The organism is Achromobacter aegrifaciens (genome assembly GCF_902859735.1).
Classification (GTDB): Bacteria; Pseudomonadota; Gammaproteobacteria; order Burkholderiales; family Burkholderiaceae_B; genus Achromobacter; species Achromobacter aegrifaciens.
The window spans coordinates 1-114,505 of the sequence record NZ_CADIJY010000013.1; the positions used below are offsets into that span (position 1 = coordinate 1).

Annotated in this window: 99 protein-coding genes and 2 tRNA genes (1 of these 101 cut by a window edge); 46 read left to right on the top strand and 55 right to left on the bottom strand. The window is 66.0% G+C overall.

The window, feature by feature from the left end:
• Positions 1-123: 123 nt before the first annotated feature.
• The 3 genes from ilvD to HV766_RS24785 form a co-directional block, all read right to left on the bottom strand.
• The gene (gene ilvD, locus HV766_RS24775; protein WP_054459450.1) at positions 124-1,992 is read right to left on the bottom strand and encodes a dihydroxy-acid dehydratase; all 1,869 of its coding nucleotides are present in this window, start codon (positions 1,990-1,992) and stop codon (positions 124-126) included.
• Between the two features lie 107 nt (positions 1,993-2,099).
• Positions 2,100-2,915 carry an AraC family transcriptional regulator gene (locus tag HV766_RS24780; RefSeq protein WP_175160906.1) on the bottom strand — a complete coding sequence of 272 codons (816 nt, stop codon included), beginning with the start codon at positions 2,913-2,915 and terminating at the stop codon, positions 2,100-2,102.
• Between the two features lie 64 nt (positions 2,916-2,979).
• Positions 2,980-3,870, bottom strand: a complete 891-nt coding sequence (locus HV766_RS24785) for a LysR family transcriptional regulator (protein WP_175182013.1) — start codon at positions 3,868-3,870, stop codon at positions 2,980-2,982.
• 113 nt (positions 3,871-3,983) lie between these two features.
• Between HV766_RS24785 and HV766_RS24790 the strand changes: the two genes are divergently transcribed.
• Entirely contained in the window at positions 3,984-4,529 is a 546-nt protein-coding gene (locus HV766_RS24790; protein WP_175182014.1) for a GNAT family N-acetyltransferase, read from the top strand.
• Positions 4,526-5,716 carry an MFS transporter gene (locus tag HV766_RS24795; RefSeq protein WP_054459442.1) on the top strand — a complete coding sequence of 397 codons (1,191 nt, stop codon included), beginning with the start codon at positions 4,526-4,528 and terminating at the stop codon, positions 5,714-5,716. The genes HV766_RS24790 and HV766_RS24795 overlap by 4 nt, the downstream gene beginning before the upstream one ends.
• Before the next feature lie 33 nt (positions 5,717-5,749).
• Here the strand turns inward: HV766_RS24795 and queC are convergent, their stop codons facing one another.
• The gene (gene queC, locus HV766_RS24800) at positions 5,750-6,469 is read right to left on the bottom strand and encodes a 7-cyano-7-deazaguanine synthase QueC (protein WP_054459441.1); all 720 of its coding nucleotides are present in this window, start codon (positions 6,467-6,469) and stop codon (positions 5,750-5,752) included.
• A gap of 222 nt (positions 6,470-6,691) precedes the next feature.
• Here queC and ppc point away from each other — a divergent pair, with 222 nt between their 5' ends.
• The 7 genes from ppc (at position 6,692) to HV766_RS24835 (ending at position 17,243) form a co-directional block, all read left to right on the top strand.
• On the top strand, positions 6,692-9,541 hold the full coding sequence (gene ppc, locus HV766_RS24805) for a phosphoenolpyruvate carboxylase (protein WP_054459439.1): 2,850 nt from the start codon (positions 6,692-6,694) through the stop codon (positions 9,539-9,541).
• Positions 9,542-9,637: 96 nt separating this feature from the next.
• A complete protein-coding gene (locus HV766_RS24810; protein WP_054459437.1) occupies positions 9,638-10,159 on the top strand; it encodes a sigma-70 family RNA polymerase sigma factor in 522 nt (173 codons plus the stop codon).
• Positions 10,160-10,165: 6 nt separating this feature from the next.
• Positions 10,166-11,167, top strand: coding sequence for a FecR domain-containing protein (locus HV766_RS24815; protein WP_175182015.1), 1,002 nt, complete (start codon positions 10,166-10,168; stop codon positions 11,165-11,167).
• Positions 11,168-11,287: 120 nt separating this feature from the next.
• Complete coding sequence (locus HV766_RS24820; protein ID WP_175182016.1) at positions 11,288-13,747, top strand: TonB-dependent siderophore receptor; 2,460 nt, start codon at positions 11,288-11,290, stop codon at positions 13,745-13,747.
• Positions 13,748-14,026: 279 nt separating this feature from the next.
• On the top strand, positions 14,027-14,962 hold the full coding sequence (locus HV766_RS24825) for a 3-hydroxyacyl-CoA dehydrogenase family protein (RefSeq protein ID WP_054459431.1): 936 nt from the start codon (positions 14,027-14,029) through the stop codon (positions 14,960-14,962).
• A gap of 180 nt (positions 14,963-15,142) precedes the next feature.
• Positions 15,143-16,483, top strand: a complete 1,341-nt coding sequence (locus tag HV766_RS24830; protein ID WP_175182017.1) for a short-chain fatty acid transporter — start codon at positions 15,143-15,145, stop codon at positions 16,481-16,483.
• A gap of 31 nt (positions 16,484-16,514) precedes the next feature.
• Positions 16,515-17,243, top strand: a complete 729-nt coding sequence (locus HV766_RS24835; RefSeq protein WP_054459427.1) for an SDR family NAD(P)-dependent oxidoreductase — start codon at positions 16,515-16,517, stop codon at positions 17,241-17,243.
• Positions 17,244-17,290: 47 nt separating this feature from the next.
• Here HV766_RS24835 and HV766_RS24840 read toward each other — a convergent pair whose 3' ends face one another.
• Positions 17,291-18,073 carry an IclR family transcriptional regulator gene (locus tag HV766_RS24840; protein ID WP_054459426.1) on the bottom strand — a complete coding sequence of 261 codons (783 nt, stop codon included), beginning with the start codon at positions 18,071-18,073 and terminating at the stop codon, positions 17,291-17,293.
• 145 nt (positions 18,074-18,218) lie between these two features.
• On the opposite strand from HV766_RS24840, the gene HV766_RS24845 reads away from it, so the two are divergent.
• From HV766_RS24845 to HV766_RS24870, 6 genes are read left to right on the top strand one after another with little or no spacing between them, the layout of a single operon-like run.
• Entirely contained in the window at positions 18,219-18,908 is a 690-nt protein-coding gene (locus HV766_RS24845; protein ID WP_013396544.1) for a 3-oxoacid CoA-transferase subunit A, read from the top strand.
• Positions 18,905-19,549: a 3-oxoacid CoA-transferase subunit B gene (locus tag HV766_RS24850; protein ID WP_013396545.1), complete on the top strand. Its 645-nt coding sequence runs from the start codon at positions 18,905-18,907 to the stop codon at positions 19,547-19,549. Before HV766_RS24845 ends, HV766_RS24850 begins: the two co-directional genes overlap by 4 nt.
• Positions 19,550-19,601: 52 nt before the next feature.
• Positions 19,602-19,877, top strand: coding sequence for a muconolactone Delta-isomerase (gene catC, locus HV766_RS24855; RefSeq protein WP_043546701.1), 276 nt, complete (start codon positions 19,602-19,604; stop codon positions 19,875-19,877).
• Between the two features lie 13 nt (positions 19,878-19,890).
• Positions 19,891-20,187: a YciI family protein gene (locus HV766_RS24860; RefSeq protein WP_054459424.1), complete on the top strand. Its 297-nt coding sequence runs from the start codon at positions 19,891-19,893 to the stop codon at positions 20,185-20,187.
• A 19-nt stretch (positions 20,188-20,206) separates the two neighbouring features.
• Entirely contained in the window at positions 20,207-20,986 is a 780-nt protein-coding gene (gene pcaD / locus HV766_RS24865; RefSeq protein ID WP_175182018.1) for a 3-oxoadipate enol-lactonase, read from the top strand.
• Between the two features lie 5 nt (positions 20,987-20,991).
• Entirely contained in the window at positions 20,992-22,032 is a 1,041-nt protein-coding gene (locus HV766_RS24870; protein ID WP_088159054.1) for a cyclase family protein, read from the top strand.
• Positions 22,033-22,108: 76 nt separating this feature from the next.
• Here the strand turns inward: HV766_RS24870 and HV766_RS24875 are convergent, their stop codons facing one another.
• The 5 genes from HV766_RS24875 to hemA form a co-directional block, all read right to left on the bottom strand.
• On the bottom strand, positions 22,109-22,672 hold the full coding sequence (locus HV766_RS24875) for a UbiX family flavin prenyltransferase (protein WP_054457626.1): 564 nt from the start codon (positions 22,670-22,672) through the stop codon (positions 22,109-22,111).
• A 7-nt stretch (positions 22,673-22,679) separates the two neighbouring features.
• The gene (gene grxD, locus HV766_RS24880) at positions 22,680-23,006 is read right to left on the bottom strand and encodes a Grx4 family monothiol glutaredoxin (protein WP_042797530.1); all 327 of its coding nucleotides are present in this window, start codon (positions 23,004-23,006) and stop codon (positions 22,680-22,682) included.
• A 94-nt stretch (positions 23,007-23,100) separates the two neighbouring features.
• Positions 23,101-23,925, bottom strand: coding sequence for a peptide chain release factor N(5)-glutamine methyltransferase (prmC, locus tag HV766_RS24885; protein ID WP_054457627.1), 825 nt, complete (start codon positions 23,923-23,925; stop codon positions 23,101-23,103).
• Between the two features lie 8 nt (positions 23,926-23,933).
• Positions 23,934-25,016: a peptide chain release factor 1 gene (gene prfA / locus HV766_RS24890; RefSeq protein WP_054457628.1), complete on the bottom strand. Its 1,083-nt coding sequence runs from the start codon at positions 25,014-25,016 to the stop codon at positions 23,934-23,936.
• A gap of 90 nt (positions 25,017-25,106) precedes the next feature.
• Positions 25,107-26,381 carry a glutamyl-tRNA reductase gene (gene hemA / locus HV766_RS24895; RefSeq protein WP_042796220.1) on the bottom strand — a complete coding sequence of 425 codons (1,275 nt, stop codon included), beginning with the start codon at positions 26,379-26,381 and terminating at the stop codon, positions 25,107-25,109.
• Positions 26,382-26,680: 299 nt separating this feature from the next.
• Here hemA and HV766_RS24900 point away from each other — a divergent pair.
• The 7 genes from HV766_RS24900 to HV766_RS24930 all read left to right on the top strand — a co-directional run bounded on the left by HV766_RS24900 (position 26,681) and on the right by HV766_RS24930 (position 35,929).
• Positions 26,681-26,756 (top strand) — tRNA-Phe (locus HV766_RS24900).
• Between the two features lie 875 nt (positions 26,757-27,631).
• A complete protein-coding gene (locus HV766_RS24905; protein WP_175182019.1) occupies positions 27,632-30,130 on the top strand; it encodes a mechanosensitive ion channel family protein in 2,499 nt (832 codons plus the stop codon).
• Positions 30,131-30,165: 35 nt separating this feature from the next.
• Positions 30,166-30,241: transfer RNA gene (locus HV766_RS24910), tRNA-Phe, on the top strand.
• A 114-nt stretch (positions 30,242-30,355) separates the two neighbouring features.
• Positions 30,356-32,095 carry an ATP-binding cassette domain-containing protein gene (locus HV766_RS24915; RefSeq protein WP_225589056.1) on the top strand — a complete coding sequence of 580 codons (1,740 nt, stop codon included), beginning with the start codon at positions 30,356-30,358 and terminating at the stop codon, positions 32,093-32,095.
• A 40-nt stretch (positions 32,096-32,135) separates the two neighbouring features.
• Positions 32,136-32,903, top strand: a complete 768-nt coding sequence (locus tag HV766_RS24920; protein WP_156337434.1) for a hypothetical protein — start codon at positions 32,136-32,138, stop codon at positions 32,901-32,903.
• Positions 32,904-33,038: 135 nt separating this feature from the next.
• Positions 33,039-33,434 (top strand): hypothetical protein, encoded by a 396-nt coding sequence (locus tag HV766_RS24925; RefSeq protein ID WP_175182012.1) that lies wholly within the window; start codon positions 33,039-33,041, stop codon positions 33,432-33,434.
• Positions 33,435-33,562: 128 nt separating this feature from the next.
• On the top strand, positions 33,563-35,929 hold the full coding sequence (locus tag HV766_RS24930; RefSeq protein WP_370540029.1) for a copper-transporting P-type ATPase: 2,367 nt from the start codon (positions 33,563-33,565) through the stop codon (positions 35,927-35,929).
• A gap of 91 nt (positions 35,930-36,020) precedes the next feature.
• On the opposite strand, the gene HV766_RS24935 is transcribed toward HV766_RS24930, so the two are convergent.
• From HV766_RS24935 to HV766_RS24950, 4 genes are all read right to left on the bottom strand, one after another.
• Complete coding sequence (locus HV766_RS24935; RefSeq protein ID WP_175182021.1) at positions 36,021-36,713, bottom strand: RNA polymerase sigma factor; 693 nt, start codon at positions 36,711-36,713, stop codon at positions 36,021-36,023.
• A 21-nt stretch (positions 36,714-36,734) separates the two neighbouring features.
• The gene (locus HV766_RS24940) at positions 36,735-37,109 is read right to left on the bottom strand and encodes a cupredoxin domain-containing protein (RefSeq protein ID WP_302476948.1); all 375 of its coding nucleotides are present in this window, start codon (positions 37,107-37,109) and stop codon (positions 36,735-36,737) included.
• Positions 37,102-37,629 (bottom strand): DUF4142 domain-containing protein, encoded by a 528-nt coding sequence (locus tag HV766_RS24945; RefSeq protein WP_175182023.1) that lies wholly within the window; start codon positions 37,627-37,629, stop codon positions 37,102-37,104. The genes HV766_RS24940 and HV766_RS24945 overlap by 8 nt, the downstream gene beginning before the upstream one ends.
• 117 nt (positions 37,630-37,746) lie before the next feature.
• The gene (locus tag HV766_RS24950; RefSeq protein WP_054457638.1) at positions 37,747-38,208 is read right to left on the bottom strand and encodes an Lrp/AsnC family transcriptional regulator; all 462 of its coding nucleotides are present in this window, start codon (positions 38,206-38,208) and stop codon (positions 37,747-37,749) included.
• A 192-nt stretch (positions 38,209-38,400) separates the two neighbouring features.
• On the opposite strand from HV766_RS24950, the gene HV766_RS24955 reads away from it, so the two are divergent.
• Together HV766_RS24955 and HV766_RS24960 are read left to right on the top strand one after the other, a co-directional pair.
• Positions 38,401-39,045, top strand: coding sequence for a LysE family translocator (locus HV766_RS24955; protein WP_082401232.1), 645 nt, complete (start codon positions 38,401-38,403; stop codon positions 39,043-39,045).
• 43 nt (positions 39,046-39,088) lie between these two features.
• Positions 39,089-39,994, top strand: coding sequence for an EamA family transporter (locus HV766_RS24960; protein ID WP_082401233.1), 906 nt, complete (start codon positions 39,089-39,091; stop codon positions 39,992-39,994).
• 31 nt (positions 39,995-40,025) lie between these two features.
• On the opposite strand, the gene HV766_RS24965 is transcribed toward HV766_RS24960, so the two are convergent.
• The 11 genes from HV766_RS24965 to HV766_RS25015 form a co-directional block, all read right to left on the bottom strand.
• Complete coding sequence (locus HV766_RS24965; protein WP_054457639.1) at positions 40,026-40,601, bottom strand: hypothetical protein; 576 nt, start codon at positions 40,599-40,601, stop codon at positions 40,026-40,028.
• 112 nt (positions 40,602-40,713) lie between these two features.
• Positions 40,714-41,694: a Bug family tripartite tricarboxylate transporter substrate binding protein gene (locus HV766_RS24970; protein ID WP_054457640.1), complete on the bottom strand. Its 981-nt coding sequence runs from the start codon at positions 41,692-41,694 to the stop codon at positions 40,714-40,716.
• Between the two features lie 112 nt (positions 41,695-41,806).
• Positions 41,807-42,592, bottom strand: coding sequence for a 2-oxo-tetronate isomerase (gene otnI / locus HV766_RS24975; protein ID WP_054457641.1), 786 nt, complete (start codon positions 42,590-42,592; stop codon positions 41,807-41,809).
• 70 nt (positions 42,593-42,662) lie between these two features.
• Entirely contained in the window at positions 42,663-43,616 is a 954-nt protein-coding gene (locus HV766_RS24980) for a hydroxymethylglutaryl-CoA lyase (protein WP_054457642.1), read from the bottom strand.
• An 11-nt stretch (positions 43,617-43,627) separates the two neighbouring features.
• Positions 43,628-44,818, bottom strand: a complete 1,191-nt coding sequence (locus HV766_RS24985) for a CaiB/BaiF CoA transferase family protein (protein WP_054457643.1) — start codon at positions 44,816-44,818, stop codon at positions 43,628-43,630.
• 10 nt (positions 44,819-44,828) lie between these two features.
• Positions 44,829-45,551 (bottom strand): ABC transporter ATP-binding protein, encoded by a 723-nt coding sequence (locus tag HV766_RS24990; RefSeq protein WP_054457644.1) that lies wholly within the window; start codon positions 45,549-45,551, stop codon positions 44,829-44,831.
• 9 nt (positions 45,552-45,560) lie between these two features.
• Positions 45,561-47,327, bottom strand: a complete 1,767-nt coding sequence (locus HV766_RS24995; protein WP_119450252.1) for a branched-chain amino acid ABC transporter ATP-binding protein/permease — start codon at positions 47,325-47,327, stop codon at positions 45,561-45,563.
• Entirely contained in the window at positions 47,324-48,238 is a 915-nt protein-coding gene (locus HV766_RS25000; protein WP_082401234.1) for a branched-chain amino acid ABC transporter permease, read from the bottom strand. Before HV766_RS25000 ends, HV766_RS24995 begins: the two co-directional genes overlap by 4 nt.
• A gap of 78 nt (positions 48,239-48,316) precedes the next feature.
• Positions 48,317-49,519 (bottom strand): ABC transporter substrate-binding protein, encoded by a 1,203-nt coding sequence (locus HV766_RS25005; protein ID WP_054457647.1) that lies wholly within the window; start codon positions 49,517-49,519, stop codon positions 48,317-48,319.
• 43 nt (positions 49,520-49,562) lie between these two features.
• Positions 49,563-51,194 carry a GMC family oxidoreductase gene (locus HV766_RS25010; RefSeq protein WP_175182024.1) on the bottom strand — a complete coding sequence of 544 codons (1,632 nt, stop codon included), beginning with the start codon at positions 51,192-51,194 and terminating at the stop codon, positions 49,563-49,565.
• A gap of 17 nt (positions 51,195-51,211) precedes the next feature.
• On the bottom strand, positions 51,212-52,681 hold the full coding sequence (locus tag HV766_RS25015; protein ID WP_175182025.1) for an NAD-dependent succinate-semialdehyde dehydrogenase: 1,470 nt from the start codon (positions 52,679-52,681) through the stop codon (positions 51,212-51,214).
• Positions 52,682-52,873: 192 nt separating this feature from the next.
• On the opposite strand from HV766_RS25015, the gene HV766_RS25020 reads away from it, so the two are divergent.
• Positions 52,874-53,764 (top strand): LysR family transcriptional regulator, encoded by an 891-nt coding sequence (locus HV766_RS25020; RefSeq protein WP_054457650.1) that lies wholly within the window; start codon positions 52,874-52,876, stop codon positions 53,762-53,764.
• A gap of 26 nt (positions 53,765-53,790) precedes the next feature.
• Here HV766_RS25020 and HV766_RS25025 read toward each other — a convergent pair whose 3' ends face one another.
• From HV766_RS25025 to HV766_RS25055, 7 genes are all read right to left on the bottom strand, one after another.
• Positions 53,791-54,987: an ABC transporter substrate-binding protein gene (locus tag HV766_RS25025; RefSeq protein ID WP_054457651.1), complete on the bottom strand. Its 1,197-nt coding sequence runs from the start codon at positions 54,985-54,987 to the stop codon at positions 53,791-53,793.
• Between the two features lie 122 nt (positions 54,988-55,109).
• Positions 55,110-56,342: a dihydrolipoamide acetyltransferase family protein gene (locus HV766_RS25030; RefSeq protein ID WP_175160864.1), complete on the bottom strand. Its 1,233-nt coding sequence runs from the start codon at positions 56,340-56,342 to the stop codon at positions 55,110-55,112.
• Between the two features lie 12 nt (positions 56,343-56,354).
• A complete protein-coding gene (locus HV766_RS25035; RefSeq protein ID WP_054457653.1) occupies positions 56,355-57,056 on the bottom strand; it encodes a GntR family transcriptional regulator in 702 nt (233 codons plus the stop codon).
• A gap of 6 nt (positions 57,057-57,062) precedes the next feature.
• On the bottom strand, positions 57,063-57,785 hold the full coding sequence (locus HV766_RS25040) for an SDR family NAD(P)-dependent oxidoreductase (RefSeq protein WP_054457654.1): 723 nt from the start codon (positions 57,783-57,785) through the stop codon (positions 57,063-57,065).
• Complete coding sequence (locus HV766_RS25045; protein ID WP_175182026.1) at positions 57,769-59,979, bottom strand: alpha-ketoacid dehydrogenase subunit alpha/beta; 2,211 nt, start codon at positions 59,977-59,979, stop codon at positions 57,769-57,771. Before HV766_RS25045 ends, HV766_RS25040 begins: the two co-directional genes overlap by 17 nt.
• Positions 59,980-60,018: 39 nt before the next feature.
• Positions 60,019-60,792: an SDR family NAD(P)-dependent oxidoreductase gene (locus HV766_RS25050; protein ID WP_082401235.1), complete on the bottom strand. Its 774-nt coding sequence runs from the start codon at positions 60,790-60,792 to the stop codon at positions 60,019-60,021.
• A 171-nt stretch (positions 60,793-60,963) separates the two neighbouring features.
• Positions 60,964-62,988 carry a TonB-dependent receptor domain-containing protein gene (locus HV766_RS25055; protein ID WP_370540033.1) on the bottom strand — a complete coding sequence of 675 codons (2,025 nt, stop codon included), beginning with the start codon at positions 62,986-62,988 and terminating at the stop codon, positions 60,964-60,966.
• A gap of 242 nt (positions 62,989-63,230) precedes the next feature.
• Here HV766_RS25055 and HV766_RS25060 point away from each other — a divergent pair, with 242 nt between their 5' ends.
• Entirely contained in the window at positions 63,231-63,938 is a 708-nt protein-coding gene (locus tag HV766_RS25060) for a FadR/GntR family transcriptional regulator (RefSeq protein ID WP_054457656.1), read from the top strand.
• Between the two features lie 36 nt (positions 63,939-63,974).
• Here the strand turns inward: HV766_RS25060 and otnK are convergent, their stop codons facing one another.
• The 7 genes from otnK to HV766_RS25095 all read right to left on the bottom strand — a co-directional run bounded on the left by otnK (position 63,975) and on the right by HV766_RS25095 (position 70,112).
• Complete coding sequence (gene otnK / locus HV766_RS25065; protein ID WP_119450247.1) at positions 63,975-65,231, bottom strand: 3-oxo-tetronate kinase; 1,257 nt, start codon at positions 65,229-65,231, stop codon at positions 63,975-63,977.
• Complete coding sequence (gene ltnD, locus HV766_RS25070) at positions 65,228-66,136, bottom strand: L-threonate dehydrogenase (protein WP_125470487.1); 909 nt, start codon at positions 66,134-66,136, stop codon at positions 65,228-65,230. Before ltnD ends, otnK begins: the two co-directional genes overlap by 4 nt.
• 45 nt (positions 66,137-66,181) lie before the next feature.
• On the bottom strand, positions 66,182-67,156 hold the full coding sequence (gene denD / locus HV766_RS25075; protein ID WP_054457659.1) for a D-erythronate dehydrogenase: 975 nt from the start codon (positions 67,154-67,156) through the stop codon (positions 66,182-66,184).
• On the bottom strand, positions 67,153-67,953 hold the full coding sequence (otnI, locus tag HV766_RS25080; RefSeq protein WP_175182028.1) for a 2-oxo-tetronate isomerase: 801 nt from the start codon (positions 67,951-67,953) through the stop codon (positions 67,153-67,155). The genes denD and otnI (HV766_RS25080) overlap by 4 nt, the downstream gene beginning before the upstream one ends.
• A gap of 14 nt (positions 67,954-67,967) precedes the next feature.
• Complete coding sequence (gene otnC, locus HV766_RS25085; RefSeq protein ID WP_175160850.1) at positions 67,968-68,606, bottom strand: 3-oxo-tetronate 4-phosphate decarboxylase; 639 nt, start codon at positions 68,604-68,606, stop codon at positions 67,968-67,970.
• A 178-nt stretch (positions 68,607-68,784) separates the two neighbouring features.
• On the bottom strand, positions 68,785-69,702 hold the full coding sequence (locus HV766_RS25090; RefSeq protein WP_054457662.1) for an NAD(P)-dependent oxidoreductase: 918 nt from the start codon (positions 69,700-69,702) through the stop codon (positions 68,785-68,787).
• On the bottom strand, positions 69,699-70,112 hold the full coding sequence (locus HV766_RS25095) for a carboxymuconolactone decarboxylase family protein (protein WP_054457663.1): 414 nt from the start codon (positions 70,110-70,112) through the stop codon (positions 69,699-69,701). Before HV766_RS25095 ends, HV766_RS25090 begins: the two co-directional genes overlap by 4 nt.
• A gap of 284 nt (positions 70,113-70,396) precedes the next feature.
• On the opposite strand from HV766_RS25095, the gene HV766_RS25100 reads away from it, so the two are divergent.
• Positions 70,397-71,137, top strand: a complete 741-nt coding sequence (locus tag HV766_RS25100; protein WP_054457664.1) for a GntR family transcriptional regulator — start codon at positions 70,397-70,399, stop codon at positions 71,135-71,137.
• 42 nt (positions 71,138-71,179) lie between these two features.
• Positions 71,180-71,983 carry an N-acyl homoserine lactonase family protein gene (locus HV766_RS25105; protein ID WP_054457665.1) on the top strand — a complete coding sequence of 268 codons (804 nt, stop codon included), beginning with the start codon at positions 71,180-71,182 and terminating at the stop codon, positions 71,981-71,983.
• Between the two features lie 25 nt (positions 71,984-72,008).
• Here the strand turns inward: HV766_RS25105 and HV766_RS25110 are convergent, their stop codons facing one another.
• Genes HV766_RS25110 through acnA form a run of 4 tightly spaced genes read right to left on the bottom strand, consistent with a single transcriptional unit; the run spans position 72,009 to position 77,864 of the window.
• Positions 72,009-73,004: a CobW family GTP-binding protein gene (locus tag HV766_RS25110; RefSeq protein ID WP_175182029.1), complete on the bottom strand. Its 996-nt coding sequence runs from the start codon at positions 73,002-73,004 to the stop codon at positions 72,009-72,011.
• A gap of 7 nt (positions 73,005-73,011) precedes the next feature.
• On the bottom strand, positions 73,012-73,740 hold the full coding sequence (locus tag HV766_RS25115) for an isochorismatase family protein (protein ID WP_054457667.1): 729 nt from the start codon (positions 73,738-73,740) through the stop codon (positions 73,012-73,014).
• Between the two features lie 33 nt (positions 73,741-73,773).
• Positions 73,774-75,135 carry a dihydroorotase gene (locus HV766_RS25120; protein WP_175182030.1) on the bottom strand — a complete coding sequence of 454 codons (1,362 nt, stop codon included), beginning with the start codon at positions 75,133-75,135 and terminating at the stop codon, positions 73,774-73,776.
• Positions 75,136-75,164: 29 nt separating this feature from the next.
• The gene (gene acnA, locus HV766_RS25125) at positions 75,165-77,864 is read right to left on the bottom strand and encodes an aconitate hydratase AcnA (RefSeq protein ID WP_254593356.1); all 2,700 of its coding nucleotides are present in this window, start codon (positions 77,862-77,864) and stop codon (positions 75,165-75,167) included.
• A 298-nt stretch (positions 77,865-78,162) separates the two neighbouring features.
• Here acnA and HV766_RS25130 point away from each other — a divergent pair, with 298 nt between their 5' ends.
• Genes HV766_RS25130 through HV766_RS25150 form a run of 5 tightly spaced genes read left to right on the top strand, consistent with a single transcriptional unit; the run spans position 78,163 to position 82,392 of the window.
• The gene (locus HV766_RS25130) at positions 78,163-78,885 is read left to right on the top strand and encodes a GntR family transcriptional regulator (RefSeq protein WP_054457670.1); all 723 of its coding nucleotides are present in this window, start codon (positions 78,163-78,165) and stop codon (positions 78,883-78,885) included.
• Between the two features lie 21 nt (positions 78,886-78,906).
• A complete protein-coding gene (locus HV766_RS25135; RefSeq protein WP_054457671.1) occupies positions 78,907-79,803 on the top strand; it encodes an isocitrate lyase/PEP mutase family protein in 897 nt (298 codons plus the stop codon).
• A gap of 10 nt (positions 79,804-79,813) precedes the next feature.
• Positions 79,814-80,533, top strand: a complete 720-nt coding sequence (locus HV766_RS25140) for an SDR family NAD(P)-dependent oxidoreductase (protein WP_054457672.1) — start codon at positions 79,814-79,816, stop codon at positions 80,531-80,533.
• Entirely contained in the window at positions 80,530-81,303 is a 774-nt protein-coding gene (locus tag HV766_RS25145; protein ID WP_175182032.1) for an SDR family NAD(P)-dependent oxidoreductase, read from the top strand. The genes HV766_RS25140 and HV766_RS25145 overlap by 4 nt, the downstream gene beginning before the upstream one ends.
• Positions 81,304-81,363: 60 nt before the next feature.
• Positions 81,364-82,392, top strand: coding sequence for a Bug family tripartite tricarboxylate transporter substrate binding protein (locus HV766_RS25150; protein WP_054457673.1), 1,029 nt, complete (start codon positions 81,364-81,366; stop codon positions 82,390-82,392).
• Positions 82,393-82,443: 51 nt separating this feature from the next.
• Here HV766_RS25150 and HV766_RS25155 read toward each other — a convergent pair whose 3' ends face one another.
• The 3 genes from HV766_RS25155 to HV766_RS25165 all read right to left on the bottom strand — a co-directional run bounded on the left by HV766_RS25155 (position 82,444) and on the right by HV766_RS25165 (position 86,001).
• Positions 82,444-84,699 (bottom strand): TonB-dependent receptor, encoded by a 2,256-nt coding sequence (locus tag HV766_RS25155; protein WP_175182033.1) that lies wholly within the window; start codon positions 84,697-84,699, stop codon positions 82,444-82,446.
• Between the two features lie 323 nt (positions 84,700-85,022).
• Positions 85,023-85,469: a hypothetical protein gene (locus HV766_RS25160; protein WP_175182034.1), complete on the bottom strand. Its 447-nt coding sequence runs from the start codon at positions 85,467-85,469 to the stop codon at positions 85,023-85,025.
• Between the two features lie 49 nt (positions 85,470-85,518).
• Entirely contained in the window at positions 85,519-86,001 is a 483-nt protein-coding gene (locus HV766_RS25165; protein WP_054457676.1) for a hypothetical protein, read from the bottom strand.
• A 195-nt stretch (positions 86,002-86,196) separates the two neighbouring features.
• On the opposite strand from HV766_RS25165, the gene HV766_RS25170 reads away from it, so the two are divergent.
• Entirely contained in the window at positions 86,197-86,586 is a 390-nt protein-coding gene (locus HV766_RS25170; protein WP_054457677.1) for a SecDF P1 head subdomain-containing protein, read from the top strand.
• Between the two features lie 7 nt (positions 86,587-86,593).
• Here the strand turns inward: HV766_RS25170 and HV766_RS25175 are convergent, their stop codons facing one another.
• The 7 genes from HV766_RS25175 to HV766_RS25205 form a co-directional block, all read right to left on the bottom strand.
• A complete protein-coding gene (locus HV766_RS25175) occupies positions 86,594-88,456 on the bottom strand; it encodes a sensor histidine kinase (protein WP_119450225.1) in 1,863 nt (620 codons plus the stop codon).
• Positions 88,453-89,145 carry a LuxR C-terminal-related transcriptional regulator gene (locus HV766_RS25180; RefSeq protein WP_054457679.1) on the bottom strand — a complete coding sequence of 231 codons (693 nt, stop codon included), beginning with the start codon at positions 89,143-89,145 and terminating at the stop codon, positions 88,453-88,455. The genes HV766_RS25175 and HV766_RS25180 overlap by 4 nt, the downstream gene beginning before the upstream one ends.
• Before the next feature lie 106 nt (positions 89,146-89,251).
• On the bottom strand, positions 89,252-90,037 hold the full coding sequence (locus HV766_RS25185) for an EAL domain-containing protein (RefSeq protein ID WP_054457680.1): 786 nt from the start codon (positions 90,035-90,037) through the stop codon (positions 89,252-89,254).
• Between the two features lie 81 nt (positions 90,038-90,118).
• A complete protein-coding gene (locus tag HV766_RS25190) occupies positions 90,119-90,493 on the bottom strand; it encodes an Hpt domain-containing protein (protein WP_175182035.1) in 375 nt (124 codons plus the stop codon).
• Positions 90,494-90,541: 48 nt separating this feature from the next.
• A complete protein-coding gene (locus HV766_RS25195) occupies positions 90,542-91,171 on the bottom strand; it encodes a response regulator transcription factor (protein WP_054457682.1) in 630 nt (209 codons plus the stop codon).
• 11 nt (positions 91,172-91,182) lie between these two features.
• Positions 91,183-92,808: a PAS domain-containing hybrid sensor histidine kinase/response regulator gene (locus HV766_RS25200; RefSeq protein WP_254593359.1), complete on the bottom strand. Its 1,626-nt coding sequence runs from the start codon at positions 92,806-92,808 to the stop codon at positions 91,183-91,185.
• Positions 92,809-92,885: 77 nt separating this feature from the next.
• Complete coding sequence (locus HV766_RS25205; protein ID WP_175182037.1) at positions 92,886-94,967, bottom strand: hybrid sensor histidine kinase/response regulator; 2,082 nt, start codon at positions 94,965-94,967, stop codon at positions 92,886-92,888.
• Positions 94,968-95,272: 305 nt separating this feature from the next.
• On the opposite strand from HV766_RS25205, the gene HV766_RS25210 reads away from it, so the two are divergent.
• The 10 genes from HV766_RS25210 to HV766_RS25255 all read left to right on the top strand — a co-directional run bounded on the left by HV766_RS25210 (position 95,273) and on the right by HV766_RS25255 (position 107,443).
• A complete protein-coding gene (locus tag HV766_RS25210) occupies positions 95,273-95,803 on the top strand; it encodes a fimbrial protein (protein ID WP_054457685.1) in 531 nt (176 codons plus the stop codon).
• Positions 95,804-95,885: 82 nt separating this feature from the next.
• On the top strand, positions 95,886-96,698 hold the full coding sequence (locus HV766_RS25215; RefSeq protein ID WP_175182038.1) for a fimbrial biogenesis chaperone: 813 nt from the start codon (positions 95,886-95,888) through the stop codon (positions 96,696-96,698).
• A gap of 17 nt (positions 96,699-96,715) precedes the next feature.
• Positions 96,716-99,220 carry a fimbria/pilus outer membrane usher protein gene (locus HV766_RS25220; RefSeq protein WP_175182039.1) on the top strand — a complete coding sequence of 835 codons (2,505 nt, stop codon included), beginning with the start codon at positions 96,716-96,718 and terminating at the stop codon, positions 99,218-99,220.
• Positions 99,221-99,261: 41 nt separating this feature from the next.
• Complete coding sequence (locus HV766_RS25225; RefSeq protein ID WP_175182040.1) at positions 99,262-100,275, top strand: fimbrial protein; 1,014 nt, start codon at positions 99,262-99,264, stop codon at positions 100,273-100,275.
• 35 nt (positions 100,276-100,310) lie between these two features.
• On the top strand, positions 100,311-101,111 hold the full coding sequence (locus HV766_RS25230; RefSeq protein ID WP_119450217.1) for a winged helix-turn-helix domain-containing protein: 801 nt from the start codon (positions 100,311-100,313) through the stop codon (positions 101,109-101,111).
• Positions 101,112-101,449: 338 nt separating this feature from the next.
• Positions 101,450-102,010: a fimbrial protein gene (locus HV766_RS25235; protein WP_175182041.1), complete on the top strand. Its 561-nt coding sequence runs from the start codon at positions 101,450-101,452 to the stop codon at positions 102,008-102,010.
• A gap of 13 nt (positions 102,011-102,023) precedes the next feature.
• The gene (locus tag HV766_RS25240) at positions 102,024-102,755 is read left to right on the top strand and encodes a fimbrial biogenesis chaperone (RefSeq protein WP_254593357.1); all 732 of its coding nucleotides are present in this window, start codon (positions 102,024-102,026) and stop codon (positions 102,753-102,755) included.
• Positions 102,756-102,836: 81 nt separating this feature from the next.
• Complete coding sequence (locus HV766_RS25245) at positions 102,837-105,458, top strand: fimbria/pilus outer membrane usher protein (RefSeq protein ID WP_175182042.1); 2,622 nt, start codon at positions 102,837-102,839, stop codon at positions 105,456-105,458.
• Positions 105,455-106,216 carry a fimbrial biogenesis chaperone gene (locus HV766_RS25250; RefSeq protein ID WP_225596922.1) on the top strand — a complete coding sequence of 254 codons (762 nt, stop codon included), beginning with the start codon at positions 105,455-105,457 and terminating at the stop codon, positions 106,214-106,216. Before HV766_RS25245 ends, HV766_RS25250 begins: the two co-directional genes overlap by 4 nt.
• Positions 106,217-106,252: 36 nt before the next feature.
• On the top strand, positions 106,253-107,443 hold the full coding sequence (locus HV766_RS25255; protein WP_175182043.1) for a fimbrial protein: 1,191 nt from the start codon (positions 106,253-106,255) through the stop codon (positions 107,441-107,443).
• 68 nt (positions 107,444-107,511) lie between these two features.
• On the opposite strand, the gene HV766_RS25260 is transcribed toward HV766_RS25255, so the two are convergent.
• Complete coding sequence (locus HV766_RS25260) at positions 107,512-110,538, bottom strand: two-partner secretion domain-containing protein (protein ID WP_175182044.1); 3,027 nt, start codon at positions 110,536-110,538, stop codon at positions 107,512-107,514.
• An 80-nt stretch (positions 110,539-110,618) separates the two neighbouring features.
• On the bottom strand, positions 110,619-112,307 hold the full coding sequence (locus HV766_RS25265) for a ShlB/FhaC/HecB family hemolysin secretion/activation protein (protein WP_175182045.1): 1,689 nt from the start codon (positions 112,305-112,307) through the stop codon (positions 110,619-110,621).
• A 344-nt stretch (positions 112,308-112,651) separates the two neighbouring features.
• On the opposite strand from HV766_RS25265, the gene HV766_RS25270 reads away from it, so the two are divergent.
• Both HV766_RS25270 and HV766_RS25275 read left to right on the top strand, forming a co-directional pair.
• Positions 112,652-113,383 (top strand): response regulator, encoded by a 732-nt coding sequence (locus HV766_RS25270; protein ID WP_306650739.1) that lies wholly within the window; start codon positions 112,652-112,654, stop codon positions 113,381-113,383.
• Positions 113,384-113,605: 222 nt separating this feature from the next.
• A protein-coding gene (locus HV766_RS25275; RefSeq protein WP_175182046.1) for an ATP-binding protein crosses the window boundary here: on the top strand, positions 113,606-114,505 show its beginning. Its footprint extends 2,484 nt past the window's final position; 900 of the gene's 3,384 nt are visible here — the first part of the coding sequence; the start codon lies at positions 113,606-113,608; its stop codon lies off the right edge, out of view.

A 114,505-nucleotide genomic window follows, 5' to 3' on the forward strand; every position in this document is an offset into this window, starting at 1 on the left:
CCGGCACCGGCACCCGCACCCGCACGCACGCACGCACGACGTCAACACCAACCAGCACTCATCAGACACCAAAAAAAAAGCGGCGCTAAAAAGCGCCGCCCTCTTACCCAACAGCAAGCAAAATCAACGCTTGCCCTTCTGCTTCAGCTGCGACAAATCCCGCACAGCCCCGCGATCCGCCGAAGTCGCCAACGCCGCATACGCTTGCAGCGCCTGCGACACGACACGTTCGCGACCGACCGGCTCCCAGCCATCGGCACGAGCATCCATCGCCGCCCGGCGGCGCGCCAGTTCCTCGTCGGACACCGCCAGATGCATCTTGCGGTTCGGGATATCGATCTCGATCACGTCGCCCTCTTCCACCAGGCCGATCGTGCCGCCTTCCGCCGCTTCCGGCGAAGCATGGCCGATCACCAGCCCCGACGAACCGCCAGAGAAACGGCCATCGGTAAACAGCGCGCAAGTCTTGCCCAGGCCCTTGGACTTCAGGTACGACGTCGGGTACAGCATTTCCTGCATGCCCGGACCGCCCTTCGGGCCTTCGTAGCGGATCACCACCACGTCGCCAGGAACGATCTTGTCGCCCAGAATGCCTTCCACCGCATCGTCCTGGCTTTCAAAAACGCGCGCACGGCCGGTAAAGACCCATTGCGACTCGTCCACGCCCGCCGTCTTCACGATGCAGCCCTTTTCAGCCAGGTTGCCGTAAAGCACGGCCAGGCCGCCGTCCTTCGAATAGGCGCTTTCCTTGCTGCGGATGCAGCCCGTCTTGCGGTCGGTATCCAGCGTCAGGAAGGTTGCGTCCTGGCTGAACGCCACCGTGGTCGGAATGCCGCCCGGAGCCGCCCTATAGAACTTCTGCGCCTCTTCGCCAGCGCCGCCGGCCACGTCCCATTGCTTGATCGCATTGCCCAGCGTGCCGCTGTGCACGTTGCCGCAGGACAGATCGAGCAGGTCCGCGCGCGCCAGTTCACCCAGGATGCCCAGGATGCCGCCAGCGCGGTGCACGTCTTCGATGTGGTATTTGTCGGTGGCGGGCGCCGCCTTGCACAGGCACGGCACCTTGCGCGAAATGCGGTCGATGTCGGCCATGGTGAAGTCCACGCCAGCTTCCTGCGCCGCGGCCAGCAAGTGCAACACGGTGTTGGTCGAGCCGCCCATGGCCACGTCCAGCGCCATCGCGTTCTGGAACGCGCTCTTGGTGGCGATGCTGCGCGGCAGGACCGACGCGTCCTCTTCCTGGTAGTAACGACGGCACAGGTCCACCACCAGGCGGCCGGCCTGTTCGAACAGACCCTTGCGCCAGGCGTGCGTGGCAACGATCGTGCCGTTGCCCGGCAGCGCCAGGCCGATGGCTTCGGTCAGACAGTTCATCGAGTTGGCGGTGAACATGCCGGAACAGGAGCCGCAGGTCGGGCAGGCGCTGCGTTCGACTTCCGCCACTTCCGCATCCGACACCTTGGGGTCGGCGGCCTTGATCATGGCGTCGATCAGGTCGATCTTGGCGATGACCTTGCCGTCGGTGGGCGACTTGACCTTGCCCGCTTCCATCGGACCGCCCGACACGAACACGACCGGGATGTTCAAGCGCATAGCGGCCATCAGCATCCCCGGGGTGATCTTGTCGCAGTTCGAGATGCAGACCATGGCGTCGGCGCAGTGCGCGTTGACCATGTATTCGACCGAGTCGGCGATCAGTTCGCGCGAGGGCAGCGAATACAGCATGCCGCCGTGGCCCATGGCGATGCCGTCGTCCACGGCAATGGTGTTGAATTCCTTGGCGACGCCGCCTGCGGCCTCGATTTCCTTGGCGACCAGCGCGCCCAGGTCGCGCAGGTGCACGTGGCCCGGCACGAACTGCGTGAACGAGTTCACTACCGCGATGATCGGCTTGCCGAAGTCGCCGTCCTTCATGCCGGTGGCGCGCCACAGGGCGCGGGCGCCGGCCATGTTGCGGCCGTGGGTCGAGGTGCGGGAGCGGTAGTGCGGCATGGTTTGTCTCTGGCTGTAGCTGTTAGCGTAGGCGGCAAAACGTTAAATAATACGCTGGTTCGGGCCGCCCTCGCCCGTCGGCCGCCCCCGGGACGCGGCCGCGGCCATCAGGCGGACGCCATGCCGCGGGCCGCGAAGGCGCTGGGCGGCTCGCCCACGGCCTTGCGGAACATGGCCGCGAAAGCGCTGGGGCTTTCGTACCCCAGGTCCAGCGCCACCTCCAGCACACGTTCGCCGCGCGCCAGCCGCTCCATTGCCGCCAGGAGCCGCGCCTGCTGGCGCCACCGGCCAAAGGTCATGCCGGTGTGCCGCAGGAACAGCCGGTGCACCGTCTTCGGGTCCACTCCCAGCGCGCGCCCCCAGTCGGCCGCGCCGTCCTGGCGTTCCGGGTGGCGCACGATGGCGCGGCAAATGCGCGCCAGGCGGGGTTCGGAAGGCTGCGGCAGGTGCAGCGGCAGCACCGGCTCCTGGCGCAATTCGTCCAGCAGCAACATCATCAGCCGGCCGTCGCGCGTGTCGGGCGCCCAGTCCAGCGGCACCTCGGCCGCCGCGACCATCAGCTCGCGCAGCAAAGGGGAAATCGACAACACACAGCAGCTGGACGGCAAGTGCGCGGCCGCGCCCGGCTCCACAAACACGGTGCGCATGCGCGGCTCGCCACTCATGCGCAGGCCGTGCGACACCCAGGCCGGCACCCAGACGCCGCGCGTGGGCGGCACCACCCAGATCCCGGCATCGGTATCCACCACCATGACCCCGGAGATGGCGTACAGCAACTGGGCGCGGCGGTGCCGGTGGCGGCGCACGCGGTGGCCGTCTTCGTAATCCACCGCCAATCCGGCCACCGGACGCCGCGAGGACTCATAAGGAAACAGGTCCAGCTCTGCGGGCTTATAGGGCTTGCGGGCAGCAGGCTTGTCCATTTTGCGATGATTGCGATTCAAGTGGCGAGGAATGGTCTGCGCCAGTGTACCCACGTCCTTGGGTTCATCCACGCAACGCCAGCAGCGAGTCCTGCAGATGCCGCAATCCCCGGCTGAGCGGTTTGTCCCTTCGCAGCACGATGGCCAGGCTGCGCGACAGGCGCGGCGCCAGCGAGCGCACCTCCAGCGCCTGGCGCTGGCCCGCGCCCGACACCGCCAGCCTGGGCAGGATCGCGCAACCCAGGCCCGCGGCGACGATCTCCTTCATGGCCTCGGTGCTGCCCAGCTCCATCACGGGCTTGGCGGCCAACCCGGCGTCCTCGAACCAGTCGTCCACCAGGCGGCGGGTGCGCGCGCCCGGTTCGAACAGCACCAGCGGCAGCTGCGCCAGCGCCTGCGGCGTGGCGGCCGCGGGTATGGCGGCCGGATCGCGGGCGGGAAAGATCGCCACGAACTCGTCATCCAGCACCGGCGTGACCTGGAACATGCGTCCCGGCGCGGGCAAGGTGACCAGGCCGATATCGAGCGTGTTGTTCTCCAGCGCGCGCAGCATGTCCGCCGTATTGCCGGTGCTGGCCACGATATCCAATGCCGGAAAGCGCCGCCGCAGGTCCGCCAGGATCGGCGGCAGCAGATAGGTGCAGGCGGTGGCGCCCGTGCCCAGCCGGATGCGGCCGGACACCTGCGACGCATGCGCGGTCATGGCAAGTTCGGCCTGCGCCAGCGCCGCGTCGATGACGCGCACGTGCGACAGCAGCTCCAGCCCGGCCGCTGTCGGGCCGGCGCGGCGGCCGATGCGTTCCACCAGCTTCAGGCCGAAGCGCCGCTCCAACTGGCGGATCTGCAGGCTGACGGCGGGCTGCGTCACGCCGCCCCGCTCCGCCGCGGCGGAAAAACTGCCCAGTTCGATCACCTGCGCAAAGGTGCGCAGATGATCCAGGTTAAGGCCACGCATCGCTAAATCCAAAGTTTTACTTATACAAATCATAATGGACCAAAGCTTTATTAATAAATAAGCTTGCGCGACACTGGCGGTTTCTGTTTTCCTTTCCTGCTCACGGCCCGCCCATGTCGTCCCCCCGCCCCACCGTCCTCATCCGCGACAGCGCGGAAGCCGATCTTCCCGCCATCAAGACCATCTACGCCCACCATGTAAAGCACGGCACCGCGTCGTTCGAGCTGGAGCCGCCGTCCATCCAGGAAATGCGCCAGCGCCGCGGCGCCGTACTGGAAAAGGAAATGCCCTATCTGGTGGCCGAGATCAACGGTGAGGTCGTGGGCTACGCCTACGTCACGCCTTACCGCCCGCGCCCGGCCTACCGCCACACGGTCGAAGATTCGGTGTACGTAAAGGCGGGCCGCTCCGGCCTGGGCATCGGCGGCAAGCTGCTGGCCGAGCTGATCGAGCGCTGCACCGCCGCCGGCTGGCGCCAGATGCTGGCCGTCGTGGGCGACAGCCGCAACGCCGCATCGCTGGCGCTGCACGCCAGCCAGGGCTTCCATCCCGCCGGCACTCTGCGTTCGGTGGGGCACAAGCATGGCGAATGGCGCGACACGGTGCTGATGCAGCGCGCGCTGGGCGAAGGCGACGCCACACCGCCGCAACGGCCGTGATTGCGCCGCGCGCCATCGTCTGCCTGGGGCTGACGCAACTGGTCGGCTGGGGCGTGACGTACTACTTGATCGGCGCCCTGGGACCCGCAATGGCCGCCGACCTGGGCTGGAACGCCGCCACCGTCTACGGCGGTTTTTCGGCGGCCATCGTGGTGATGGCCCTGGTGTCGCCGCTGGCCGGCATGGCCGTGGACCGCTGGGGCGGCCATCGCGTCATGCCGCTGGGCGCGCTACTGGGCGCGCTGGGCTGCGCGGGCCTGTCGATCGCGCACGCCATACCTTGGTACTTCCTGTCCTGGGCCGTGCTGGGCGTTGGCATGCGGCTGAGCCTGTACGACGCGGCTTTCGCCTCGCTGGCGCGCGCGGCCGGCCCCTTGGCGCGCCGGCCCATGTCGCAGATCACGTTGTTCGGCGGACTCGCGTCCACGGTGATGTGGCCGGTAGGCCATGCGCTGTCGGGCTGGCTGGGCTGGCGCGGCGCGGCGCTGGCCTATGCCGGTTTGGCGCTGGCCACGGTGCCGCTTTACCTGGCGCTGCCGCGTGCACGCTATGCAGCGGCCCCCGGCGGCAAGGACAAGGCGCCCGCCGGCCTCACCCGCAACGCCGCCGAGCGCCGCCTGGCGGGCGGACTGTACGCGTTGGTCGCCATGCTGACCAACTTTCTGGCGGCGGGCAACGCGGCCCATCTGATTTCATTGCTGTCGGGCCTGGGCTTGGCCGCGGCCGCCGCGGTCAGCGTCGCGGCCCTGTGGGGCGTCGGCCAGTTCGCGGCCCGTCTGGCCGACGTGGCGTTGGGCTCGCGCCTGCATCCGCTGACATTGACGCTGGCGGTCGGCGCGCTGCTGCCCCTGTGCTTCCTGCTGGCGCTGCTGTCCGGCGGCAACCTCTATGCCACCGCCGCCTACGCGCTGCTTTACGGCGCCTGCAATGGCCTCTTGACCATCACCCGCGGCACCCTGCCGCTGGCGCTCTTCGATTTCCGCAGCTATGGCACGCTGGTGGGTTCATTGCTGATCCCCAGCTTCCTGGTCACCGCCGCCTCTCCGGTCGCCTATGCCTACATCGTGGACAGCTACGGCGCACGCGGCGCGATGGGGCTGTCGGTGGGCTTGGCCGCGGCTATCGGTGCGGCAGCGTTCGCGCTGCGGTGGAAGTTCATCGCCAGGACGCGCGCGGCGTTTGCCTGAAGCGCCCGCCGCGCGATGGCGGCGGCCGGCGTCTCAACCCTCGGCGGCGGAGGCCACCACCCATTTTTCCCAACCGATCTTGCGCAGCTTGCAGGCGGGACACTCGCCGCAGCCGTAGCCCCAGTCGTGGCGCGCGCCGCGCTCGCCCAGATAGCAGGTGTGGCTTTCCTCGACGATGGTTTCCACCAGCGCGTCGCCGCCCAGCCTATGCGCCAGCGCCCAGGTCTCGGACTTGTCGATCCACATCAGCGGCGTCTCGATCGTGACCCGCGAGCCCAAGCCCAGGCCCAGCGCCACTTGCTGCGCCTTGATGGTGTCGTCGCGGCAATCCGGATAGCCGGAAAAATCGGTTTCGCACATGCCGCCCACCAGCACGTCCAGCTGACGGCGGTAGCCCAGCGCGGCGGCCAGCGTCAGGAACAGCAGGTTGCGCCCAGGCACGAAAGTGTTGGGCAGGCCGTTGGCCTGCATTTCGATGGCGCGGTCGCTGGTCATGGCGGTATCGCCCACCTGGCCCAGCACCTTCAGGTCCAGCAGATGATCCTCGCCCAGGCGCGGCGCCCAGTCGGGGAAATTGCTGCGGATCTCGCGCAGCACGTTCAGCCGCGCAGTCAGTTCAATGTGGTGGCGCTGCCCGTAGTCGAACGCCACGGTTTCCACATGGGCGTAGCGGTCCAGCGCCCAGGCCAGGCAAGTAGTGGAATCCTGGCCGCCCGAAAACAGCACGAGCGCGCGACGTTGATGATTTTGCATAAATGGGGGCTTCTGGAAAGACGAAGGGACTGAAGGCTTGTACGCACAGGTGACGGCCTGCCTTTAGTGTAAACATGCTGCTGGCGGACTTTAAACCGACGCCGGCGGCTGGCGTAAAAAGTCTGCGTAAAATCTTCCAGATTCTCTTTCCCGGTTTACCTGCAACGCCTCTTCTTTCCTACCCCTTCCCCTCTCTCAGCAGCCTCGACGGATCCCCGCCAGATGAATGCCATGCGCCCGCAGTCCGATTCAGCAGAACCCTTGCGTCACGATATCCGGCTATTAGGCCGATTACTGGGCACCGTCATCGAGGAATGTGAGGGCAAACGCGTCTTCGACACCATCGAAACCCTGCGCCGCACGGCCGTGAAGTTCCGCCGCGAAGGCAACGACGCCGACGGCAAATTGCTGGAGCAGCGCGTCAAGCGCCTGCAAGGCAGCGACCCCAACTCCGTGGCGCGCGCCTTCAGCTACTTCCTGCACCTTTCCAATATCGCCGAAGACCGCGACCAGAATCGCCGCCAGCGCGCCCGCGCCATCGCCAGCGGCGCGCCCGAGCGCGGCAGCCTGCGCGACGCGGTGCAGACCCTGGGCCGCCAGGGCGTGGGCGTAGCCCGCATCCGCCGGCTGCTGGCCGAAGCCTGCGTCATGCCGGTGCTGACCGCGCACCCCACCGAAGTGCAGCGCAAGAGCACGCTGGACGTGCACCGCGAGATCGCCGGCGCGCTGACGCAGCGCGAAGGCACGCTCACGCCGGAAGAGCTGGCCGACCTGGACGCATCCCTCCTCGGCCGCGTCGCCACGCTGTGGCAGACCCGCATGCTGCGCTACACGCGCCTCACGGTGGCCGACGAAATCGAGAACGCGCTGTCGTACTACCGCAGCACCTTCCTGCAAGTCATTCCGCGCGTGTACGGCGACCTGTCCAAGCTGCTGAGCCGCGAGTCCGCCAAGCCCTTCGCCGCTCCGCCCGCGCCGCTGGAGCCCTTCCTGCGCATGGGCAGCTGGATCGGCGGCGACCGCGACGGCAACCCCAACGTGGATGCCAGCACCCTGGAACGCGCGCTGCTGCGCCAGGCCACCGTGCTGTTCGAACACTATCTGCAAGAGGTCCATGCGCTGGGCGCGGAGCTGTCCGTCACCACCTTGCTGATTGGCGTGGATGCCGAACTGCTGGCCCTGGCCGACGCCAGCGGCGACGATTCGCCCCACCGCCGCGATGAGCCCTATCGCCGCGCGCTGGTCGGCGTGTACGCCCGCCTGGCCGCCACCGCGCAGCGCCTGACGGGCCAGGACCTGGCGCGGCGCAGCACCGTCGCGGCAGCCCCCTACGAAGGTCCGCAAGAGCTGTCCGCCGATCTGGCCGTGATCGCCGCGTCGCTGGCCGCCCACCATGGCTCGCCCATCGCCAAGCTGCGCCTGGCCGGCTTGCAGCAGGCCGTGGAAGTATTCGGCTTTCATCTGGCCACGGTGGACCTGCGCCAGAGTTCCGACGTGCACGAGCGCGCGCTGGCCGAGCTGTTCACCCTCGCCGGCACGCAACGCGACGGCAAGCCGCTGGACTACCTGGCGCTCACCGAAGAGCAACGCGTCGAACTGCTGCGCGCCGAACTGGCGCAGGCCCGTCCGCTGGCCTCGCCCTGGATCGCCTATAGCGAAGACACCACGCGCGAACTGGCGGTGCTGCGCGCCGCCGCCGCCGGCCGCGCGCGCTACGGCAAGCAGGCCGTGCGCCAGACCATCGTGTCGCACACCGAAACGCTGAGCGACCTGCTGGAAGTCATGGTGCTGCAAAAGGAAGCCGGCCTCATCGCCCCGGCGGGCCAGGAGATCCAGCCCGAGGACGGCCTGATGGTCGTGCCGCTGTTCGAGACCATTCCCGACTTGCAGCGCGGCGCCGAGATCATGGCTGCCTGGCTGGACCTGCCCGAAATCCGCCAGCGCGTGAAGCTGGCGCAGAACGGCGCGCAGGAAGTCATGCTGGGCTATTCGGACAGCAACAAGGACGGCGGCTTCCTCACGTCCAACTGGTCGCTCTACCAGGCCGAGCGCGCGCTGGTCGACGTGTTCTCGGCCCGCAACGTGCGGCTGCGCCTGTTCCATGGCCGTGGCGGTTCGGTAGGCCGCGGCGGCGGCTCCAGCTTCGACGCCATCCTGGCACAGCCCCCGGGCACCGTGGCCGGCCAGATCCGCCTGACCGAACAGGGCGAAGTCATCCAGAGCAAGTACAAGGACGCCGAGGTCGGCCGCTGGCACCTGGAACTGCTGGTCGCGGCCACGCTGGAATCCAGCCTCGCGCCGCGCGCCGAAGCCACCAGCGCGGAAGACGCGCACATGGCCCAGCACGGCCCGGCCATGTCCTTCATGTCCGAAACCGCGCAGCGCACCTACCGCGGCCTGGTCTACGACACCCCGCGCTTTGCCGATTACTTCTTCGCCGCCACGCCCATCAGCGAAATCGCAGGCCTGAACATCGGCTCGCGTCCCGCCTCGCGCAAGAAAGGCCAGCGCATCGAAGACCTGCGCGCCATCCCCTGGGGCTTTTCCTGGGCTCAATGCCGCCTGATGCTGACCGGATGGTACGGCATGGGGTCGGCCATCGAGGCCTATCTGGAAACCGGCGCCCCCGACGCGCCCCGCTCGCGCCGCGGCCGCCTGGCCCAGCTGCGCGAAATGGCGCGCGACTGGCCCGCCTTCCGCACGCTGCTGTCCAACATGGAAATGGTGCTGGCCAAGTCCGACCTGGCGATCGCCGCGCGCTACGCGCAGCTGGTGCCGCAGCGCGGCGTGCGCGAACGCATCTTCGGCGCCATCAGCGCCGAGCACGGCCGCACGCTGGCCATGCTCAAGCTGCTGACCCAGCGCGAACTGCTGGCCGACAACCCCACGCTGCAGGCGTCGCTGCGCGAGCGCTTCGCCTACATCGATCCGCTCAACTACCTGCAGATCGACCTGATCCGCCGCCACCGCGCGGCGCAGAAGCATCCCGAGGCCGAGGTCGACAAGCGCGTGCAGCGCGCCATCCACCTGACGATCAACGGGATTGCGGCGGGGCTGCGCAACTCGGGCTAGCGATTGCTGGTGAAATGGCGCGCGGTATAGAATGAGTCTGATTCTCATCCTTTACCCGCGCCATTTTTGCCGCCTTCGCGCGTTGCAGGGGCCCGCATGTCGACCAACCAATCCGCAGCGCAGCAGGGCATCGAAGGCCTGTATGCCGATCATCACAGCTGGCTGAGAAGCTGGCTGCGTCGAAGGCTGGGCAATGCGTTCGACGCGGCGGATCTGGCGCACGACACCTATCTGCGCATCCTGCACACTGGCCGGCTGCCCGAACCGCACCAGTCGCGCCAGCATCTGGCGCAGGTCGCCCGCGGCCTGGTGATCGACCTCTACCGCCGCCGCCAGATCGAGGCCGCCTATCTCGAAGCCCTCGCCGGTCTGCCGCAGGCGCATGCGCCGTCGGAAGAAGCCCGCGCCATGGCGGTACAAGCCCTGGTCGAGATCGACGCCGTGCTGCAGAGCCTGCCAGCCAAGGCGCGCGAGGCGCTGCTGCTGCGCAAACTGGACGGTTTGAGCTACCGCGACATCGCGTCGCGGCTGGCCGTGTCGGTGTCGTCGGTGGAGAAATACGTGGCTTCCGCGCTGCTGGCCTGCTACCAGGCCCTGCACGCGCCCCCTGGCGGCTGACCGGGCATGTCCGCCACGCCCGGCATTCCGTCAAATCCCCAGGGCTTGAATCGGGCCATCGACCCCGCCATCGTGCAGCGGGCAGCCGAATGGATGGCGCGCTTGTGGTCGGAAGACGTCAACCCCACCGACCAGTCCGACTGCGCCCGCTGGCGCGCGCAACATGCCGACCATGAACTGGCCTGGCAACGGCTGCTGGAATTCGAGGACAAGCTCGGCAGCGTATCGCCGCAGGCCGCCAGCCACGCTCTGCGCAAACGCCCGGCTGGCGTCTCGCGGCGCCGCGCGATCAGCCTGCTGGGGCTGGGCGCAACCATCGTGGGCGTGGGCTACATCCTGCGCGGCACCGACTCCTGGCAAACCGCAACGGCCGACTACCGCAGCGGCACTGGCGAAATCCGGACCATCGCCCTGCCGGATGGGTCCAGCGTGACGCTGTCCACCGCGACCGCCATCGACCTCAGGTTCACCGCGGACGAACGCGTGGTGGTGCTGCACGCCGGAGAAATCCTGGTAGCAACCGCGCCAGATCTCGCAGCCATGGCCCGGCCGTTCCGGGTGCGCAGCCGCCACGGCTCCATCCAGGCCCTGGGCACCCGATTCTCGGTCAGGGACGATACCGAAACCTCCCGCGTGGCCGTGTTCGAAGGCGCCGTGGAAATCCGTCCCCTCGGCGCACCGGAACAGGCAGTCCTGCTTCAAGCCGGCCAGGGTTCGCGCTTTTCGTCAGGCGGGGCCGCGGCACCTAGTCCTGCGCAGGAAAGCGCGGCGGCCTGGAGCCGCGGGGTATTGGTGGCCGATGCCATGCGCCTGGACGAATTCCTGGCAGAACTGGCCCGCTACCGGCCAGGCCTGCTGCGCTGCGATCCCGAGGTTGCGGGCCTGCTGGTGAGCGGCGTCTTTTCCGTACGCAACACGGACCGGGCGCTGGACAACCTCACGCGGGCTCTGCCGGTGGCGGTGAGCTACCGGACGCGCTACTGGGTGACAGTGCAGGCAGCGCAATGACGGCCAATCGGCTGTTGCCGTTACAAACTTTTCGAGGCGGCAATTGCGGATTCGGCGTTCTTGCTCGGGATATAGGGTGACCCCCTTTCATCTCCAGCACGAACCGCAAGGCATCACCCAATGTCCCGTCACCCGCAGCCCAGGTCCCATTCCCACGCGCCAGCCACGCCAGCGCTCCGCCCCGCGATTCCCCGCCTGATGCGCCTGGCGCTGTTTCTCAGCGTGGCGTTCTGCGTCATCCCTGGCGCGACCGCCACCGCGCAGGCGCAGAGCGTCGAGACCAGGAGCAGCTACGACATCGCCGGCGGCCCGCTGAGCCAGGTGCTCAATGCCTACGCCAGCGCGGCCGGCGTAGAACTGAGCATGGACGCCGCGCTGCTGCATGGAAAGCGCAGCAACGGCCTGTCAGGCAGCTATTCGGTGCGCGAAGGCTTCGGTGAATTGCTGCGCGGCCAAGGCCTGCAAGCCCTGCCGGAAAGCAACGGCAGCTACACGCTGCGCCCCGCGCCGGCGTCGCACCACGACGCCACCACGCTCGAAGCCGTGACCGTCACCGCGCAGGCCGCGGAGACCGCCACCGGCCCCCTGCATGGCTACGCGGCCCGGCTCAGCGCGACCGGCACCCGCACCGACACGCCCATCATCGAAACGCCGCAATCGATCTCGGTCGTGGGCGCGGAGGAAATCGACACCCTGAAATCGCAGAGCATTCAAGATGCGCTGGGCTACGTGGCGGGCGTCAGCCGCGCTGAAGGCATGGACCGCACGTCTGACAGCCTGTTCCTGCGGGGCTTCCGCAGCAACCTGGGCAACTACTACCGCGACGGCATGCTGTACACCGTGAACATCTACAACGGGCGGCAGGAGGTGTATGGGCTGGAGCGCATCGAGTTCCTCAAGGGCGCATCCTCCGTCCTCTACGGCTCCGCGTCGCCCGGCGGCATCATCAATACGGTCAGCAAACGCCCCACCGTGGAGCCGCTGCGCGAACTGAACGTTGAAGCGGGCAACTACAGCCGCAAGCAGATCTCCGGCGATTTCGGCGGCGCGCTCGATGAAGATGGCAAGTGGTCGTACCGATTGACCGCCTTGCTGCGCGAGAGCGATACGTTCATCGACCATGTGCCTGACGATCGGACCTACATCGCGCCTGCCATCACGTGGCAGCCAAGCGCCGCCACCTCGCTGACCCTGCTTGCGGAATACCAGAAGGACCACACCGTCTACGTTTATGGCCTGCCGGCGCAAGGCACGGTGCTCCCCAACGTCAACGGCCGGATCCCACGCAATCGTTTTACCGGCGAGCCTGGTTTCGACAAGTTCAACATGGAACGCTATTCGATCGGCTATCTGTTCGAACACGCCTTCAACAGCCAGCTTAAGCTGCGCAACAGTGCGCGCTATTTCCATGCGGACAGCACCTATCACTCCACCGACATCTGGCAGCTCGCGCCCGACCAGCGCTGGACCGCCGATCGCGGCGCCATGCCACGCTGGGATCGCTCCTCCGCCCTGATCTCCGATACGTCCTTGCAATACGAGGTGGGCAGCGGCATGGTGCGCCACACGCTGTTGGCGGGTATCGATTACTCGCTGCCCAAACACGAAACCGAACGCTATATCCGCAGCAACAACAACATCGACCTCTACGATCCTGTGTATGGCATGCCGCTAGGCCCCGTCGCGCCGTTCCCCGGGTCCTCCTCCGTCACCGACATGAAGCGCCTGGGCATCTACGTTCAGGACCAGATCAAGATCGCCGACAAATGGGTCGTCCTGCTGGGCGGACGACAGGATTGGGTCACGGTCGACGAGCACAACTTCTTCACCGACGAAAAATATGCGGACGGCGAAAAGAGCAAGGCCTTCACCGGCCGCGCCGGCCTGGTCTACCTGGCCGACAACGGGCTGGCGCCGTTCCTCAGCTATAGCGAGTCATTCGAGCCTACCAGCGGCCAGGACCGCCAGGGCAGCCGCTTCCAGCCCACCACCGGCCAGCAGTACGAAGCCGGGCTGCGCTACCAGCCCGCCGGCTCGGACACCATGCTGTCGGCGGCGGTCTACCAACTGACCCGCAAGAACATGACCGTGACCGACCCCTTGGACACGTCCTATCAGATACAGGCCGGCGAGGCGCGGACCCGCGGCCTGGAACTGGAGGCGCGCACCCGCATCGGCCGCAATGCCAACCTGATCGCCGCCTACGCCTACACCGACGCGCGCACGCTCAAGGCCAGCCCCCTGCAACCCGACGAGGAAGGCAAGCGCCTGAGCTCGGTCCCCTACAACCAGTTCTCGCTATGGGGCGACTATGGTTTCGGCGACTTCGGCCTGCCTGGCTTGAGAATCGGCGCTGGCCTGCGCTATGTGGGCAGCACCCGCGGCATGGCGCACGGCATGCCGGTGGAGGTGCCATCCTTCACCTTGTTCGACGCCATGATCAGCTACGCGACGGGGCCATGGAAGTTCGCGCTGAACGCGTCCAACCTGACCGACAAGACCTATATCGGCAGTTGCACCTACGGCTGCTTCTACGGCGAACCGCGCCGGGTGATCGGCACCGCCACCTACCGCTGGTGAGGTCAGGCCGGCCCGCGCTCGCGCCAGAGCGCGGGCCGGCGTCCCCTGCCTGCGCACCGTCCACCAGCCGGACACCCAAAATCCCCCATTTGTCCGCCCCCCGCGACTTTTAGTACTATCTCTTTCAGAAATTCTATATACGCACAAATGTTCGTATATAGAACATAAAGATTTTTCTGGCCAGGCGCACAGGAAGGCACACCCGGAAGAGACAGAAAGCATCCTGGTTCCGCACGTGCCCGCCCGCAAGCCCGGCGTGTCAGCACCGAGCGAACCATCATGGATACTCCCCTCAAGAATCTCGCCATCGTCGGCGCAGGCGCCATGGGCAGCGGCATCGCCGCGCTGTTCGCCTCGAAGGGATTGAACGTCGTCCTGATCGACCCGATGGAAGGCGCGCTGGACCGCGCGCTGCAGACCATAGACCGCCAGTTGAATGTCTATGCCCCGGGCAACGTCCAGGAAGCGATGCAGCGCATTCAAGTCGCACCGGGGCTGGAAGCGGCCTGCAACAGCGACCTGGTGATCGAGGCCGTGCCCGAGAACCTGGAGCTCAAGCGCGGCATCTTCGCCAAGCTCGATTCCCTGTGCCCCGCGCACACCCTCTTCGCCACGAACACCTCCGGCCTGTCCATCAACGCCATCGCCAGCGCGGTAGTGCGGCGCGACCGTTTCGTGGGCACCCATTTCTTTACGCCCGCCGACGTGATTCCGCTGGTGGAAGTGGTGCGCAACGACGGCACCTCCGAGGACACGGTCGCCCGGGTGATGGCCACGCTGCGCTACGCCGGCAAGCGTCCGGTGCTGGTGCGCCAGGACATCCCCGGCTTCATCGCCAACCGCATCCAGCACGCCCTGGCACGCGAGGCCATCTCGCTGCTGGAGAAAGGCGTGGCCAGCGCCGAGGACATCGACGAAGTGGTCAAGTGGAGCCTGGGCATCCGCCTGGCCCTGTCGGGACCGCTGGAACAGCGCGACATGAACGGCATCGACGTGCACTACGCGATCGCCAGCTATCTCTACAAAGACCTGGAAAACCGCACCGAACCTTCCGAACTCCTGAAGAGCAAGGTCGAAAGCGGCCAGATCGGCGCCAAGAGCGGCCAGGGCTTCTACACCTGGAGCCCCGAACGCCGCGAGCGCGTGCTGCGCGAGAAAAGCGCCGCGCTAGGCGAACTGGCTGACTGGCTCAACGGCAAGGCCAGCGGCTCCTGACGGCCGCGCAAGCAAAGCATTCACACCATAAGGCGCGGGGCATCCCGCCACCAGCGCCAGCGGGCCACAAGCCCAACCACACAAAGAAAGCAATCGTCCCACCCGCCCCCGCCGACACCCGGCGCCGGGCGGCGCAAGACGCGAGAAAACTTAGCCTTACCGGAGTTTGTAGGAGGCACCATGAATAAACTGGCTTCATTCTTTACGGAGCTGATGCGCAAGTATCTGCCCGACCCCTTCGTCTTCGCGATCGCGCTGACCCTGCTCACCGTGCTGCTGGCCATGGGCGTCGAGGGCAAGGGCATCGGCGACATCACGCGCGCCTGGGGCAACGGCTTCTGGAGCCTCCTGGCCTTCACGACCCAGATGGCCGTGATCCTGGCGATGGGCTACGTGCTGGCCACGGCGCCGCTCACCGACCGCATGCTCAACCGCATCGTCAGCCACGTGCACAAGCCGCATACCGCCATCATCGTGGCGACGCTGGTCGGCGGCATCGGCAGCTACCTGAACTGGGGCTTCGGCCTGGTCATCGGCGGCATCGTCGCCAAGAAGCTGGCGCTGAAGGTCAAGGGCGTGCACTACCCGCTGATCATCGCCGCGGCCTACAGCGGCTTCACCATGTACGGCCTGGGCCTGTCGGCCAGCATCCCCGTGCTGGTCGCCACCCCCAATCACCCCACCGCCGAGCAGATGGGCACCATCCCGCTGTCGGAAACCATTTTCTCGGTGCCGATGCTGATCACCAGCCTGGTGATCATCGTGACGCTGCCGCTGCTCAACGCCTGGCTGCACCCCAAGAAGGGCGAGAAGATCGTTGAAGTGGACCCGGCCATCGACCGCGACGCCAACACGTCCAGCGCCGCCGAAGACATGCTGGAAAAAGGCACCATCGCCTCCAAGCTGAACAACAGCCGCATCCTGAGCCTGCTGATCGGCGCGCTGGGCATCGCCTACGTGACCTTCCACTTCATGGACGGCGGTTCGCTGGACCTGAACCTGATCAACTTCATCATCCTGTTCCTGGGCATCATCCTGCTGGGCACGCCGGCCGCCTACGTGGCCAAGCTGACCGAAGGCATCAAGACGATCTCCGGCATCATCCTGCAGTACCCCTTCTACGCCGGCATCATGGCCATCATGGCCGCCTCCGGCCTGGTCACCACGATCTCGCAAGTGTTCGTCGACGTGGCCACGCCCGAGTCGCTGCCGTTCTGGGGCCTGATCAGCTCGTTCGTCATCAACTTCTTTGCGCCTTCGGCCGGCGGCCACTGGGTCATCCAGGGTCCGTTCATGATCGACGCCGCCAAGGAAATCGGCAGCGCGCTGAACCAGACCACCATGGCCGTCATGCTGGGCAACGCCTGGAACGACCTGGTGCAGCCCTTCTGGATCCTGCCCGCGCTGGCGCTGTCCAAGCTCAAGCTGCGCGACGTGATGGGCTATACCGTCATCATGATGCTGTGGGTCGGCGTGATCCACATCACCGCCGTCCTCCTTTGGGGTTATCTGACCCACTGACCGGCGCGCTTACTCTAGGAACGGAACCGATATGAGCAAACCTACTGCGTATCTCGTGACCGGCGGCAGCGCCGGGATCGGGGCTGCGATCATCCGCATGCTGCTGGATGCGGGACACAAGGTCGTCAACATCGACTACAAGCTGCCCGAGAATCCGCCCGCGGGGCTGGTGTCTTATCAGGCCGACCTGACCGACGAAGCGCGCACCAAGGAAGTGGCCCGCGAAGTGACCGCGGCCTACAACATCGTGGGCCTGGTCAACAACGCCGGCGCGACCCGCCCGGGCACGGCCGACACAGCCACGCTCGCGGACCTGGACTACGTGGTCAACCTGCACCTGCGCACCGCGCTGATCCTGGTGCAGGCCGCGCTGCCCGCCATGCGCGAAGCCGGCTTCGGCCGCATCGTGAACATGTCGTCGCGCGCCGCGCTGGGCAAGCCGGACCGCGTGGTCTATTCGGCCACCAAGGCCGGCCTGGTGGGCCTGACCCGCACGCTGGCCATGGAGCTGGGCGGCGACGGCATCACCGTCAACGCCATCGGTCCCGGCCCCATCGCCACCGATCTGTTCACCAAGAGCAATCCGGCAGGCGCGCCGCAGACCGAACGCATCATCAACAGCATCGTGGTCAAGCGCCTGGGCACGCCCGAAGACGTGGCGCGCGCCGCGATGTTCTTCCTGTCGCCGGACAACGGCTTCGTCACCGGCCAGATGCTGTACGTCTGCGGCGGCACGACGCTGGGCGTCGCGCCCATCTGAGATCCGCCGTGCGCACGCCAGCCGCCCTCGTCTCTCCCCTGCCCCGCCTAACGGCGAAGCAGGGCGTGGTTGATCTGGTCGGCCGCGCGGCGCAATGGCGGCAGAAACGCCGCCAGCATTTCCTCGCGCGTAAAGCGGTTGGCATGGCCGCTGACGTTCATCGCGGCGATCACGCGGCCGCTGCGGTCCATGATGGGCACGGCCACCGACTGCAGCCCCGGCTCCAGCTCCTGCGCGACGCAGGCGTAGCCGTCGGCGCGCACGCCGGCCAGCACGCGCTTCAACTCCGCGATGTCCGTGACGGTGTGCGGGGTGTAGGACTGGATCTGGCTCAGCGCCAGCACCCGGTCCAGCTCCGGCTCCGTCAGCCCCGCCAGCAACACGCGGCCCATCGAGGTCGCCCAGGCCGGCAGGCGGCTGCCCACGGCCAGGTTGATGGTCATGACCTTGTGCGTGGACAGGCGCAGGATGTAGACGATGTCCGCGCCTTCCAGCACCGAAACGGAACACGACTCCCGCGTCTGCTCGGCCACTTCTTCCATGTACGGCAACGCCAGGTTCCACAGCGGCGTGCCGGACAGGTAGGCGTAGCCCAGCTCCAGGATGCGCGGGGTCAGCGAGAACTTGCGGTCGTCGACGGTGACGTAGCCCAGGTGCTCCAGCGTCAGCAGGATGCGGCGCGCGCCGGCGCGAGTCAGCCCGGTCACGGCCGCGACCTCGGACAAAGTCATCTCGGAACGGTCGGGGCCGAAGGCCCGGATCACGGACAAGCCGCGCGCGAAGGACTGCACGTAGCTGTCGCTGGGTTGCTGGGTATCTTGCTCGGCCATCCGTCTACCGCGAAAAGAGTAAATGGGGATGACGCCGCGCCGGCTCGCCTTGACGCCCGGCTCATCCCCATGAAACGATGTTCTTCAGAAGAACGAAAGTTCTAATTAAGAACAAATTATGACACGCCACCTATGAGCAAACATCATGATTTCTAAGCTTGTTGCAAGCGCGGCGGCCGCCCTGGCGGACGTACCCGACGGCGCCACCGTCATGATCGGCGGCTTCGGCACCGCCGGCCAGCCCATGGAACTGATCGACGCCCTGCTGGAGCAGGGCGCGAAGGACCTGGTCATCATCAACAACAACGCCGGCAACGGCACCACCGGCCTGGCCGCCCTGCTGGGCGCCAACCGCGTGCGCAAGATCATCTGCTCATTCCCGCGCCAGGTGGATTCGCAGATCTTCGACGGCCTGTACCGCAGCGGCAAGATCGAGCTGGAACTGGTGCCGCAGGGCAACCTGGCCGAGCGCATCCGCGCCGCCGGCGCCGGCATCGGCGCGTTCTTCACGCCCACCGGCTACGGCACCCCGCTGGCCGATGGCAAGGAAATCCGCGAGATCAACGGCCGCCAGTACGTGCTGGAGTATCCGCTGCACGCCGACTACGCGCTCATCAAAGCCGAACGCGGCGACCGCTGGGGCAACCTGGTCTACCGCAAGACCGCCCGCAACTTCGGCCCCATCATGGCCAGCGCGGCGCGCGTGGCCGTGGCGCAGGTGCGTGAAGTGGTCGAACTGGGCGAGCTGGACCCGGAAACCGTCGTCACCCCCGGCATCTTCGTGAAACGCGTCGTGCAGATCGCAGCCACCCCGGCCGCCAAGGAGCAGCAATGAGCACCAAACTGACCCGCGACCAGATCGCCGCCCGCGTGGCGCAGGACATTCCTGAAGGCGCCTACGTGAACCTGGGCATCGGCCTGCCCACGCTCGTCGCCAACCATCTGCCGGCGGACCGCGAAGTCATCCTGCACACCGAAAACGGCATGCTGGGCATGGGCCCCGCCCCCGCCAAGGGCGAGGAAGACTACGACCTGATCAACGCCGGCAAGCAGCCCGTGACGGAACTGCCCGGCTGCTCGTTCTTCCATCACGCCGACTCGTTCGCGATGATGCGCGGCGGCCACCTGGACATCTGCGTGCTGGGCGCCTTCCAGGTTTCGCAGCACGGCGACCTGGCCAACTGGCACACCGGCGCGCCCGACGCGATTCCCGCCGTGGGCGGCGCGATGGACCTGGCGATCGGCGCCAAGGACGTGTTCGTGATGATGGAACTGCAGACCCGCGAAGGCCAGAGCAAGCTGGTCGAGGCCTGCACCTATCCGCTGACCGGCGTGCGCTGCGTGTCGCGCGTGTACACCGACGTGGCGGTGTTCGACATCCGCGCCGACGGCGTGACCGTCATCGACATGTTCGGCGACACCACCGCCGACGAGCTGCTGCGCCTTACCGGCCTGCCGCTGAAGTTTTCCCGCTGAATTTTGTGCGCGCTCCGGCATCGCCGGAGCGGCTTTACAGGAGAGAGTCATCATGTTGTTCATGGTTCAAATGCAAGTCAATCTTCCCGTCGACATGCCCGCCGACCGCGCCGACAAGCTGAAGGCCGACGAAAAGGCCCTGGCGCAGCAGCTGCAGCGCGACGGCAAGTGGAAGAACCTGTGGCGCGTGGCCGGCCGCTACGCCAACGTCAGCATCTTCGACGTCGAAAGCAACGACGAGCTGCACACGCTGCTGTCCTCGCTGCCGCTGTTCCCGTACATGGACATCAACGTCACGGCGCTGGCGCGCCACCCCTCGGCAATCTGACCAGGAGCGGCTGATGCCCTACATCATCGAAACCTTCGACAAGCCCGGCCACCAGGAAGTGCGCCAGCAGCATCGCGCCGCGCACCTGGAATACCTGGACGCGAACAAGCAGCTGCTGCTGGCCTGCGGCGCCAAGCTGCAGGACGACGGCAAGGACGCCGGCGGCGGCCTCTACATCGTGGCCCTGGAAACGCGCGAAGCCGCGCAGCAGTTCATCGACGCCGACCCGTTCTCCCAGGCCAATCTGTTCGAGCGCGTGACCATCACGCGCTGGCGCAAGGCCTATGTCGACGGCGTCTGCCACCTGTAAACGCAAGGAATAAACCCGCATGTCTTACGCCGATCTCAGCCAGGCACGGCTGTACTACGTCATCGATGGCCCCGCCGACGCGCCGGTGCTCGTGCTCTCCAACTCGCTGGGCACCTGCTCCGACATGTGGGCCCGCCAGATTCCCGAACTGAGCAAGCACTTCCGCGTGCTGCGCTACGACACCCGCGGCCACGGCAAGTCGTCGATCCCCGAGGGCGAATACAGCTTCGAGCAGCTGGGCAACGACGTCGCCGAACTGCTGGCGCACCTGAACATCAAGCGCGCGCACTTCTGCGGCCTGTCGATGGGCGGCCCCACCGGCCTGTGGCTGGCGCTGGCGCGTCCCGAACTGCTGGACAAGCTGATCCTCTGCAACACCGCCGCGCGCATCGGCTCGGCCGAAGGCTGGAGCGCCCGCATCGCCGCGGTCGCCGAACAGACCCTGGAAAAGATGGCGCCCACGCTGGTCGAACGCTGGCTTACCGACAGCTACCGCGCGGCCGAGCCTGGCCTGACCCAGGTGCTGATCGACATGCTGCGACGCACGGCGGACGCTGGCTACTCGGGCAACTGCGCCGCGCTGCGCGACGCCGACTTCCGCGAACAAGTGGCCTCGATCAAGGCGCCCACGCTGGTCATCAGCAGCACGCACGACCTGGCCGCCACCCCGGCCCAGGGCCGTGAACTGGCTGAGGCCATCCCCGGCGCGCGCTACTTCGAAATGAACACCTCCCATATCTCGAACTGGGAGCAACCCGAAGTCTTCACCCGCACGGTCGTCGACTTCCTGAAGGGGTAAGCGGCATGCAGCGCTGGAAAAACCGGCCCGAAGGCTCCAACTGGGGCGACTTCGGGCACGACGACCAACTCGGCCGCCTGAACCTCATTACCGAAGAACAAGTCCTGAAAGGCGCGCGTGAAATCCGCGCCGGCAAGACCTTCTGCCTGTCGCTGCCGCTGGACCTGCCCGGCGGCAACGTGCTCAACCCGCGCCGTCATCCGCCGCAACTGAGCCCCACGCGCCTGGCGGACACGCCCTACCTGAACTTCCCGCTGCGCAACGTCAACCCGGACGCGGTGGACGTGCTGAGCGATGACCAGGTGCTGCTGTCGATGCAGTATTCGACGCAATGGGACGCGCTGGCCCACGTGGGCGCCTTGTTCGACGCCGACGGCGACGGCAAGCCCGAACTGCGCTACTACAACGGCTACCAGGCCGGCGTGGACGTCGTCGGCCCGGCCGACGGCGACCATACCGGCTGCGGCTGCAACAGCGGCGGCCCGTCGGCGGCGCTGAAGCTGGGCGTGGAAAACCTGGCGCAGAAGGGCATGCAGGGCCGCGGCGTGCTGGTGGACCTGTTGCGCCACTATGGCCCCGGCCGCACACTGATCGGCCATGCCGAACTGATGCATGTACTGAAGACGGACGGCATCAGCGTCGAAACCGGCGACATGCTGGTGCTGCGCACCGGCTACGCCGAAGCGGTGGTCGCCATGAACGGCACGCCCGACGCCGAGACGCTGCACACCTACGGCGCCGCGCTGGACGGCACCGACCAGGCGCTGCTGCAATGGATCACGGACAGCGGCATCGCCGCCATCTGCGCCGACAACTACGCCGTGGAAGCCTACCCCGCGCGCGAGAAGACCGGCCCGCGCGCCATGCTGCCGCTGCACCACCATTGCCTGTTCAAGCTGGGACTGCCGCTGGCGGAACTCTGGTACCTGAAGGACCTGGCGGACTGGCTGCACGCCAACGGCCGGCACCACTTCATGCTGACCGCCCCGCCCCTGCGCCTGCCGCATGCAATCGGATCGCCGGTCACGCCGATCGCAACGGTGTAATCGCCAGCAACCCGGCGCCATCGCGCAAATGAAAAGAGCTCCAGACCTGGAGCTCTTTTTTTTGATGCGGCGATCGCTACTTCATGCCTTCCCAATGCGGTCCGGGCACGATGATGTCGAACAGCTCCAGCACCCGCGCCACGGTATGGTCCACCATCTCTTCGATGGAGGCGGGCCGGTGGTAAAACGCGGGCAGCGGCGGAAACACGATGCCGCCCATTTCGGTGACGGCAGTCATGTTGCGCAGGTGCGCCAGGTTGAAGGGCGTCTCGCGCACCATCATCACCAGGCGCCGGCGCTCCTTGAGGGTCACGTCGGCGGCGCGGGTAATCAGGTTATCCGACAGGCCGTGGGCCACGGCCGCCAGCGTGCGCATGGAGCACGGCACGATGACCATGCCGGCCGTCTGGAACGCGCCGCTGGCTAGCGTAGCGCCCACGTCGCGCACGCTGTGCACGTGGTCGGCCAGGGCATAGACATCATGGCGGCTGACGTCCAGCTCGTGCTTGATGTTCAGCACGCCGGAGGCCGACACCACCAGATGCGTTTCGACATCGTCCACGCCGCGCAATGCCTGCAGCATGCGCACGGCGTACAGGGAGCCCGTGGCGCCCGTGATGCCGATGACCAGTCGCCGCATGGGCTGATCAGGCCGTTGCGCCGGACTGGTCCAGCAGCGTCTTCAGTTCGCCGGATTCGTTCATCTCGTTCATGATGTCCGAGCCGCCGATGAATTCGCCGGCCACGTACAGCTGCGGAATGGTGGGCCAGTTGGAGAATTCCTTGATGCCCTGGCGGACTTCGTCGTCCTCCAGCACATTGACGGTGACCAGCTTCTTCACGCCACAGCCCTTCAGGATCTGAATGGCCTTGCCGGAAAAGCCGCATTGCGGGAACTGGGCGGTGCCCTTCATGAACAGCACGACGGGGTGCTGGGTCACGGTTTCGCGGATGAATTCTTGAACGTCGCTCATGGTGGTCTCTTGGACAGGCATAACGGAATACGCCAATTATAGGTACAGCGGGAAAATTCGCCCGGATACCCCGGGCGTCCCGCCGGGAATGCGGTCAGGCGGGCAGCCGGCCGCCGGAAATACGCTCGATGCCGGCCAGGTCCTGGCGGCTGTGCACGTCCTGGAATCCGGCCGCGGCCAGCAGGCCCCGCACGGCTTGTGCCTGGTCCCAGCCATGCTCCATCCACAGGGATCCCCCCCGTTTCAGGTGACGGCCGGCGCCCTGGACGATGCGGGCCAGGTCTTCCAGACCGCCCGCGCCGTCGGTCAGCGCCCCGCGCGGCTCGAAGCGCACGTCGCCCTGGTCCAGGTGCGGGTCGTCGCAGGCCACATAGGGCGGATTGGACACGATCAGGTCGAAGCCCTCGCCGGCTGGCACGGCCTCGTACCAGCTGCCTTCGACCAGGCGCACGGATGCGGCCAGGTCCCAGGCGTTGCCGGCGGCGACCGCCAGCGCGGCGGAGCTGACGTCGGACGCCATCACCCGGGCGTCGCGGCGCGCCAGCGCAATCGAAATGGCGATCGCGCCGCTGCCTGTGCCCAGGTCCAGCACCGCGGGCGCGGCCAGGCCGGCCAGGCATTCCAGCGCGGTCTCCACCAGCACCTCGGTGTCCGGGCGCGGAATCAGCACGTCCGGGGTCACGCGGAAGCGGTGACCCATGAATTCGCGGTGGCCCAGCAGATAGGCCATGGGTTCCCCGGCCAGGCGCCGCTGGGCCAGGGCCTCGTAGGCCGCGGCCGTTTCAGGCAGCAAGGGGTCGGTATCGTGCGCCAGCAGCCAGGCGCGCGGCTTGGCCAGCACGTGCTCCAGCAGCATGCGCACCTCCAGGCGGGGCAGGCGCGTGTCGAGCAGCAGGCTTTTCAGCTGGGGCGGCGTCATGGCCGGGCTCAGATGTCGTCGCCCAGGGCCGCCAGCTGCTCGGCCTGGTGTTCGGAGATCAAGGCGCCGGTCAGCTCTTCCAGATCGCCTTCCATGATCTGCTGCAGCTTGTACAGCGTCAGGTTGATGCGGTGGTCGGTCACGCGGCCCTGCGGGAAGTTGTAGGTGCGGATGCGCTCGGAGCGATCGCCCGAACCGATCAGGCTCTTGCGCTCGGCGGCTTCCTTGCTCTGCCGTTCGCGGGTTTCCTTGTCCTTCAGGCGCGCGGCCAACACCTGCATGGCCTTGTCCTTGTTGCGATGCTGGGACCGGTCATCCTGGCATTCCACCACCAGCCCCGTCGGCAAGTGGGTAATGCGCACCGCCGAATCGGTCTTGTTGATGTGCTGGCCGCCCGCGCCGCTGGCGCGGAAGGTGTCGATGCGCAGGTCGCTGGGGTTTATGACGATTTCCGACATCTCGTCCGCTTCAGCCATGATGGCCACCGTGCAGGCGGAGGTGTGGATGCGGCCCTGCGCCTCGGTGGCAGGCACGCGCTGCACGCGGTGCGCGCCGGACTCGAATTTCAGGCGGCCATAGGCGCCATCGCCGTCGATGCGTGCGATCACTTCCTTGTAGCCGCCCAGCTCGGATGCGCTTTCGGACATCAGTTCCACGCGCCAGCCGCGCTGTTCCGCGTAGCGCGTATACATGCGCAGCAGGTCGCCCGAGAACAGCGCGCTTTCATCGCCGCCCGTGCCGGCGCGAATTTCCAGGAACACGCTGCGCCCGTCGTTGGGGTCGCGCGGCAGCAGCAGCAACTGCAATGCGCCTTCCAGTTCCTCGAGCTTGACGCGGCCGGACTTGATCTCGTCCTCGGCCATGGATTTCAGGTCCGGGTCGGACAGCATTTCTTGCGCCGCGGCCAGATCATCCTCGGTGCGGGCAAAGGCGGTGAAAGCTTCGACCACGGGTTCCAGTTCAGCGCGTTCACGCGAGAGCTTGCGGAAACGGTCCATGTCGGACGCGGTTTCCGGTTCGGCGAGCAGCGCGTCGACCTCGATCAGGCGGTGACACAGGTGCTCCAGCCGGCTGCGCATGGAAGATTTCATGGGGAATGACCAAAAAGAAAAGCGGGAAAGCGGATAGCGGGCGCCCAAAAGACGAACGCCCGCCAGGAGGCGGGACGTGGGGCAGAGTCGCTAACGGCGGGAGTCGCGGCCGGGGAACAGGCGCGGCATCCAGGCAAGCAATTGCTTGCGGTCGTCGCCTTCGCTGCGGTTCAGGGCCGCCAGCGGGCCGTGCAGGTACTTTTGAGTCAGGCCGTGGGCCAGTTGTTCCAGCACGGCTTCCGGCGATTCGCCCCGCGCCAGCAGGCGGCGGGCCCGTTCCAGCTCGGCGCTGCGCACGTCCTCGGCGGCCTGGTGCAGGTCGCGGATGACGGGCACCACTTCGCGGGACTGCATCCAGTGCATGAAGCCCTGGACGCGGGTTTCGATGATGGCTTCGGCCTGCACCACGGCCGCGCGGCGCGCGTCCGTGCCGGTCTGCACCAGCCGGCCCAGGTCGTCCACCGAATACAGATAGACGTCGTCCAGGCGGCCGACCTCGGGTTCGATGTCGCGCGGCACGGCCAGGTCGATCATGACCATGGGGCGGTGGCGGCGCAGGCGCGTGGCCCGTTCCACCATCCCCAAACCGAGGATGGGCAGGGAGCTTGCCGTACAGGAAACGATGACGTCGAACTCGGACAGACGGTCGGTCAGGTCCGACAGCTTCATGGTGCTGGCGGCAAAGCGGTTGGCCAGGACCTCGGCGCGTTCGGCCGTGCGGTTGGCCACCACCATGCTGCGCGGACGCTGCGCGGCGAAGTGCGTGGCGCACAATTCGATCATTTCGCCCGCGCCGATGAACAGCGTGCGGGCCTGGTCCAGATTGCCGAACACGCGTTCGGCCAGGCGCACCGCGGCGGCGGCCATGGACACCGACTGCGCGCCGATGGCGGTCTGCGACCGGACTTCCTTGGCCACCGAGAAGGTGCGCTGGAACATCTGGTGCAGCAAGGTGCCCAGCGAGCCGGCTTCGCCGGCCGCGCGCACGGCGTCCTTCATCTGGCCCACGATCTGGGTTTCGCCCAGCACCATGGAATCCAGGCCGCTGGCCACGCGGAAAGCGTGGCGCACGGCGTCGTCCTGATGATGGCGGTATAGATGCGGGCGCAGCGTGCCGGCGTCCAGGCGGTTGTAATCAGCCAGCCAGGCGGGCAATTGATCGGCCACGTGGCCGTCGGCGGCGCAATAGATTTCGGTGCGGTTACAGGTGGACAGGATGGCGGCTTCGCGGACCGAGCCGCCGAATGCCGAGCGCAGGCCTTCCAGCGCGGGCTTCACCAGATCGACGGGCATGGAAACACGCTCGCGGACCGAAACCGGCGCGGACGTGTGATTCAGACCGAAGGCAAGGACAGCTACCGACATGTGGGAAGGATGGCCGGGCCATCCGCGCGTAAGCGTTAAGTACTGCCACTAAGAACGAGGCGCCGCACCGGGATATTCAAACCTGGAGCAGCGTCAGACCGCTAATCATTATACCCCTGCGGGGTATCCCCAGGCCATTTCACCCCCGGGGCGCGACCCTGGGTCGCACCTTTCGTGCCGTCTGACCAACAGTCAGCCCATGATTCATGCGGCGGCCCGGCCGGGAAACGACATATCTCAGGATTTTCTCCTCCGACTGGCGCAAGCCTCAAAAATTGTGTATAGTTGCGGACTTCGTTGGCCTGGTAGCTCAGTCGGTAGAGCAGAGGATTGAAAATCCTTGTGTCGGTGGTTCGATTCCGCCCCAGGCCACCAAAAGATTCAAGCACTTAGCCCCGCGAAAGCGGGGCTTTTTGCTTTGGTCTGTCGCGACGGCCAGTTCTGCGCCCAGTTCCCCACGTCCATCGATGATGTTCAACACATCTTCCAGGTCATGGCTGTTCATGAAGTCGCCGCCCCCTCGGCTGGCGAAAGCTCCAAGTTTGGTGACAAGCTCACGCTCGCGGGCGCGCCCGGTGCGCAAGGCATCCAACAACGCGAGCAGGCGGTGCAGCGCCGGGTCCGATAGAGCAGCCTGCGGTGTTGTGCGGTAGAGCGGCGAAAGCGTGGGCCCTTTTGATGAGCCCGTGGGGTATGCCCAGACGGGCGCCTCTCCTGGAGCTGCCGTCAATTGGCTGGCCAGGGGGTCGCTGCCGACAGCTATCGGGACGCCACTCTTGACCGGGCCCAGTGTGGCCGGCCAGACGTAGCGCACGCCGTACACGACAAACTCTAGAAGGTTGGCACGTACCGGTGACCATTGGCCGCGTGCCGGCGCCACCGCCAAGCCCGAAGCCACGGAACGCTTCACGCTCGCATGGGTTTCCGAAGCGCTCATGGACAGCGCTGCGCCCAGCGCGGCATAAGTCCAGCGCTGCGGCGGATGGGCGGCCACCTTTAGCAATACCAGCAGGTCTTGGGGTTTTAGTTCCATCTCAGGGTGATATTCGCTATTCGCGAATAGCGAATATCACCGACGAGACAGTTTTTGTGCGAGTGTCCTACCTTCTATCCGAGGCCAAAAAAAGCCCAGCCCTTATGGGCTGGGCTTTTTGCTTTCCGGACGGCCCTTTCCCTCAAGCGCGCTTCCGCGATATCGTAAGACGCCATTTTTTTTGTAGCCCGCCGCATCCATCCACCGGAGCCGCGACATGCGCGCCCAAGCAACAGCAAGAGCAAAAGCGCTTTTCGGTCTGATTGCACTGCTGGCCAGCCTGCTCGGTTCTCCCTACGCGCAGGGCGCCGCGCCGGCGCCGGCCTCCCCCGCCCCGGCTTCCACGCAAGCCCACGCGATCCTGGTGGCAGAGATCCCGCTGCGCGCGGACACCGACCACCGCTATGCCGAAAGCGTCATGGAGCGCATCACGGGGGCCGACCCCACCGACTCGCTGGCGCCGCGCCTGGAATCGATTTCCCGGTCCGTGGACGAAAAGCTCCAGCAATTCCTGCCGGCCCAATTGCGCACCCTGCCGATCATGCGGCTGGAAAGCCTGGAGCGGCACTGGATGTTCGATGCGAGACGTTTCGCCGACTGGCAGGAGGACATGCGCCAGGCGACCGCCGCCTACGCCAGCGATGCCGCTGAGCTGGCGCGCCGCCGCGAAGCCTGGCAGGCGCTCAAGGGAGCCCCCGGCGCCGCCGATCTGCCGCCGGCCCTGACCGCGCGGATGGACTCGGTCATCGCGCAATTGGCTCGGGCCGAACAGGCGTTATCGGTGCCGCTGGGCCGCCAGATTGCGCTGGGCCAACGCGCCAACTCCGTCGAAGAGCGCATCCAGGCCGGACAGCGCTCGGTGGCCGACGCCATCCGTTACATCGATGCCCGCCTGCTCGAACTGGACGGACCGCCGCTGTGGGCCGCCACCTTCACGCCCACCGCCCGCAGCGATGCAAAGGCCTACCTGCGCAGCGGCCTGGACATGGAATTGCGCTTCGCCCGCCAGTACGCGGCGGCCGATACCGGCAACCAGCTCGCCCTGCACGTGCTGCAAGTGGTGCTGCTACCCCTGTTGCTATGGCTGGCCTGGCACAGCCGCCACGCGATCCGGGCCGGCGAAATGAGCGAGACGGCCGCGCGGGTGCTTGGGCGCCCGCTGTCAGCCTGGCTGCTGCTGGCCATGATGGGCGTGCAGCTGCTGGAGTCGGACGCGCCGCTGATCGTGCTGCAGATCGCCCTGCTGCTGGCGGTCGTCCCGGTACTGCGCCTGCTGCCGCCAACCGCGCGCGAGCAGTTGGACCTGTGGCCCTATGCCATCACCGGCCTGTATCTGGCCGAGCGGCTGGGCATTTTCTTCCTGGCCAGCGAAACGCTGTACCGGCTGCACAACCTCGTCATCACCCTGCTGGCCCTGGCCACGGCGCTGTGGCTGCATGCCCGGGCCAAGCGCCGCGGCAGCGCTGCCCAGGCTCCCGGCCGGCTGCACCGGGCCGTGCGCATCGGCGCCTGGGCCGCGGTGGCGCTGCTGGCCATTGCCGGCGTCGCCAACCTGATCGGCAACCTGTCGATGGCCGAGATGCTGACCAGCGCCGTCATCAGCAGCGGCTATTTCGGGCTGATGCTCTACGCCGGGGTCACCATCATCGTCACCCTGCTGCAACTGATGCTGGCGCGGCCCGGCGTGTCGCGCTTTCGCATCGCGCGCGAGCATGCTCCTCCGCTGGTGCAATTGTTGATCCGCCTGGTGATGGCCAGCGCGGTCGCGGGGTGGGCCATCTACACGATGGACCGTTTCCGCATCCTGCGCGCGACCTACGCCTTCACCACGAAGGTGCTTTCGTACACGCTGGCGCTCGGCGACATCACCATCAGCCTGGGCAACATCCTGGTGTTCGCGATCTCGGTGCTGATCGCGTTCTGGGCCGCGCGCGCGATCCGCCTGGTGCTGCACGACGAAGTGCTGGCGCGCATGCCGCTGCCGCGCGGCGTGGGCAACAGCATCGCCTCGCTGACCTACTACTCGGTGCTGCTGCTGGGACTGGCAGTGGCGCTGTCGGCCGCCGGAGTCAGGACCAGCCAATTGGCCCTGGTGCTGGGCGCCCTGGGCGTGGGCATCGGCTTCGGCCTGCAGAACGTGGTCAACAACTTCGTGTCGGGCCTGATCCTGATGTTCGAGCGTCCCATCCAGCCCGGCGATGTGGTGGAAATCGGCGAAACCTCCGGTCAGGTACGCGAGATCGGGATGCGCGCGACCCGCATCAGGACTTTCGAAGGCGCCGACGTGGTGGTCCCCAACGGCACCCTGCTGTCGGAAAAACTGACCAACTGGACCATGCTGGACCGCAACCGCCGCATCGAGATCAACTTGGGCCTGGCCTACGGCACGGACCCGGCGCAGGCCATCGAACTGCTGGGCTCGGTGGCGCGCGGCACCCTGGGGGTCTCTACCCAGCCGGCTCCGATCGCGCTCTTCATGGGATTTGGCGCCAGCACGCTGGATTTCAGCATCCGCGCCTGGACGCCGGATTTCGATCAGTGGATGTCCATCCGCAGCGACATGCTGTCGCGGATGTACGAGGCGCTGACGCAGGCCGGCATCGAGATCCCCTATCCGCAGACCGACCTGCACCTGCGCAGCATTTCCCCGGAAGCCGGCGCCGTCCTCGCGCAAGCCCGCCGCGCGGCGCCCGATGGCGGGCCGCCGCCCACGTGACGCGGATATTGTGTATAGTGGCGGACTTTCGCGTTGGCCTGGTAGCTCAGTCGGTAGAGCAGAGGATTGAAAATCCTTGTGTCGGTGGTTCGATTCCGCCCCAGGCCACCAATGAATTCAAGCACTTGGCCCCGCCTTTGGCGGGGCTTTTTGCTTTGGAGCGCGGCGGCGCCTGTCGGATAGCATAATCATGCCGTGCCCCCCCCCTGACTTCCCCTCCACGCGATGAAGCCTGATTCTTCTTCCCCCTCTTCCTCCGTCGGCATGGGCCGCGCGGCGATCGTGCTGTGTCGCGCGCTCTGGCACTATGCCGACGGCGCGCGGCGGCAGCTGATGGGCGCCATCGCGCTGCTGTCGGGCGCGCAACTGGTCAAGCTGACCCTGCCCTGGCTGGCCTCGCACGCCATCAATGCCTTGCAGCAGAACGACATGCCCACCGCCGGCTTGTGGATCCTGTTCCTGGTTGGCAGCTACATGATGTCCTGGGTATTCCATGGCCCCGGACGCGTCCTCGAAGGCAATGTGGGTGTGCATGTCCGCGAACGGCAGGCCGACGATCTTTATGCCCGCATCGCTGCCGCCCCGTTGACCTGGCGCGACGGCAGGCATTCCGGCGACCTGCAGCATCGCGTATTGCAATCCAGCCGCGCACTGGCCGCTTTTGCCCGCAGCATGTACGGCTACCTGCACAGCGCCTTGAACTTCATCGGCCCGCTGGTGGCGCTGACCTTGCTGTCCCACGTCAGCGGCATCATCGCCGTAAGCGGTTACCTGATCATCGCCCTGGTCACCTTGCGCTTCGACCTCGCGCTGATGCGGCTGGCCCGCGACGAAAACGACCAGGAACGCCGCTACGTCGCGGCGCTGCTCGATTTCGTCAGCAACGCCGGCACCGTGATCGGCCTGCGGCTGCAAGCCGCCTCGCGCAAGATCCTGGGCCGCCGCCTGCAGGCGGTCATGAAGCCCCTGCGCCGCGCCCTGTGGGTCAACGAAGTGAAATGGTGCGTGGTGGACCTGGCGGGCATGTGCCTCACCTGGATCCTCGTCGTGGAGTACGTGCTGCGGCACCGCGAGCCCGGACAGGCGCTATTGCTAGGCACCATCTTCATGATCTACCAGTATGCCCAGCAGGCCGCGTCCGTGGTCAGCGCCATCGCCTCCAACTTCCAGAGCTTCGCGCGCATGCACACCGACTACAGCAGCGCCGAACCCATCTGGCAGGCCCCGGGCAACCCCAATGCCGCCGTCCCCGCGGTCCAAGCCGACGCGCCTTGGCAGACCCTGGAGTTGCGCGGCGCCACCTGGCGCTATTCGGACGAAGGACGCGGCGGCCTGCATGGCGTCGACCTGGTGCTGCGGCGCGGCTCGCGCGTCGCGCTGATCGGCGCCAGCGGCGGCGGCAAGAGCACGCTGCTGCGCACCCTTGCCGGACTCTATCCGCCGCAACACGGCGAACTGCTGCGCGACGGCAAGCCGGTGGACTGGGCAGAACTGCGCACGCTGGCCACGCTGATTCCGCAGGAAGCCGAAGTCTTCGAAGCCAGCGTGCAGGAAAACCTCACCTTCGGCGAACCCGCCGACGCGGCCGCGCTGCAAGCCGCCGTGCATACCGGCGTGTTCGACGAAGTGCTGCAACGCATGCCCGAGGGTCTCGCCAGTCCGATGAATGAACGGGGCAGCAACCTGTCCGGCGGGCAACGCCAACGCCTGGCCCTGTCGCGCGGGGCGCTGGCTGCGCAGGGCAGCTCCTTGCTGCTGCTGGACGAGCCCACCAGCGCGCTCGACCCGCAAGCCGAAGGCCGGGTGTTCGACCGCATGTACGCCGCGTTTCCGACCGCTTGCATCGTGGCCTCGGTGCACCGGCCCAGCCTGCTCAGCCGTTTCGATACCATCGTGGTGATGGAAGCCGGACGCGTGGTGGATGCGGGACCCCGCGACGAAGTGCTGGCCCGGCATCAGCCTTGATGAACTCCCTCTGCCGACCAGGCGTCTACACTCAGCTTCCATGACACAGCCGCCCGCCACCCCATCTGCACAGCGCCAGCCCAGTCGACGGCTCGCGAATCTGCTCTTCTATGTCTGCCTGGCGATCAGCCTGACGTTCGTCTACCTGGGCTCGCAAATGATCCGGGACGGCGCCGATGCAGGCATTCCCGTCACGCTGTTCTTCGGCGTCTGCGCCGCGACTGCCGTCCTGCAGATCTGGCCGCAACTGCTGCAGCGCGACTCGCGCTCGGCCGCAACACTGCTGGCGCGGTACCCAGGCCCCCTGGAACTCAAGGCCGCGAAAGGCAAGCTGCTGGCGTTCTCGCTGCTGTCCGCGGGCTTCGGTGGCGTGATCCTGTGGATGCTGCTGCAGGAATCGCTACCGCCTCTCAAGCAATTGATCCTCTGGCCGGGCGCCGCATTCTTTCTGCTCGGCGCGGTCATGCTGCTGGTGCGCGCCGCCAAGGACGACATCGGCCTGCGCCTGGGGCGCGACGGCTTTCAAGCGCGACAGGTTTGGAACGGCAGGACAATACGCTGGCAAGACACCAGCGAGTTCAACGTGATCAGAGCCAGCCGCGCGGTGCCCAAGCTGATTGTCTTCGACGATGCTGCGGTCGAACGCAGCGGCACTGCCGGGCTCAACAAGCATTTCGTCGGCCGCAATTCCAGCCTGGGTGAAACTTACGGGCTGACCCACGAAGCTTTGGCCGACCTGCTCAATGCTTGGCGCAAGCGCGCGCTGGAGCAGGATGCGATTTTTACGCGATGGCCTGATAACCAATGACCGCCGCATCGTGTCGGATGTACGCCCGCCTGCCCCGCAACATTACAAAAAAGTAATCCGCGCGTAACCTCCTCGCCCCGGTCAGCACTCCAAACTGGAGTTAATGCACTTCCAGACCACAGAAAGGAGCTGACCATGAAGACCCTGACCACCTTGTTCAGCGCGTGCGCGTTGAGCCTGGGATTACTCGGCGCGGCCCACGCGCAGGCGGGGAACGGCGACCATGCCACGCATCATCCCGCGTCGCCTGCGGCGGGCGAATCGGCCACGAAGCCGCAAATGGCGCCGGACGCCGGCATGATGAAGAACATGGAGGCGCACATGCAGGCCATGAACGGCATGCACCAGAAAATGGCCGCCGCCCAGACGCCCGAAGAGCGCCAGGCCTTGATGGCCGCCCACATGAAGTCCATGCCCGCCAATGGCGCCGACATGCAAGGTTGCCGCCAGATGATGGGATCGATGATGAACCCGGCGGGTGATGCACCCTCGGCGGCGGAACCCGCGACTTCCCCGGCGGCCAAGGGCTGATCGCCATGGGCCATCGCTGCGGCCGGCTCCGCGGCGATACCACTGCGGCCAGCGGTTGCGCCGCAAACACCCCAGCCTGGGCATAATAGGCGCACGAAGGATCACACCAGTACTCGAAAGGGATGGGTATGAATCACTCTCGTCACGGCGACGCGGCATCGAAAGACGGCACGCTCTACGTGTGTCCCATGCACCCGGAAATCCGCCAGGACCATCCGGGACGCTGTCCGAAGTGCCAGATGCATCTGGTGCCGCAGGGACAGCCAGAGGATCAGGCTGCGCATGCATACGGCGGCCATGATGCGCACCAGCATCACGGTCACGGCAAGCGCCACGCGGGCCACGACGATGCCACCGCGCTTCCAGCCGCGCCCGCCGATGCCCCCACCGATGTCCCCGCGGGCACGATCTACACCTGCCCCATGCACCCGGAGATCCGCCAGGATCACCCCGGGAACTGCCCCAAATGCGGCATGACGCTCGAACCGCTCATCCCGCTGGACGAGGAAGACAACAGCGAACTCAAGGACTTTCAGCGCCGCTTCTGGTGGACGTTGCCCCTGACCCTCATCGTCGCCGTGATGGCCATGTTCGGCCATCGTCTGGGCTGGTTCGACATGGCGACCCAGAGCTGGCTGGAGCTGGCGCTATCCCTGCCGGTGGTGTTCTGGACGGGTTGGCCCTTCTTCGTGCGCGGCTGGCAATCCCTTGTGCATCGCAGCCCGAACATGTGGACCTTGATCAGCCTGGGCACGGCGGCGGCTTTCATCTACAGCGTGGTCGCCACGCTGGCGCCGGGAGTATTCCCGGATTCCTTTGTATCGATGGGCCGCGTGGCGGTGTACTTCGAAGCCGCCGTGGTCATCATTTCGCTGACCATGCTGGGACAGATCCTGGAGCTGAAGGCGCGTTCGCAGACGTCCGCCGCGATCAAGGCCTTGCTCGGCCTGGCGCCCAAGACGGCGCGGCGTATCAACGCTGACGGCAGCGAGGAAGACGTGCCGCTGAACCATGTGCATGTGGGCGACCTGCTGCGCGTGCGGCCCGGCGAGAAGATCCCGGTGGACGGCGTCGTCACCGAAGGCCGCAGCGCCGTGGACGAGTCCATGCTTACCGGCGAGCCCGTGCCCGTCAGCAAGCGCGAGAACGACAAGCTGATCGGCGCCACCCTCAACACCAGCGGCACCCTGGTGATGCGATCGGAAAAGGTCGGCGCAGCCACCATGCTGGCGCAGATCGTGCAGATGGTCGCCAACGCCCAGCGCTCCAAGGCGCCCATGCAGCGCATGGCGGACGTGGTGGCGGGCAAGTTCGTCATTGCCGTGGTGCTGGTGGCGATCTCCACGCTGCTGGTGTGGGGCTTTTTCGGGCCGGAGCCTAGCTGGGTGTACGGCCTGATCAACGCGGTCGCGGTGCTGATCATCGCTTGCCCCTGCGCGCTGGGGCTGGCCACGCCCATGTCGGTCATGGTGGCCACGGGCCGCGCCGCGGCGCAGGGCGTGCTGTTCCGCGACGCTGGCGCGATCGAGAAAATGCGCGAGGTGGACACGCTGATCGTGGACAAGACCGGAACGCTCACCGAAGGCAAGCCAGCCTTCGACACCGCGATCGCCGCCCCCGGATATACGCCCGACGAAGTGCTGCGCCTGGCGGCCAGCCTGGACCAGGGCAGCGAACACCCGCTGGCCGACGCCATCGTCAGCGCGGCGCGCGCCCAGGGCCTGGCGCTGGCCAAGGCCGGGGACTTCGATTCCGGCAGCGGCATAGGCGTGCGCGGCACGGTGGAAGGCAAGCGCCTGGCGCTGGGCAACACCGCCCTGATGGAGCAGGAAGGCGTGCGGGTGGACGCGCTGCGCGCGGACGGCGAGCGCCTGCGCGGCGAAGGCGCCAGCATCATGCATTTGGCCGTGGACGGCCAGTTCGCCGGCATCCTGGCGGTGACCGACCCGATCAAGCCCAGCACGCATGAAGCCATCCAGAACCTGCACGACAGCGGCCTGCGCATCGTGATGGCGACAGGCGACGGCCTGACCACCGCCCGCGCCGTCGGCGCCGCGCTGCGCATCGACGAGGTGCACGGCGAGGTCAAGCCGGCCGACAAGCTGGCGCTGGTGGAAAAACTGCAGAAGGACGGCCACGTGGTGGCGATGGCGGGCGACGGCATCAACGACGCCCCCGCGCTGGCGCGCGCCGACGTGGGCGTGGCCATGGGCACGGGCACCGATGTAGCCATGAACAGCGGCCAGGTGACCCTGGTCAAGGGCGACCTGCGCGGCATCGCCGCCTCGCGCCAGATCTCGATCGACACCGTGCGCAACATGCGGCAGAACCTGATGTTCGCCTTTGTCTACAACGGCATCGGCGTGCCGATAGCGGCGGGCGTCCTGTATCCGTTCACGGGTTGGCTGCTGTCGCCGATGATCGCGGCGCTGGCGATGAGTTTGAGTTCGGCTTCGGTGATATTCAATGCGTTGAGGTTGCGGGGCGAAAAATAAGCGCCCCACACTGCAGGGAAATCTCTTTACTTGACGTCGTTCGTCCGCGCCTACGAGTTGTTCCAACAAGTCGGTACTTATCAAAATTTACCTAGCTTTTGGAACACTCACCCAACCGCGCCAGCGTCCCCGCCACCACCCTGTCGCAATCATCCCCGTCAAACTCAAACAAACTCTTCTCCACCACCCCCACATCTCGCGCCAGCGCTTCCCGCAGCAGCGCATTGGCCCGGAAATGGCGGCTGCGGACGGTGGCCTCGGGAATGCCCAGGCAGTGCGCCGTTTCCTCGACGGACAGTTCCTCGACCGAGCGCAGCACGAACACGGTCCGGAACGAGACCGGCAAGGCGTCCAGCCGCGCTTCGAGCAGGCCCCTGAGCTCGGCTCGGGCAGCGGCGTGGTAAGGCGGGTTGAAGTCGTTGATGGTCATCGCATCAACCTCTTTCTCGATGTCGTCGGCGATGGGCAACAGCGCCTCGCGGCGGTTGTGCTTGCGCAGCCGGCCGTAGCATTCGTTGAGCAAGAGCCGTGTCAGCCAGGTGTACAGCGTCGACTCGCCGCGGAACGCGGCCATGTTCCGATAGGCTGCCAGGTAGGCTTCCTGCAAGGCATCTTCGGCGTCGGCATCGTTGCGCAGGGTGGCGCGCGCCAGGCGGTAGAGCCGCCGGTTGTGCCGCCGCATCATCAATTCGAACGCGGTCTGCTCGCCCGCCGCGATGCGATGCGCGAGCGCCAGGTCTTCATCCTCGGTAGGCGGTGCCGCCAGCGCCGCAAGTGCAGTCATGAGTGTGACCTCCGCCATGCGTCATTGCGCAATCAAGGTGCCCTGCATCGTCGGATGGAACAGGCAGACATAGGCGCTGCTGCCCTCCTCACGCGCAGTGTAGGTCCAGGAGGCGCCGGCGGCGATAAGCCCTGAGTCGAACGCCTTGGAAACGGCGGTGGCGGTATGCGGGACCAGGTCCTTGTTGATCCACGTCACCTTGTCGCCCCGCTTGACGGTCAACTCGGCGGGCGTGAACTGCATCCCTTCGATGGTCACCACGTGTTCGGCCAGCTGGGTGCCGGGCGGGTTCTGCTGGGCGGCGGCCGACCCGCCCAGCAGCAGCACGGCCGCAGCCAGCGCGGCCAGGCTTGCGCGTCCGGACCCGCGCGCTCCGGGGGTCGTTCTTTCAGCCACCGTTGAGCCTCTTTTGCAGGGATTTGGCATGCTCCAGGTGCGCGATGAACGCGGGCCGCACCTTGACCAGCAAGGCTTTCAACTCCGCGTTGTGGGCGCCCGGAATCAGGGTCGTGTCCAGCGCCTGGATCACCGCCTCGTGATAGGCCACTTCGTGGTCCACATAAGCCTTGTCGAACGCGGCGCCGTTCATGCCCTTGAGCGCGGCAAGGTTCTTGTCGCCGCCCTGCCGCAGGCTGTCGCTGGTCGGGTTCGGTTCGGGGGTGACCTTCAGCTTCTGCACCAGTGCGTCGGCCGACTTGTTGACGGCGGCATGGTCGGTCACCATCAGCGTGGCGAACTCGCGGACATCCTTGTTGCCGGTCTTATCCTGCGCCAGCTTGCCGGCGTCGATGTCGACCTGGTTGGCCACCACCACGATCGCCGCGATCTGCGGATCCGTCGGCCCGTTGCCATGGGCAAATACCCCGCAGCTCACCAGGGCCAGCGCATATAACCATCTTGCTTGAATCGCTTTCATCTCATCCCCCAAACCCTCGATGCAGGCGCGGCCGGAATGGCCAGGAATCTTGCCTGCTTATGGGGTTGGATGTCGCGAAAACGCGCCGCGTTCCGGCGCAGAAAACATACGGGGAAATCAGCCCACCGGCACCGCCATGCCGTACTTGGCGCGGTTCAGCACCACCAGCGTGGAAAAGCGCTTGACGTTGGGATTGCCCCAGAAATTGCGCTGGGCGAAGGCCTCGTATTCGGCCATGTCGCGCATGGTGATGGTCAGGACGAAGTCCACCTCGCCCGTCACCGACAGGCACTGCATGATTTCCGGCGCGGACTGCATGGCGCGCTTGAACTGGTCGAGCTTGTCGGCGCGTTCGCTCTCCAGCGTCACCAGCACGACCATCATGATGCCGCGGCCCACGGCGGCGGGATCGACCACGGAAACGTCACCCAGCACCACCTTGGATTCGCGCAGCCGCTTCATGCGGCGCAGGCAGGAAACCGGCGACAGGTTCACGCGCTGCGCGACTTCCTGGCTGGTGCGCTGGTTGTCTTCCTGCAGGCTTTGCAGGATCTGGAGGTCGAAATCGTCTAGTTCCATAAGGGTCTCGGAACGGCTGGAAACGGGCTGGAAAGGGCTCGCCAACAGATTCTAAGCCCGGCCGCGCCGGAATCCGGCCCCATTTTGACGGGAAACTTCATTTCCGCGTCCCGCGATGCAGGAATTATTCAGCAGGCTTGCTTACACTGAGAGCCCTCTGCCCGCGCCGCGGGTACGTCCGCCCCTCGTATCATGCCGTCACTCCAGCTTTTCCTGCTGTTCCTCGCCGCCGACGCGGCGCTCAAGCTCACGCCCGGCCCCGACATGGCGCTGACCCTGTCCCGAGGCATGACGCAGGGCTTCCGGCCCGCCTTCCACAGTGTCCTGGGCAACGTCGCCGCCGGATTCATCCAGGTGCCGGCGGTGGTGCTGGGCCTGGCCTCGGTGCTGCAGGCGTTTCCGTCGCTGTTCATGGGCATCAAGGCAGCTGGCGGCCTGTACCTGGGCTACCTGGGCATCAAGGCCATCGTCCGCTGCGCGCGCTCGGCCGACGTATCGCTGGCCGCACGCCCCGGGGATGCGCGCGACGCCTTCTGGCAAGGATTCACGACCAATCTGCTGAACCCCAAGGTGTTGCTGTTCATGATCGCCTTCCTGCCGCAGTTCACCACGCCGGACAACGGGCCGGTCTGGGTGCAGATGCTGGTGCTGGGCGTGACGATGAAAGTGTTGAGCCTGCCCTACGGCAGTTTCTTTGCCTACGGCGCCTCGCGCATCCGCGGCTGGGTGGGGCGCAATCCCTGGTTCCTGCGCATGCAGCAAGGCCTGCTTGGCGCCGTCATGCTTGGGCTGGCGCTGTATGTGCTTTACTCCACCGCCGCACACCTGACGCCCTGAACCTGCCGCCGTTCCCTACGCATTCCGCTTTTCCGCCATCGCCATGACCGCCGCAACCCTGAATACCGGACGCAACGCGTCGTCCTCCACCCTGCTCCCCATCCTGTCGTTGATCGGCGCGATGGCCTCGCTATGCGTCGGCACCTCGTTCGCCAAGTCCCTCTTCCCGATGGTCGGCGCGCAGGGCACGACTGCCTACCGCATCGCCATCGGCGCGCTGATCCTGGTGGCGATCTGGCGCCCGTGGCGCTTTCCGCTGACGCGCCAGGCGGCGGCCAAGATCGCGCTGTATGGCGTGACGCTGGCCTGCATGAACCTGCTGTTCTACATGGCCTTGCGCACGCTGCCTCTGGGCGTGGCCATTGCCATCGAATTCATCGGCCCGTTGACCCTGGCGGTGGCGCTGTCGCGCCGCGCCATCGACTTCGTCTGGATCGGCTGCGCCATCGCCGGCCTGGTGCTGCTGATTCCCACGGGGCAATCGGTGCATGACCTGGATCCGGTCGGCATCGCCTTTGCGCTGGGTGCGGCGGTGTGCTGGGCGCTCTACATCATCTTCGGCAAGATGGCCGGCAACGTGCATGGCGGACAGGCCACGTCGCTTGGGCTGACCGCGGCGACGCTGGTGGCGCTGCCCATAGGTGCAGCGCATGCCGGCGCCGCCCTGCTGGATCCGACCCTGATCCTGGCCGGCATCGCGGTGGGCGTGCTATCCAGCGCCTTGCCCTATTCGCTGGAAATGGTGGCGTTGCGGCGCCTGCCGCAAAAGACCTTCGGCGTGCTGCTCAGTATGGAGCCCGCCATGGGCGCGCTGGCCGGCGTGATCGTACTGAACGAGCAGCTGTCGCAAACGCAATGGCTGGCCATCTGCGGGATCATCGTCGCTTCCGCGGGCTGCGCGGCGACCGCCCGCCGGCAAAACACCGCCCCCACGCCCGCGCCGGACTGAGCGCGGACGCGCGCCGCCGCCCGAGGCCGCTTCAGCCGAATCCGATCTCGCGTCGGGGCGGCGCCAGCGGATCGAAGTCTTCCCAGTGGTTATTGCGCCAGCGGCCGTTGGCGTGTTCCACGTCCGCGCCGCCGGCATCGCGCAGGATGCGGCACGCCAGCATTTCGCGCTGCGGCCGCGTGCGCACGGCAACCATCACGCCGGCCTGCCGGATCTCGGCATGGGAATCAGGATTGAAGTGGCCATGCTGGGTGCTGCCGTGGCCCGTCACCCAAAGCGCGCCGAAGAGCGATCCCAGATAGGCGCCGACCCCGGCCGCGGCCAGGATCAGTGGCGTGGAATCGCTGATCTCGGACATCACGAACCCGCCAAACACCGCGAAACCTGCGCCCACCCCGCCCGCCCCCAGAAAAGCGCCGATATCGGCGCGTCCCGAGTCCGGGTCGGAACGGCGGTCGCCGCCCAAGGGGTAGCGGCCGTGCTCGCCGGCCGGATTGACGTAGAAGGTATTGATGTCCCAGTCGGGAAAACCGCTGGCGGACAGGCGCTCGGCCGCGGCGTTCGCCGCTTCGAAACCCTCGAACCGGGCTGCTACGATCAGAGACATGATGTGCTCCTTGCCCGGGCTGCCGGGCAGGATATACGTGTCTTTATCGTACGCCCGCGGCGCGGGCGCGAACGCGCCGGTTACACCTTGCGGCGGCTGTTACCGTCCGCCGTCAGTTGGCGGAAATGTTCTTGCTCCGGATCACCGCGCCCCAACGCTCGTATTCCTTGCGCGCATAGTCCGCGAAGGCCTGCGGCGTGCTGCCCGTGGGCTCCATGCCCTGCAGCTTCAATTGCTCGGCCACCTCTGGCGAACGCAAGGCCTGCTCGATGGCCCGGCTGAGTTTCTCCACCACCGGGGCCGGCGTGCCCGCGGGCGCCACCACGCCCTGCCAGGCAGCAGCCTCGAATGCCGGGCCGCCCGCCTCGGCGAAGGTCGGCACCTGGGGCAATTGCCCGGAGCGCTGCGCGGCCGGCACCGCGATGGCGCGCAGCTTGCCCGCCTGGATCAGCGGGCGGGCGGCGGCCAGATCGGCCATCATCATCGGCACCACGCCGGACGCCACGTCCTGCAGGGCGGGCGGCGTGCCCTTGTAGGGAATGGCCGTGGCGCGGCCCTGGACGGTATCCAGGAACAGCTCCATGGCCAGGTGATGGGGGCTGCCCACGCCCAGGGACGCATAGCTGCCCGGTTTGTCGCGCTTGAGGTATGCCTTCACGTCGGCCAGCGTATGCATCTGGGTGTCGGGCGACACCACCAGCACGATGGGCAGCGACACGAGCGTGGAAACGGGGGTCAGGTCCTTCCCTGGATCGTAGGGCAGCTTCTGATACAGCCAGGGGTTCAGCGCCAGGGTGCTCATCCCCGCCGTCAGCAGGGTGTAGCCGTCAGGCGCGGCGCGGGCGGTTTCCTGGGCGGCGACGATGGTGGCCGCGCCCGGACGGTTTTCCACCACCACCGGCTGGCCCAGCGCGTCGCCCACGTGCTTGGCGACGATGCGGGTGGCGATGTCGCTACCCCCGCCCGCGCTGAACGGCACCAGCCAGCGGATCGGATGATCGGGAAACCCGGCCGCCGCAGCCTGGCCCGGGACGATTGCAGCCCCTGCCAGCGCCGCCGCCAGCAAGGCGCGATGCAGTATGCCTTTGAACATGTGCGCTCTCCTCGCCTGCCTATTTATTTAACATATTAATGATTTATTATCGGACGCAGGACGCTGGCGCACATCACAGGAAAAACCCGCAGTCCAAGCATCAGGACCGGCGTCAGGTGCGCGCGGCGGCAAGCCAGCGCAAGCCGGCCGACGTGCCGGCGGCCGGCCGGTACTCGCAGCCTATCCAGCCGCCGTATTCCAGTTCGCGCAGCACATTGAACACCCAGCCATAGTCCAGTTCGCCACGGTCAGGCTCCTGCCGCAGCGGCACGCCGGCGATCTGCAGATGGCCGACCCGCCCCGTGGGCAGGTATTCGCGCAGCTTCATGGTGAGGTCGCCCTCGACGATCTGGCAGTGGTAGAGATCCATCTGCACTTTCAGGTTGGACGCATTGACCGCCTGCACCACGGCATGCGCCTCGTCCTGGCGGTTCAGGAAATAGCCGGGTATGTCGCGGGTGTTGATGGGTTCGATCAACACGGTGACGCCCGCCGAACGCGCCTGGCGCGCGGCCCAGTCCAGGTTCTCGCGATAGCAATCCAGCATGGCCTCGCGCGATGCGCCGGGTTGGACCAGGCCCGCCATCACATGGAGATTCGGGCAGGCCAGCGCGGTAGCGTAGGACAGCGCCTGTTCGATGCCCGCCTGGAATTCCGCCTGCCGTCCCGGTTGCGCGGCCAGTCCGCGATCGCCGCGGGCGGCCACGCCGGGCGGCGCGTTGAAGAGCACCTGCGTCACGCCGGCTGCGTCCATGCGTTCGCGCACGAAGGCGGCCGGAGCCTCGTAGGGAAACATGCATTCCACGCCGGCGTACCCGTCCGCCGCAGCGGCCGCGTAGCGGTCCAGGAACGCGTGTTCCGTGTACATCATCGAAAGATTGGCGGCGAACTTCAACATGGCGGAGGCTCCGGACCGGGCGGCATGCATGGAAATTAGCACAACCGCCCGCCCCGCCATCGCCGCAGCGCTAGGCGCCGAAGTCGGGCGCCGGGTGCAGGGTCAGCCGCGGTCCCGCCTTGAGCAGCTGGCTGGGGATGTCGTGCCCCACCAGCGCGGGCAAGGTCGCCGATACGCCAAGTATGGCGTCCAGGTCCACGCCGGTGTCGTAGCCCATCAGTTCCAGCATGTGCACCAGTTCCTCGGTGCAGACGTTGCCGCTGGCCCCCGGCGCGTACGGGCAGCCGCCCAATCCGCCCAGCGATGCGTCGAAGCGGTCGATGCCGGCCTCGATGGCCATCAGCGTATTGGCCAGCGCCATGCCGCGCGTATTGTGGAAGTGCATGGTGGTGGTCAGTCCCGGGAACAGCTTGCGGACCTCGCGCCCGATTTTGCCGACCTGCGTGGGATAGGCCATGCCGGTGGTGTCGCATAGCGTCACCCCGTCCACCCCCAGCGCCGCGAAGCGTCCCACCAGTTCGAACACCTCGAAAGCATTGATGTCGCCTTCCATCGGGCAGCCGAACACGGTGGACAGCGACACGTTGATGGCGACGCGGCTGCCGCGCACCGCATTGACCACATCGCTCAATTGCTCGAACGACTGCTCCCGCGTCATGCGCAGGTTGGCGCGGTTATGGGTCTCGCTGACCGACATCACCAGGTTGACCTCGTCCACCTTGCACTCCAGCGCCCGCTGCGCACCGCGCACATTGGGCACCAGCACGGTGTAGACGACGTCCGGATTGCGCTCGATCTCGTGCATCACGATCTCGGCGTCGCGCAAGGCGGGAATGGCCTTGGGCGAGGTAAAGGACGTGGCCTCGATCTTGGCGAATCCGCTGGCGGACAGCCGGTTGATGAAGGCAATCTTGTCCTGGGTTTCGATGAACTGCTTTTCGTTCTGGAAGCCGTCGCGCGGCGCGACTTCCTGGATGTACAGCCGCGGGCGGCTGGCAGTGGTTCCGGGGTTGGTCACATTCATGGCTGCCTTCCTCAGATGATGCCGCGCGCGCGCCAGTCCTGGCGCTGCGCCTCGCCTATGCCCAGCCCGGCCAGCACCTGGTCGGTGTCCTGGCCCAGGGCGGGCGCCGGGCTGCGCACTTCGCCCGGAGTTTCCGACAGCTTGGGCACGATGCCCGGCACCTGCACGGGCGTGCCGTCAGGCAGCGTGCCGTCCAGGATCATGCCGCGCGCCTGGTAGTGCGGGTCGGCCGCGATATCGGCCACGTCATAGATCTTGCCCGCGGGAATCTGGCCGTCATTCAAGCGCTCCAGCACCAGGTCCAGCGGATGCTGGCCGGTCCATTGCGAAATCGCGTCGTCAAGCATGACCACGTGCTTCACGCGCCCGGCGTTGTTCGCCAGTTCCGGCGCATCGGCCAGATCGGGCCGGCCGATCACGCCCATCAGGCGCTTGAAGATGCTGTCGCCATTGCCGGCGATCAGCACGTACTTGTTGTCCTGGCAGCGGTAGGCGTTGCTGGGCGCGATGCCCGGCAGGCTGCTGCCGGCCGGCTGGCGGATCTCGCCGAACACCGAATACTCGGGCAGCAGGCTCTCCATCATGTTGAAGACGGATTCATACAGCGCCACATCGATCATCTGACCCGTGCCATTCTGGTCGCGCGCGCGCAGCGCCAGCAGGATGCCGATGACGCCGTGCAACGCCGACAGCGAATCGCCGATGGACACGCCCACGCGCACCGGCGTGCGGTCAGGCTCGCCGCTGAGGTGGCGCAGGCCGCCCATGGCCTCGCCGATGGCGCCGAACCCGGGCAGATCGCGGTACGGACCCGTCTGGCCGTAGCCGGACACGCGCAGCATCACCAGCCGCGGGTTGATGGCGCGCAGTTCTTCCCAGCCCAGGCCCCAGCCTTCCATGGTGCCGGGCTTGAAGTTCTCGACCACCACGTCGATGTCCTTGACCAGGGACCGGATCAGGTCCTGCGCCTCGGGCTTGCGCAGGTCCAGGCTGACCGACTTCTTGTTGCGCGACTGCACTTGCCACCAGACGGAAGTGCCGTCGTGGATCAGGCGCCAGTTGCGTAGCGGATCGCCCTTGCCGGGCGGTTCGATCTTGATGACCTCGGCGCCGAATTCGCCCAGCATCTTGGCGGCGAACGGTCCGGCGATCAGCTGGCCCAACTCCAGCACTCGGATCCCGCTCAATGGTTTGGATGACATGATTGCCTCGTCAGCTCTTGTGTTTGCCCAGATAGGCCTCGCGCACGCGCTCGCTGGCCAACAACTCCTGGCCCGTGCCCTCCATCACGATGGAGCCCACTTCCAGGACATATGCGCGGTCGGAGATCGCCAACGCCTGGTTGGCCATCTGTTCGACCAGCAGGATCGTCATGCCGCGCTCTTTCAGCGACTTGATGATCTTGAAGATCTCGGCCACGATCAGCGGCGCCAGTCCGAGCGAGGGCTCGTCCAGCATCAGGATGCGCGGCTTGCTCATCAAGGCGCGGCAGATGGCCAGCATCTGCTGCTCGCCGCCAGAAAGCGTGCCCGCGTATTGCGCGCGGCGCTCCTTCAGGCGCGGGAACATCGCAAAGCACTGCTCGATCTCCGCAGCCAGTTCAGCGGGCGATTCCTTGCGCAGGAACGCACCCAGCATCAGGTTGTCGTAGACGGTCTGGTCGGGGAACACCTGGCGCCCTTCCGGCACGTGGGCGATACCCAGCCCCACCCGCTTGTGCGCGCTGATCCCGCCCAGATCCTGCCCGGCGAACGCGATGTCGCCAGTGGATTTTTCGATGCCCGACAGCGCGCGCATCATGGTGCTCTTGCCCGCGCCGTTGCCACCGATGATGGTCACGATCTCGTTCGTGTCCACATGCAGCGACACCTGCTTCAGGGCATTGACGGCGCCATAGCTGACCGCCAGGTTCTTGATGTCCAGTAAACGGCTCATTGCGGTCTCCTATGCCGGCGCGCCCAGGTAGGCTTCGATGACTTTCGGATTCTCCTGGATGTGGTTCGGCAGGCCCGAAGCGATCTTCACGCCGTAATCCAGCACCACGATATGGTCGGAAATGGCCATGACCAGATCCATGTGGTGCTCGATCAGCAGGATGGTCAGGCCCATGTTCTTGAGCTTCACGATCAGGTCCGTAAGCTGGTCGGTTTCCGCTGGATTCAGGCCTGCGGCAGGCTCGTCCAGCAACAGCAGGTCCGGCATGGCCGCCACCGCGCGGGCGATTTCCAGGCGGCGCTGCAGGCCGTAAGGCAGGCTGTTGGCGGCATCGTCCGCGTAGCGATCCAGCTCGAAAAACCGGAGAATGGCATAGGCCTGGCGGCGGATGCGCCGCTCTTCGGCCAGGCTGCCGGGCAAGCCCAGCAGGTTGGAGAAGAAGCTGGACTTCTGCACCCGGTAGAAGCCAACCATCACGTTCTCCAGCGCGCTCAGCCCGTCGAACAGCTTCAGGTTCTGGAACGTGCGGCCAATGCCGGACGCAGCGATCTCATTGGGAGACAAGCCGACCATCTGGCGGTTCTTGAAGCGGATGCTGCCGGCGTCCGGCACCACCAGGCCAGACAGCAGGTTCAGGGTGGTGGTCTTGCCGGCGCCATTGGGGCCGATCAGCGACACGACGGAACCGCGCTCCAGCGAGAACGACACCTTGTTGGTAGGCACCACGCCGCCGAAGGCTTTGTACAGGTCCTTCACTTCCAGGAAGCCGGACGCCGCGCCGCCGCGGTCGGCAGGAGGCGCCGGCGTCCAGTCGGCGGCGCCCGCCTCGGCAGCCAGCGCCTCGCGCTGGCCGCGCTTGGGCAGCACCTTGGCCAGCAGGCCCGCCAGCCCTTCCGGCATGGCGTACAGCGCGAACAGCAGGATCAGACCATAGGCGAAATGCTGCACTTCCGGCCAGCGCGCCAGCATGGCGTCGATCACCGTCAGCACCACCGCGCCCAGGAAAGAGCCCCCCGGCGTGCGGCCGCCGAACAGCACCAGCACCAGGAAGAACACCGACAGGTTGAAATTGACGAAGTCCGAATTGATGTACTGGTTCTGCTGCGCCACCAGGCCGCCCGCGATGCCGCAGGTGATGGCGCTGATGGCGAAGGCCAGGATCTTGAAGCGGTAAACGCTGATGCCCACGCTCTCCGCCGCAATCTCGGACGTGCGCACCGCGGCGAAGCCGCGGCCGAAACGGCCGTTCAACAGCAGCGAGGTCATGGCGTGCAGCGCCAGGCCCAACACCACGACCACCACCACCCACTGGCGGCTGTCCAGCGTGGCGCCGCCGAAGGTCAGGCCGGTGATGCCGTAGAAGCCTTCCTGGCCCTTGAACACGTCGGTCCATTCGGACACGATCTTTTCGATCAGAAGGCCAAAGGCGATGGTCACCATCGCCAGGCTCGGCCCCTTGACCTTCAGCGCCGGAATGGCGATCACCACGCCGAAGACCGCTGAAACAACCGCGGCGCAGCCCAGCGCCAGCCAGGGATCGACCTGGTAGTTCACGGTCAGGAGCGCCACCGTGTAGGCGCCGACGCCGAACAGGCCGGCATGGCCCAGCGACTTCTGCCCGGTCTGGCCGACCAGGATGTTGAAGCCGGTGGCAGCGATGTAATAGACCCCGATGTTGAACAGGATCAGCAGATAGAAGTCATTCAGGCCCGAATAGGCGTAGCCGATGGCAAGCGCCGCGATGACCAGCGGAACGAGGATTTTGGAGAGCTTCATACTTTCTCCGCATGCACGCGACCGAGGATGCCGGCCGGGCGGAAATACAGCACCACGATGATCAGCGCGAACACCGCGATCTCGCGCAGGTTCGAATACCAGAGGCCGATCAGCGATTCCAGCAGCCCGATCAGAAAGCCGCCAAAAATGCAGCCGCGCGGATTCTCCAGCCCGCCCAGGATTGCGGCCGAAAAGGCCTTGAGCGACAGCAGCGTGCCCACGAACACCGAGGCGGTGGCAATCGGCGCGACCATGACGCCGGCGATCGCGGCCAGCGCCGAACTGATTGCGAACACGGCAATCGCAACCGCGTTGGCATTGATGCCCATCAGGCTGGCGGCGGTCTTGCTGAACGCGACCGCGCGCACCGCCTTGCCCATCTTGGTCTTGTGCAAGGCCCAGTCGAACACGATCATCAGCGCCAGCGTGGTGCCGAACACCAGGATTTCCTGCGGCCGCACGCCGGTACCCAGGACCGTGATGATGCCCTCGCCCAGCGGCGACGCCACCGCGATGGGCGCCGGGCCCCAGACCAGCAGCGCCAGGTTCTGGATGATGATGCCAAAGCCGATGGTGCTCATCACCCAGGACAGCCCCGCCTCGCCCACGAAGTGGCGGATGGCGGTGATGTAGAGCACGTAGCCCAGCAGGCTCAGGACCAGCATGGCGGCCAGCAGGGCGAACAGGAACGTGCCCCAGGTTACGTCCTCCGGATTCGGAAAACCGATCAGCTTGCCCTGGCTGACCAGCAGGATGGCGCTGATGCCGATCAGGCCGGCCAGCGCCAGGAATGCGCCCTGTCCGAAGTTGAAGGTCTTGGTCGTGGTGTACGTGATGCTGAACCCGAACGCGACCAGGGCATAGACGCTGCCCATGGCCAGCCCGCTCAAGATGGCTTGTAGTATTTGCATGCTGGATGCCCCCCTATTGACGACTCCCCGGCGCGCCTCCGCGCACCGGGGAGAGATCTTTCTCGTTGCCGCGCCTTCTTACAGCTTCAGGTCTTCCGGCTTGATGGCGCGGGTGTATTCGTCATCCACCGACACCACCTTGCCGTCGATCCAGCGCACCAGGCGGAAGTCCTTCACCGACAGGGCTTCGTGGCTTTCCGCTGTGAACGGCTTCTCGTAGGTCTTGATGACGCCCTTGGCCTGCGCCAGGTTCTGCAGCGCGGCTTGCACGGCTTCGCCTTCGGTCGACTTGGCCTGCTCCATGGCGGCGGCGATGAGCTTGACCGAGTCATAGGCCTGCGCGGCCATGACGTAGGTCGGCACGCGGCCGTCGCGCTTCATCAGCGTGTCATACAGCGCCTTGGACTCGGGCGAGGAGTCTTCGGTGATCGACGCCGTGAAGATCATCTTGCTGGCCAGCTCGGGACCCGCGATGCGCAGGAACGGCGAGCTCAGGTTGGCCCAGGAAGCCAGCGTGGTCGGGAAGTAGCTGATCTTCTCGAGGCTGCGCATGACGTGCGCGTTGGAATCCGCCAGCGCGTAGACGATCAGCGTGTCGGCGCCCGAACTCTTGATCTTGTTCAGCTGCGACGACATGTCCGTGTCCTTGGGACCGAACTTCTCGTTGGCCACGGGCGTGATCTTGTGCAGCGCCAGGATCTCGACCGCGTCCTTGGCGCCTTGCTGGCCGTAGCCGGTGGTGTCGGCGATGATGGCGACCTTGCCGTTCTTGCTGGCGCGGGCGGCGTAGGCCGCCAGCAGCGCGATCTGGTCGCGGTCGCGCATGGACACGCGGAACACGTAGTTGGCGGGCGACTTGGCGTAGCGGCCGGTGATGTCGGTGGCGGTGGCCACGGGCGAGATCGTCGGAATCTTCTTCTGCTGCACCAGGTGCAGCCAGGCCAGCATGTTGCCGGAGTTGACTCCGCCCAGCATGGCGTTGACCTTGACGTTGTCGACCAGTTCGTTGGTGTTCTGGATGGCCTTGGGCGGCGCGCCAACATCATCGCGCTCGACGATGACGACCTTCTTGCCCAGCACGCCGCCAGCCGCGTTCAGCTCATCGGCCGCCTGGCGCGCGCCGGCCAGCGCGGAAATGCCGAAGTCCGCCGAGCCGGTGGCCGACATGTCGCTGTTGAAGCCGATCTTGATGTCGTCGGCCAGCGCGGCGCCGCTGGCGCCCGCCAGCGCCGCCGCCAGCAGCAGGGACTTCATGGTCTTGGGGAAATGCTTGAAGTACATCTTGTCTCCTTCTGGATCACTCTGGTGACCGCTGATTGGCAATTCAGGATTGTTTGATGAGGTCGGCGGCCTTGTTGCCGATCATCATCGTGGCCGCGCAGATGTTGGCCGACGGCATGGCCGGCATCACCGAGGAATCGATGACGCGCAGATTGCCCACGCCGTGCACCCGCAACTGCGGGTCGACCACTGCGTACTTGTCACCGGCCTGGCCCATGCGGGCAGTGCCGTTGACGTGATACGACGACACGCCATAGCGGCGCGCGAAGTCCAGCAATTCGGAGTCGGATTCGCACAGCGGACCGGGCAGCACTTCGCTGTCGAAATACTGCGAAAGCGCTTGCGAACGCAGCAGCTGACGCGCCAATCGGATGCCGCGTACCAGCGTCATCTGGTCGCGCTCGTTTTCGAGGTAGTTGGCCAGGATCACGGGGTCCTGCAGCGGGTCCGCCGAACGGATGCGCACCTGGCCGCGGCTCTCGGGCCGGTGCTGCCAGACGCCCGCGGTCATGCCGGGGAAGTCATCCAGCATGCCCACATAGCCTTCCTTGTAGCTGGCGGGCGTGAACACGCCCTGCAGGTCAGGCAAGGCGAGGTCAGGCGTGGACTTCCAGAAGTAATGCAGCAGCGACGGGCTCAGCGCCATGATGCTGGGACGCTTCATCATCCAGCGGCTGATCTGGCCGGCCAGGCTCAGGCCCTTGACCAGCTGGTTCATGGTCTGGCTGTTCTTCACGCGCGCCACGACCCGCACCGAATAGTGGTCGCTCAGGTTTTCCCCCACGCCCGGCAGGTCGCACACCACGTCGATGTTGTGCTGGCGCAGCAGGTCCGCCGGTCCCAGGCCCGACAGCTGCAGCAGCTTGGGCGTGTTGATTGCGCCGCAGGACACGATCACTTCGCGGCGCGCGCGCACCGCGCGGACCTGCGAAGGGTGGGCCGGGTGGCAATAGGCCACGCCAGCAGCCTTGCCGCCATCGAACAGGATGCGGGTTGCCTGCGCGTAGGTACGCACTTCCAGGTTCTTGCGGCCCATGGCGGGCTTGAGGAAGCACTTGGCCGTGCTCATGCGCCAGCCGCGGTCGATGGTGCGCTGGAAGTAGCCCACGCCGGCCTGATCCGCGCCGTTGTAGTCGGGGTTGCGCGGGATGCCCTGTTCCACCGCGCCGGCGATGAAGGCCTCGCACAGCGGGTGGATCCAGTCTATGTCCGTGACCGGCAGTTCGCCCTTGCGGCCGCGGTAGCGGTCGTCGCCGCCCACGCGCCGTTCCATGGACTTGAAGTACGGCAGCACCTCGTCATAGGACCAGCCGGTATTGCCCAGCGCGGCCCAGTGGTCGAAGTCGGCCGCCTGGCCGCGGTTGTAGACCAGGCCGTTGATGGAAGTAGACCCGCCCAAGGTTCGGCCCTGCGGAATCGGCACGCGCCGTCCGTTGGTCTGCGCCGTGCCTTCGCTGGAGAACTGCCAGGCGTACTTCTTGTTGAAGACCGCCTTGATGAAGCCGGCGGGTATGTGCAGGTAGGGACTGCGGTCCGGCGGGCCGGCCTCCAGCACGCAGACCGTCGAGCCGTCCGCGCTCAGGCGGTTGGCCAGGATGGAGCCGGCCGCGCCGGATCCCACGATCACATAGTCGAACTGATCCGCGTCGCGGAGGGAAGGCTGTGCTTGGCTCATGTCTGGATCCGCGGGCGTCAGGGAATCGCGTTGAACGACTTGCCGGCAAGGCAGACGTACTTGATTTCCAGGAACTCTTCGATGCCGTACTTGGAACCCTCGCGGCCCACGCCCGACTCCTTGATGCCGCCGAAGGGGCCGACCTCATTGGACACGGCGCCGGTGTTCACGCCGACAATGCCGTATTCCAGCCCTTCCATCATGCGCCAGACCCGCTCCAGGTTGGCGGTGTAGAAATAGGCGGCCAGGCCCGAGGCACTATCGTTGGCGCGCGCCAGCACGGCGGCTTCGGATTCGAAGGTACTGATGCCCACCACCGGGCCGAAGATCTCTTCGTGCGCCAGCTCCATGGCATCCGTGATGCCGGCCAGCAGGGTCGGCTCATACAGCAGCGTGCCCGGCTCGCGCAGCTTGCCGCCCGCCAGGAGGCGCGCGCCGCGCGCCGTGGCGTCGTCCACCAGGCGGGCCACCTTGTCCACCGCGCGCTGGTCGATCAGCGGTCCTTGCGTAACGCCTTCTTCCAGCCCGCCGCCCACCTTCATGCGGCGCATTTCCGCCAGCAGCTTGTCGTTGAAGGCGTCTGCGACGCTGGCATGGACGTAGACGCGGTTGGCGCATACGCAGGTCTGGCCGGCGTTGCGGAACTTGGACTGCACCAGGCCTTGCACGGCCTCGTCCAGATCGGCGTCCTCGAACACGATGAAGGGCGCGTTGCCGCCCAGTTCCAGCGACAGCTTCTTGATGTTGGAAGCGCTTTGCTGCATCAGCAGCCGGCCCGTCTGGGTGGAACCGGTGAAGGTCAGCTTGCGCACCGTGGGGTTCTGCGTCAGCTCCGTGCCGATGGGCGCGGGGTCGCCGATGACCACGTTGAGCACGCCGGGCGGGATGCCGGCCTGCTCGCCCAGCCAGGCCAGCGCCAGCGCAGTGAACGGCGTCAGCTCGGACGGCTTGAGCACCACCGTGCAACCGGCGGCCAGCGCCGGACTGACCTTGCGCGTGACCAGGGCCGAGGGAAAGTTCCAGGCGATGATCGCCGCGCACACGCCCACGGGTTGCCGGATGGCCAGCATGCGCTGGTCGCCGCGGGTATGGGGCAGCACGTCGCCATACACGCGCTTGGCCTCTTCCGCGAACCATTCGACGAAGGACAAGGCGTAATTCAGCTCGCCGCGGGCTTCGGCCAGCGGCTTGCCCTGCTCCAGCGTCAGCAGCAGCGCCAGGTCGTCGGCGTGCGCCTCGATCAGGGCATGCCATTTCCGCAGGATGGCGCCGCGCTCCTTGCCCGTCCTGGCCCGCCAGGCCGGCAGGGCGTCATCGGCGGCCGCGATGGCGCGGGCCGTCTCGGCCTGGCCCAGATTAGGCACCGTACCCAGCACGCTGGCGTCAAAGGGATTGCGCACCGTAATGGTGGCGCCATTGTCGGCGTCGCACCAGGCGCCGCCGATGTAGGCCTGCTGCCGCAGCAGCTGGCTATTCTGCAGATTCATTTGTCTCGCGCTCCATCCATCATGCTCCGCACGGTCCGCGCTGGGGGGCCGGGCGAAATTTTTTGGGGAGGATAGCCCTGGCGCCCGCCTGCGCAACAGCAGTCATTAGCGATGCCGCCATCACCATCCGCGATGACAAGCCTGCCCATGGCTACAATGGAACTTCTCGTCCGCTTTCCCGCCCGTCCCGCCATGCGTCTCGATCCCACCTCCCTCAAGCTCTTCATCAGCGTGGTCGAGCAAGGCACCATCGCCGCAGCGGCCGAACACGAGCACATCGCCGCGGCCGCCATCAGCAAGCGGATCAGCGAGCTGGAAGAGAACCTCAAGATCCGGCTGCTCATCCGCACCAACAAGGGCATCCGTCCCACGCCGGCCGGCGTCGCGCTGTCCACCATGGCGCGGCGCGCCCTGCACGAACTGGATGAAATCTCGGTCCACATGCGCGACTACTCGCGCGGCCTGCGGGGCTTCATCCGGGTGCACGCCAATATTTCCGCGATCACCCAGTTCCTGCCCCAGGACATCAAGCTCTTCCTGAACGACTACCCCAACGTGCAGGTCGACCTGGAAGAGAAAATCACCTCGACCATCATCAAGTCGGTCGCCGAAAACGCAGCCGACGTAGGCATCTTTTCCGGCACCGCGCCAGACCACGACGTGGAAATCCACCCCTACCGCGAGGACACGCTGGCGCTGGTGGTGCCCGCCGACCATCCCCTGCGGGACAGGCCGGGCTTTCGCTTCGCCGACGCGCTGGAACACGATTTCGTCGGCTTGCACCGCGGCAGCGCCATCAACCGCATCCTGTCCAACGCCGCCAGCGATGAAAAACGCAACATCCAGCTCAAGGTGCAGGTCACCGGCTTCGACGCGCTGTGCTTCATGGTGAATTCGGGGCTGGGCATAGGCGTGCTGCCGCTGGACATCGCGCGCCGCTACTCGGCCATGTTCGACATCCGCATCATTCCCCTGACCGAACCCTGGGCGCGGCGCCAGATCCAGATCTGCGTGCGCTCCTTCGACGCCCTGCCCACGGCTGCCAAGCTCTTCGTGAACCACCTGAGCAAGCGCCAGCCCTGAACCCAGGCCGGCGCCTGCCTGCCACCCTACTGCTTGAGTTCGTCCGGCTTGATGCTGCGGCTGACTTCGTCGTCGACCGTGACCACCTTGCCATCGATCCAGCGCACCAGACGAAAATCGCGGTACGACAGCGCTTCGTGGTTTTCCTTGGTGAAGGCCGGCGCGTAGGTCTTGATCACGCCGTCTACCTTACCCAGCTTGTCCAGCGCCTGCTGCACCTTCTCGCCGTCGGTGGAATTGGCCTGCGTCATCGCCGCCGCCAGGATCTTGACCGAGTCATAAGCGTGCGCCGCGAACACATAAGTCGGCAGCTTGCCGTCCTTCTTGATGATGGCGTCGTAGAGCGCGCGCGATTGCGGCGTGGAATCCTCGGTGATGGAGGCGGTGAAGATCATCTTCTTGGCCAGCTCCGGCCCCGCGATACGCAAGAACGGCGGACTGAGGTTGGCCCAGGAGCCGAGCGTGACCGGGAAGTAATTGATCTTTTCCTGGCTGCGCATCAGGTGGCCGTTGGCGTCAGCCAGCGCATACACGATGACCGTGTCCGCGCCCGCGGCCTTGATCTTGTTCAGCTGCGACGACATGTCCGTGTCCTTGGGACCGAACTTCTCGTTGGCCACGGGCGTGATGCCGTACAGGCTCAGCACATGCGCCGCATCCTTGGCGCCCTGCTGCCCGTACCCGGTGGTGTCGGCGATGATGGCGATCTTCTTGTTCTTGGTGGCCTTGGCGGCGTAGGCCGCCAGGAGCGTGATCTGGTCCAGGTCGCGCATGGACACGCGGAAGACGTAGTTGGCCGGCTCCTTGCCATAGCGGTTGGTGATCTCCGTGGCCGTGGCGGACGGCGAAATCGTCGGCACCTTCTTCTGCTGCACGATGTGCAGCCAGGCCAGCATATTGCCGGAGTTCACCCCACCCAGCATTGCCACGACCTTCTCGTTGTCCACGAGTTCGTTGGTGTTCTGGATCGACTTGGGCGGCGAACCCACGTCGTCGCGCGGCACGATGACCAGCTTGCGGCCCAGCACCCCGCCCGCCGCATTGATCTCCTCGGCGGCCTGCCGCGCCCCGGAGAGGGCCGACACGCCGAAGTCGGCGGAGCCGCTGGCGGACATATCGCTGTTGTAGCCAATCTTGATGTCGGCCTGCGCCCAGGCGCCCGGCGCCAGGGCCACGAAGGCCGCCGCGCAGGCAATGCGGATTAGCTGCTTCTGCTTACTCATTACTTTGTCTCCTGACTAGATGTAATGCTGCTTCGACTTGCTTCCGCCATCGGTCTGTGCGCCGTTCGCGGTCCACCCTGCGCGCTGATGCCGTGGATATCGTCCAGGTCCCGCCCAGGACGCTAGAGAATCAATTCGATCGGATTCTCCAGCAATTGCTTTACCGCCCCCAGGAAGCGCGCGCCCAGCGCGCCGTCCACCACGCGGTGATCCGCCGACAACGTAAGGCTCATGACGTGGCCCACGCGGATGTCGTCGCCGTCGACCACCGGCTGCCTGACCACGGCGCCCGCGGCCAGGATGACGCTTTGGGGAGGATTGATGATGGCGGCAAACTCGCGCACGCCATGCATGCCCAGATTCGACAGCGTGAGGCTGCCGCCTTCGTATTGTTCGGGTCGCAAACGGCCACGGCGCGCCTGTTCCGCCAACTGCGCGATCTCGGTGGAGAGCTCGCGCAGGGATTTCCGGTTCGCGTTGCGCACGATGGGCGTGATAAGTCCGGACTCCAGCGCCACGGCGATGCTCAGGTCCACCTGGCCCAGCTGCACGATGCCTTCGTCCGTCCATTGCGCATTGATGCCCGGGACTTGGCCGGCCGCCCGTGCCACCGCCATCGACAGCAGATCGTTAAGGGAATGGCGCATGGGCTCACGCGCAGACTCGCTGCGCGCATTCAATGCGGCACGGGCGGCCAGCAGCGCGTCCATGCGGCAATCCACCGTCAGGTAAAAGTGCGGCACCTGCTGCTTGGACTGCACCAGGCGGCGCGCGATGGTGGCGCGCATGGAACTGTGCGGCTGCAAGCCGGCGCTGGAGACCGGCGCGGCGGGGGTAGCCCCGGATTGTGCGGATGCCGCGGCGGCATTCTCGATGTCGATCCGCACGATGCGGCCGTTCGGGCCGCTGCCGGAAAGCGTGTGCAGGTCCACGCCCAGCGCGCGCGCCAGGCGTCGCGCGGATGGGCTGGCGAACAGGCGCTGCTCCGCCAGGCCCGAACGATCCCCGGATGGCAGGTCGGCCGCAAGGGCAGGACGCGTGACGGCCTGGGGAGCCGCTGCTGGCGGGTTCGCGATTGCCGGTGGCGGACTGGCGGCCGGCTGCATCGCACCGCCCCGGCGCAGCAGCGTCGCGATGACGCCGCCTACCGGTACCTCGGCATCGCCCGCGGGCACATGGATGCGGTCCAGCACCCCATCGTCCAGGGCTTCCAGTTCTATGACGGCCTTGTCGGTCTCGATCTCGGCCAGGATATCGCCCACCTTGACCGTGTCGCCGGACTGCTTCAGCCACTGCAGTATCTTGCCCTGCGTCGTGCCCGCGCCTATGGCGGGCATCACGACCTCGATATCCATGTCTTACTCGCTCTATGTGTTGGCCAGATTGCCTGTCTTCTCGATGTACAGGGCTGCGTCCGATATGTCCGCCACGATGGCCGCGCGCGCAGCTTCGCCGTCGCGGCGCTTCAAGGCGTCCAACAAGGCGGCGTGGTGGCTGAAGGATTCCCAGCTTTCGGACTTGCGGTCCTTGCTGCCCATGCTGAGTGAAAACAGCGGCGCGATCTGCAGCCAGATGTTCTCTATCATCGTGACCAACAGAGGCATTCCGGCCGCCTCATACAGCGTGAAATGCAGATTGCGGTTGGCCTCGATGGTCTTCAAGGTATCGATCTTGCGTTGATGCCCAAGTTTGTCGAACTCGTCGGCGTAGCGCTGTATGCGCGCCACGGTCGCATCCGTCATGATCTGGGCCGCCTCGGCCGCCGCGAAGCCTTCCATGCAGCAGCGGATGCGCACGATCTCGCGGAACTTGGTCAGGCCGGGCTTGGGCACGCGCAGGCCACGGCTGGGCAACATTTCCAACGCCCCTTCGGCGACAAGTTTGTTGACCGCTTCGCGTACCGGCATGGGACTGGTGTTAAGCACCGAGGCCAGCCCGCGCAAGGTGACTTTCTCTCCCGGCGGCACGGCGCCGCTCATCAGGAGTTCACGGGTCCGTTGATAGATCTGATCCGCGACGGTGACGCGTTCCTGCTTTTCGAGCAGGCCTTCCAGTGTGCTGTTGTCCATGTCGTCTCAATTCATGTAGACGCCACCGTTCACGTCCAGGGTGGCGCCGCAGATGTAGCTCGCGCCATCGGAACAGAGAAAGGCGATGGGCAAGGCGATTTCGCGAGGCCGGGCTATGCGCCGCAGCGGAATTCTATTCGCATCGAAGGCCTGCCCACGGGTCATTCCCGTCTCGGTCGCGCCTGGCGCGACGCTATTGACGGTGACGCCGGAATCGGCCGCCTTGCGGGCCAGCCATTTGACGAAAGCCTGCGTGCCGCCCTTGGCCGCAACGTAGTGTGGACTGGCGGCCAGCCCTCCCATGCGCGCGGCGACGGAAGACACCAGCACCATGCGGCCGGCGCCCTGCGCGCTCATCTTCGCCAGCACGGCGCGCGTCAGGTGCATCAGCCCCAGCAGATTGACGTCGATGACATGGTGGAAGACCTCGTCCCAGCCCGCCTCGTGCCAGTCGTCCCAGGGACAATAGCCCGCATTGGCCACCAGCGCGTCCAGGCGCCCGATGTCGGCCACGGCCGCCTCGGCGGCGGCCCGGTCCGTCACGTCGAAGGCGATGGCGCGCGCCGGCACGCCCTTGGCTTGCAACTGCGCAACCAGTTCCTGCGGTGGTTCGCGATCGGCCAGCACCAGCGATGCGCCCTGCTCGCCGCAGACTTCGGCGGTCGCGCGGCCGATGCCGCCGGCCGCGCCGGTGATCAACACCGTCTTGCCCTCAAGCGCGCGCGGCATGAGCTTGCTCCTGTTGGCCGACCGAGAACGCACTGTCGGCCTGCATTTCACGAATCAGGGCACGGATGTCGTCCTCTCCCGCCAGCGCCGCGCGCTCCAGCGCCTGCGACACCACGGGAGGCGCCCAGCGGCCGGTGACGCGCTTGACCGGCTGGTCCAGGTAGTCGAAGTAGCGCCGCTGGATCTCGTCGGCGATCAGCGCACCCAGGCTGGCGCCGCGCGTGGTCTGTTCGACGATGGCGACGCGGCCCGTCTTCATGACGGACCGGCCGATGGTTTCGTAATCAATGTCCCGCTGCGACAAGGTGCGCAGGTCGATGACGTCGGCGCGTATGCCCGCCTCTTCCACCATGCGGCAGCATTCATCCACCATGGTCAGGGTCGTCAGCAGTGTGATCTGGTCCCCCTCGCGTACGCGCTTGGCGCGGCCGATGGGGATGTAGTAGTCCAGGTCCTTGGGCACCAACGTCTTGCGCTTGTGCAGCTGCTGCGGCTCGATGACCAGCACCGGGTCTTTGCAGCGCAGCGCCGAGTTCATCAGGCCCACGTAATCGAAAGCATTGGACGGCGCCACGATGCGCCACCCCGGAAACAGCGCGAACACGCCTGCCGGGTCCATGGAATGCTGCGAGCCATAGCCTTCCGGCCCGGGGATGCGCGCGCGCAGCACCAACGGCACTTCGGCCGTGCCATTGAACAAGTGACGGATCTTGCCGGCCTGGTTCAGCAGCTGGTCGCCCGCCACCAGGAAGAAGTCGCTATACATCAGCTCGACCACGGGCTTCAGGCCCGACAGCGCTGCGCCGGTGGCCAGGCCGCAGAATCCGTTCTCAGTGATCGGAGTATTCACCAGCCGGCCGGCGTATGTCTCCGTCAGTCCGCGGGTGGCGCCCACGGTGCCCCCGCCCATGTTGGCCACGTCCTCGCCGAACACGTGGATTGTTTCGTCTTCGGCCATGCGCGCGCCCATGGCCCGCGAGATCGCCTCGATGTAGGACAGGGGTTCCATCTCTTCGGCGGCATAGTCCTCCGCCTCGGCGTAGCGCACGCCATCGAACTCCGACATGTCGCTATTGAGGTGTTCGTCCACGCTGGCCGCCGCCGGCCAAAGGCCGGCGCGTATGCGGGCCGACGAGCCTGCGCCTTCGATGCAGGAGGCGGCGGCCGCTTCCACCGCGTCCGTCACCGCGGCGTCGACGGCCGCCAACTCTTCCTCGCGCAGAATGCCGCGCGCCTTCAGTTCCTGTTGCAGGAACAGCCAGGGATCGCGTGCCTTCCACGCGTTTTCCTCTTCGCGCGTGCGGTAGCCGAAAGCGCTGCCCGGAATCGAAGAACTCTGGTGGTAGTAACGGTACACCTCTGCCAGGACGAAGGCCGGGCGCCCGGTGCGGACGATATGGTCTTGCGCCCAGCGCGTGGCCAGCCAGGTGGCGAACGGGTTCATGCCGTCCACCTTGACTCCGGCGATGCCGTGGCCCTGCGGCCGGGTCAGCAATTCCGTCTCGAAAGTGGATTGCTCCACGCTCATGGAGACGGCGTACTTGTTGTTCTCCAGGAAGAAGATCATGGGCAGGCCGTACAGCGCCGCCAGGTTCATGGCTTCGTGGGTGGCGCCCTGGTGCACCGCGCCGTCGCCGAAAAACGTGACCATGGTCTTGCCCGAGCCACGCTGCTTTTCCGCGTAGGCGTGGCCGCAAGCGATGGGAATGCCGCCCGCGACGATGGCATTCGTGCCCATGATGCCGAGCTCCGCGCGGCGCAGGTGCATGGAACCGCCACGGCCGCCGGCCCAGCCGTCCTTCAAACCCAGGATCTCGTGCATCATTCCCTGGATTTCCTGGCGCATGCGCAGCGTCAGGCCGGCCGCGGAGGGGTCCAGGTCGCCGTCGTAGAGCGCGTTGATGGCCTTTGCAATGCACTGGTGATGCGCGCGGTGCGTGCCATTCATCAGCGTGCCGACGGGCAGTGCGGCGATACAACCGGCCGCGGCGCCTTCCTGGCCGATGCTGGAATGCGCCGGCCCGTGCACCAGGTTCAGCTTGTCCAGCTGCAGGATTTTTTCCTCGAAGCGGCGCGCGGCCAGGAACAGCGTCGTCAGGCGCAGGGCGTCGGCGCGTGTCAGCTGCGCCCAGTCGCTCTCTTCCACCACCAGTTCGTGCACCGGCGTCTTCTGCCGGATTTCTTCGAGTTGCATGCCGTCCCCTCGTTGTGCTTTGCGGCCGCCGCGCGGCGTTCAGATATGCGCGGTCACGCCGCCGTCCACCACCACGCTGGCGCCCGTCATGAAGTCGGACGCGGCGCTGGCCAGGAACAGGGCGGGTCCGACCATGTCTTCCGGTTCGCCCCAGCGGCCCATGGGCGTGGTCGCCACGACGCGTTCCGCGTGGCCAGGAATGTCTACCCGCGCCTGGCGCGACAGCGCCGTGTCGATCCAGCCGGGCTGGATCACGTTGACGGTGATGCCATCGGCCGCCCAGGCGCAGGCCAACGAACGGGTCAGCTGCAGCACCCCTCCCTTGCTGGCCGAATAGGCCGCGGTCATGGCGTTGGACGCCAGTGCCAGGATGGAGCCGATGTTGATGATCTTGCCCTTGCGGCGCGCCTGCATGGATGCGTGCACGGCCTGGCACATGTTGAAGCTGCCCTTCAGATTGATGTCGATAATACGGTCCCAGACGTCTTCGGCGTACTGCTCCGGACGCATGCGGGTATTGACGCCGGCGCAGTTCACCAGCACGTCCACCCCGCCGAAGGCGGCCACCGCCTCGTCCACCACCGCGGCGCACGCGGCGCGATCCTCCACCTGCAGCGCGTAGCTTCCGGTCTTGGCGCCGGATCCGCGCAACTCGGACGCCAGCGCGTCGAGCTTTTCCCCCGCCAGGTCGGTCAGCACCAGCGTCGCGCCCGCCTGGGCATACGCCCGGCTGAGCGCGGCGCCGATACCGCCTGCCGCGCCGGTGATCAAGACAATCCTGCCTTCGAGATCGAACAGTTCGTGCTGGGCCATGCTGCGTCCCTTGTTTGCTATTTTTGATATGTGATCACAAATCAAATTCTAGGAACGGCTTTGAAGGCCGTCAACATGCCTGCCATCGGGGTCTACCCGTAGAACGAAAAAAATGGCGGAACGGGGACATGCCCATTCCGCCTTGGAGGCATCCGCCAATGGCTGGAAAAATCAATACGTCATGCGCACGCCCAGCAGCACGCTGCGCCCGGGCAGCGGCGCCACCGTCGAAATGAAGGACGCGTGGTTGTACGCCAGCTTGTTCAGCAGATTCGTGCCGCGCAGGTAGACCTCATAGCCCGTGGCGCCATATTGGCCGCGGTAGGCCACCACCGCATTGACCATGTTGTAGCCAGGCGTGGTCTCCTCGTAGGCAGCGATGTCCTTCTGCGCAAACACGCGCGCGTACTCGACGCCGCCCGACCACTGCTGCCACTTCATATCCGCGCGCACGCCGGCGCGCGCTGCCGGGATGCGCGGCAGGTTGCCATCGCCGCCCGTCAGCTTGCCGCGCACGTAGTCGCCGAATACCGCAGCCGAAAACACCGGGGTGAACTGGTGGCGCAGTTCGCCCTCCACGCCCGTGAACTCTGCGTCGCGCTGGGTGTACTCGATCAGACGAAAGTCTTCGTAGCGGTCCAGCGTGTTGGCATAGATGTAGTTCTTCACGCGATTGTGGAACACGCTGGCCGAGAACGTCGTGTCGCCCGAATGCTTGCGCAAGGTCAGGTCGATGTTGTGCGAGGTCTCGCGGCCCAGGTTCGGATTGCCCAGTTCGTAGGTGTTGGTGGCCAGGTGCACGCCGTCCGCATACAGTTCTTGCGCGGTGGGCAGGCGCTGCGAGCGCGACAGGGACAGGGCCACCGAATACTGCGGCGCGAAGTCCCAGATGGCCGCGGCCGACAAGGACGTGCCGGACAGGCTGCTGCGCTGCGCGCCGCCCGTGGGCGAGATGCGCTGCCAGTCCTGCCGCGCGCCCAGTTCGAAGCGCCAGTCGTTCAACTGGTACTCCTCCAGCACGAACAGGCCGTATGAGCGCGTCTTGCTGCGCGGCAGGAACGCCTCTTCGCCATCGGCGCGGAAATCGCTGTAGGCATTCTGCACGCCCACCACGCCGCGCCAGCCTGCGATGGGCTTGTGCTGCATTTCCACGCGCAGGTCGTAGCCCTTGTTCTTGAAGCGAGTGCCCACCTCGCCGCCTTCGATTTCGTCGTGCTGGTAGTCGGTCAGGCCGCCGCGCACGCGGATTTTCTCGAAGCCCGCAAACGGATCCTGGTACTCGGCGCGCAGATCGAGGCGGTTGCTGCGCAGCTTCACGTAAGGCACGCCGCCGTGTTCGTGCTCATGGTCGTGATCGTGGCCGTCTTCGTCGTGGTCATGATCATGCCCGCCGCAATGCAGATGAGTACCGTGCGGGTGGCAGCCTTCGTATTCGTGGTTATGTCCGGGCAGGCCGTACTTGCTTTCCAGATGCGTGAACGCCAGGCCGACGTAGCCGCGCGGCGTGATCCAGGACATGCCCACCGTACCCTGCGTCGACTCGCTGTACGAACCTTCCAGCTTGCCGCCCGGCCAATCCGGCACGTCATAGTCGCTGGTGCGGCGCTTCAGGCCTTCCACGCGCACCGCGAACTGTCCTTCGCCCGCGGTGATACCCACCGCACCCGCACGTTCCTTGGTGCCCGTGGCGCCGCGCAGCTCGGCCTCGGCTTCTATGCCTTTTTCCGGCACCGCCGTCGGGATCTTCTTGTCCACCACATTGACCACGCCGCCGATCGCGCCGCCCCCATACAGCAGCGTTGCCGGACCGCGCAGCACTTCGATGCGTTCAGCCAATAGCGGCTCCACCGTCACCGCATGGTCAGGAGAGATGCTGGACGCGTCCATCACCTCGGAGCCGTCGGACAGCACCTTTACCCGCGGCGCAGTCTGGCCGCGGATCACGGGGCGGCTGGCGCCGCCGCCGAAGGTGTCGCTGTTTACGCCGGGCAGGTTCTTCAGCGTGTCGCCCAGGGTGCCGTTGCGCTGCTCGATCAGCGCGTCGCCTTCCAGCACCGAGGCCGGCAAGGTGGTGCTGTTCAGGTCCAGCCCCAGCGGGTTGGCGGAAACCGTGATCGGCGCCAGCGTCCTGGCGGCCGAGCGTTCCGCCGCGGCTTCCGCGGCTTCGTCGGCCTGCGCGGCGGGCGCAGCCAGCATCAGCGCGCAGACCAGAGGCTTCAGCGCACCCCGGCGGCCCGCCCGCAGGGCAACCCTGCCGCCGCGTTCCCTCTGCCACCCCAGTTTCTTGCCATTCATCATCGCCCTCTTTCAAATGTTATAACGTACCAAATAATTGACGAATGATATAACATTTCGAAAATGACGCAAGCTTGCAGACGCAGTGAATGTACCGCTGCCGCTCATGGCCGGGCCGGCACGGGCGCGCGTATCATAGGGCGATGGTGTTCCCCCGACTTCCGACTCCTCCCACGCTGACCGACACCGTCGCCAAGCGCCTGCTCGCCGAGATCGACGGAGGTCGCGTGCCGCCCGGGGAAAAATTGCCCACGGAAAGCGCGCTGGCGGAGCAGTTCGGCGTCAGCCGCACGGTCATCCGCGAAGCGGTTTCGCGGCTGCGGCAGGACGGCATCGTCGAAGCGCGACAAGGCAGCGGCGTGTACGTCACCGGCCACGCCGGCAACCGCGCTCTGCGCATCGACGCCGCCGATCTGTCCTCGCTGGACGCCGTGCTGCATATCGTGGATCTGCGCCGCGCGCTGGAAACCGAGATCGCCGCGCAAGCCGCGGCAGTGCGGAAAAAGCAGGACATGGCGGAGATCGACGCCGCGCTGGCCGCCATTTCGCAGGCTGTGGAAAACGGCGGCGACGGCGTGCAGGAAGACGTCGCCTTCCATCGCAGCATCGCCCGCGCCACCGGCAACCCCTATTTCCTGACAACCCTGGCCTTCGTCAGCCAGTTCCTGGAAGCGGCCACGCGCGTCACGCGCGCCAACGAGGCGCGCCACGCCAGCCTGATGCGCGACGTACTGCAGGAACACATCGCCATCGTCGAAGCCATACGCGGCAGGGACGTGGACGGCGCGCGCGAGGCCGCGCGCATCCATATGGTGAATGCGGCCAAGCGGTTGAGCCAGGCGCACCGCTAGACGGGAGCGCCGCGGCGCATGCGCTGCGGCCGGCGCCTAGCCGAATGCCTTGATGAAGAAATCCCGCGTGCCGAAGTTGCCTGATTTCAGCGCGATGCTGATGTCGCCTTGTGCCGCGGGCGCATGACCGGAGCACCAGGGAACGCCGGGATCGATCTGCTCACCGATGGCGATCTGCTGCAGTCCCAACGCCTGCACCACCGCCCCCGAGGTCTCGCCGCCCGCCACGATCAGTTGCCGCACGCCGCGTTCGACCAGACCCGCCGCGATGCGCGCGATGGCGTCCTCGATCATGGCGCCCGCGCGCGCAGCGCCAAGTTCGCTCTGCGCCTGCCTCACCTGCGCGGGCTGCGCGGTGGAGTAGATCAGCACGGGGCCATCGTGCATGCGCGCATCGGCCCAAGCCAGCGCCTCGCCCACGACGTCGTGACCCGCAGCCAGCCGCCGCGGATCCAGCGCCAACGCCGGCCGGCCGCTTTCAATGAATGCAGCCACCTGGCCATTGGTTGCCGCCGAGCAACTGCCCGCCACCACCGCCTGCAAGCCGCGCTGGCGCGGTTGCCGGGCGTCCGCGGACGCCGCCGCCAGCCCCCAGTTGCCGGGCAGTCCGATCGCCACGCCCGACCCCGCCGTCACCAGCGGCATGCCGGCAAGCGCGGGGCCCAAGGCCAGCAGGTCGTCATTGGACACGGCGTCCACGATGGCGATCCCCACACCCTGCGCCTGCAACTCTTGAATGCGGGCGCGGATGGCCTCGCTACCGCGCGCCACGACGCTGTAGTCGATCAACCCGACTCGGCGGGAAGTCTGCGCGGACAGAACGCGCACCAGATTCGGGTCGGTCATGGGCGTCAGCGGATGGTGCTGCATGCCCGATTCGTTCAGCAGCACATCCCCTGCGAACAGATAGCCTTTGAACACCGTGCGCTTGTTGTCCGGAAAGGCCGGCGTGGCGATGGTGAAATCCGTGTCCAGCCGCGTCATCAGCGCATCGGCGACCGGCCCGATGTTGCCCTCGGGCGTGCTGTCGAAAGTGGAGCAATACTTGAAGTAGATCTGTTCCGCGCCCTGCGCCAGCAGCCACTCCAGCGCCGCCAGCGACTGCGCCACGGCCTCGGCCGCGGGCAGCGTGCGGGTTTTCAGCGCGACCACCACCGCATCCGCCGCGCCGCGCAGGGGTTCGCCCGGTATGCCTACGGTCTGCACGGTGCGCATGCCGGCGCGCACAAGGTTGTTGGCCAGATCGGTGGCGCCGGTGAAGTCATCGGCGATGCAGCCCAGTTTGATGCTCATTTGGCCTCCGGCAGGGCGATGCCCGGGAATATCTTGATCACCGCACTGTCGTCCTCGCGGCCGTGGCCGGCGCTGGAGGCCTGCATGAACATCTGATGCGCGGTGGAGGCCAGCGGCAAGGGAAAGCGGGTATGCCGGGCGGTGTCCAGCACCAGCCCCAGGTCCTTGACGAAGATGTCGACCGCGGAGAGCGGCGTGTAGTCGCCGGCCAGCACATGGGCCATGCGGTTCTCGAACATCCAGCTATTGCCCGCGCTATGCGTGATCACTTCATACAGGGCGTCCGCGTCCACGCCTTCGCGCAGTCCCAGCGCCATGGCCTCGGCCGCCGCTGCGATGTGCACGCCCGCCAGCAGCTGGTTGATGATCTTGACCTTGCTGCCCGCGCCGGCGCGGTCGCCCAGGCGGTAGACCTTGCCGGCCATGGATTCCAGCACCGCGCCGCAGGCGTCATAGGCCGCCGCGCGCCCGGCGGTCATCATCGTCATCTCGCCCGAAGCCGCGCGCGCGGCGCCGCCCGAGATGGGCGCGTCCAGGTACAGGATGCCCTGCGCTTCGAGCCGCGCCTCCAGCGCGATGGACCAATTGGGATCCACGGTGGAACACATCACGAACACCGCCCCCGGGCGCAGCGCGGCGGCAAGGCCGCCTTCCCCGTACAGCACCTCCTCGGTCTGCTGGGCGTTGACGACCACGCTGATGACGATGTCGCAGGCGGCCGCCATGTCGGCCAGGGTGGCGCAGGCCACGCCGCCCTGCACCGCGAATGCCGCGCAAGCTTCCTTGCGGATGTCGTACACGTGCACGTCGTGGCCCGCCCGGCGCAGGCTTTGCGCGATGCCCGCGCCCATGGCGCCCAGGCCGATGACGCCGACTCGGCGGGATGGGGTTTGAGGATTGCTCATATCGTTGGCGGCCCGGCTACGGTAGGAATGGAGAGCTGCCGGCGCTCAGCGCGGCAGGTCGTCGGCCATGTAGGCGCGGATGATGTCCGCGAAGTCGGCGTCGCCGCGCAGGCCCAGGCGCTCGGCCCGAGCGGTGTCCCAGCGTCCAGGCCAGCTGCCCACGATGCGCTCGACGCGCTCGTCAGGCTTCCAGCCGACACGGCCGGCGACCTCCTCGCCCGCGACCTCTCGCAGCGCTTGCACCATTTCGCTTGCCGTGACCGACACGCCAGGCAAATTGATGGGAGCGCGGTCCGCGACGGCGGCCGTCTCGAGCTCGCAGCCGGCGATCAGGGCCTGTATCGCGCCGCGCGGCGACAGCAGCCACAGGCGCGTATCGGCGCTGACCGGGCAGGCGGCCTCCAAGCCGTTCAATGGTTCGCGGATGATGCCGCTGGCAAACGACGACGCCGCCGCATTGGGCCGCCCCGGACGCACGCTGATGGTGGGCAGGCGCAGCACGCGCCCGTCCACGTAGCCGCGCCGCGTGTAGTCCGCCAGCAGCAGTTCGGCAATGGCCTTCTGCGTGCCGTAGGACGATTGGGGATTGAGCGCGGTATCGTCGCGCACGGTGTCGGGCAGCGCGCCGCCGTACACCGCGACCGAACTGGTGAAGATTACCCGCGGCTTGTGGCCCAGCGCGCGGCAGGTTTCGAGCAGCGCGCGCGACGCGTCCAGGTTGATGCGCATCCCCAGGTCGAAGTCCGCCTCAGCCTGCCCGCTGACGATGGCGGCCAGATGGAAGATGGCGCGGGTTTGCGTGTCAATGGCCTGCCGCAGCATCGCGGGGTCGGCGATATCGCCAAGCTGCGCATGGATGCGCGGATCGTCCGGCCCCTGCGCCTGCACCACATCCAGCAGGTCGATCCGCGTGATGGCTTCGGGCTTGCCGCCATCCAATGCCAGCGTGCCGCGCTCCAGCAACTTGCGGGCCAGGCGCTGCCCCAGGAATCCGGCGCCGCCGGTGATGAGTATCTTCATATCGCGGTATGCCCCGTGTGTGTCAGATAGGGCCGGGCCCAGCCCAGCCCGGCGGAGGTGCCGGCCCGGGGCCGGTATTCGCAACCGATCCAGCCGGCATAACCCAACGCATCGATCTGTTCGAACAGATATGGATAGTTCAGCTCTCCCAGGTCCGGCTCGTGGCGGTCGGGCACACCCGCGATCTGGATGTGGCCGATGCCCGCCATGTCGCGCTTGAGCTTGACCGCGATATCGCCTTCCACGATCTGGCAGTGGTAGATGTCGAACTGGACTTTCAGATTGTCTGCGCCGACTTCGGCACAGACGGCTTGGGCCTCGTCCTGGCGGTTGAGAAAGAATCCCGGAATGTCGCGCGTGTTGATCGGCTCGATCACCACCGTCACGTCGGCGGATGCCGCAGCGCGCGCGGCCCACACAAGGTTCTCCAGATAGACCGCGCGATGCGCCGCGCGGTCCTGTCCGGGCTGTATCAGCCCAGCCATCAGATGCAGCTTGCGGTTGCCCAGCGCAGCGGCATATTCCAAGGCTTGGTCGACTCCGCGCCGAAACTCGCTTTCACGGCCTGGCAGCGAGGCTGTGCCGCGCTCGCCCGCGGCCCAATCCCCGGGCGGCGCGTTGAACAGCGCCTGGGTCAACCCTTGCGCTTGCAGCCGCGCCTTGAGTTCGGCTGCCGGGTACTCGTAGGGAAACAGGAACTCCACTCCCGCGAATCCGTCCCCCGCGGCCGCGGCAAACCGGTCCAGGAAAGGATGCTCGGTGTACATCATGCTGAGATTGGCGGCCAGGCGCGGCATCGCGATTCCTTGATTCAATAGCGCGCGCCGAACACGTCGCGCAGTTCGTCGATCGCCGCCGCGCTCAATGGCGCCGGCCGGGGATCGCTCATCAGCCACAGGCGGGCGGTTTCTTCCAGTTCTTCCAGCGCGTAAGCCGCATGCGCCACGGAACGCTCCCACACCACCGGCCCCAGGCGCTCGAATAGCGCCCCGCGCACCTCTCCGGCCACGGCGGCGACCTCGGCTGCGGCCTGCGGGTCGCCGGGACGGCGATAGGGGATCAGCGGAATCCTGCCGACCTTCATGACCTGATAGGGCGTGATCGGCGGCAGCACTTCATCGGGCCGCCATACGCCCGCGAGCGTCAGCGCCACCAGATGCGTGGAATGCGTATGCACGATGCCGCGAGCGCCGGGACTGGCCTGGTAGATGCCGCGATGCAGCTCCAGCGTCTTGGACGGCTTGCCGCCCGAAACATGCCTGCCCGCCGCATCGACCTTGGACAGTTGGACGGGATCCAGCCTGCCCAGGCAGGCATCGGTCGGCGTGATCAGCCAGCCATCGTCCAGGCGCGCGCTGATGTTGCCGGCGGCGCCCACGGTATAGCCACGGTTGTAGAGGCTGGCGCCTACGGCGCAGATCTCTTCGCGGATGCGGGATTCTTCGGTCATGGACGCCCGCCGGCCGGACAAGGGGCGAGCATGCGTAATGTGGATGCCAAGGGCATGACGACGTTGCCTTCCAAGAGTGAAGTCATAATGTCATCATACAAATTTGCCGTAAAGCACAGTGCCAGGGTAAACACTGAGCGATAGGACGCGGCCGGACGCCAACCCGGCCGCAACGGTTTCAGTCTTGCTGCCTGGCGCCCAGCTCCACGCCGGCCAGTTGCTCGGACAGGCGGGCGACGGCGGTGTGGTCCTGGCCCTTGCCCAGCGTCTTGCCGGCCGAGGCCCAAAGTTCGCGGCACAGCGAGGCAAACGGCGTGGGCGTGCCGGTGTCGGTCGCGATGCCTAGCGCAATGCCCAGGTCCTTGACCATCAGGTCCAGGCCGAAGCCCGAATTGAACTGGCGCGACAGCACGAACTGCTTGAACTTCTTCTGGGTGGAATTGTTCATGCCGGTCGACGCGTTGAGTACGTCGACGATAACGTTCGGATCCAGGCCGAACTGCTGGCCGATCAGCATGGCCTCGACGCCGATCAGGAAGCCGCCTGCCGACACCAGGTTGTTCAACGCCTTCATGGCATGGGCGCTGCCCACCTCACCCACGGGCGTGATCGTCGTGCCCATGCTGGACAGGGCCGGACGCACCCGCTCCAGCGTCGCCGCGGGTCCGCCGTACATGATGGCCAGTTCGCCCGTGCGGGCGCGCGGCACGCCGCCGGAAACCGGCGCGTCGACCATGACGCCGCCAGCGGCGGCCACGGCCTGCGCCAGGCGCTGGGTATGCGCCGGCACGCCGGAACTCATGTCCACGACCACGCTACCCTGGTGCAAACCCGCCAGCACGCCCTGTTCGCCGTTCAGCACCTGCTCGACGATCGCGCTGGTGGGCAGCATGGTGAAGATGATGTCGGACTGCGCGGCCAATTCGGCGCAGGTGGCTGCGGCCTGGCCGCCTACTTCCTGGGCGAACTTGGCGGCCTGGCCGGGCACGGCGTCGAACACCGTGACCGCAAAACCGGCCTGCACCAGGCGGGCCGCCATGGGCCAACCCATGCTGCCGATGCCGATCAGGCCCACCCGCTCTTGCGGGGCGTTCATGCCTTGGACTCCTTGAAAGCGCCCTCTTCTTCCAGCACCTGGTTGGCGACCTTGAACGCGTCCAGCCCCGCCGGGATGCCGCAGTAGACCGTGGCCTGCAGCAGGATTTCCTTGATCTCCTCGACCGTCACGCCGTTGTTCAGCGCGCCCTTGACGTGCAGCTTGATCTCGGCCGGGCGGTTCAGCGCGGTCAGCATGGCCAGGTTGAGCATGCTGCGGGTCTTCTTTTCCAGACCGGGACGGCCCCAGGTATAGCCCCAGCACCATTCGGTGGTGATGTGCTGGAAGGCCATCATGAATTCGTTGGCGCGGGCGATGGAGCCGTCCACGTATTCCGTGCCCAGCACTTCGCGGCGCAGGTTCAGGCCTTGGTCGAACAGGGCCTGGGTTTCGGATTTGATGTCTGCCATGAGTTCCTCTTGTGATGGGGTGACGGGCTTTGCAGGGGATTTACGCCCACTGTTTTGTCTGATTGTCCGGCAATTTTCCCGCGATCGTCAATAGTCTGATTGTCTGACAATCTGCTTGACTGAAAAAATAGTGCACCTCATAATTTGCCGCAGGGCATGCCCCGCGAGCACGACCTGCCAACGGGATATATTGCGTCTTTACATTGACACGGCGGTCCGCCGCGACGAGGCCATGAGCCTGCGCCGCCGCTCGAACCCGCCGCCCGGATAAGCGAGAAACAGCAATGGCCAGCCAGACAGGCGCGGTATTCGAAAAGCCCAGCACTCTGCGCATACGCGTCGAGGAGTTCCTGCGAGCATCCATCATGGACGGCCGGCTCAAGGGCGGAGAGCGCCTGCGCGAACAGGAGCTGTGCGATCAATTGGGCATCAGCCGCAGCACCCTGCGCGAGGCGCTGCGCACCCTGGAAGCCGAACGCCTGATCTCCATCGAGCCACACCGCGGCCCTACCGTGGTGCGCATCACCGAAAAGGCCGCCCGTGACCTCTATGCCCTGCGCGGACTGCTCGAAGGCTATGCAGCGCACGAGTTCGCCCGGCTGGCAAGCGACGCCGACATCGAGCGTCTGGGCAAGGCCGTCGACGCCCTGCACCGCCAGGCCAAGGGCAGCAATAAGGCCGCCCTGCTGGCGGCCAAGCGCGAGTTCTACGACGTACTACTGAGCGGCTGCGACAACGATCTGGTCAAGGACATGCTGCCCGGCCTGCTGTCGCGCATCAATCTGCTGCGCGCCACCTCGTTTGCACGCGCCGACCGCCTGCCGGAAAGCATGGCCGAGATCGATCTGATCTTCGAGCACATCCGGGCCCGGGATCCGCAAAGCGCACAGAACGCCGCGCAAAGCCATATCGCAAACGCGGAACGCACTGCGCTCGAGGTGCTCAAGCGCCAGCAACAGGAGACTTCCCAAGGTGAAGACGAGCGTCCAGCAACCAAAAAGCGGGGCGCCAGCACTGCAGGGTAGCGAGTTCATCCCGCCCGTCCTGCGCGCAACCGGAGCCATCGCATGACACTGCCCCACTACGAGGTCTACGCCCTGCGCTACGCCACGGTAGCGCGGCAGCGTAGCCAGAACTTCATCACGCCCCCGGATCCGCACGACGGCCCGATGCCGATGGATTACTTCGTCTGGGTCATCCGCGACGGCCAGCGCGTCTACCTGGTGGATACGGGCTTCAACGAGGCCGCAGCCCGGGCCCGCGGCCGCGAGTTCTTGCGCTGCCCGATTGAAGCATTGGAAAAGCTGGGTATCGCGCCCGCGGACATCCGCGATGTCATCGTCACACATCTGCATTACGACCACGCAGGCAACATCCGCAAGCTGCCGCAGGCCCGCCTGCATCTGCAGGAAAGCGAGCTGCACTATGCCTGCGGCTGCAACATGCGCTTCGACATGCTGCGCCACGCCTATGCAGTGGAAGACGTGGTCGACGTGGTACGGGGCGTGTACGACAAACGCGTGGCGTTCTACCATGGCCACGACGAAATCGCACCGGGCCTGCAACTGCTGCACATCGGCGGCCATACCCGCGGACTGCAGGCGGTGCGCGTGCACACCGCGCGCGGCTGGATGGTGTTGGCGTCGGACGCCAGCCACTACTACGACAACATGGGCCTGGACGCGCCGTTTCCCATCGTCGACAACGTCGCCGACATGCTGGCGGGCTACGAGATCCTGCTGAAGTTCGCGGAATCGCCCGAGCACATCGTGCCGGGGCACGATCCTTTGGTCAGGACACGGTATCCGGGACTGGCCGGCGCGGATACGGAAGTGGTGGCGTTGCACCTGGGAAACGGCGCGCGCCCCTGAACGCCAGCGCGCCAGCGGCGCGGCATCACAATCCCAGCGGCCGAATCGCCTCGTCCACTTCTTCCGCCGACATGTCCTGCACGATGAGGACCATGGCGCCCGCCCGCTGCGAGCCTTCCACTCCCTCGACAGGCTCGGGCACAGAAAAGACATGCCGCACGCCATGGACGGCGCGCAGCGTCCCGTCCGTCCAGCGCAAGAGCCCTTTCGCGCGCAACAGGCGGTCGCCGACCTGGCGCTGCATGTGCCGGGTCCAGCGCGCATAGTCCTCCCAGCCCACCGGCTGGCTCTGCGTAAAGGCGTAGGACACGATTCCGTAGCGCAACACGTGCGCCAGCGGCCCTGCGGCTGGCGCGGCGTTCAGCGCCGCAGCATCCAGATGCTCGGCGCGCAGGTCGTCGAACAGCGCGGGCGCTTCCTCATCCACGGTGTCCGGCGACACCGCGCGGATGGGCGCGCTGGCGTTGTAGCCGCGCAGCGCAGCGCGCATCGTGTCTATCGCAGCCTCATCGGCCAGATCGGCCTTGGTCAGCGCGATGCGGTCGGCGATGGCGATCTGGGTACTGGCTTCGCGGTAGGCGTCCAGCGTCGACAGGCCATGCAGCGCGTCCGCCGTCGCCACCACGCCGCCGAAGCGGTAGTGGCGGGCGATGAGCGGATCCGCCGCCAGCGTATTGATGACCGGACAAGGATCCGCCAGCCCCGAAGTCTCCACCACCACGCGCGTGAACGCGGGAATCTCGCCGCGCTGGCGCCGGTAATAGAGCGACTCCAGCGTGTCCTGCAGCGAACTGGTGGCTGCGCAGCACAGGCAGCCGGAATCCAGCAGCACCACGTCGGTGTCATCGGCCTTGCCCACCAGCATGTGGTCCAGGCCGATCTCGCCGAACTCGTTGATCACCACCGCCGTATCGGCAAAGCGCGGGCTGCGCACCAGCCGCGACAGCAGCGTGGTCTTGCCGCTGCCCAGGAAACCCGTCAGCAGGTAGACCGGCAACGGTCCGGCGGCGGTCGCGGACATGGGCGGCTCAGGCCTGTTCCGCCGCGGCCGGCGCGGGCAGGTTGCGCAGGTAATCCTGCACTTCGCGCGACGGGATCACATCGGCGTACTTGCAGTTCAGGTCGAACAGGCTCATCGCATGGCTGGCCTGGAAGCGGTCGAACGCAGCCTCTTCGGGAATGATGACCTTGAAGTTGTACGAATAGGCGTCCACCGTGGTGGCGCGCAGGCATCCCGAAGACGTGCAACCCACCAGGATCAGCGTGTCCACGTCCAGGAAGTTCAGGTGGCTCATGAAGATGGTGCCGAAGAAGCAGGACGGCTTCTGCTTGGTGATGCGGATGTCCTGCGGCCGCGGGGCCAACGGCTCCACGGTCTGCGTGGCATGGGTGTTGGCCAGCACGGTCTTCTCGCCACCGCGATGGTTCTTGCCCACTTGCACGCCGCTGTCCAGAAGGTCGGCGCGGCGGCCGCTTTCGGTATAGAAGACCGGTATGTTCTTGTCGCGCGCCAGCTCCAGCAGCGGCACGATATGCGCCACCGCGTCCCAGGCCTCCCGGCCGCAATGGGTGCGGTACTGCTTCAGGCCTTCCAGGATGTCCTGGGGCGTATCGCCGCAGAAGTTGTACTGCACGTCGATGATGAACAGGGCCGGACGCTTGCCGAAGCCGCCACGCTTGCCGTAGCCGGCCTGCGCCAGCACCTGCTTGTCGCGTTCAGTCAGAAAGTCGTCCCAGATTCGCTTGGTTTCGCTCATGGTAGTGCCTGCCAGAAGAGGAGTAGGTTCAGTTCAAAGACGCTTGAGATAGCGGCCGCCGGGATTGCTGCGCGCGGCATCGGTAATGCGGCCGTCCAGCGCCACAGTGCGCCCGCGCACCAGGGTGCGCACGGGCCAACCCTTCAGGGTCATGCCCTCGTAAGGGGAGTAGTCGGAATTGGATTCGAGCGTGGAGGGATCGACGGTGCGCTCCAGATCCGGATCCACCAGCACCAGATCGGCATCCTTGCCGATCTCGATGCTGCCCTTGGCAGGCATGCGGTAGATGCGGGCAGAGTTCTCCGCGCTGACTTTCATCAACGTTTCCAGCGGCACGCCGCGGCGGTGATAGCCTTCGTGCAGCAGGATCGGCAACATCAAGCCGGTGCCGGGAAAGCCGTTGCTGGCTGCCCAGATGTCGGTGTCCTTGGTGGCACGCTTGCGCGGCACGTGGTCGGTGCCGATGGTGGTAATGGAACCATCCAGCACGCCCTCCCACATGGCGTCCACGTCGGCCTGGCCGCGCACCGGCGGATTGACCTTGGCATAAGTCCCTGCGGGCGATTCGTCGTTCAGGAACAGGTAGTGCGGGCAGGTCTCAACATAGATCGGCGGCGCGTCCGGCGTGCGCCGGTGGCGCCGCGCCTCGTCCAGCGCCTCGCGGCTGCTCAGGTGCACGATGTTGACCGCGGCGCCGGTCTTGGATGCGAAGTAGCAGACGCGGTGCACGTTCTCCGCTTCCAGGAAGTCCGGGCTCTGTTCATTCCAGGCCTTCAGGTCGTCGCGGCCAGCGGCGCGCAGCGGATCCCGCAGGACGGGAATCACTTCCACGTTTTCACAATGCACGCCCATGATCGCGCCCGGGATCGCGGCGGTAGCGCGCAACGCCGAATACAGCAGGCCGTCGTCGATATCGGTAAAGCCCTTGGACAGCCCTGCTGCGCCCTTGTACATCATGTAGAGCTTGTAGGAATTCACGTTGAAGCGGCGCGAAATTCCCTCCAGCGTCTCCACGTGCAGATTGCTGGTGATGCCGAAATGGAAGCCGAAATCGACGCAGCTCTGCGACAGCGCGCGGTCGCGCACCTTGTCGAAGGATTCGCGGATATCCGCCGAGCGATGAAACGACAGCACGGAGGTCGTGCCGCCGAGAGCAGCGAAGCGCGACTCGGTTTCGAAGTCGGTCTCGGGCGAGCCGAATCCGAAATGCACGTGCGGATCGATCAGACCCGGCAATACCCAAAGCCCTTGGCAATCTATGGTCTCGCGGGCCTCGAATTGCGCGCCTGGCTCGGCGATGATGGCAATGCGACCGTCGATGACGCCGAGTACGCCTTCGGTCAGCCCCTGCTGGGGCAAGTACAGTCTGGCATTGGTAAGCAGCAGATCCAGCATGATGTGGTTTTCCCGATAGATGCGTGTTTTCAGCGATGGGCCGCGTCAGCGGCCTGCGTGTCGTTCAAAAAGCCGTTGAGGACGCTGGCAGGAATGCCGCCCTCTGCCATGAGTTTGCGTTCGGCGCGAGTGAGCACCTGGGCGTAGGCCTGGAAGACGATGCGGCGCTCGCCGTCTTCGGCGACGACGGTGATGGGCTCGCCCTTGCGCACACCGTCAGCCACGTTGTCGAAACGCAGGGTTTCCGCCCCGGTCAGGCCCAACTGGCGCCAGCCCTCGCCCGGGGCGAAAGCCAGCGGCAACACGCCCATGCCCACCAGATTCGCCCGGTGGATGCGTTCAAACGATTCCGCGATCACGGCGCGCACGCCCAGCAGCGCCGAACCCTTGGCGGCCCAGTCGCGGCTGCTGCCCATGCCGTAGTCCTTGCCGCCCAGGACCACGCTGGCCACACCCTCGGCGCGGTAGGCTTCGGCCGCGTCGACCACCGCCATGCGCTGCCCGCTGGGAAAATGGCGGGTCACCCCGCCCTCCACATCCGGCACCAGCGCATTCTTGATGCGGATGTTGGCAAAGGTGGCGCGGGTCATCACATGGTGATTGCAGCGGCGCGCCACATAGGTATTGAAGTCGCGCGACGCCACGCCCTTGCCGATCAGGTACGCGCCAGCCGGCGTATCCGCCGGGATCTCGCCGCTGGGCGAGATGTGGTCGGTCGTCAGCGAATCGCCGAACGCCGCCAGCACGCGGCCGTGCTTCAGGCTGGCTTCCAAGTCTGCCAGGGCATCGCGGCCGGGCTCGGTCTTGAAGAATGGCGGCTCGACCAGGTATTGCGATTCCGGGTCCCAGGGAAAGCGCAGCCCCGAGGGCGCCTGCAGGTCGCGCCAGATCGCGCTGTCCAGGCTCGCCGGGTCATAGACCTCGGCGAACAAGGCAGGATCCGCGGCCAGCGGCAACAGGGCCGCTATCTCTTCCTGGCTGGGCCAGACGTCGCGCAGATAGATCGGCGCGCCATCGGAGCCCGGCCCCAGCGGTTCGCGTTCGAAGTCCAGGTCTATCCTGCCGGCCAGCGCATACAGCACCACCATGGCCGGAGAGCCGATGTAGTTGGCGCGCAGCAGCTTGTGAATGCGGCCTTCGAAATTGCGGTTGCCGGACAGCACCGCCGCGGCCACCAGGCCGCCCTCGGCGATGGCGTCTGCCGCCGCGGCGTCCAGGGGGCCGGACTTGCCGCCGCAAGTCGTGCAGCCATAGCCGATCACGTGAAATCCCTGCGCCTGCAAGGCCTGCAGGAGGCCGGCGGATTCCAAATAGCGCGTGACGGCGCGCGATCCCGGCGCCAGCGAACGCTTGACCCAGGCGGGCGGCGTCAGCCCCAACGCCAGCGCCTTTTTCGCGACCAGGCCCGCGGCCAGCATCACGCCAGGATTGGACGTATTGGTGCAAGAGGTGATGGCCGCCAGCGCCACGGAGCCATGGCCCAAGGAAGCGCGGCTGGGCGGATGCGCGGCCAGCGCGGCGGCGTCCACGCCGAACCCGCCTTCCGTCAGGGACTGACCCAGGCGGCGGCGGAAATCCGCCCCGACCTCGCCCACGTCCATGCGGTCTTGCGGCCGTCGCGGACCCGCCACGCTGGGACGCGCCGCCGACAGGTCGATCTCTATCACCCGGCTATATGCGGGCGCCGCGTCGCCGGCATCGCGCCACAGGCTGTTGGCGCGGGCATAGGCTTCGATCAGCGCCAGTTGCTCGTCGCTGCGCCCCGTCATGCGGGCATAGTCCAGCGTGCGGGTGTCTATCGGGAAAAAGCCGCAAGTGGCGCCGTACTCGGGCGCCATGTTGGCGATGGTGGCGCGTTCCGGCACGCCTAGCGCCTGCGCCGCAGGGCCGAAGAATTCGACCATGCAGCCCACCACGCCCGCCGCGCGCAATTGCTGCGTGATCAGCAGGGCGGCGTCGGTGGTGAGCGCGGGCGCCTCGATGGCGCCGCGCAGCCGCACCCCCACGACCTCCGGGATCGGGAACGTGTAGGCATGGCCCAGCAGGGCCGCCTCGGCGTCGATGCCGCCCACGCCCCAGCCCAGCACGCCCAGGGCGTTGACCATCGGCGTGTGCGAGTCGCCGCCGATGACGAAATCGGGATAGGCCCAGTCGCCGTCCGGCCGTGACTGGCGTATGACCACCGGCGCCAGGTACTCCAGGTTGACCTGATGGATGATGCCGATGCCCGGCGTGATGACCCGCAGACCCTTATAAGCCTGCTGCGCCCATTTCAGGAACCGGTAGCGTTCGTCGTTGCGCTCGAACTCGCGGCGCAGGTTGCGCTGCACCGCGCCTTCGTCGCCCCAATGGTCGACCTGCAGGGAATGGTCCACGATCAGGTCCACCGGAATCCGGGTGTCCACCCGCGCCGCGTCCCCGCCCGCCTGGGCCACCGCGTCGCGCAGCGCCGCCAGGTCCTGCAATACCGGCAGGCCGCTGGAGTCCGGAAGGATCACCCGCGCGACATGCAGCGGCAAGTCGGCGCCGGCATGCGCGCGCCAATCCCAGAGCCTGCCGATCTCGTCCTCGGACACGGCGGCGCCCCATGCGCGATGGCGCAGCAGGTTCTCAAGCAGCACGCGGATGACATAGGGATATGCGTGGATGTCGCGCCCCGCGGCTCGGGCGGCGGCGGACAGGTGCGCGTAGCGCAGCGTCCTGCCGCAACAGGGGAAAGACTGGATCATGGCAGCGGTAATCGGGAAAATCTCAACTGAGCCCATCTTACGGCTTACGAAATAATAGTGTCAACACTATAGGTCGTCTCTGAACCGACGATGGATGCGTCAAATACAGTTTTGCATAGCGTCATCGAAAGTGTAGATACAAGAACCACCCCCCTAGAGCTAGGGATAACCCCGAAAAGTCTCTGTAAAATGGGCGAAACATCAATGGCGACGCCTGTAATCCGGTATCGCCGCCACGATCCTGTCAACTCCAAAAGAGTTGACACTTTTTAAATTCCTTTGATAGGCTGTCAACACTATGAACACCGCCACGACCTCCATCGCCATCAAGGAAGACGCCTCCGGCCCGCTGGCCGACGTGGTGTTCGACCAGGTGCTGGACGCGATCTACCAAGGCCGGTTGGCCCCGGGCAGCGTCATCAATGAAGTCGCGCTGGCGCAGGAATTCGGCGTTAGCCGCGGTCCGGTGCGTGAGGCCGTGCGCCGCCTGCAAGGGATCCAGCTGATCACGCGCGAGCCCTACATCAAGGCGCGCGTGGTGACGTTGTCGGCGGAATCCGCGCTGGAACTGTTCCAGATGCGCATGGCACTGGAAGGCGTGGCCTGCAATCTGGCCACTCGCCGCATGAGCGACGAGGAAATCACGCAACTGCTGGCCGAGCTTGAACAGGACCGCCAGCGGCGCCTGGAAGCGGCCAATGGCGGCGCCCCCGCGCCGCGGGTCTTCGACTTCCATGAGCGCATCGTGCGGGCCAGCGGCAACAACCGCATCATCAACGCCCTTTGCGGCGACCTCTATCACCTGCTGCGCGTCTACCGCCGGCACTCCGGCACCGTGCTGGAGCGCAAGGACGACGCCTACGCCGAACACTGGCAGATCCTGCGCGCGATCCGCGCGCGCGACGCCGAGCTGGCGGAATCGCTCATGCGCTCGCACATCGAACGCGCGGCGCAACACCTTTTTGAACATCTGGCGGAAGGGGCGTCCGGCATCGCCGGGCACCCCGTCTCCGCTGCCTGACACTCTCTGGAGCAGTACGACATGAACAACCCGCGCCACCAGTTCCGGCAATTGCTGAAGAACGAACCTTTCATCGTCTCCCCTGGCGTGTACGATGGATACAGCATCCGCCTGGTCGAGGCCGCGGGCTTCAAGACCGCCTGCACCAGCGGTGCGGCAGTGTCGAACGCCCTGCTGGGCATCGCGGACATCGGCGTGATGGGCCTGTCGGAAAACGTCACCCACTGCCGTCATCTGGCGCGGTCCGTCTCCATTCCCCTCACGGCTGACGCCGACACCGGCTACGGCAACCCGGTGAACGTCTACCACACGGTACAGATGTTCGAGGAAGCCGGCGTCGCCGGCATCAACCTCGAAGACCAGGTCAGCCCCAAGCGCTGCGGCCACATGCCCGGCAAGGACGTGGTGAGCGAAGCGGAAATGGTCAAGAAGATCGAAGCCGCCTGCCTGGCGCGACGCGACGATGACTTCGTCATCATTGCCCGCACCGACTCCCTCGCGATCGAAGGCATCGAAGGCGCGGTCAAGCGCGCCCGCGCCTACGCCAAGGCGGGCGCCGACATGCTGTTCCCCGACGCCGTGCGCACCGAGGACGACATCAAGCGCCTGGTGGACGCCGCCGGCATTCCGGTCAGCATCAACATGGGATTCGGCATCCGCAACCGTCCCACCACGCCGCTGATTCCGCTGCCGCGCCTGAAGGAAATCGGCGTCAAGCGCATCAGCCTGCCGCGCATGCTGCCTGCCGCTGCGATTTACGGCATGCGCCAGGCGTTGCAAGTCATGCAGGGCGTGATCGCCAGCGGCGAGCCCGCCGACCGTCCCGACCTGCTGGTGGGCATCGAAGACATCATGCAATTGATGGGCTACGAGCAGATGCGCGCCATGGAAAAGCGCCTGACGACGCTGGCCGACTGAGCGCTTCGCCATGACTGAGCGGAATGCGCAGGCGCATTGCGTCCTGACGGGCGCGTCGTCGGGCATCGGCCTGGCGCTGGCCGAGCTGCTGCTGGCGTCCGGCTGGCAGGTGACCGGCGTGGACATCGCGCCGGCGGCCATCAAAGGCCATGGACAGTATCGCCATCTGGTGTGCGACCTGACCGACGCCGCCGCCTTGCGCGGTCTATGCGCGCTGCTGGACGGCTGCGCCCCGACAGCGCTGGCGCATTGCGCGGGCGCAGTGCGCACCGGCGGCGCGCTGGACACGCGCCCGGAAGACGCGGACTGGCTTTGGCAATTGCACGGCGCCGCGCCGATGGCACTGGTCCGTGCGCTGGCGCCGCAACTGCCTGACGGCCGCGGCCGCATCGTGCTGGTGTCCAGCCGCGCCGTGCTGGGCCGCGCGCAACGCCTGGCCTATGCGGCGACCAAATCCGCCCAGATTGGCCTGGCGCGCAGTCTGGCCGCCGAACTCATCGCGCGCGGCATCACCGTCAACGTCGTCGCGCCCGGCGCGGTCGACACGCCCATGCTGCGCGATCCCAAGCGCGGCGCTCCGCCGCAGGTTGAACTGCCGCTGGGCCGCCTGATCGACGCGGGCGAAGTCGCCGCGGCCATTGCCTTCTTCCTGGGCGCGCAGGCAGGCGCCATCACCGGACAGACGCTCTACGTCTGCGGCGGCGCCTCGCTGGGAGCGATGCCGCTATGACACAGACGAACGCACCCGCGCTGCATGGCAAGGTCGTGATCCTGACCGGCGCAGCCGGCGGATTGGGCCAGGCGATCGCGGCGCAATGCCTGCTTGCCGGCGCCCGCGTGGCCTTGCTGGACCGCGATGCGGAACTGCTCGCGCAAACCCGCCAGGCCCTCGCTGGACCTGATACCCAGATGCTGGCGATCGCCTGCGACGTGAGCGACGCGCAAAGTACGCGCGAAGCCGTGGAAAGAACGGCTGCGCACTGGGGTGCGATCCACGTCCTGGTGAACAACGCGGCCACCGTCACGCCGGGCAACAAGATCGCGGACCTTACGCTGGAGCAATGGCGTCAGGCGCTGGACGTGAACCTGACGGGCGCGTGGCTGATGAGCAGATGCGCCATCCCCCACATGGCGCGGGCCGGCAGCGGCGTGGTGTTGAACATCGCCTCGCAGCTGGGCAGCGTGGCCGCGCCGGGCCGTGGTGCGTATGGCGCCAGCAAGGCCGGTCTGATCGCGCTGGCGCGCGCCATTGCCGTGGATCACGCGGCCGACGGCATCCGCGCCTTGAGCCTGTCGCCGGGCGCGGTCCTGACCAGCAGGCTGGTCGCGCGCTATGGCAGCACGCAGGCCGCCGGCGCCGCGTTGGCGGCCAAATATCCAGCCGGACGCCTCGGCACAGCCGAGGAGATCGCACAGACAGCAGTTTTCCTGATCAGCGACGCCGCCTCATTCATCACGGGTACGGACATACGCGCGGACGGCGGCTACACCGCGCTATAGCTCCAGCCGCCACCATCGACTTCACACAAGACTTACATCACACAGCAAGGGGCTAGAACCATGAAGCACACCAACACCTCCGCAACGCACGGACGCCCGGCGCGCCCTGCCCTCCGCCGCAGCATGCTGGCGCTGCTTGCCGGCGCCATTGGCCTGGCTGCCGCCCCAGTCTTCGCGCAGGGTACGGACAACTTCCCCAACCGCGCGGTCACCATCGTCGTACCCTTCCCGGCCGGCGGCGCCACTGACATCACCGCGCGCCTGGTGGCCGAAGGCCTGTCCAAGAAATGGGGACAACCCGTGGTCGTGGAAAACAAGCCCGGCGCAGGCGGCAACGTCGGCTCGGAATATGTAGCGCGCGCGGCGCCCGACGGCTACACCCTGGTGCTGGGCGTGACGGGTTCGCACGGCATCAATACCTCGCTCTACAAGAACATGCGCTATGACCCGGTCAAGGACTTCGAGGCCATCACGCAGGCCACGCTGTATCCCAATGCCATCATCGTCAACAACGACGTGCCGGCCAACAACCTGCAGGAACTCATCGCCCTGCTGAAGAAGCCCGACGCGCACTACTCGTACGGATCGGACGGCAACGGCACGGCATCGCACCTGGGCATGGAGCTGATCAAGAACCAGGGCAAGTTCGAGATTGCCCACATTCCCTACCGCGGCAGCGCGCCGATGGTGACCGACCTGCTGGGCGGCCAGATCCAGGTGGGCGTCACCGGCCTGCCCGCCGTGCAAGCCTATGCCAAGAGCGGCAAGCTGAAGATCGTGGCGCTGACCACGGCGGGGCGCTTCGCCAGCGCGCCCGACTACCCCACGGTGGCCGAACAGGGCTTCCCCGGCTACGCCGCTCCGCCCTGGTCGGGCTTTTTCGCCCCCAAGGGCACGCCCAAGCCTCTGGTGGAGAAGATATCGGCGGACATGCGCGAAGTCATGGCCGATCCCAAGACCAAGGAAAAGCTCGCCGCCTCCGGCAGCGAATTCACGCCTTCCACGCCCGAGCAGTTCCAGGCTTTCGTGCAGCAGGAAATCGCCAAGTGGGCCGAGGCCGTCAAGATCTCCGGCGCGCGCATCGACTAAGCCGGAATACGCGACGCCAGCGCCGCGGCTGCGGCGCTGGCGTATTGCGCGTCAGTTATAGCGGAACGTGGCGGTCAGCATCGCCGAGCGGCCCGGCGCCACATAGCTGAACAGCCCCACGTGCGAAGCCTCGTAGATGGTCTCGTCGGTCAGGTTGTTCAGGTTCAGCTGCAGGCCGAAGTTCTTGTTGAACTGATAAGCCGCCATCGCGTCGTAGCGCCAGTAGGACGGCAACTGATAGACGTTGGCGTCGTCCACGTAACGCTTGCCGGTGTAGGTGGCACCCGCGCCCACCGTCAGCTCCGGCAGGAACTTGTAGGTCGTCCACAGGCTGGCGCTCTGGCGGGCGATGAATTTCATCTGATTGCCGCTGTAGTCGGTGCCGCCGCTCTGGTAGCTGGTGACCTTGGGGTCCATGTAGCTGTAGCCGCCCCAGACCTGCCACTTGGGCGTGATGGATCCCGCCACGCCCAGCTCGATGCCGCGCACGCGGTTGCTGCCGGACAGCGTCACGTCTCCGGTGATGGGATCGGAGCTGCGGGCATCGGTCTTGCGGGTTTCGAACACCGCTGCCGTCAGCGACAGGCGCTCGTCGAACACGTCCCACTTGGTGCCCAGTTCGATGCTGCGGCTCTTTTCAGGCGCCAGTGCCGCGGTGCCCGCGGTCAGGCGGCCGCCTGCCGCGCCGTCGGCGCCGCCTGACTGGCCTGCCGTTTCGCCGGACGGGTTGGACGAGGTGCCGTAGGACACGTAGATGCTGCCATTGGGCGCGGGCTTGTAGACCAGGCCCAGCTGGTAGTTCCACATATTGTCGGTACGCTCGACGTTGCCGCTGGTCACGCGGTAATTGTCGTAGCGCAGGCCGGCGTTGGCTTCCCATTGCTCGCTGAACTTGACCGTGTCGAACACGTAGGCCGCGCGCGTGATGGTCTTGGCAGCGTCGTAGCGCGGCCCCCAGCTCAGGCTGCCGGTATACGGCTGGCGGGGATTGGGGTTGTACAGGTCGTCCTGCAGGGTCTTGTCGAAGCCGCCCGAGGGCACGCCGTCGCGCTTGCTGATCGTCTCGGTGCTGAACTCCAGGCCGGCCACATAGCTGTGACGCAGGCCGCCGGCGGTGAATTCACCGAACATGTCGGTCTGGTTGATGAAGGAGCGGTTGGTCTGGTTCAGGCTGCGCAGGGCCTTGCTCATCTTCACGCCGTCCGCTTCGTTCGAGCAGGGCGCCACGCCATAGGCGGGGTTGGGCCTGCCACCCACACGCGCCGCGCAATTGTCGAAGGACGGTCGGGTCATCACGTATTCGTTGGTGGACTCGCTATAGCGCGTACCGTTGCGCAGCTTCAGCTTGTCGCTGAACTTGTGCTCGACCATCAGGGTGGTCATGTCGGCCTGGTTCTTGCGATAGTCGCGGCCGATCAGGCCGTAGTAGTTGTTGCGGTCCACCTTGGGCGGCGTGACGCGATCCGGGCGCGACTCGTTCTTGAACGGAATGCCCAGGTCGGGCGTGTCGTCGTTCTGCAGATGGTAGTAGCTGAGCGTGACCTGCGTCGGCGTGCCCAGGCCCCAGGAGAATGAGGGCGCCACGCCCCAGCGATCGGTTTCGACATGGTCGCGGCCCGGGATGTCCCCACCCTGTTTCATGAAATTCAGGCGGAATGCCGAGCTCTCGCCCAGCGCCCAGTTGCCGTCGCCGGTCAGGCGCCAGTTGTCGTCGGTGCCCACGCCGACCGTGCCTTCGGCGAAATTCTCCAGCTTGGGGCTCTTGCTGACCAGGTTGATGCTGCCGCCGGTCGAACCGCGGCCTGAATAGGCGGAGCTTGGGCCCTTCAGGATCTCGACCGACTCCAGGTTGAAGGTCTCGTGCGAGAAACGGCCCAGGTCGCGCATGCCGTCAACCATCATGTCGGTGCTGGCCTCGTAGCCGCGCACGAATGGGCGGTCGCCGGTGGGCGTGCCGCCCTCGCCCGCGCCAAAGGTGATGCCCGGGGCGGTGCGCAACACATCCATGAGCGAGGTCGCCGCGCGGTCGCGCATCAGCTGTTCAGTGATCACGGTGACCGAACGCGGCGTGTCCAGCAGAGGCGCCGTCATCTTCGGAGAGGACGCGATGTTGGCTTCGTAGCCATCGCTGACCGCCTGCCCCTGCACGTGCACCGGCGACAGTTCGTGTACGGCGCCTGGCGCCACGCTGCCCTGCGCCAGGGCCAGGCCCGGCGACATCAGCGCGCCGCACATCGCTGCATAAATGGAGGCCGAAGTATTCCCACCGGCCTTGGCAGGGGCCGTCGATGTATCTGCTTTGTTCATTGGACTCTGTCAGAAGCCGCCCCGCGGCGGCTGCGCTATCAGCGCGATCTTGGTTTTTTAAGAGCGCCAATGATATTCATTCTTATTTTTACGTTCAACAAATAGTCAGAATTTATTCAGAAAAATGTCAATTTTGTGAAATTTGACCGGTTCACAAGGCCAGAATGCAGCGCAATAACAACAATTCATGCGTATCGATCTGCTCACAGCAGGTGCATATCGGCGCCTATCCTCAGGCTTCAGACATGAAAAAGCCCCTTTCTCCAGATGTCCAGTCATCTGGAGAAAGGGGCTGGGCACCGCCAGTCAGCTACCGTCCAACCTTACAGCGAGTACCGGTAGTCGCAGTTGAGGGTAGCTTTCAGCGGAGTATCGGCCTGCACCCCCGACACGCTGCGGGGCCGTGGAGCCGTCAGCTTGGCCTGGAATTTGCCAGCGGCGTCGCCATTGCTTTCCCGCTTGACCGCCATGCTGGACGGTATCGCGTACAGCGTGAGCGGCTGGCCTTGGGCCGCCACCACCAGCGTGAACACGGCCTGCGGAAAGTCCGCCACGACATAGCTCTGGTTCGCGTCCGAGTCGAACGCCAGGCTGCCGTCCGCATAGCTCAGCTTCAGCTTCATTTCGTCCGATGAGGACGAGGGGATCGTGCCTTCCAGCGCGACCTTGCCGCTTTCGGATATGCAGCTCAATTCTGCCGGCGCCGATCCCGCGTGAGCGATACCGCTCAACAACAAGCCGGCCGCAAGCCAGACTCCACGCACTGCCATGAGACTCTCCTTCGTTAGACCCGGCCCAGGCCGGGATCGGGCCGCCGTATCAATGCGCGCTTTCGTCTGCCGGCTTCAGCACGCCGGCTTCCCGCAGCGTCTCGGCGGCGCTGTGGCGGATCGCCGACAGGCAACGCGCGACTATGCCGCGCAGCAAGGCCTCCGAGGGCAGCGCGTCGGGTGCAGCCACAAAGCTCTCGATCGCGGCCGAAACGCGGTTCGTGACCACATCGCCGCTGCTCTGCGTGATGTACAGCTTCACCGCCTTGCAACGGTTGTTGACCGTATTGATGATCTCCAGCAGCTCGGCGCGCCCCATGCCCAGATCGGTCGCATCGGCGAAGGACGGATAGACCAGGCGCAGGAATTCGGGATCGTCGGCGCTCAGGCTGAAATACAGGGTGCCCAGTTCGGGATGGCGGAACAGGACATCGCCCTCTTCGTCGATCCGGGCGACCAGACCCAGCTCTTCCTGGATCACATGTTGGTAGAGCTCGGCAAGCGGCGTGGCGCCGGCGGTAACGTTGGACATGTTTCGACTCTCTTCGTATGGATCGCACGGCGGTTGCCGCGCTGAACTTCGCGCCGCGAAGCATAGCGCCCATTGCGCGCTCGTGCTTGTCCGATTTGCGCAGACGATCGCCAGCGAGACATGCGCTAGGATGTAGGAACCCGCCCAGGCCCTGCGAAGGGACCAGGCCAGGATGTCCATCAGAAGGAGCTTGCCATGCCATCAATGAGACAACTCGCCCGCGCGGCCGCGCTTGCGCTGTTGCTGCCCGGCGCGGCCTACGCAGAGACCGTCGTGCTGCAGGTGGCGCGCGCCACCGCCGGCGCCGACCCGCAAACCTCCGCCAGGACGGTAGACGTCGAACTCAAGCCCGAAAGCCGCCAGGCCCTTGCCGACTTCACCCGCGACCGCGTGGGCAAACGCATCCAGCTGCGGTCGGGCGGCGTGCTGTTGTCTTCCGCCACGCTGCAAAGCCCGCTGGAAGGCGACAGCTTCCGCATTACCGCGGGGGAACACGGTTTTGCCGGAAAGTCCGCCGAGGAGATCGCCCAGAGCATCATGAAAAGCGGCGGACTGACGGTGGACGACGAGAACACCGCCAAATAGCCGGCCTTCAAGCCTGAGGCGTGCGCAGCCCCAGCGTGGCGGTCAGCGCAGTGCGCCCCGGCTGCGACGCAACGTCCAGCTCGCCCCCTACCCGGGCGATGCGGGCGTGCATGCTGCGCATGCCCACGCTGATGCCCGCGCGCAGCACCGCGGCCACGTCGAAACCGACGCCGTCATCCTCGATGCGCAGCTCCAGACGGTCGGATTCGGACTGCCGCAGTTCCAGTTCCACGCGCCGGGCGCGGCTGTGCTTGAGCACGTTCACCAGCGATTCCTCAACCAGCCGCGTCAGCGCCATGCACTGCAGGGCGCTGGGCGGCGTGCGCCATAGCTCGGGCACCCGCCAGGTGGCGCTGATGTCCAGCTCGTCGAACAGCTGCATGAAACGGTGGCGCAACGGCGCTATCCATTCCCGCGGCGTGGCCGGCACCGTAACGCCCGCGCTGGAACCGCTGTCTATGGTCTGCCGCAGATCATCGCGCAACAGCTTGAGCATGGAAAGAAACTGCTGGCTGTGCAGCGGCGCGCTGGCCTGCTCCACCACGGCCATCATGCGGACCAGGGAGCCTCCCAGCCCGTCGTGCAGATCGTGCGCGATCTGCAGCCGGTCCTGCAGCCGGGCATTCGTCAGCGCCAGCGCATGCTCGCGCTCCAGCGTGGTGGCGAGTTCGGTGCGCGCCTGCTCGATGCCGCTGGCCAGCTCCTGGTTGAAGCGCTCGATGCGGCGCACGCTGCGCGCATGGCGCAGCCCCAGCACTGCGGACATGCATAGCGTGACCACCACGCTGGTGAAAGGCGTGTAGGTGGCCTCGCCGTCGATAAGCCTCAGCATCAGCAGCAGATCGTGGGCGCAGGCAGCGAAGAAGGCCAGCAGGCATGCCGCCAGCATGGCGTGCTCTGGCCGGCGGGTGCGCAGCGCGTGAAACGGAAATTGCAGGCAATTGGCGAAGAAAATCGCCGACACGATCAGCACCACGCTCAGCTGCACTTGCGGCAGATGCCCCTGCGGCACGAAGGCCATCGCCGCCAGCAGCACGGCCGCCAGCAGCCATAGCGCCTTCTCGATGCGCGGCAAGGACTGGTCGCCAAAGCGCCATGTAAAGACGCAGAAGCAGGCCACGTACAGCACCAGCACCATGATGTTGGCCCGAGCCGCCGTCAGGCTGTCGGGGAACGGCCAGGGACTGGTCACCAGCACGTTGGCAATGAACAGCACCCAGAACAGGGCCATCAGCGCGTACCAGCCAAAGGCGCGCTGTTCGCGCCGCATGAGCCAGATGAAGAAGCACAGGCCGCCCAGGACGCCCGAGACGATCAGGTTGAGCGTGAACAACGTGCGGTTGCGCCACCACAGGTCTTCGTACTGCTGCAACACCGTCCACTGTCCGCCCAGACGCACCGGCCCCAGGCCGGGCGTCTGCCCCGCCACGCCGACCACGCGGATCCACAAGGTGTTCTCGCCCGGATGCAGCAGGGCGTCGGGAATCACCCAGTAACGCGGCACGTTCCAGCTGCGCGACAGCGGCTCTGTCAGGTGCGGATCGCTCCAGATCCGTTCGTCATTGATATAGACCTCACCCGCCATGACGATGGATTCCAGCGCCAAGGCCACCTGTCCGGACGCCGTGCCGGCGCAATTGCGCGTCCAGCCAATCCGGTACCAGGCGGTACCGCTGTAGCCCGGCCAACGCGCGCTCCAGTCGTCGGGCAGTTCGACCGCCTGCCATTGCGCCGGCTCCGGACGCCTGCCATCGTCGCCGCCCTTGGCAACCTGTACCGACAGCACCTGCGCCGTACAGGCGTCAGCGGGCTCCTGGGCCCACGCCGGCGCCAGCCATAGCGCCAACCACAGGACGGCCAGCCACTTCAATCGAGCAAGCCGCGCGTGCGCGCCGCGTGTATGGCACGCGTGCGCGAGGAGACCGCGAGCTTGCGGTAGATGTGCTTGACGTGGCATTCGACGGTGTAGCGCGACAGATGCAGTTCCTCGGCGATCTCGCGGTTGCCCAGTCCCTCGGACACCAACCGCAGGATCTGGCTTTCGCGCGGACTCAGGGTTTCGACGGAATCGCCCGCAGCCTCGTCGGCGCGTTCGGCCCGCCTGGGGCGCAGTTCTTCGATGATGCGTCGGGCCACGAAGGGATCGATAGGCGCCCCGCCCCGCAGCACGCTGCGGATGGACAGGGACACCTCCAGGTCGTCTCGTTCCTTGAGCACATAGCCCGTGGCGCCCGCGCGCAGCGCGGCAAGAATCGCGTCTTCCGTGCTCCATGCCGAAATCACGAGGATCGCCAGGCTGGAATCCTCCGCGTGCATCTCGGCGATCAAATCGGTGCCGTTGCCGTCGGGCAGGCCCAGATCGACCAGAGCCAGCGCAAACGGCTGGCTGGCGAGTTGCTCGCGCGCCTGCGCCAGCGTGGCGGCAAACACCAGCGCCTCCGGCGCATAGCCAAGCTGCAGCAGCAGGCCTTCCAGCCGGCGGCAGATCAGGGGTTCGTCCTCCACCAGCAGCACCGGGGCAGGCAGGGTCGACTCGGAAGCAAGCATGTGGGCGGTCATCGGATGAGAGCGGGCGGAATTGCCCAGCCTGAACTATGTCTCAGCCGCGCGAAACCGCATATCCCTGGAAGTTGGTATTTTCACAGGAATTTCGCATCAGGTGAGGCTACCGCTTCCGGCTCTCGATGAACTCGGACAACACGACGGGCGGCGACAGCACATAGCCCTGCCCGTGGCTGCATCCCATGGACTGGAGCAGAGCGATGTCCGGCGCGCTTTCGATGCCTTCGGCGATCACGCGCAGGCCGAGCCGCTCCCCCAGCAACACCGACAGGCGCGTGATTTCCCGCGCTTTCCGGTCGCGGCGGATGCGGCGCACGAAGCGTCCGTCTATCTTCAGTTCGGCGATGGGCAACGCGTTCAAGAGCTGCAGCGAAGCATAGCCCGTTCCAAAATCGTCCATGCTGACCTGGCAACCGGCCTTCGCAAATTTCTTCAAGGACTTCCGCAGCATCTCGAGGCGAGTGATGGGCTGGTCTTCTGTCAGCTCGATCCGGAAGCGCGTCAACGGAATGTTCGCCGCGGCGGCGTGACGCGCCAGGACGTCGACCGCATCATGGCTCGACAAGGTTGAGGCCGAGGCGTTGATCGCCAACGGCACGTCGATTCCCTCTTCCTGCAGCGCCTGCGCTGCGGCGACCGCCAGGCGGCAGATCTGCTCAAAAAAAAGCAGGTCCAGGCCCAGTCGATGGACGGCGGGAACGAAATCGGCGGGTCCGATATCGCCCATGGTCGGATGCTTCCAACGAGCCAGACATTCCGCGGCGACCATTTCGCCGTTCATCAGGTTGAATTGCGGCTGTAGGGCGACGCTCAAGCCATCGCCTCGCCATGCCATCGACATGACTTCGTGGTCGCCAAGTTGCTGGCATTGCGCTGCAGCGCGTTTCATACATCATTCCTGGTGGACTGGGGAAGGAAATTCACATACAGCCACTCTACGGCGCTTCGAGAGCGAAAAATGTAGGAGGATTCAGAATGTGCGGTTCACTCGCTCCAGGACTGCACTCAAATTTTTGACGACCGGGACATAGTCGGCCAACAGTTCCCCACGCGCCTGGCCATCCTTCCTGCCGAGCATCGCCTCAACGCGCAGGCAAAGTTCAACCAAGGCGCTGCAGCCCAGCAATTGCGCGGTGTTCAGAATCCGGTGCGCATACCGCTTGACCTCCGCCCACTGCTCCTGTTCGATCGCCAGCAGCAAGGCATCGACGTCCTTCCTGTGGTTGACGTGCAGGCTATGCGCCAGCTCGGCGGCAATGTCCAGGTCGTTGCCTACCTTGGAAAGCAGTTCATCCCGCAGCACCGCCACCGCCTGGATCTGCGAGTTTTCCTGCTCGGGATGCATGGCCGAAGCCGCTGGGTTCTGCACGCGGAAATATGCCCTATGAGAAATTCACATCGATATTTTCGATTTTCTGGCGAAATCGACTAATTCAACCAGGGAACCGATCTGCAATTTGGTCATTATCCTGGTCTTGTGCGTGCTGACCGTCTTATTGCTGATGAATAGCGCGTCACCGATCTCCTTATTGCTCAATCCTTGGGCCAGCATCTGCGTGACGACCATCTCCTTATTGGACAGCAGTTCAAGTTTCTTCTGGTAGGCATCCGCCACATCCACCTGGCCTGCCGTCTTGGCCGAATTCGGAAACACGCGGTAGCCAGCCAGCACGGACTCGATGCAACGGATCAGTTCCTTGATCTCCAGCCGCTTGCTAGCGTAGCCGCAGGCGCCGAGTTCGGCCACGCGCGACGCGAAGACCGACGGATCATGCGCCGACACCACCAGTATCCGCAAGTCCGGATTGATGGCAAGGATTCTGGATATGGCTTCCAGGCCGCCCATTTTCGGCATGTCCAGGTCCAGCACGATGAGATCAGGGCGCTCGCTGCGGGCCAGCGCCAGCGTATCGACCCCGTTGTCCGCCTCCAGTATCCGGCTGGCGCTGGGCAAAAGCGCAATCTGCGTTCTCAGAACCAACCGAAACGCGGGATGGTCATCAACAATCAAGACAGTCGACATGCGGCCTCCCTTCAGTGGATCTTGGGCACGCTGGCCAGCGGCCGCCTGGCATGCGCGAGGATGAACGACTGCAGCGTCTGCAGGTCTACCGGCTTGATCAGCACGGCGTTCATGCTGGCTCGCGCGCCGGACGCCAGATCGAGTTCAAGTTCGCTTGCGGTATAGCCCAGCACGGGCGTGGCCGCATTCACGCCGCCGCCGGCTCTCAAGGCAGCAGTAAATGCATTGCCGTCCATGACGGGCATGACGCAATCGCAGATGATCAGATCAAACTCCATCCGTTCGGCCAAGGCCAGACCCGCCGCGCCGTTCTGCGCGAATTGCGCGGAATGCTTCAACATCCGCAACTGATGCTTGAGCAGCAGCCGGTTGGCCTCATGGTCGTCGATGACGAGTATGCGCAGGCCGCCGGCGTCGGCCACCGTTGGCGCAGGAGCCGCTGCCACGGCGGCATTTTCCGAAGGCGGCAGCGCCAAAGGCAAGCGCACCGATATTCTGGCGCCCTGCCCGGCCGTACTGAAAATTTCCATGGAGCCCCCCATCAAGCGCGTCAGTTCGTTGCATATGGACAGCCCCAGTCCGATGGTGACGCCTTGCTCCCCGACCACGTGTTCAAAGTGCGGGGCAGCCAGTCTGGCCTGGATATCCTCGGCAATCCCGGGGCCGGTGTCCGCGACGCACAGCGTGATCCACTGCACCTCTTCCGTGGCGGCCCCGGCGCTCAGCGCGACATCGATACGGCCATGCCCCGTGAAGCGGACCGCATTGGACAACAGCTTATCCAGCAGTTGCTTCAGGCGAACGGGATCCGAGAAATGACGCTCGGCAATGTCGCGGCCGATGTCCAGGGTCAACTGCAGGCCTTTTTCTTGGGCAGCGCCCCGAAATGATGCCAGCGTGTCGGCCGCCAGCGCGCGCAGATCGACGTTCTGCCGTCGCAGTTGAAAGTGACCGGTTTCCAGCTTGGATATGTCGATCAGGCCGCTGATCAGGGACAACAGCGATTGCGCCGACTGGCGCGACACGGCAAGTCTTTCATACGTCTCGCTGACGAGTCCCCCGCGCGCCAGCATCAGTTCAAGCATGCCGATAATCGCGTTCAGGGGGGTGCGGAGTTCATGGCTGATGAACGCAAGATACGTTGATTTCATCAGGTTGGCCCTTTCCATATTGAGCCGAGTTGTCGACACGTCCCGCAGCATGTCGGGAAAGCCACGAAAGCGTGCGCTGCCCCCGATCAACCCGATGATGGCGCCGTCCTCTCCGCGCAACGGCGCGGCCCAAGCGGCTACCCCACACGTAGGATCATGCTCGAACGGATGTTCGCGGACCAGGGTTTCACCGCCGGCCAGCACTTGACGATAATCGTCGATTATCTCGTTCAGGTTGGGCGGCGGTTCGCTGCCCGAGTCCGGCGCGGACAGGGACTCCAGCGGAACATGCAGAGGGCGGCTCCAGCCCTCGCTGCGGCATGTAGCGGCGTACTCCCTGAGCGCGTCATTGCGCGTCACCAGATTCAAATCCAGATCGCGGATGAAAATCCCGGCGGGTAGCGTATCCGCCAGGCGCGCCAGCCGGGCCAGTTCGCCGCGCGGCGACCTGGCGCTGCGCATGCGCACCGCGAGCCAGACCAGCATCAAGACCAGCGCCGCAGCCAGCGCCAGATTCAGGAATACGGAAAGCGTGAGTATGGAGTCTGCCTCGCGATGGACCACTATGGCGCTCCATCCCGTGCACGTCCGCTCGCGACGCAGGCCGCCGGCAGGCAGGAAGCGACGGCGGCTTCCAGCGCGCGCAGATCCGCAGGCTTGACCAGCACCGCGTTCATGCCAGCCTGCAAACCCGCCTCATGGTCTTCCCGGCGCGCGTCGGCCGTGTATCCGAGCACGGGAACGGTGGCGCACTCGCCCGCGCCGGCACGCAGCGCCCGGGTGAACTCTGCCCCGTCCATGTCCGGCATCATGCCATCGCAGACCACCAGGTCGAACCTGCCTGCTCTGGCAAGCGCCAAGCCCTGCGCGCCATCCTCCGCCGTCTGGACGGCATGGCCGAGGAATTCCAATTGGCCTTTCAACAGCAGGCGGTTGGCGGCCTGGCTTTCAACCACAAGCGTCCGCAACCCGGTGGCGGGTCGCTGAGCCATTCCGAGCACGGTCTCTTGCGACGGGTCGCGCCGCTCGCCGGATCCGAGCATCAGCGGCACGCGGACATGGACGTGCGTACCCTCGCCCACGACGCTGGAGATGCGGATGGTTCCGCCAACGCGATGCACGATCTGCCGACAGTAGTGCAAGCCCAGCCCGGCGCCATCGGGCGAGGCGCTCAGCCCGGCTTCGTAGCGGGAGGCCGACAGCTTCTGCTGTATGTGCGGATCAATGCCGCTGCCGGTATCGATGACCGACAGCGAGACCCATTGCCGGCCATCTTCCACCGGGGCGGCGTCCAGATGTATCCGGACGCCGCCCCGTTCCGTGAATCGGATGGCGTTGGACAGGAAATTGTTGAGCAACTGATTCAACCCCTGAGCGTCCGCCATGTGGCTGGCGGCGACCCCGGGAGCCACCTCCAGCGTCAGGCTTATGCCCTTTTCGTAGGCGCTGGGAGCGAACAGCGCAACCACGTCGGCTACCACCCTGCGCAGCGAATGGGATACGCGCGCGCATGCCAGATCGCCGGTCTCCATTCTGCGCGTATCGACGATGGACGGAATCAACTGGAGCAGGGACCGCGTAGACAAGCGAACGGTCGCCAACATTTCTTTCGACTGCCGCGGCATCGCCGCGTCAAGCGACGCCATTTCCAACAGGCCCGCCATGGCGTTCAAGGGATTGCGCACATCGCGGCTGACCGCCGCCAGGAACCGCGTTTTCATGTCATTGATGCGTTCTGCCCGGCCACGTGCGCTTGCCGAATCCTCCAACGACTGGCTATGGCCCAGGAAGTACATGCCCTTGGCGAAAACGCCTATGACCTGATCTTCAGCGCCAAACAGAGGAAAAATCTGGGCCTGGATTGCCGCCCGGATTCCGGCGGCTCCTGGCAGCTCCTGGCTGTAGTCATAAGAGCGCGGTTCGCCGGTAGCCACCGCGGCCTGGAACTCGCGCACGATGACGGCAACTTCGGGCGGCACCTGAATCTGATCCTTCTCTGCGCCGGAGAGGAATCCCAGATCGATGTGCTCGGGCCTGGCCCATCCGTTCCTGATGACGATGTCCGAAAAGCGCCGCATGCCATCGCTGAGCCCGACCAGACGCAGCGATTTTTCCCGAATAACCATGTCCACAGGCGCCGCGGCGATCAAGCGCGCGGCTTGCCTCAAATGCGCCAGCAGATCGTGGCTTTTATTCGCCGTGCCTTTCAGTGCCAGCAGGACCCATAGCACGGCCAGAAACAAGACGCCGTTCAAGGCCCAGGAGAGGATCGCAGCAGATGCAAGCTGTTGCTGCAGCGAGGCGGCGATGGTCGGCGCGCTCAGCGCACATAGCACGACAACAAGAATCGCGGCCGCCCCAATTGCCATCCTGATTCGAACGGCATTGCCGCGTCGTATAGCGCTAGCAAAAACTTCAGGCTTCATCTGGAGATTGTCGATGGTCGTGCCTATGGCTGAATTTGATATGCGCTGCGCAACGGCGATTTTATCGCAGAAGGCATCGCGCCACCCCTCCGCACGCGTCGCCGGCCCCATAAATTCCGCGTAACGTTGCTTCCAAATCACGGCCCAAAAAATACCAAATAGGACCAATAAAACCGCCTCATTTCGCCAAGGTTGGCAATTATTGGAAAGAATCGCCAATTGTCGTTTTCATATGAAATTTCATACAACAAGAAGGGAGAATTCCTACAAATTCAGAATTCCGATTCTATTAATTTTCAGTTGCCGACGAAATGCGGAATACGGGATTCGGAGGAGCAGGCGAATGAATTATCCGGCTGCGTCCTTTTATCAATTGTTCGAATTGAATTTTGATAACAACTGAATCGCACGGAAGTTGATTCCTGAAAACCGAAATAAAGCATTTCGCAAGTCGGTCGCCCTCTGCTTTCAGTAATCCCCAGGCGGCGCTTTTGATTATTAATCGACTCAGGATATTCACTTCCATGAACAAGAACATCATTATCAAGTTTGCCCTGCTCGCCACGGCAGCCGCAGTTTCCCAAACCGCCCTGGCTGAGGACGGCCGCATTAACTTCATTGGCGAAATCGTCGATGCCCCGTGCGATGTCTCGCCCCAGGCAACCAACCTGGTCGTCCCGCTTGGGAAAGTGTCCCGGACCACCCTGGACGGCGCCGTGGGCAAGTACTCGACGCCCGCGCAATTCGAACTCCAGCTGGCCAATTGCAGCGCCACGGCCAAGGGCGCCAGCGTGACGTTCACCGGCACCGCAGACACGATCAACACGGACACACTGGCGATCGGTATCGGCGAACTGGGCAGCGCCACCGGCGTGGCCGTCGAGCTGCGCGATTCCACCCAGAAAAAAATCAAGCTGGGAGCGGAGTCCCCCGAATACACGCTGCGCGCCGGCACCAACAATCTGAAGTTCGGCGCCGTTTATGTGTCGACCGCCAACACCGTCACCGTCGGCCCCGCCAACGCCACCGCGCAGTTCACGGTGAACTACAAGTAACGCCGCTTTGCCGGACCGCCAGCCCCTCAAAAGCGGGGCTGGCCGCAAGCCTACTCGCAGCAGGCGGTTCCACGAGAACCCGATGGCTTGCGAGCACAACATCGAGATCCCCATGCTGAAAGACATCGCGCAACGGTTCGTGCACAAGGCGCGGCCCTTCATGATTTTCGCCCTGGCGGCCACGCTGGCCCACGCCAATGCGGCAGCCGGCGTGCTGGTCGGCGGCACCCGCGTCATTTTCAACGAGAAGGACCGCGAGTCCTCCATTCCCGTCAAGAACACTGGCGTGTCCCCTTACGTCGTGCAGGCCTGGATCGATGCAGGCGAAGGCGCTGCCAAGGCGCCGTTCGTGGCAAGCCCGCCGCTGTCGCGGCTGGACCCAGGCCAGGAAAACGTGCTGCGCATACTGCGCCTGGCCGGCAATCTGCCTCTCGACCGCGAATCGGTGTTCTGGCTCAACGTCAAGGAAATCCCGGAAAAGAGCCAGGATGAAAACGTACTGCAGATCGCGGTGCGCACCCGCATCAAACTGTTCTACCGGCCGTCGGGCCTGGCGGGCAAACCCGGCGAACAGCGTCAGCAGTTGCAGTGGGCGGTCGCCGCCGGCGGCAGAGGCGCCGTGCTCAAGATTGCAAATCCGTCCGCCTATCACGTCACCTTCGCCACGCTGAACGTCAATGGCGGCCAGCAGGAGATCAACGGCGGCATGGTGTCGCCCGGCGGCACCCTGGAGTACCCCTTGTCCGGGATGTCCGCGCCCAGGGACGTGGACGTCGTGTTCACGACCATCAACGACTACGGCGCCGAGACCCCCGAGGAAAGAGTCCGCGTACCCAGCGCCCAAGTTCCGGTCCACGTCAAGGCCGAGCCCGTCGCGCCTGCCGCAAGCCGTTAATGCCCGGAGCTCATGCAATGAATGGCGTATCGCAGGGTCGCATGCCCCCTTTCGCGGCATTGGCATCGCTGTTGCTGGGCCTGGCTTCCTTTTCCGCTCAGGCCGCCGAGCCGGCGGGCACGGTCTTCAATCAGGAATTCCTGGGTACGGGCGGAGACCAGCCGCAGGCAGACTTGTCCATCTTCAGTTTCGGCAATAGCGTGCTGCCGGGCGAGTACCTGGCCGACGTGTTCGTCAACGATCAGTCCATGGGCGCGAGCCGAATCATCGTCGAAGTCCAGGAGGGCCTCAAGCAGCCCTCGGTCTGCCTGACCCGCGGCCAATTGGAGAACTGGGGCGTCAACATGGCCGCGCTGCCCGAATCCGCCGGCGCGGACGGCGCCTGCGTGGACCTGCCCGCGCTGGTGCAAGACGCCGCCGTGAATTTCGATGGCGGCAAGCAACGGCTGTATCTGAGCATTCCGCAGGCCGCGCTCAAGCGCGCGGCGCGAGATTCAGTCGACCCGTCGCGCTGGGACAAGGGCATCACCTCGGCCCTGCTGGACTATCAGCTCAATATGTCGCGCCAGGGCGGAGGCAACTCCTCCAACCGCGGCGCCGAATCGCCCTACGCGGCCTACGCCGGATTGCGCGGTGGCTTGAACTTCGGCGACTGGCGCCTGCGCCACGCCTCCAACTACAACCGCGGCACCAACGGTCGCGGTGAATGGCAGTCGCTGGAAACCAATCTGCAGCGCGACCTGCGCTCGATCAACGGCCAATTGCTACTTGGCGACGGCAACACGCCGGGCAACTTTTTCGATAGCGTGCCATTCCGCGGCGTGCAGATCTCCTCGGACGACTCCATGCTGCCGGACAGCATGCAGGGCTACGCGCCGACCATACGCGGCATCGCCCAGACCAATGCGCTCGTCACTGTCAGGCAGAACGGCTACATCGTCTACAACGCCTATGTCGCGCCCGGCGCGTTCGTGCTGGACGACCTGTACCCGTCGTCCTCCGGCGGCGACCTGGAAGTCACCATTACGGAGTCGGACGGGCGCCAGACCCGTTACGTGCAGGCCTATGCCTCCGTGCCAACGCTGTTGCGCGAAGGCACCTGGCGCTATAGCGCCACCGCCGGACGCTATCGCAGCGCCTCCGGCTCCGACGAGCGTGAACCCACCTTTGTGCAAGGCACGATCGCGCGCGGCCTGGGCCAGGAATTCTCGTTGTATGGCGGCATCACCGCGGCCAGCATCTATCAATCCGCCCTCGTGGGCGTAGGCAAGAATCTGCGCAGTTTCGGCGCGATTTCGTTGGACCTGTCGCACGCGCGCACCTCCACCGAGCGATTGAAAACGCAGGGCCAGTCCGTGCGCTTCCTGTATGCCAAATCCCTCGACGAAATCGGCACCAACTTCCGAGTCGCCGGCTATCGCTATTCCACCAGCGGCTACCGGACCTTCCGGGAAGCGACCGGCGTCGACGATTTCGAGCCGGGCTACAAGATGCCCAGCCGCCGCAACGAACTACGATTCGAGGTAAGCCAGTCGCTGGGCTCTTGGGGTTCGGTCTACGCCTCGGCGCGCCAACAGTCGTACTGGCAGACGAATCAAAAGGAGCGGCTGATCCAGGTCGGATACTCCGGTTCCTACAGACAGGTCAGTTACAACGTCTTCGTCGACATGAACACCGGCCGCAGCGGTTCGAATGACCGCCGGATCATGCTGTCGATGTCGATTCCGCTAGGCGCCTCGGGCAGCAGCGCCCACTACTCCCTGACCACCGGCAACAATGGCGAGACCAGCCACGCGGCCACCGTTTCCGGCTCCGCGTTCGAAGACAACCGGCTCAGCTACAACCTGACTGCGGCGACCTCCAACCAGAACGGCGTCAACAGCTCCGGCAACGCCTACTACTTGTCCAGGATCGGCCGCCTCGACCTGGGCGCGTCGCAGGGACGCAACTACAACCAGATCAACGCGGGCCTGTCAGGCGGCATCGTCGTCCATGCCGGCGGCGTGACGTTCGGCCAGCCTCTGGGTGAAACCGTGGCGCTGGTGCACGCTCCGTCGGCGGAGAACGTGCGCTTTGAATCGCATCCAGGCGTCAGCACCGATGCCAGCGGCTACGCCATCGTGCCGAGTCTGAGCCCGTACCGTTCCAACCGTCTGGCCATGCTCACCGCAGACCTGGGCGACACCGTCGAAGTCAAGAACGCGGCGGTGAATCTGGTCCCCACTCGCGGCGCGGTGATACGTGCCGGGTTTGAGACGGTGGTTGGCTATCGCCTGATGCTGACGCTGACCCGCAAGGACAACAGCGTGGTGCCGTTCGGCGCGCGCATCGACAACGAGGCGGGCCAGGAAATCGGCATCGTCGGACCGGACGGCCAAGCCTTCGTGACCGGCGCGCAGCAGTCCGGAACGATGCGCATCGTCTGGGGCCGCGGCGCAGCCGACAGCTGTGGTGTGTCCTACACCCTGCCGCAAGAGGACCGCCCCGCTCCCATACGCGAAGTCGCCTACCTGTGCCTGTGATGCCTGGCTTGGCGATTGCAAGCTTGAGGAATGAAAAACAAATGAAAGACTCTCGGATCAAGAAAAAAAGATGCGCTGCCGGCATGCTGGCACTGTCGTGCATGGCGTTGATGCTGGTTGCATATGCGCCGCAAAGCCTGGCAGCGTGCGCCCTGGGAGAAGGCATCGCCCGGAATGTGATCAACATCTCCTTGGGCAATATCGTCGTCCCGCCGGAAAAGGGACCGAGCAGGGTAGTGCCGATCGCGGACAGACGATTCCCCATCAGCCACAAAGGCAACGCGCTCCTCGTCTGCAAGGATGGAGGGGGAAAGGCGCTAGCGTCCCTGCACAAAGGTACGGTCGTAGACGATACCCACATCTATCGCACCAACATTCCCGGTATCGGCATACGCATCGGAATGCGACCGGGCGATCACGTCGGAACCTTCTATTTCCCGACGACCTGGTCCCTCTCCGGCACAGGCACGGAGACGACTATCGGCAACAAGGGCTGGATTCACGTCCAGCTCTTCAAGATCAGCTCCGACACCGGCAACGGAGCCCTGGAGGAAGGGACTTACGCCACGCTGTACGCGCAGGACGCGCCAGGGGACTCCCTGAAAGTGATACTCACCGGCAGGACCACGGCCATTGTCACTCCGTCGTGCACCGCCGCTCCCACTCCGCCCGTACAGCTGGGAAAGGTCTGGAAGAACCTGTTCAGCTCGGTCGGCAGCACAGCAGCCGAACAACGCTTCAACATCAAGCTGAACTGCCGCGAGGCCAAACCCGAACTGAACGCTGTCTACCTGCGCATGGACGCAAAACCCCACGCGTCAGGCGCGCCCGGCGTGATCGCCTTGAGCCCCGACGCCAATTCCGCCACCGGCGTCGGCATCCAGCTCCTGGACAAGGACCGTCAGCCGGTCAAGTACGGCGACAGCGCCTTGGTCGGCATGTCCAAGGACGGCGTCTATGACGTGCCGTTCCACGTCCGCTACTACCAGACCGCAAACCAGGTGACGGCCGGCGCGGCGAACGGCACCGCCACCTTCACGCTTGAATACAAATGATCTTCCCAGCTTCCACGAACCACAGGCCATCGATCATGAAAAAGCCCGCATTCAACCACACCGTCCATGTCTGCGTCGAAGCCGTAGAGCCAGCGGCGACGCTAGTCCAAGGGCTGGGCGACCGTGCCCAGATGGTGTGCCTGACCCAATCCGCGCTCCGCTTGCAGGAACAGCTGGCCGAACCCGGATTGCACTACGTCGTCATGCACGGCAGCGTCGAATGGCTGGCCGCCATGCTGGGCGCGCGGCGCGGCCCCTACGTCACCGGACTGGTGGTCATGATCACCGCCAACGATTCCTCCAATGCGCGGGCCGAACTGATATGCGCCGGCGCCGACGCCTGCCTGGCCTCGAACGCGGGCATCGACGAACTGCTGGCGGCGCTGAGCAGCCTGGAACGCCTGTCCTCGGCATTGCGTACTCGCCTGCAGCGCGAAGCCACCCCCGCCGCCGACGCCCTGGCGCGGCAGCGGCGCGCCTTGACCGGCACAGTCGCGACAGTCCGCGTCACGCCGGTCCGGGAATGGGCCCTGATCGAAGCGGAGAAAACGCTTCGCGCGCCTGACAGCGCCGGCAAGATCGCGTTGAGCAACAAGGAATTTGCGCTGCTGTCGTGCCTGCGCGGGCATGACTTCCAGTACTGCAGCATTGCGGATCTGCACCGCGAAGTGTGGCCGGATGCGGCAAGCCGCCCCATCCACCTGCAACGCGCCATCGTCTCCAGCGTGGTCGGGCGGCTACGCCGACGGGCGCGCATGGCGGGAATCGAGCTGCCGCTGCGCACGAGCTATGGACAGGGCTACACCTTCGTCCATCCGCTGAACAACGCCAACTAGCGACAACGCCAATCGCGACGCTGCAATGGCGGCGGTTGGCTCCCGATCAACGCGACCCTGCGCAAATTCGTATTTCTCAGATGCGGAAATCGATGTCTTCCGACTAAATTTCCCGCCCCCGCGCCATAAAGTATCCGTACTCGCCGGCCCGCGCAGATTCGAGCGCACAACCGACGGGTACGAGCCGCCTGGATATCGCCGCATTCGCGGCGTCGGGCCTTACATGAATCCCCAAAAAGATCGCTGCCTTCCGGATGCGCAAGGACCGTCCCGGTCCGACCCGCGCCCGGGACGGTCTCGATCGCCGCGGGCAAGCCTAGCTTCAAAGGAAATACAACATGAAACGCAGTCTCGTCGCCTCTCTCCTGGCCTCCGGAGCCCTGGTCTCCGTGCTCGCGCCGGTGCCCGCCCACGCGGTTGACGGCGTCATCAACTTCATGGGCGTTATCCGCGCTCCCGGTTGCGACATCAACGGCAACACCCCGGGCCTGGGCAACACGCAGACAGTGCAGCTGGGCACGCCCACGCCGGAGGAAGTCGGCCTGGGCAATGCCGTCGAAGCCGAGTTCCAGCTGAATCTCGCGGGCGGAGCAGGCTGCACCGACGGCCGGAAGGTCCGCATCATGTTCGACCCGACCAACGCCACGCCAGCGGGCAACCTGGCGCTGCTGGATGCCGACCGCGCGCCCAACGTCGAGATCCAGATCCGCAACAACGCGACCGGCAACACCGGCATCATTCCCATTGGCGGTTCGGAAACCACGCCGCAGGTCGCCACGGTCACGGGCAATCCGGGGACGGCGGAACTGAAGTACGCCGCCAAGTATGTCGAGGTCGGCGGCGCGGCGGGCGCTGGCTCCGGCGCGTCGAGCATCAAGTATCTGCTGTCCTACAACTAAGCGCGGGCCGGTCATGGCGTCGATAGCGCGCATCGTTTCATCCCTGGCTGCCGTCTGCGCCATGACCCTGTGTTCCTGGGCTACACCGGTCCGGGCCGGACTGGTGCTGCAAAGCACGCGCCTGGTCATCTCGCCGGATTCCCGCGACGTGACGCTGGCCATCCGCAACGCGGGCGCCGGTCCCGTGCTGGCGCAGAGCTGGCTGGACGACGGCAATGCAGACAGGTCGCCGGCGGACATGCGCGTGCCTTTCGTCCTGGCGCCAGCGGTCGTGCGGGTGGACCCGGACAGCGGCGCGGTGCTGAGGATCTCATACACCCGCGAGCCGCTGCCCGCCGATCGCGAGAGCCTGTTCTATCTCAACGTGTTGGAAACGCCGCCGCGCGATCCGAACGAAGCCAATGTGCTGATCTTCCAGTTCCGGTCGCGCATCAAGGTTTTCTTCAGGCCAGCCGCGCTGCGTCCTCACGTTCAAGCCGCGCCGGCGCTGTTGAGCTGGAGGCTGCGCGGACGCGCGCTGGAAGTTACGAACCCGACGCCTTATTACGTCTCCTTCGCCAGCGTCGATCTGGTCGCAGGCGACAAGCGCACCGCGCTCGATGGCGGCATGGTCGCGCCATTCGACAAGGCGCGCTTCGAATTGCCGTCCCGCGCGGCCAAACCCGCGGGCCGGGTCTCGGTCGAGTACGAGGTCATCACCGACTACGGCGGAACCACGAAGACAAAGCAGGCCGTTACCGAGTAAAGGCGCGGCGCAGCTTGCGCCCGCGAACCACAGAGCTGACACGTCCCGATGGAAAATCTACACGCAAGGGCTTGCCCCCGCTTGCCAGACCCCGCTCGTCCAGCGAATCGGCGCCAGGCGGCGGAAAGGCTCGCATCCGGTCTTGCCGCCGCGCTGGCGGTCTGGGTCGCTCCCGCACAAGGCAAGCAGGCGTTCTTCGACCCGCAGATGATGTTCCAAGGCGCAGGCGGCACGACCATCGACACGAGCCGCTTCGAGCGCGGCAACTTCATGGAGCCCGGCCGGCACAAGCTGGACGTATACGTCAACGGCCAGTGGCGCGGCGTGGAGGAGGTCCCGTTCCGCCTCCTGGCCGGCAGCGCCAGCGCCACGCCGTGCTATGACAGCGCATTGCTGGCGCGCCTTGGCCTGGACGTCGACAAGGCCGCGCGCGGCGAGGGCATGCTTGCGCTATCCTCGACCGCAGCCTGCGGCGAGCTGTCGCGCTACGTGCCCGGCGCGCAGGTCAAATTGGAGGTGGCCGAGCAGAAGCTCTATCTCACCGTGCCCAAGTATTATCTGCGCCTCTCCACGCCCGGCGCCTACGTGGATCCATCGAACTGGGACTTCGGCGTGACGGCGGCGCGGCTGAACTACAACAGCAACCTCTTCACCTCTGAAAGCCGCGGCACGCGCACCACGCGTGGCTATGCGGGCCTGAATGCAGGCGTCAACGTGGGCGCATTCCGGCTGCGCCACTACGGCAGCGCGACCTGGTCGCCGGGCCATGGCGCGAACTATCAGCGCGGCTATACCTATCTGAAGACCGACGTACCGGCGTGGAAGTCGCAGCTGTTGATGGGAGAAAGCTCCACCGACGGCGACCTGTTCGACTCCGTATCGTTCCGGGGCGTGCAACTGGCCAGCGACGAACGCATGCTGCCCAGCGCGTTGCGTTCCTACACCCCGGTTGTCCGCGGCACGGCCAACAGCAATGCCCAGGTGTCGGTGTACCAGCGTGGCTACCTCGTCTACGAAACCACCGTGGCGCCCGGCCCCTTCGCGCTCGAAGACCTGCAGGCGGCGGGATATGGCGGCGACCTGGACGTGCGTATCGTGGAGGCGGACGGCAGCGCGCGCAGCTTCGTCGTGCCCTTCGCCACCACCGTCCAACTGCTGCGGCCCGGCACCAGCCGCTACAGCCTGACGGCGGGGCGGGCGATAGATCTGGGCATGGGCAGCAGTTCGCAGTACTTGCTGCAGGGCACGTTCAAGCGCGGGCTGGGCGACATGTACACGGGTTACGGCGGTCTCGCTTTCACCCGGCACTATGGTTCCGCGCTGGCCGGCGCCGCGGTGAACACCGCGCTGGGCGCATTCGCGGCCGACGTCACGCTATCCCGCGCCGAGCTTCCGGACGAAGGCACGCGGACGGGCGCCAGCTACCGCCTGTCGTACAGTAAGAACCTGCCCAATAGCGGCACCAACTTTTCGCTCCTGGCCTACCGCTATTCCACCAGCGGCTTCGTGGGCTTGCGCGAGAGCATCGCCCTGCAAGGCGCGCCACAGCGCTACCGCTGGTTCGGCGACGTGGGCCGCACGCGCGGACGGCTCGACGCCAACATCAGCCAGCAGCTTGGCGTCAACGGCGGAAACGTCTATCTGTCGGGGTCGGCCATCCAATACTGGCAAGGCCATGGCAACACCATCAACTTCGCGCTGGGCTACAGCAACCGTTGGCGCGACATTTCCTATTCCTTCGGCGTGCAGCGCATGCAAAACCTGGCCACCCGAAATTCCTACCGGGGCGGCGGCCGCGACAACTCCACACTGGTCACCGTGAACCTTTCGATTCCCCTGGGCCGGGCCGAGCGCGGCGCTCCCATGCTCAACAGTTACTACAGCGCCGATTCCCGCGCCGGCGCCAACTTCACCACCTCGGTCGCGGGCTCGATGGGCGAGTCCGACCAAGGCACCTATTCGGTATCCGCCTCTCATGCCAGCCGCGAGAACGCCAACTCGGCAAGCGCAAACATCGGCTACCGCCTGCCGCAGTCCTGGGTGGGAGCGGGTATTTCGCAGGGAGCGGGCTTCCGCCAGGCATCGCTGAACGCGTCGGGCGGCGTGCTTGTCCATGCTGGCGGAGTGACCTTCTCGCAGACGCTGGGGGAAACGGTCGCGCTGGTACGCGCCGACCACGCGCAAGGCGCGCAGATCGGCTACGGCGGCGACCGCCTGGACGCCCGCGGCTATGGCGTCGTCGCCAGCCTGAGCCCCTACCAGCTCAACACCGTCGACATCGATCCGCGCGGCATCCCCGACGACGTGGAGCTGCAGGCCAGTTCGCGCAACGTGGCGCCGCGCGCCGGCGCAGTCGTGCTGCTGTCCTACCCGACCCGTGTGGCCCGGCCGGTACTGATCGATGCCCGCCAGGCCGACGGCGCCGCGCTGCCCTTTGGCGCGGAAGTGCTGAACGCCGCCGACGGCAAGCCGGTGGGCGCGGTGGGTCAGGGCAGCCGCATCGTCATGCGAGTGGAACAGGATCAAGGCCGCGTCATCGTGCAGTGGGGACCGGGGCCGCAGCAGCGCTGCGCCATCGACTACGCCCTACCCGAGCGCGCGCGGCAGCGCGCCCGGGGCTACGATGAGCTTTCGCTCACCTGCGCGCCGATGCCGGCGGACGGCGGCAGGCCCACGGGCCCCGGCCCGCTGGCGCGCCGATGATGGGCCTGCTGCGCGCATGCGCACCGCGCCTGACCGCCGGCCTGCTGATGGCCTGCATGGCAGCCTGGGCGCATGCGGACCTGACCGTGGTTGGCACACGCTTCATCTATCCAGCGCAAGCCAGGTCGCTGACGATACGCACCAGCAACTCGGGGCAGACGCCCATCCTGGTGCAGACCTGGCTGGACCAGGAGCAAGCGCAGGCGCGCACCGATCCCAGCAAGCTGCCCGTCCCTTTCGTGCTGACGCCCCCGGTCTACCGGCTGGATGCCGGGGAGCGCAAGGCGCTGGAGCTGCGCTACACGGGCGAACCCCTGCCGGGCGACCGCGAATCGGTGTTCTGGATCAATTTCCTTGAAATCCCTTCGCTGCAGCCGTCGCGCCGCAACCAGTTGCAGTTGTCGTTCCGGCTGCGGATGAAGGTCTTGTTCCGTCCGCCGGCGCTGCAAGGCGATCCTCGGGAGGCCCCGGCGCAAGTCGCGTGGAAGTACCGGCGCTCTGGAGACGCCGCTGCGCCATGGCAGCTGGAAGCGCACAACCCCACCCCTTTCCATGTGTCGCTGGCACGGCTGGAGCTTCCCGCCGCGGCGGGCGTACAGCGCCTGGACGGTTTGACCGTGCCGCCGTACGCCACCTCCCGGTTCGCGCTACCCGCCAGCCATCAACCCCAGGCGCACGCAAGCACGCTGCGCTACGAGGCCGCCGATGACGCCGGCGACCTGATCCACGGCGCGGCAGCGCTCGCAGCCGCAAACTGAGTCCAAGCCGATCCCGGCATCCAGGAGTACACCCTGATGAGCAAGCTCCCTATCCCCGCGCGCACCCATGCGATCGACAAGCCTGCACGGGCCGCCCTCCTCCTGCTGGCCGCCGCGATGGCATTGCCGTGCGCCCCGGTTCGCGGCGAACTGGTCATGAACCGCCCTGCCATCCACTGCAGCCAGTCGAACCAGGCCGGCGGCCCCTGGCGTGAAGTCTCGCCGCTGACCAGCTCCTCGCAGATTGGCGATGTGCTGTTCGAGCGGGGCGCCGGGCTTTTCAACAATTTCCAGCTTGGCTCGGGCGTGGGCGCAGGCGTCCTCCACGAATTGGTTGCGGCGGCGCAGTGGGGTCCCAACGCAGGCGTGGCCGCCGACGGCACGGCGCAGACAAACGTACCCGGCATCGGGCTGCAGGTATCCGTCATGGGCGCGGACGGCGTCGAAAGACGGATCAAACCCGGCGCGCTGCCCGTGGTCATGGATAAGCGTCCCGTGTACTACGACACCGCCGGGTCCGCGTCGCAGAAAAACTCCACCGTCACCGAGTACGTCCAGCGCCTGGTACTGACCGACGCCGCGGCCAACCTGCCCAGCGGTGAACTGAAAGTGACCGGCGTGGACCCCAACATCACGCTGATGCTCTATGCCGTCAACTACCAGCAGGGCGCGGTGGGCTACGGCGAGGCCATCCAGAACTTTCCCGTCTGGACACCGGGCATTACCGGCGTCTGCGGCAGTCTGCCGTTTTCCTACCAGGGCACCGGCGTCATCGGCATTGGCGGTGGCACGGGGGTAATCGTCCCCAACAAATGCGAGGTCGGCGCCTACCGGACGATCCCAGTCTCGCTGGGAGACCTGCCCCTCTCGCTCTTCCATACACCGGGAGCCACCTCGCCAGCCAAGGAATTTTCCATCGTGCTCACCCAATGCAGCGCCTCGGCCAAGCCGACCATTACTTTTGCCGACAAGTACGGCCCCAACACCGATCCCCATGTGCTGAACCTGAAGCCCGGCGCCGAAGCCGCCGAGGGCATAGGCATTGCCATGATCAACGATACCGGCAAAGTCCCGGTCCGCTTCGGCGCTGCGTATGACATGCAGCGCGTCGGCGACCAGGCCGTGCTGATGCTGCGAGCCCACTATCTCCGCACGGCGCCGGTCGACGGAGCGGTCAAGGCCGGCATCGCCGATGGCAGCGCGGAGTTCACCTTCGAGTTTCCCTGAGGCCAGGGCGCCTCATGCCAACAGGGCCACGGACGCGCGCGTCCATGGCCCTGTTCATGCACTGTCGATCAACGCTCGACAATCCCGTAGTTCAAGCCCACCGGCGGCACCAGGGATGCCAGCCCCAACGTGCTGTTGGCGCGCAGCACGCCGTAGTTCGCGCCGGCCAGGCCGCCGTAGGTATGCTGAAGGGAGTTCACGAAATTCACCTTGCCGCTCGCGCTGGAATAGGAGATTTCGCCCTGGTTCAACCCAGCAATGCCCCCCAGCAGGGCGCGGCTCGCGCCACCCACTTCGCCCGAGGAAGAGGACTGCCGGATCTCACCCATGTCGCCGTTCTCTCCCACCATGCCACCGGCACGGCTGTTGACGCCGCCGTAGACATTGCCATTGGCCATCGCCGAAACGATCAGGCCCTGATTGGCGCCGACCAGCCCCCCGACCGCACTGCCCTGCCCCGCTGTCACGTTGCCGCTGGCGTTGACCGTGCCCAGCGTGCCGGTGTTGTAGCCGACCAGTCCCCCGCTGTACCCATAGTGTCCGCCAGCAACCTTGCCGCGGGCGACCGAGGCTTCTATCGTGCCGCTGTTATAGCCGGCCAAACCGCCCGCCCGGCCTCCATTCCGGTTGTAGCCGGCCTTGACCTCGCCACCCGCCTCCGCCGTATCGATGCGTCCATCGTTGGCGCCGACCAGGCCGCCCACATTGACACCATAGGCGGCCGTCACATCGCCTGCGGCCTTGACGTCCAGCAGCAAGCCGCCGTCGCTGTTGCGCCCTGCGAGGCCGCCGGTGGAGCCGCCGCCCTCGGCACTGACGCCACCTTCGGCGGCCGAGCCTGAAATGGCCCCGCTATTCAACCCCACCAGGCCGCCGGTGTATGCATCGCTGCCGTTCTGCACCCGTCCGGTCGCAAGCGAGCGTTCGATGTCGCCGCCCAGATTGCTGCCCACCAGCCCGCCCACATTGTGGCCAGCTCCCGTGGCCTGCGTGCTCGCATGACTGGAGGCATCCGCGATCAGGCCGCGGTTCACGCCAACCAGACCGCCCATGCCGCCCAGCTCATCGCGCTGCATCGCTCCCGATACGACATTGCGCGAGACGCTGCGCGTAATGACGCCGCGGCTCGTCGCGGAATTCAGGTTTTCACCTGCCAGCCCGCCTATGGCGATCGTGTGCGAACCTGCATATACGCTGCCTGCGACGGTGGCGCGGTCGATACTGCCGCCGGCGTTGGTGCCCACCAGGCCGCCCACCACGTTACGGTGATACGAACTGCCCTTCACGTGCATCCCGGACGTGGACACGTTGACGATCTGGCCCGAGTTGCGGCCCACCAGCGCGCCCACCGACATGGATGCCGCGCCGGTGCCAGGCGCATTGACAGCCATCGATGCCAGGTTGACATTGCTGATGCTGCCGGACGAGGCGGCGAACAAGCCCACGTTGGGACCGGCGCCGCTGACCGAATAGCCGCTGAGCGTATTGCCCAGACCGTCGAAGACGCCTGAAAAGATGCCATGCGGACCGCCTATGGCCTGGATCGAGCCGCGTCCGCTCAGGTTGTTGCCCAGCACGTACAGGCCGCTCAGGTTGCGGTCGATGTCCTGTAGCTGGGCAAGGTTCTGGATCACCGCGTAACGCTGGCCATGGGCGCTGAACGATGCGCCTGCGCCGGACAGCGTGATCACCGCCCCTTCGCCCAGCACATGACCTCCCGGCGCCTGCAAGGACAAGGCGCCATTGATGCCGGTAATGGCAGTCTTGCCGTTAAGCGCGATTTCCCCGCCGGCGGACAGGGCGATGGCGGCGTTCTGGCCGGTTGCGGCCAGGTCTGCGTTGACCGCGATATCACCCGCCGCAACCAAGCCGAGCGTGTTGCCGCTGTGCCAAGCGATCGGGCCATTGAGCGCGACGTCGCCCGCAGCGCCTTCCAGCACGATGTTGGTGGCCGCGAGATTGCTGGCGACGGTGTCCGCGTGCACCGTGACGTTTGCCGCGGTGGCGTTTTCGCCCACCGTCACCCCTGCCGACGCGATGCGCCAGGTGCCGCTATCGCCGTTCAATGCCCGCGTGTCGACCTCAGTGCCAAGCCGCACGGCCACCTGCTGCCCCCGCATCTCCACCTCGCCGCCGTTGCCAAGCGAGGCAAGCGCGCTGGCATTCAGCTTGCCCGCAGCCACCACCACGCCGGCGGCGCCGCCGTCCAACGTAATCTTGCCGCCTTGACCCTGCAGCGTCTTCGCTTCGATGATGCCCTGGCTGTTGACCACCGTGCGCAAGGCCGCTCCCGCGGCGCTGGCCGTCATCAGCACCTGCCCGCCGTCGGCGCTCAGCAGGCCGCCATTCTCGGCCAGGGCGGACAGCGCGGCGCCATCCATCCGCAAATCGAGCAAGCCGTTGCCGTCGAAGTTCACAGTGAACTCTGCGCCGGCTGCCAGCGCGATCCGCCCCAGCCGCGCCTGGATCACACCCTGATTGCTGACCTTGGCGCCCAGCAGCGCGACGCTGCCGCGGTCGCGCGCGGCAATCACGCCCTGGTTCAATACGGAGGCCTCCGATGGCCCGGCGAAGCGATAGTTGCCCGCGTTGAAATCGGCGTCGGAAAGCTGCTTGGTCGACGCTACCAGTCCGCCCACGTTGACCTCCGCGCCCCTGCCGAAGACGATGCCGTTGGGGTTGACGAGGAAAACCTGGCCATTTGCGTCCATGCGTCCCAGGATCGAACTTGGCGACAGGCCGTTCACCCGGTTCAGCGCGATGGATCCGGCGCCAGGCTGGTTGAAGGCGACACGTTCGTCGGCGCCGATACTGAAGCTGTTCCAATCGATGATCAGCTTTTGCGTGTGCTGATTGATCGACACCTGTTTCTGGTCCAGCGTGGTGTGGATATCGCCTATGCCATTGCCGGCTGCGATCGTCCCTCCCGTCGGTGCAGCATGCGCGCCAGACAGGCCCGCCAGCCCGATCAGGGCCAGCGCGGCAACGCGACTACGCCTGCCGCCGCCGCATTTTCCATGGCGGCGCGCAGACTCGCGCGCCACGCTCCAACTTTGTCTGACCTCGTTCCATACCAATGCATATGTCTTGTTCATGATTGCCTCGCGAGAATGGCGCATCCGCCGCCACGGCAGACTGCGCCGGTTGAGAAAACTGCGCGCGTGATGCGCCTGCGTCAGAAGTAGCGCGACGCCTGAAACCACAAGCGGGGCTCGCGGTCCGCTTCCGTCGCGGGTAGCCGCCGGCCCATCGGCCAGGCGATGCGCAGGTTCACCTGATGGTTGGCGCCGTACTGCGTGATGCCGAATCCCGCCGCACTCAGGTCGTTGCGGTTGCCTCCCCGCGTCCAGCGCTGTTTGCTCAGGCGCACGCTGCCGCGGTCCGCAAAGGCGCTCGCCTGCCACCCGGGAGCCAGTTGGTAGCGCAGTTCGACGCCGGCCAGCCAGCCCTCGTCGCCGCTGGCCGCGCCCAGCGGATAGGCGCGTACGCCATAGGGTCCGCCCAGGCTGAATTTCTCGGAACTGTCCAGGTTCTTCGACGCCCATTGCGCGTCCAGCCGCGCATACACCTGCAGGCGGCCCACGAGCTGCTGCAGTCGGCTGGCCGAAAGATTGGTCTTGGCGAACCCGCCCGCAGTGCGCACGGTCAGACGGTCCTCGCGCTCGGCTTGCGAATCGCCCAGGCGCAGTCGGCCGCGGCCATGCGACAGCTGCAAGATGGTCCTTCCGCCGCCGAGCCATCCGTCCTCGCTGCTGCCGGCCAGGGCCACGGTCCATAGCCCGATACGCTTGCTGCTGCTTACGTCGAAGAGATCCATGCTGTCGACCAGACGCTTGCGCTCGTGCTGCAATTGCAGGCGCAAGCTGGCGCGGCGCGTGCGCACCAAGGGCTGCTGGATGAACACGGTCGACACGTCGGCGCGGCCGTGCGCACCCAGGGGTTCGAAACGCCTGCCGAGTTCGTACCGCATGCTGGACATGCCAATGCCGACGCGCGTGGACCAGGAGCCAAGGGGAAGCTGATAGCCGGCGTTGTAGTAGCGCTGCCCGCCATCGCTCCCCAACAGTCGCAGATTGAGCTGGTCGCCCAGGCGCAGGGGGTTATTGACGCCGATGCTTCCGCTCAGCCGGTATTCGCCGGTGTAGTAGCCGCCAAAATTGTCCGCGTCCACGCTGCCGAAGACGAGCGGTCCCGCCTCGGCATCCACCAGCAGGCTGGTGCTGCCGGTTTCGGCGCCGGGCCGCAGCGTTCCCTTCACCGCCACGCCGGGCAGCTCGCTGAGCAACAGCAGCGCGCGCTCCAGCTCACGGGCCTGCACTGCATCCCCCGGACGCAGAACGGAGAGCGGCTGTTCCAGCACAGCATCGCGGATCCGCGAGCGGTTTCGCAGACCGATCTCGCCATAGCTGCCCTCCAGCACGGCGATGCGCAGGACGCCCGCATCGATGTCTTGCGGCGGCAGGTAGGCGCGCGCCAGCACATAGCCCCGATCATGGTAGTAAGCGGTGACGCGATCAGCGGCCAGGCGCAAGTCCGGAAACGTCAGCGCCGTGCCCGCCAGATCGGCCAGCAGCGCCCGCAGCGTCGCGTCGTCAACGGCGCGGTTGCCTTCGAAGCGGAACTCGAGCACCTTGACGGCGGGGCCTGTGGCCGCTTCGCCGGACGCGGCTGCGGGCGGCTGCGGTTCGGGCAATTGCACCTCCGGAGCCGTGCCACCCGGGGGCATGGCGGGCAAGACCGATTGCAGGTCGCGCATGGCGCGCCCCGCATCCGGGATCTGCGCCCGCGAGACGTCCGCACACAACGCCATGACCAGCCCGGCGGCCAGCGCAGCCATCCGATGGCGCGCGTTCTCCCCTGTCATCTCCCGCCCCCTGCTCTCTGCCTTTTTTTCACAGGAAGCGTTTGCCCCCGGGCCGGCTGCCGCTCCTGCCAAGCCGGGCGATTCTCGTCCTGCCGGCAGAATACGGAGCGGACGGGAGTGGAACTGTGGGAAGACTACGAAATCGGGGTCGTACTACTACGATTCGGCAGTCGCCTGCCGCGGAGTTGGGGGTGGCGGCGGCTGCGACGAGCGCCGCACTTTAGTACTCCTCCTATTCTTTGGCGAGGACGCCGTCGGTAATATGGCGGCACGCGGCATCGCCACAGCAGCCGCGCACATACAGCGTTTCAAACGCCTGCTTGCGAAACTTGGCGGCAATCGCCATGGACGCACGGCAGTTCCGCAGCAGGCTCTGGATGAACGGGGAAAGAAACATGTCACACGGCCGCATCCGCGTCATCATTGCCGACGACCATCCCATCGTGTCCCTGGGCGTGAGCCACGAGCTCGCGCGAGATCCGGCCATCGAAGTGATCGGCTGCGCCAGGAACTCCACGGACCTGGTGGCCCTGCTTGAAACTCAACCGTGCGACGCGGTGGTCTCGGACTACGCGATGCCGGGCGGCAAGCACGGCGACGGGCTGGGGCTCATCGGATTTTTGCGGCGGCGCTTCCCGGCGCTGCGAGTGGCCGTGCTCACCATGGTCGAGCATCCCACGCTGCTGCGGGCGCTGCTGGCCGAAAAGAACCTGTGCATCCTCAGCAAGGCAGATTCAACGCGCCATATCGCCGAAGCGATACACGCGATGAGCCGCGGCCGGACCTACTATTCGCCGACGGTGAAGGACATGATCATCCGCGAATCCCTCTCGCCGCAACAGCCGCGGTTGACGCGGCGAGAGGCAGAGATCATCCGTCTGTTTTGCGCGGGCGCAACCATCACCGAGATATCGCGTATTTCCAGCCGCAGCGTGCAGACGGTCAGCTCACAGAAGCGCAGCGCGATGAGGAAGCTGGGCATCGAACGCGACGCGGACCTGGTCCGGTACGGCTGCGCCGCCCTGCCGATGGCCGATATGACGCCACCCGACGTGAAGGGCGAGAAAGCGGCCTGAGTCTCCAGCGGTACCAGTGCTTGCCCCTTGTTCAATGTCGACACGCTGGACGCGACCAGACCCGAGTGGCAGCCGCTTGATCCATGTCAAAGCCGCTGGCAAGCCTTTGCGCCAAACGGGCCGGAATAATGTTCAAGTAGCTGCGCCCGCCCCCAGAAACCCGCAGCGCCCGCCTATCCGAGACGGCATGCCGGCGCCGCCTGACACCCATCCTCCCGCGCCTTGATTCGACTACGCCACCGCCTGAGCCCCTCGCGGCTCGACACCGTGACGCGCTTTCGCCGCTATCAGCGCTGGCAGAGCCTGGGCGGCGGCGTGCTGATCACGGTCGCGGTGCTGCTGACCTTCGCCCTGGAAGCCAAGACCACCGCCGAAAAATATCTGGAGTACGTGCGCCAATCGTTCGTGGCCGAACACGCCGTGCTCATGAAGGAAATCTATACGCGCGAGAACGCCTTCCGCATCAGCCTGGCAAGCGCGGAGCTGATGTGGCGGGAAGCGGCGCCCTTTGACGCGGCCCAGATCGCAAAGTACCGCAGCCGGGGCGAAGAACTGCTGGTGGAGGCCGACGAGGATTCCCGCTCTCAATGGATATTGGGTTCGGGCGGCGGCCGGGTGACGAACGCTGCGACAGGAAAGTTCTTCAATCTGGCCGAGCAGATCGGACGCGTTCCCTCAGGCGGGCCCGCGGCCCATGACAACTCGCTGGCCTCGTTCTTCTTTGGGGTCAATGGCAGCATCGCCGGCCTGGTCCCTGCCCCCGAAGCAGCGGTCCGCCAGAGGATCCTGGCGGACCGCGACCGCTACCTCGCCCTGCTGACCGGCGAAGTCAGCCGGCGCATGCTGATCGCGACCGATGCCGGCACCGACACATGGCGCTCCTTGCGCTGGATCCCTCCCGTCGCTAATCCGATCACGGGTAAGCAGGTCTTCCGCATCGGTGGAACCATACTGGACAAGGGCGTGCCGGTCGCCGTGCTGGTGACGGAGTATTCCCCCCTGCAACCCGGCGCCTCGCAGGCGGCAAACCGGCAGGCGGGCGACTTCGCCATCATGTCCGCCAGCGGCCAACTCATCGCTGCGTCGCCGGGCGGCAGTGCCGGCGACGCGCAGGAAACCGCT

What these genes read in the sequence shown, in the direction of transcription:
- ilvD (WP_054459450.1), bottom strand. Translation starts at nt 1,992, where the DNA reads ATGCCGCACTACCGCTCCCGCACCTCGACCCACGGCCGCAACATGGCC.
- HV766_RS24780 (WP_175160906.1), bottom strand. Translation starts at nt 2,915, where the DNA reads ATGGACAAGCCTGCTGCCCGCAAGCCCTATAAGCCCGCAGAGCTGGAC.
- HV766_RS24785 (WP_175182013.1), bottom strand. Translation starts at nt 3,870, where the DNA reads ATGCGTGGCCTTAACCTGGATCATCTGCGCACCTTTGCGCAGGTGATC.
- HV766_RS24790 (WP_175182014.1), top strand. Translation starts at nt 3,984, where the DNA reads ATGTCGTCCCCCCGCCCCACCGTCCTCATCCGCGACAGCGCGGAAGCC.
- queC (WP_054459441.1), bottom strand. Translation starts at nt 6,469, where the DNA reads ATGCAAAATCATCAACGTCGCGCGCTCGTGCTGTTTTCGGGCGGCCAG.
- ppc (WP_054459439.1), top strand. Translation starts at nt 6,692, where the DNA reads ATGAATGCCATGCGCCCGCAGTCCGATTCAGCAGAACCCTTGCGTCAC.
- HV766_RS24810 (WP_054459437.1), top strand. Translation starts at nt 9,638, where the DNA reads ATGTCGACCAACCAATCCGCAGCGCAGCAGGGCATCGAAGGCCTGTAT.
- HV766_RS24815 (WP_175182015.1), top strand. Translation starts at nt 10,166, where the DNA reads ATGTCCGCCACGCCCGGCATTCCGTCAAATCCCCAGGGCTTGAATCGG.
- HV766_RS24820 (WP_175182016.1), top strand. Translation starts at nt 11,288, where the DNA reads ATGTCCCGTCACCCGCAGCCCAGGTCCCATTCCCACGCGCCAGCCACG.
- HV766_RS24825 (WP_054459431.1), top strand. Translation starts at nt 14,027, where the DNA reads ATGGATACTCCCCTCAAGAATCTCGCCATCGTCGGCGCAGGCGCCATG.
- HV766_RS24830 (WP_175182017.1), top strand. Translation starts at nt 15,143, where the DNA reads ATGAATAAACTGGCTTCATTCTTTACGGAGCTGATGCGCAAGTATCTG.
- HV766_RS24835 (WP_054459427.1), top strand. Translation starts at nt 16,515, where the DNA reads ATGAGCAAACCTACTGCGTATCTCGTGACCGGCGGCAGCGCCGGGATC.
- HV766_RS24840 (WP_054459426.1), bottom strand. Translation starts at nt 18,073, where the DNA reads ATGGCCGAGCAAGATACCCAGCAACCCAGCGACAGCTACGTGCAGTCC.
- HV766_RS24845 (WP_013396544.1), top strand. Translation starts at nt 18,219, where the DNA reads ATGATTTCTAAGCTTGTTGCAAGCGCGGCGGCCGCCCTGGCGGACGTA.
- HV766_RS24850 (WP_013396545.1), top strand. Translation starts at nt 18,905, where the DNA reads ATGAGCACCAAACTGACCCGCGACCAGATCGCCGCCCGCGTGGCGCAG.
- catC (WP_043546701.1), top strand. Translation starts at nt 19,602, where the DNA reads ATGTTGTTCATGGTTCAAATGCAAGTCAATCTTCCCGTCGACATGCCC.
- HV766_RS24860 (WP_054459424.1), top strand. Translation starts at nt 19,891, where the DNA reads ATGCCCTACATCATCGAAACCTTCGACAAGCCCGGCCACCAGGAAGTG.
- pcaD (WP_175182018.1), top strand. Translation starts at nt 20,207, where the DNA reads ATGTCTTACGCCGATCTCAGCCAGGCACGGCTGTACTACGTCATCGAT.
- HV766_RS24870 (WP_088159054.1), top strand. Translation starts at nt 20,992, where the DNA reads ATGCAGCGCTGGAAAAACCGGCCCGAAGGCTCCAACTGGGGCGACTTC.
- HV766_RS24875 (WP_054457626.1), bottom strand. Translation starts at nt 22,672, where the DNA reads ATGCGGCGACTGGTCATCGGCATCACGGGCGCCACGGGCTCCCTGTAC.
- grxD (WP_042797530.1), bottom strand. Translation starts at nt 23,006, where the DNA reads ATGAGCGACGTTCAAGAATTCATCCGCGAAACCGTGACCCAGCACCCC.
- prmC (WP_054457627.1), bottom strand. Translation starts at nt 23,925, where the DNA reads ATGACGCCGCCCCAGCTGAAAAGCCTGCTGCTCGACACGCGCCTGCCC.
- prfA (WP_054457628.1), bottom strand. Translation starts at nt 25,016, where the DNA reads ATGAAATCTTCCATGCGCAGCCGGCTGGAGCACCTGTGTCACCGCCTG.
- hemA (WP_042796220.1), bottom strand. Translation starts at nt 26,381, where the DNA reads ATGTCGGTAGCTGTCCTTGCCTTCGGTCTGAATCACACGTCCGCGCCG.
- HV766_RS24905 (WP_175182019.1), top strand. Translation starts at nt 27,632, where the DNA reads ATGCGCGCCCAAGCAACAGCAAGAGCAAAAGCGCTTTTCGGTCTGATT.
- HV766_RS24915 (WP_225589056.1), top strand. Translation starts at nt 30,356, where the DNA reads ATGAAGCCTGATTCTTCTTCCCCCTCTTCCTCCGTCGGCATGGGCCGC.
- HV766_RS24920 (WP_156337434.1), top strand. Translation starts at nt 32,136, where the DNA reads ATGACACAGCCGCCCGCCACCCCATCTGCACAGCGCCAGCCCAGTCGA.
- HV766_RS24925 (WP_175182012.1), top strand. Translation starts at nt 33,039, where the DNA reads ATGAAGACCCTGACCACCTTGTTCAGCGCGTGCGCGTTGAGCCTGGGA.
- HV766_RS24930 (WP_370540029.1), top strand. Translation starts at nt 33,563, where the DNA reads ATGAATCACTCTCGTCACGGCGACGCGGCATCGAAAGACGGCACGCTC.
- HV766_RS24935 (WP_175182021.1), bottom strand. Translation starts at nt 36,713, where the DNA reads ATGACTGCACTTGCGGCGCTGGCGGCACCGCCTACCGAGGATGAAGAC.
- HV766_RS24945 (WP_175182023.1), bottom strand. Translation starts at nt 37,629, where the DNA reads ATGAAAGCGATTCAAGCAAGATGGTTATATGCGCTGGCCCTGGTGAGC.
- HV766_RS24950 (WP_054457638.1), bottom strand. Translation starts at nt 38,208, where the DNA reads ATGGAACTAGACGATTTCGACCTCCAGATCCTGCAAAGCCTGCAGGAA.
- HV766_RS24955 (WP_082401232.1), top strand. Translation starts at nt 38,401, where the DNA reads ATGCCGTCACTCCAGCTTTTCCTGCTGTTCCTCGCCGCCGACGCGGCG.
- HV766_RS24960 (WP_082401233.1), top strand. Translation starts at nt 39,089, where the DNA reads ATGACCGCCGCAACCCTGAATACCGGACGCAACGCGTCGTCCTCCACC.
- HV766_RS24965 (WP_054457639.1), bottom strand. Translation starts at nt 40,601, where the DNA reads ATGTCTCTGATCGTAGCAGCCCGGTTCGAGGGTTTCGAAGCGGCGAAC.
- HV766_RS24970 (WP_054457640.1), bottom strand. Translation starts at nt 41,694, where the DNA reads ATGTTCAAAGGCATACTGCATCGCGCCTTGCTGGCGGCGGCGCTGGCA.
- otnI (WP_054457641.1), bottom strand. Translation starts at nt 42,592, where the DNA reads ATGTTGAAGTTCGCCGCCAATCTTTCGATGATGTACACGGAACACGCG.
- HV766_RS24980 (WP_054457642.1), bottom strand. Translation starts at nt 43,616, where the DNA reads ATGAATGTGACCAACCCCGGAACCACTGCCAGCCGCCCGCGGCTGTAC.
- HV766_RS24985 (WP_054457643.1), bottom strand. Translation starts at nt 44,818, where the DNA reads ATGTCATCCAAACCATTGAGCGGGATCCGAGTGCTGGAGTTGGGCCAG.
- HV766_RS24990 (WP_054457644.1), bottom strand. Translation starts at nt 45,551, where the DNA reads ATGAGCCGTTTACTGGACATCAAGAACCTGGCGGTCAGCTATGGCGCC.
- HV766_RS24995 (WP_119450252.1), bottom strand. Translation starts at nt 47,327, where the DNA reads ATGAAGCTCTCCAAAATCCTCGTTCCGCTGGTCATCGCGGCGCTTGCC.
- HV766_RS25000 (WP_082401234.1), bottom strand. Translation starts at nt 48,238, where the DNA reads ATGCAAATACTACAAGCCATCTTGAGCGGGCTGGCCATGGGCAGCGTC.
- HV766_RS25005 (WP_054457647.1), bottom strand. Translation starts at nt 49,519, where the DNA reads ATGTACTTCAAGCATTTCCCCAAGACCATGAAGTCCCTGCTGCTGGCG.
- HV766_RS25010 (WP_175182024.1), bottom strand. Translation starts at nt 51,194, where the DNA reads ATGAGCCAAGCACAGCCTTCCCTCCGCGACGCGGATCAGTTCGACTAT.
- HV766_RS25015 (WP_175182025.1), bottom strand. Translation starts at nt 52,681, where the DNA reads ATGAATCTGCAGAATAGCCAGCTGCTGCGGCAGCAGGCCTACATCGGC.
- HV766_RS25020 (WP_054457650.1), top strand. Translation starts at nt 52,874, where the DNA reads ATGCGTCTCGATCCCACCTCCCTCAAGCTCTTCATCAGCGTGGTCGAG.
- HV766_RS25025 (WP_054457651.1), bottom strand. Translation starts at nt 54,987, where the DNA reads ATGAGTAAGCAGAAGCAGCTAATCCGCATTGCCTGCGCGGCGGCCTTC.
- HV766_RS25030 (WP_175160864.1), bottom strand. Translation starts at nt 56,342, where the DNA reads ATGGATATCGAGGTCGTGATGCCCGCCATAGGCGCGGGCACGACGCAG.
- HV766_RS25035 (WP_054457653.1), bottom strand. Translation starts at nt 57,056, where the DNA reads ATGGACAACAGCACACTGGAAGGCCTGCTCGAAAAGCAGGAACGCGTC.
- HV766_RS25040 (WP_054457654.1), bottom strand. Translation starts at nt 57,785, where the DNA reads ATGCCGCGCGCGCTTGAGGGCAAGACGGTGTTGATCACCGGCGCGGCC.
- HV766_RS25045 (WP_175182026.1), bottom strand. Translation starts at nt 59,979, where the DNA reads ATGCAACTCGAAGAAATCCGGCAGAAGACGCCGGTGCACGAACTGGTG.
- HV766_RS25050 (WP_082401235.1), bottom strand. Translation starts at nt 60,792, where the DNA reads ATGGCCCAGCACGAACTGTTCGATCTCGAAGGCAGGATTGTCTTGATC.
- HV766_RS25055 (WP_370540033.1), bottom strand. Translation starts at nt 62,988, where the DNA reads ATGCTGGCTGCGCCCGCCGCGCAGGCCGACGAAGCCGCGGAAGCCGCG.
- HV766_RS25060 (WP_054457656.1), top strand. Translation starts at nt 63,231, where the DNA reads ATGGTGTTCCCCCGACTTCCGACTCCTCCCACGCTGACCGACACCGTC.
- otnK (WP_119450247.1), bottom strand. Translation starts at nt 65,231, where the DNA reads ATGAGCATCAAACTGGGCTGCATCGCCGATGACTTCACCGGCGCCACC.
- ltnD (WP_125470487.1), bottom strand. Translation starts at nt 66,136, where the DNA reads ATGAGCAATCCTCAAACCCCATCCCGCCGAGTCGGCGTCATCGGCCTG.
- denD (WP_054457659.1), bottom strand. Translation starts at nt 67,156, where the DNA reads ATGAAGATACTCATCACCGGCGGCGCCGGATTCCTGGGGCAGCGCCTG.
- otnI (WP_175182028.1), bottom strand. Translation starts at nt 67,953, where the DNA reads ATGCCGCGCCTGGCCGCCAATCTCAGCATGATGTACACCGAGCATCCT.
- otnC (WP_175160850.1), bottom strand. Translation starts at nt 68,606, where the DNA reads ATGACCGAAGAATCCCGCATCCGCGAAGAGATCTGCGCCGTAGGCGCC.
- HV766_RS25090 (WP_054457662.1), bottom strand. Translation starts at nt 69,702, where the DNA reads ATGAACGCCCCGCAAGAGCGGGTGGGCCTGATCGGCATCGGCAGCATG.
- HV766_RS25095 (WP_054457663.1), bottom strand. Translation starts at nt 70,112, where the DNA reads ATGGCAGACATCAAATCCGAAACCCAGGCCCTGTTCGACCAAGGCCTG.
- HV766_RS25100 (WP_054457664.1), top strand. Translation starts at nt 70,397, where the DNA reads ATGGCCAGCCAGACAGGCGCGGTATTCGAAAAGCCCAGCACTCTGCGC.
- HV766_RS25105 (WP_054457665.1), top strand. Translation starts at nt 71,180, where the DNA reads ATGACACTGCCCCACTACGAGGTCTACGCCCTGCGCTACGCCACGGTA.
- HV766_RS25110 (WP_175182029.1), bottom strand. Translation starts at nt 73,004, where the DNA reads ATGTCCGCGACCGCCGCCGGACCGTTGCCGGTCTACCTGCTGACGGGT.
- HV766_RS25115 (WP_054457667.1), bottom strand. Translation starts at nt 73,740, where the DNA reads ATGAGCGAAACCAAGCGAATCTGGGACGACTTTCTGACTGAACGCGAC.
- HV766_RS25120 (WP_175182030.1), bottom strand. Translation starts at nt 75,135, where the DNA reads ATGCTGGATCTGCTGCTTACCAATGCCAGACTGTACTTGCCCCAGCAG.
- acnA (WP_254593356.1), bottom strand. Translation starts at nt 77,864, where the DNA reads ATGATCCAGTCTTTCCCCTGTTGCGGCAGGACGCTGCGCTACGCGCAC.
- HV766_RS25130 (WP_054457670.1), top strand. Translation starts at nt 78,163, where the DNA reads ATGAACACCGCCACGACCTCCATCGCCATCAAGGAAGACGCCTCCGGC.
- HV766_RS25135 (WP_054457671.1), top strand. Translation starts at nt 78,907, where the DNA reads ATGAACAACCCGCGCCACCAGTTCCGGCAATTGCTGAAGAACGAACCT.
- HV766_RS25140 (WP_054457672.1), top strand. Translation starts at nt 79,814, where the DNA reads ATGACTGAGCGGAATGCGCAGGCGCATTGCGTCCTGACGGGCGCGTCG.
- HV766_RS25145 (WP_175182032.1), top strand. Translation starts at nt 80,530, where the DNA reads ATGACACAGACGAACGCACCCGCGCTGCATGGCAAGGTCGTGATCCTG.
- HV766_RS25150 (WP_054457673.1), top strand. Translation starts at nt 81,364, where the DNA reads ATGAAGCACACCAACACCTCCGCAACGCACGGACGCCCGGCGCGCCCT.
- HV766_RS25155 (WP_175182033.1), bottom strand. Translation starts at nt 84,699, where the DNA reads ATGAACAAAGCAGATACATCGACGGCCCCTGCCAAGGCCGGTGGGAAT.
- HV766_RS25160 (WP_175182034.1), bottom strand. Translation starts at nt 85,469, where the DNA reads ATGGCAGTGCGTGGAGTCTGGCTTGCGGCCGGCTTGTTGTTGAGCGGT.
- HV766_RS25165 (WP_054457676.1), bottom strand. Translation starts at nt 86,001, where the DNA reads ATGTCCAACGTTACCGCCGGCGCCACGCCGCTTGCCGAGCTCTACCAA.
- HV766_RS25170 (WP_054457677.1), top strand. Translation starts at nt 86,197, where the DNA reads ATGCCATCAATGAGACAACTCGCCCGCGCGGCCGCGCTTGCGCTGTTG.
- HV766_RS25180 (WP_054457679.1), bottom strand. Translation starts at nt 89,145, where the DNA reads ATGACCGCCCACATGCTTGCTTCCGAGTCGACCCTGCCTGCCCCGGTG.
- HV766_RS25185 (WP_054457680.1), bottom strand. Translation starts at nt 90,037, where the DNA reads ATGAAACGCGCTGCAGCGCAATGCCAGCAACTTGGCGACCACGAAGTC.
- HV766_RS25190 (WP_175182035.1), bottom strand. Translation starts at nt 90,493, where the DNA reads ATGCATCCCGAGCAGGAAAACTCGCAGATCCAGGCGGTGGCGGTGCTG.
- HV766_RS25195 (WP_054457682.1), bottom strand. Translation starts at nt 91,171, where the DNA reads ATGTCGACTGTCTTGATTGTTGATGACCATCCCGCGTTTCGGTTGGTT.
- HV766_RS25200 (WP_254593359.1), bottom strand. Translation starts at nt 92,808, where the DNA reads ATGCTGGTCTGGCTCGCGGTGCGCATGCGCAGCGCCAGGTCGCCGCGC.
- HV766_RS25210 (WP_054457685.1), top strand. Translation starts at nt 95,273, where the DNA reads ATGAACAAGAACATCATTATCAAGTTTGCCCTGCTCGCCACGGCAGCC.
- HV766_RS25215 (WP_175182038.1), top strand. Translation starts at nt 95,886, where the DNA reads ATGGCTTGCGAGCACAACATCGAGATCCCCATGCTGAAAGACATCGCG.
- HV766_RS25220 (WP_175182039.1), top strand. Translation starts at nt 96,716, where the DNA reads ATGAATGGCGTATCGCAGGGTCGCATGCCCCCTTTCGCGGCATTGGCA.
- HV766_RS25225 (WP_175182040.1), top strand. Translation starts at nt 99,262, where the DNA reads ATGAAAGACTCTCGGATCAAGAAAAAAAGATGCGCTGCCGGCATGCTG.
- HV766_RS25230 (WP_119450217.1), top strand. Translation starts at nt 100,311, where the DNA reads ATGAAAAAGCCCGCATTCAACCACACCGTCCATGTCTGCGTCGAAGCC.
- HV766_RS25235 (WP_175182041.1), top strand. Translation starts at nt 101,450, where the DNA reads ATGAAACGCAGTCTCGTCGCCTCTCTCCTGGCCTCCGGAGCCCTGGTC.
- HV766_RS25240 (WP_254593357.1), top strand. Translation starts at nt 102,024, where the DNA reads ATGGCGTCGATAGCGCGCATCGTTTCATCCCTGGCTGCCGTCTGCGCC.
- HV766_RS25250 (WP_225596922.1), top strand. Translation starts at nt 105,455, where the DNA reads ATGATGGGCCTGCTGCGCGCATGCGCACCGCGCCTGACCGCCGGCCTG.
- HV766_RS25255 (WP_175182043.1), top strand. Translation starts at nt 106,253, where the DNA reads ATGAGCAAGCTCCCTATCCCCGCGCGCACCCATGCGATCGACAAGCCT.
- HV766_RS25260 (WP_175182044.1), bottom strand. Translation starts at nt 110,538, where the DNA reads ATGAACAAGACATATGCATTGGTATGGAACGAGGTCAGACAAAGTTGG.
- HV766_RS25265 (WP_175182045.1), bottom strand. Translation starts at nt 112,307, where the DNA reads ATGACAGGGGAGAACGCGCGCCATCGGATGGCTGCGCTGGCCGCCGGG.
- HV766_RS25270 (WP_306650739.1), top strand. Translation starts at nt 112,652, where the DNA reads ATGGACGCACGGCAGTTCCGCAGCAGGCTCTGGATGAACGGGGAAAGA.